Source organism: Kitasatospora sp. SolWspMP-SS2h (assembly GCF_003259315.1).
In the GTDB taxonomy this organism is placed as follows: Bacteria; Actinomycetota; Actinomycetes; order Streptomycetales; family Streptomycetaceae; genus Kitasatospora; species Kitasatospora fiedleri.
In genome coordinates, this window is record NZ_QLLT01000001.1 from 341,149 (window position 1) to 456,491 (window position 115,343).

The 115,343-nt window shown below is 74.7% G+C and carries 97 protein-coding genes and 5 pseudogenes (1 of these 102 running past the window's edge); 53 read left to right on the forward strand and 49 right to left on the reverse strand.

From position 1 onward, the window contains the following. Window positions 1-165 precede the first annotated feature (165 nt). From K353_RS01460 to K353_RS01465, 3 genes and pseudogenes are all read left to right on the forward strand, one after another. Window positions 166-2,553 (forward strand): annotated as a pseudogene (locus tag K353_RS01460) (discoidin domain-containing protein); the annotation flags it as partial. A gap of 126 nt (window positions 2,554-2,679) precedes the next feature. Then, window positions 2,680-3,060: pseudogene (locus tag K353_RS35075) on the forward strand (discoidin domain-containing protein); the annotation flags it as partial. A gap of 354 nt (window positions 3,061-3,414) precedes the next feature. Continuing rightward, on the forward strand, window positions 3,415-4,173 hold the full coding sequence (locus K353_RS01465) for a maleylpyruvate isomerase N-terminal domain-containing protein (protein ID WP_111551682.1): 759 nt from the start codon (window positions 3,415-3,417) through the stop codon (window positions 4,171-4,173). A 45-nt stretch (window positions 4,174-4,218) separates the two neighbouring features. On the opposite strand, the gene K353_RS01470 is transcribed toward K353_RS01465, so the two are convergent. Then, window positions 4,219-4,812, reverse strand: a complete 594-nt coding sequence (locus tag K353_RS01470) for a hypothetical protein (RefSeq protein WP_111551683.1) — start codon at window positions 4,810-4,812, stop codon at window positions 4,219-4,221. Window positions 4,813-4,902: 90 nt separating this feature from the next. Between K353_RS01470 and K353_RS01475 the strand changes: the two genes are divergently transcribed. Then, the gene (locus K353_RS01475; protein WP_111551857.1) at window positions 4,903-5,253 is read left to right on the forward strand and encodes a VOC family protein; all 351 of its coding nucleotides are present in this window, start codon (window positions 4,903-4,905) and stop codon (window positions 5,251-5,253) included. 102 nt (window positions 5,254-5,355) lie between these two features. Here K353_RS01475 and tgmC read toward each other — a convergent pair whose 3' ends face one another. The 9 genes and pseudogenes from tgmC to K353_RS35080 all read right to left on the reverse strand — a co-directional run. After that, window positions 5,356-6,471 carry an ATP-grasp peptide maturase system methyltransferase gene (gene tgmC, locus K353_RS01480; protein ID WP_233533285.1) on the reverse strand — a complete coding sequence of 372 codons (1,116 nt, stop codon included), beginning with the start codon at window positions 6,469-6,471 and terminating at the stop codon, window positions 5,356-5,358. Beyond that, complete coding sequence (locus K353_RS37085) at window positions 6,468-6,902, reverse strand: hypothetical protein (RefSeq protein ID WP_370447538.1); 435 nt, start codon at window positions 6,900-6,902, stop codon at window positions 6,468-6,470. The genes tgmC and K353_RS37085 overlap by 4 nt, the downstream gene beginning before the upstream one ends. A 219-nt stretch (window positions 6,903-7,121) precedes the next feature. Next, window positions 7,122-7,421, reverse strand: coding sequence for an MvdC/MvdD family ATP grasp protein (locus K353_RS37090; RefSeq protein ID WP_370447539.1), 300 nt, complete (start codon window positions 7,419-7,421; stop codon window positions 7,122-7,124). 10 nt (window positions 7,422-7,431) lie between these two features. Then, entirely contained in the window at window positions 7,432-7,695 is a 264-nt protein-coding gene (gene tgmA, locus K353_RS01490) for a putative ATP-grasp-modified RiPP (protein ID WP_233533286.1), read from the reverse strand. Window positions 7,696-8,097: 402 nt separating this feature from the next. Then, window positions 8,098-8,430: a hypothetical protein gene (locus K353_RS34735; RefSeq protein WP_199527946.1), complete on the reverse strand. Its 333-nt coding sequence runs from the start codon at window positions 8,428-8,430 to the stop codon at window positions 8,098-8,100. Continuing rightward, window positions 8,427-8,684, reverse strand: a complete 258-nt coding sequence (locus tag K353_RS01500; RefSeq protein WP_111551685.1) for a hypothetical protein — start codon at window positions 8,682-8,684, stop codon at window positions 8,427-8,429. Before K353_RS01500 ends, K353_RS34735 begins: the two co-directional genes overlap by 4 nt. After that, complete coding sequence (locus K353_RS01505) at window positions 8,681-9,004, reverse strand: hypothetical protein (RefSeq protein WP_111551686.1); 324 nt, start codon at window positions 9,002-9,004, stop codon at window positions 8,681-8,683. Before K353_RS01505 ends, K353_RS01500 begins: the two co-directional genes overlap by 4 nt. Window positions 9,005-9,098: 94 nt before the next feature. Continuing rightward, the gene (locus K353_RS01510; protein ID WP_111551687.1) at window positions 9,099-10,319 is read right to left on the reverse strand and encodes a helix-turn-helix domain-containing protein; all 1,221 of its coding nucleotides are present in this window, start codon (window positions 10,317-10,319) and stop codon (window positions 9,099-9,101) included. A 188-nt stretch (window positions 10,320-10,507) separates the two neighbouring features. Next, window positions 10,508-10,786: pseudogene (locus K353_RS35080) on the reverse strand (recombinase family protein); the annotation flags it as partial. A gap of 360 nt (window positions 10,787-11,146) precedes the next feature. On the opposite strand from K353_RS35080, the gene K353_RS01520 reads away from it, so the two are divergent. The 4 genes from K353_RS01520 to K353_RS01535 all read left to right on the forward strand — a co-directional run bounded on the left by K353_RS01520 (window position 11,147) and on the right by K353_RS01535 (window position 14,150). Beyond that, entirely contained in the window at window positions 11,147-11,575 is a 429-nt protein-coding gene (locus K353_RS01520) for a hypothetical protein (RefSeq protein ID WP_111551688.1), read from the forward strand. Continuing rightward, window positions 11,572-11,988, forward strand: coding sequence for a (2Fe-2S) ferredoxin domain-containing protein (locus K353_RS01525; RefSeq protein ID WP_111551689.1), 417 nt, complete (start codon window positions 11,572-11,574; stop codon window positions 11,986-11,988). The genes K353_RS01520 and K353_RS01525 overlap by 4 nt, the downstream gene beginning before the upstream one ends. 143 nt (window positions 11,989-12,131) lie before the next feature. After that, window positions 12,132-12,632: an Rrf2 family transcriptional regulator gene (locus tag K353_RS01530; RefSeq protein WP_111551690.1), complete on the forward strand. Its 501-nt coding sequence runs from the start codon at window positions 12,132-12,134 to the stop codon at window positions 12,630-12,632. A gap of 123 nt (window positions 12,633-12,755) precedes the next feature. Next, window positions 12,756-14,150, forward strand: a complete 1,395-nt coding sequence (locus tag K353_RS01535; RefSeq protein ID WP_255410654.1) for an MFS transporter — start codon at window positions 12,756-12,758, stop codon at window positions 14,148-14,150. On the opposite strand, the gene K353_RS01540 is transcribed toward K353_RS01535, so the two are convergent. After that, window positions 14,137-14,871, reverse strand: a complete 735-nt coding sequence (locus K353_RS01540; protein ID WP_111551692.1) for a hypothetical protein — start codon at window positions 14,869-14,871, stop codon at window positions 14,137-14,139. The two genes, K353_RS01535 and K353_RS01540, sit on opposite strands and share 14 nt — an antisense overlap. 463 nt (window positions 14,872-15,334) lie before the next feature. Here K353_RS01540 and K353_RS01545 point away from each other — a divergent pair, with 463 nt between their 5' ends. From K353_RS01545 to bioD, 4 genes are all read left to right on the forward strand, one after another. Further along, window positions 15,335-16,318, forward strand: a complete 984-nt coding sequence (locus tag K353_RS01545; RefSeq protein ID WP_111551693.1) for a hypothetical protein — start codon at window positions 15,335-15,337, stop codon at window positions 16,316-16,318. Window positions 16,319-16,572: 254 nt separating this feature from the next. Then, window positions 16,573-17,835: a biotin synthase BioB gene (gene bioB, locus K353_RS01550; protein ID WP_111551694.1), complete on the forward strand. Its 1,263-nt coding sequence runs from the start codon at window positions 16,573-16,575 to the stop codon at window positions 17,833-17,835. After that, window positions 17,835-19,196, forward strand: coding sequence for an adenosylmethionine--8-amino-7-oxononanoate transaminase (locus K353_RS01555; RefSeq protein ID WP_199527947.1), 1,362 nt, complete (start codon window positions 17,835-17,837; stop codon window positions 19,194-19,196). Before bioB ends, K353_RS01555 begins: the two co-directional genes overlap by 1 nt. A 10-nt stretch (window positions 19,197-19,206) precedes the next feature. Continuing rightward, window positions 19,207-19,938, forward strand: a complete 732-nt coding sequence (gene bioD / locus K353_RS01560; RefSeq protein ID WP_111551695.1) for a dethiobiotin synthase — start codon at window positions 19,207-19,209, stop codon at window positions 19,936-19,938. Window positions 19,939-20,025: 87 nt separating this feature from the next. On the opposite strand, the gene K353_RS01565 is transcribed toward bioD, so the two are convergent. After that, window positions 20,026-20,619 (reverse strand): Dps family protein, encoded by a 594-nt coding sequence (locus K353_RS01565; protein ID WP_111551696.1) that lies wholly within the window; start codon window positions 20,617-20,619, stop codon window positions 20,026-20,028. A 248-nt stretch (window positions 20,620-20,867) separates the two neighbouring features. On the opposite strand from K353_RS01565, the gene K353_RS01570 reads away from it, so the two are divergent. Beyond that, the gene (locus tag K353_RS01570) at window positions 20,868-22,247 is read left to right on the forward strand and encodes a mycothione reductase (protein WP_111551697.1); all 1,380 of its coding nucleotides are present in this window, start codon (window positions 20,868-20,870) and stop codon (window positions 22,245-22,247) included. 60 nt (window positions 22,248-22,307) lie between these two features. On the opposite strand, the gene K353_RS01575 is transcribed toward K353_RS01570, so the two are convergent. Further along, complete coding sequence (locus K353_RS01575; RefSeq protein WP_199527948.1) at window positions 22,308-23,798, reverse strand: glucose-6-phosphate dehydrogenase; 1,491 nt, start codon at window positions 23,796-23,798, stop codon at window positions 22,308-22,310. 149 nt (window positions 23,799-23,947) lie between these two features. Here K353_RS01575 and ligA point away from each other — a divergent pair, with 149 nt between their 5' ends. The 12 genes from ligA (at window position 23,948) to K353_RS01635 (ending at window position 39,999) form a co-directional block, all read left to right on the forward strand. Further along, entirely contained in the window at window positions 23,948-26,047 is a 2,100-nt protein-coding gene (ligA, locus tag K353_RS01580; RefSeq protein WP_111551698.1) for an NAD-dependent DNA ligase LigA, read from the forward strand. Window positions 26,048-26,202: 155 nt separating this feature from the next. Beyond that, window positions 26,203-26,967: a dienelactone hydrolase family protein gene (locus K353_RS01585; protein WP_111551699.1), complete on the forward strand. Its 765-nt coding sequence runs from the start codon at window positions 26,203-26,205 to the stop codon at window positions 26,965-26,967. A 156-nt stretch (window positions 26,968-27,123) separates the two neighbouring features. Then, complete coding sequence (locus K353_RS01590) at window positions 27,124-27,324, forward strand: hypothetical protein (protein WP_111551700.1); 201 nt, start codon at window positions 27,124-27,126, stop codon at window positions 27,322-27,324. A 478-nt stretch (window positions 27,325-27,802) separates the two neighbouring features. After that, the gene (locus tag K353_RS01595; protein ID WP_111551701.1) at window positions 27,803-28,747 is read left to right on the forward strand and encodes an aminoglycoside phosphotransferase family protein; all 945 of its coding nucleotides are present in this window, start codon (window positions 27,803-27,805) and stop codon (window positions 28,745-28,747) included. Window positions 28,748-29,356: 609 nt separating this feature from the next. Beyond that, window positions 29,357-30,370, forward strand: a complete 1,014-nt coding sequence (locus K353_RS01600) for a TauD/TfdA family dioxygenase (RefSeq protein ID WP_233533287.1) — start codon at window positions 29,357-29,359, stop codon at window positions 30,368-30,370. Between the two features lie 126 nt (window positions 30,371-30,496). Continuing rightward, window positions 30,497-31,717 (forward strand): ROK family protein, encoded by a 1,221-nt coding sequence (locus K353_RS01605; RefSeq protein WP_233533288.1) that lies wholly within the window; start codon window positions 30,497-30,499, stop codon window positions 31,715-31,717. A 109-nt stretch (window positions 31,718-31,826) separates the two neighbouring features. Further along, window positions 31,827-33,440, forward strand: a complete 1,614-nt coding sequence (locus tag K353_RS01610; RefSeq protein ID WP_111551703.1) for an ABC transporter substrate-binding protein — start codon at window positions 31,827-31,829, stop codon at window positions 33,438-33,440. A 3-nt stretch (window positions 33,441-33,443) separates the two neighbouring features. Further along, on the forward strand, window positions 33,444-34,388 hold the full coding sequence (locus tag K353_RS01615) for an ABC transporter permease (protein WP_111551704.1): 945 nt from the start codon (window positions 33,444-33,446) through the stop codon (window positions 34,386-34,388). 7 nt (window positions 34,389-34,395) lie between these two features. Further along, window positions 34,396-35,241, forward strand: a complete 846-nt coding sequence (locus K353_RS01620; RefSeq protein ID WP_111551705.1) for an ABC transporter permease — start codon at window positions 34,396-34,398, stop codon at window positions 35,239-35,241. Between the two features lie 35 nt (window positions 35,242-35,276). After that, window positions 35,277-36,914, forward strand: coding sequence for an ABC transporter ATP-binding protein (locus K353_RS01625; RefSeq protein ID WP_111551706.1), 1,638 nt, complete (start codon window positions 35,277-35,279; stop codon window positions 36,912-36,914). Further along, window positions 36,911-39,250, forward strand: coding sequence for an arylsulfatase (locus tag K353_RS01630; RefSeq protein ID WP_111551707.1), 2,340 nt, complete (start codon window positions 36,911-36,913; stop codon window positions 39,248-39,250). Before K353_RS01625 ends, K353_RS01630 begins: the two co-directional genes overlap by 4 nt. Window positions 39,251-39,441: 191 nt before the next feature. After that, window positions 39,442-39,999, forward strand: a complete 558-nt coding sequence (locus tag K353_RS01635) for a GNAT family N-acetyltransferase (protein WP_111551708.1) — start codon at window positions 39,442-39,444, stop codon at window positions 39,997-39,999. A gap of 63 nt (window positions 40,000-40,062) precedes the next feature. Here the strand turns inward: K353_RS01635 and K353_RS01640 are convergent, their stop codons facing one another. Both K353_RS01640 and K353_RS01645 read right to left on the reverse strand, forming a co-directional pair. Beyond that, window positions 40,063-40,503 (reverse strand): GNAT family N-acetyltransferase, encoded by a 441-nt coding sequence (locus K353_RS01640; protein WP_111551709.1) that lies wholly within the window; start codon window positions 40,501-40,503, stop codon window positions 40,063-40,065. Between the two features lie 109 nt (window positions 40,504-40,612). Next, window positions 40,613-41,317 carry a methyltransferase gene (locus K353_RS01645; protein WP_233533289.1) on the reverse strand — a complete coding sequence of 235 codons (705 nt, stop codon included), beginning with the start codon at window positions 41,315-41,317 and terminating at the stop codon, window positions 40,613-40,615. 435 nt (window positions 41,318-41,752) lie between these two features. On the opposite strand from K353_RS01645, the gene K353_RS01655 reads away from it, so the two are divergent. After that, a complete protein-coding gene (locus K353_RS01655) occupies window positions 41,753-42,907 on the forward strand; it encodes an ROK family protein (RefSeq protein WP_111551710.1) in 1,155 nt (384 codons plus the stop codon). 53 nt (window positions 42,908-42,960) lie between these two features. On the opposite strand, the gene K353_RS36735 is transcribed toward K353_RS01655, so the two are convergent. Both K353_RS36735 and K353_RS01665 read right to left on the reverse strand, forming a co-directional pair. Then, window positions 42,961-43,623: a hypothetical protein gene (locus K353_RS36735; protein WP_111551711.1), complete on the reverse strand. Its 663-nt coding sequence runs from the start codon at window positions 43,621-43,623 to the stop codon at window positions 42,961-42,963. 120 nt (window positions 43,624-43,743) lie between these two features. Continuing rightward, window positions 43,744-44,514 (reverse strand): GntR family transcriptional regulator, encoded by a 771-nt coding sequence (locus K353_RS01665; protein WP_111551863.1) that lies wholly within the window; start codon window positions 44,512-44,514, stop codon window positions 43,744-43,746. Window positions 44,515-44,755: 241 nt separating this feature from the next. Here K353_RS01665 and K353_RS01670 point away from each other — a divergent pair, with 241 nt between their 5' ends. Then, window positions 44,756-45,562, forward strand: coding sequence for an exodeoxyribonuclease III (locus tag K353_RS01670; RefSeq protein WP_111551712.1), 807 nt, complete (start codon window positions 44,756-44,758; stop codon window positions 45,560-45,562). A 77-nt stretch (window positions 45,563-45,639) separates the two neighbouring features. Here K353_RS01670 and K353_RS01675 read toward each other — a convergent pair whose 3' ends face one another. The 11 genes from K353_RS01675 to K353_RS01725 form a co-directional block, all read right to left on the reverse strand. Next, the gene (locus K353_RS01675; protein WP_111551713.1) at window positions 45,640-46,551 is read right to left on the reverse strand and encodes a geranyl diphosphate 2-C-methyltransferase; all 912 of its coding nucleotides are present in this window, start codon (window positions 46,549-46,551) and stop codon (window positions 45,640-45,642) included. 27 nt (window positions 46,552-46,578) lie between these two features. Beyond that, window positions 46,579-47,883, reverse strand: coding sequence for a family 2 encapsulin nanocompartment cargo protein terpene cyclase (locus tag K353_RS01680; protein WP_111551714.1), 1,305 nt, complete (start codon window positions 47,881-47,883; stop codon window positions 46,579-46,581). Window positions 47,884-48,406: 523 nt separating this feature from the next. Continuing rightward, a complete protein-coding gene (locus K353_RS01685) occupies window positions 48,407-50,905 on the reverse strand; it encodes a glycoside hydrolase family 9 protein (protein ID WP_111551715.1) in 2,499 nt (832 codons plus the stop codon). A gap of 275 nt (window positions 50,906-51,180) precedes the next feature. Then, on the reverse strand, window positions 51,181-52,839 hold the full coding sequence (locus K353_RS01690) for a glycoside hydrolase family 13 protein (RefSeq protein ID WP_111551716.1): 1,659 nt from the start codon (window positions 52,837-52,839) through the stop codon (window positions 51,181-51,183). A 178-nt stretch (window positions 52,840-53,017) separates the two neighbouring features. Further along, a complete protein-coding gene (locus tag K353_RS01695; protein ID WP_111551717.1) occupies window positions 53,018-55,624 on the reverse strand; it encodes a carbohydrate-binding protein in 2,607 nt (868 codons plus the stop codon). Between the two features lie 253 nt (window positions 55,625-55,877). Further along, a complete protein-coding gene (locus K353_RS01700) occupies window positions 55,878-56,768 on the reverse strand; it encodes a carbohydrate ABC transporter permease (RefSeq protein WP_111551718.1) in 891 nt (296 codons plus the stop codon). 12 nt (window positions 56,769-56,780) lie between these two features. Beyond that, window positions 56,781-57,743, reverse strand: a complete 963-nt coding sequence (locus K353_RS01705) for a carbohydrate ABC transporter permease (RefSeq protein ID WP_111551719.1) — start codon at window positions 57,741-57,743, stop codon at window positions 56,781-56,783. A 109-nt stretch (window positions 57,744-57,852) separates the two neighbouring features. Next, window positions 57,853-59,217, reverse strand: coding sequence for an extracellular solute-binding protein (locus K353_RS01710; protein WP_199527949.1), 1,365 nt, complete (start codon window positions 59,215-59,217; stop codon window positions 57,853-57,855). A 197-nt stretch (window positions 59,218-59,414) separates the two neighbouring features. Then, the gene (locus tag K353_RS01715) at window positions 59,415-60,437 is read right to left on the reverse strand and encodes a LacI family DNA-binding transcriptional regulator (RefSeq protein ID WP_111551720.1); all 1,023 of its coding nucleotides are present in this window, start codon (window positions 60,435-60,437) and stop codon (window positions 59,415-59,417) included. Between the two features lie 379 nt (window positions 60,438-60,816). Further along, a complete protein-coding gene (locus K353_RS01720) occupies window positions 60,817-61,914 on the reverse strand; it encodes an LLM class flavin-dependent oxidoreductase (RefSeq protein WP_111551721.1) in 1,098 nt (365 codons plus the stop codon). A gap of 4 nt (window positions 61,915-61,918) precedes the next feature. Next, complete coding sequence (locus tag K353_RS01725; RefSeq protein ID WP_111551722.1) at window positions 61,919-62,704, reverse strand: GNAT family N-acetyltransferase; 786 nt, start codon at window positions 62,702-62,704, stop codon at window positions 61,919-61,921. Window positions 62,705-63,298: 594 nt separating this feature from the next. Here K353_RS01725 and K353_RS01730 point away from each other — a divergent pair. From K353_RS01730 to K353_RS01740, 3 genes are read left to right on the forward strand one after another with little or no spacing between them, the layout of a single operon-like run. Next, window positions 63,299-64,678, forward strand: coding sequence for an LLM class flavin-dependent oxidoreductase (locus K353_RS01730; protein ID WP_111551723.1), 1,380 nt, complete (start codon window positions 63,299-63,301; stop codon window positions 64,676-64,678). A 22-nt stretch (window positions 64,679-64,700) separates the two neighbouring features. Beyond that, window positions 64,701-66,089: an NtaA/DmoA family FMN-dependent monooxygenase gene (locus K353_RS01735; protein WP_111551724.1), complete on the forward strand. Its 1,389-nt coding sequence runs from the start codon at window positions 64,701-64,703 to the stop codon at window positions 66,087-66,089. Next, the gene (locus K353_RS01740) at window positions 66,086-66,934 is read left to right on the forward strand and encodes a DUF1684 domain-containing protein (protein ID WP_111551725.1); all 849 of its coding nucleotides are present in this window, start codon (window positions 66,086-66,088) and stop codon (window positions 66,932-66,934) included. The genes K353_RS01735 and K353_RS01740 overlap by 4 nt, the downstream gene beginning before the upstream one ends. A 155-nt stretch (window positions 66,935-67,089) precedes the next feature. On the opposite strand, the gene K353_RS01745 is transcribed toward K353_RS01740, so the two are convergent. From K353_RS01745 to K353_RS01765, 5 genes are all read right to left on the reverse strand, one after another. Beyond that, a complete protein-coding gene (locus K353_RS01745; RefSeq protein WP_111551726.1) occupies window positions 67,090-67,485 on the reverse strand; it encodes a nuclear transport factor 2 family protein in 396 nt (131 codons plus the stop codon). After that, the gene (locus K353_RS01750) at window positions 67,482-68,942 is read right to left on the reverse strand and encodes an MFS transporter (RefSeq protein ID WP_111551727.1); all 1,461 of its coding nucleotides are present in this window, start codon (window positions 68,940-68,942) and stop codon (window positions 67,482-67,484) included. The genes K353_RS01745 and K353_RS01750 overlap by 4 nt, the downstream gene beginning before the upstream one ends. 183 nt (window positions 68,943-69,125) lie before the next feature. After that, window positions 69,126-69,935: a helix-turn-helix domain-containing protein gene (locus K353_RS01755; RefSeq protein ID WP_111551728.1), complete on the reverse strand. Its 810-nt coding sequence runs from the start codon at window positions 69,933-69,935 to the stop codon at window positions 69,126-69,128. Window positions 69,936-70,126: 191 nt separating this feature from the next. After that, a complete protein-coding gene (locus K353_RS01760; RefSeq protein WP_111551729.1) occupies window positions 70,127-71,656 on the reverse strand; it encodes a UDP-N-acetylglucosamine 1-carboxyvinyltransferase in 1,530 nt (509 codons plus the stop codon). A gap of 268 nt (window positions 71,657-71,924) precedes the next feature. Continuing rightward, window positions 71,925-73,136, reverse strand: coding sequence for an NAD(P)/FAD-dependent oxidoreductase (locus K353_RS01765; protein WP_233533290.1), 1,212 nt, complete (start codon window positions 73,134-73,136; stop codon window positions 71,925-71,927). An 81-nt stretch (window positions 73,137-73,217) separates the two neighbouring features. On the opposite strand from K353_RS01765, the gene K353_RS01770 reads away from it, so the two are divergent. Next, complete coding sequence (locus K353_RS01770; protein WP_111551731.1) at window positions 73,218-73,967, forward strand: TetR/AcrR family transcriptional regulator; 750 nt, start codon at window positions 73,218-73,220, stop codon at window positions 73,965-73,967. A 4-nt stretch (window positions 73,968-73,971) separates the two neighbouring features. Here the strand turns inward: K353_RS01770 and K353_RS01775 are convergent, their stop codons facing one another. Together K353_RS01775 and K353_RS01780 are read right to left on the reverse strand one after the other, a co-directional pair. Next, window positions 73,972-74,898 carry a squalene/phytoene synthase family protein gene (locus K353_RS01775; protein WP_111551732.1) on the reverse strand — a complete coding sequence of 309 codons (927 nt, stop codon included), beginning with the start codon at window positions 74,896-74,898 and terminating at the stop codon, window positions 73,972-73,974. 128 nt (window positions 74,899-75,026) lie between these two features. Further along, window positions 75,027-76,202: a C40 family peptidase gene (locus K353_RS01780; RefSeq protein WP_158585307.1), complete on the reverse strand. Its 1,176-nt coding sequence runs from the start codon at window positions 76,200-76,202 to the stop codon at window positions 75,027-75,029. 238 nt (window positions 76,203-76,440) lie between these two features. On the opposite strand from K353_RS01780, the gene K353_RS01785 reads away from it, so the two are divergent. Then, window positions 76,441-77,616, forward strand: coding sequence for a universal stress protein (locus K353_RS01785; protein WP_158585308.1), 1,176 nt, complete (start codon window positions 76,441-76,443; stop codon window positions 77,614-77,616). A gap of 77 nt (window positions 77,617-77,693) precedes the next feature. On the opposite strand, the gene K353_RS01790 is transcribed toward K353_RS01785, so the two are convergent. The 6 genes from K353_RS01790 to K353_RS01815 form a co-directional block, all read right to left on the reverse strand. Further along, entirely contained in the window at window positions 77,694-79,595 is a 1,902-nt protein-coding gene (locus K353_RS01790) for a coagulation factor 5/8 type domain-containing protein (protein WP_233533308.1), read from the reverse strand. Between the two features lie 98 nt (window positions 79,596-79,693). After that, window positions 79,694-80,362: a hypothetical protein gene (locus K353_RS35090; RefSeq protein ID WP_146616373.1), complete on the reverse strand. Its 669-nt coding sequence runs from the start codon at window positions 80,360-80,362 to the stop codon at window positions 79,694-79,696. A gap of 270 nt (window positions 80,363-80,632) precedes the next feature. Beyond that, window positions 80,633-81,829 (reverse strand): methyltransferase domain-containing protein, encoded by a 1,197-nt coding sequence (locus tag K353_RS01800; RefSeq protein WP_111551736.1) that lies wholly within the window; start codon window positions 81,827-81,829, stop codon window positions 80,633-80,635. A 614-nt stretch (window positions 81,830-82,443) separates the two neighbouring features. Continuing rightward, on the reverse strand, window positions 82,444-82,995 hold the full coding sequence (locus K353_RS01805) for an NUDIX domain-containing protein (RefSeq protein ID WP_111551737.1): 552 nt from the start codon (window positions 82,993-82,995) through the stop codon (window positions 82,444-82,446). 233 nt (window positions 82,996-83,228) lie between these two features. Then, window positions 83,229-83,705: a hypothetical protein gene (locus K353_RS01810; RefSeq protein ID WP_111551738.1), complete on the reverse strand. Its 477-nt coding sequence runs from the start codon at window positions 83,703-83,705 to the stop codon at window positions 83,229-83,231. Then, window positions 83,702-83,887 (reverse strand): hypothetical protein, encoded by a 186-nt coding sequence (locus tag K353_RS01815; RefSeq protein WP_111551739.1) that lies wholly within the window; start codon window positions 83,885-83,887, stop codon window positions 83,702-83,704. The genes K353_RS01810 and K353_RS01815 overlap by 4 nt, the downstream gene beginning before the upstream one ends. A 448-nt stretch (window positions 83,888-84,335) precedes the next feature. On the opposite strand from K353_RS01815, the gene K353_RS01820 reads away from it, so the two are divergent. Further along, complete coding sequence (locus K353_RS01820) at window positions 84,336-85,349, forward strand: transcriptional regulator (RefSeq protein ID WP_111551740.1); 1,014 nt, start codon at window positions 84,336-84,338, stop codon at window positions 85,347-85,349. 222 nt (window positions 85,350-85,571) lie between these two features. Here K353_RS01820 and K353_RS01825 read toward each other — a convergent pair whose 3' ends face one another. Then, the gene (locus K353_RS01825) at window positions 85,572-86,249 is read right to left on the reverse strand and encodes a major capsid protein (protein ID WP_146616362.1); all 678 of its coding nucleotides are present in this window, start codon (window positions 86,247-86,249) and stop codon (window positions 85,572-85,574) included. A gap of 7 nt (window positions 86,250-86,256) precedes the next feature. Next, window positions 86,257-86,571, reverse strand: a complete 315-nt coding sequence (locus K353_RS01830; RefSeq protein ID WP_111551742.1) for a hypothetical protein — start codon at window positions 86,569-86,571, stop codon at window positions 86,257-86,259. 312 nt (window positions 86,572-86,883) lie between these two features. On the opposite strand from K353_RS01830, the pseudogene K353_RS37095 reads away from it, so the two are divergent. From K353_RS37095 to K353_RS01840, 3 genes and pseudogenes are all read left to right on the forward strand, one after another. After that, window positions 86,884-87,339: pseudogene (locus K353_RS37095) on the forward strand (ricin-type beta-trefoil lectin domain protein); the annotation flags it as partial. A 48-nt stretch (window positions 87,340-87,387) separates the two neighbouring features. Beyond that, a pseudogene (locus tag K353_RS37100) lies at window positions 87,388-88,071 on the forward strand (polysaccharide lyase family 7 protein); the annotation flags it as partial. A 412-nt stretch (window positions 88,072-88,483) separates the two neighbouring features. Then, complete coding sequence (locus K353_RS01840; protein ID WP_111551744.1) at window positions 88,484-91,294, forward strand: TIM-barrel domain-containing protein; 2,811 nt, start codon at window positions 88,484-88,486, stop codon at window positions 91,292-91,294. Window positions 91,295-91,418: 124 nt separating this feature from the next. Here K353_RS01840 and K353_RS01845 read toward each other — a convergent pair whose 3' ends face one another. After that, window positions 91,419-92,072 (reverse strand): RICIN domain-containing protein, encoded by a 654-nt coding sequence (locus tag K353_RS01845; RefSeq protein ID WP_111551745.1) that lies wholly within the window; start codon window positions 92,070-92,072, stop codon window positions 91,419-91,421. Window positions 92,073-92,292: 220 nt separating this feature from the next. Here K353_RS01845 and K353_RS01850 point away from each other — a divergent pair, with 220 nt between their 5' ends. After that, window positions 92,293-93,153, forward strand: coding sequence for a BTAD domain-containing putative transcriptional regulator (locus K353_RS01850; RefSeq protein WP_199527950.1), 861 nt, complete (start codon window positions 92,293-92,295; stop codon window positions 93,151-93,153). A gap of 356 nt (window positions 93,154-93,509) precedes the next feature. Next, window positions 93,510-93,842, forward strand: a complete 333-nt coding sequence (locus K353_RS34140) for an STAS domain-containing protein (RefSeq protein ID WP_158585309.1) — start codon at window positions 93,510-93,512, stop codon at window positions 93,840-93,842. A gap of 78 nt (window positions 93,843-93,920) precedes the next feature. Here the strand turns inward: K353_RS34140 and K353_RS01860 are convergent, their stop codons facing one another. Both K353_RS01860 and K353_RS01865 read right to left on the reverse strand, forming a co-directional pair. Next, a complete protein-coding gene (locus tag K353_RS01860) occupies window positions 93,921-94,136 on the reverse strand; it encodes a hypothetical protein (RefSeq protein ID WP_111551747.1) in 216 nt (71 codons plus the stop codon). A 100-nt stretch (window positions 94,137-94,236) separates the two neighbouring features. Next, a complete protein-coding gene (locus K353_RS01865) occupies window positions 94,237-94,914 on the reverse strand; it encodes a hypothetical protein (protein ID WP_111551748.1) in 678 nt (225 codons plus the stop codon). Window positions 94,915-95,315: 401 nt separating this feature from the next. On the opposite strand from K353_RS01865, the gene K353_RS01875 reads away from it, so the two are divergent. From K353_RS01875 to K353_RS01885, 3 genes are all read left to right on the forward strand, one after another. After that, the gene (locus K353_RS01875; protein WP_146616364.1) at window positions 95,316-97,025 is read left to right on the forward strand and encodes an FUSC family protein; all 1,710 of its coding nucleotides are present in this window, start codon (window positions 95,316-95,318) and stop codon (window positions 97,023-97,025) included. A 250-nt stretch (window positions 97,026-97,275) separates the two neighbouring features. Then, the gene (locus K353_RS01880) at window positions 97,276-97,914 is read left to right on the forward strand and encodes a ClpP family protease (protein ID WP_111551751.1); all 639 of its coding nucleotides are present in this window, start codon (window positions 97,276-97,278) and stop codon (window positions 97,912-97,914) included. Window position 97,915: 1 nt separating this feature from the next. Further along, the gene (locus K353_RS01885; protein ID WP_111551752.1) at window positions 97,916-98,518 is read left to right on the forward strand and encodes a ClpP family protease; all 603 of its coding nucleotides are present in this window, start codon (window positions 97,916-97,918) and stop codon (window positions 98,516-98,518) included. A gap of 146 nt (window positions 98,519-98,664) precedes the next feature. On the opposite strand, the gene K353_RS01890 is transcribed toward K353_RS01885, so the two are convergent. Both K353_RS01890 and K353_RS01895 read right to left on the reverse strand, forming a co-directional pair. Beyond that, window positions 98,665-99,048, reverse strand: coding sequence for a helix-turn-helix domain-containing protein (locus K353_RS01890; RefSeq protein ID WP_111551753.1), 384 nt, complete (start codon window positions 99,046-99,048; stop codon window positions 98,665-98,667). 119 nt (window positions 99,049-99,167) lie between these two features. Beyond that, window positions 99,168-100,466: an MFS transporter gene (locus tag K353_RS01895; protein WP_111551754.1), complete on the reverse strand. Its 1,299-nt coding sequence runs from the start codon at window positions 100,464-100,466 to the stop codon at window positions 99,168-99,170. Between the two features lie 99 nt (window positions 100,467-100,565). On the opposite strand from K353_RS01895, the gene K353_RS01900 reads away from it, so the two are divergent. Next, window positions 100,566-101,651, forward strand: coding sequence for a DUF5937 family protein (locus K353_RS01900; protein ID WP_111551755.1), 1,086 nt, complete (start codon window positions 100,566-100,568; stop codon window positions 101,649-101,651). A gap of 70 nt (window positions 101,652-101,721) precedes the next feature. On the opposite strand, the gene K353_RS01905 is transcribed toward K353_RS01900, so the two are convergent. After that, window positions 101,722-102,192, reverse strand: a complete 471-nt coding sequence (locus tag K353_RS01905) for a cupin domain-containing protein (RefSeq protein ID WP_199527958.1) — start codon at window positions 102,190-102,192, stop codon at window positions 101,722-101,724. Window positions 102,193-102,579: 387 nt separating this feature from the next. On the opposite strand from K353_RS01905, the gene K353_RS01910 reads away from it, so the two are divergent. From K353_RS01910 to K353_RS37105, 11 genes are all read left to right on the forward strand, one after another. Beyond that, on the forward strand, window positions 102,580-103,017 hold the full coding sequence (locus K353_RS01910; RefSeq protein WP_100839113.1) for an Rrf2 family transcriptional regulator: 438 nt from the start codon (window positions 102,580-102,582) through the stop codon (window positions 103,015-103,017). A 95-nt stretch (window positions 103,018-103,112) separates the two neighbouring features. Beyond that, on the forward strand, window positions 103,113-103,991 hold the full coding sequence (locus K353_RS01915; RefSeq protein WP_111551757.1) for a DsbA family protein: 879 nt from the start codon (window positions 103,113-103,115) through the stop codon (window positions 103,989-103,991). Window positions 103,992-104,639: 648 nt separating this feature from the next. Next, window positions 104,640-106,190 (forward strand): ABC transporter substrate-binding protein, encoded by a 1,551-nt coding sequence (locus K353_RS01920; RefSeq protein ID WP_111551758.1) that lies wholly within the window; start codon window positions 104,640-104,642, stop codon window positions 106,188-106,190. Next, complete coding sequence (locus tag K353_RS01925; protein ID WP_111551759.1) at window positions 106,187-107,224, forward strand: ABC transporter permease; 1,038 nt, start codon at window positions 106,187-106,189, stop codon at window positions 107,222-107,224. Before K353_RS01920 ends, K353_RS01925 begins: the two co-directional genes overlap by 4 nt. Next, window positions 107,221-108,117, forward strand: coding sequence for an ABC transporter permease (locus K353_RS01930; protein ID WP_111551760.1), 897 nt, complete (start codon window positions 107,221-107,223; stop codon window positions 108,115-108,117). Before K353_RS01925 ends, K353_RS01930 begins: the two co-directional genes overlap by 4 nt. 67 nt (window positions 108,118-108,184) lie before the next feature. Continuing rightward, window positions 108,185-109,132 (forward strand): ABC transporter ATP-binding protein, encoded by a 948-nt coding sequence (locus tag K353_RS01935; protein ID WP_233533291.1) that lies wholly within the window; start codon window positions 108,185-108,187, stop codon window positions 109,130-109,132. Window positions 109,133-109,298: 166 nt separating this feature from the next. Next, window positions 109,299-110,255, forward strand: a complete 957-nt coding sequence (locus K353_RS01940) for an ABC transporter ATP-binding protein (protein ID WP_111551762.1) — start codon at window positions 109,299-109,301, stop codon at window positions 110,253-110,255. 29 nt (window positions 110,256-110,284) lie between these two features. Further along, window positions 110,285-112,669: a molybdopterin-dependent oxidoreductase gene (locus K353_RS01945; RefSeq protein ID WP_233533292.1), complete on the forward strand. Its 2,385-nt coding sequence runs from the start codon at window positions 110,285-110,287 to the stop codon at window positions 112,667-112,669. Then, on the forward strand, window positions 112,666-113,862 hold the full coding sequence (locus K353_RS01950; protein WP_111551763.1) for an acyl-CoA dehydrogenase family protein: 1,197 nt from the start codon (window positions 112,666-112,668) through the stop codon (window positions 113,860-113,862). The genes K353_RS01945 and K353_RS01950 overlap by 4 nt, the downstream gene beginning before the upstream one ends. 209 nt (window positions 113,863-114,071) lie before the next feature. Then, window positions 114,072-115,202 (forward strand): LLM class flavin-dependent oxidoreductase, encoded by a 1,131-nt coding sequence (locus K353_RS01955; protein WP_111551764.1) that lies wholly within the window; start codon window positions 114,072-114,074, stop codon window positions 115,200-115,202. A 134-nt stretch (window positions 115,203-115,336) separates the two neighbouring features. After that, window positions 115,337-115,343: the 5' end (the start) of a hypothetical protein gene (locus K353_RS37105; RefSeq protein WP_146616365.1), read on the forward strand. It continues 1,064 nt past the right edge of the window; the window shows 7 of its 1,071 coding nt (coding positions 1-7); its start codon is at window positions 115,337-115,339; the stop codon falls past the right edge of the window.

The following is a 115,343-nucleotide window of genomic DNA, read 5'->3' on the forward strand; positions in this document are numbered from 1 at the left end:
CCTGACATGGGCCCTACAGTTGGGTTCCACCGTCCCTTCACATCTGATCTTGCGTCAATCTGTATCTTTTTTGCGTTCACCCGTGGACTTCCTGCCGCACAGCGTCCTACGCTCGGCACGCCCGGCCACCACCCGGGCCCTCCCCCGCAGGAAGCACGGTCATCCATGCTGAATCCCCCCACCCGCGCCAGACGGACCGTCGCGTCCCTGGCGACGCTCGCCCTGGGCGCCTCCGGCCTGCTGGCGGCGGCGTTCGTCAACGCCGGTACGGCCCACGCCGCCGCCGTCCCCGCGCTCTCCCCGCTGGCCGTCCCGAACCGCGGCGCGACCGTCCCGTTCATCGAGCAGGAGGCCGAGTACGCGGCCACCAACGGCTCCGTGATCGGTCCGGACCGGCTGTACGGCCACCTGTCCTCGGAAGCCTCCGGCCGCCAGGCCGTGACGCTGAACGCGGTCGGCCAGTACGTCGAGTTCACGCTCACCGCGCCCGCCAACTCGATCGACTTCCGCTACAGCCTGCCGGACTCCTCGGACGGCAAGGGCCGCGACGCCTCGATGGACCTGCTGGTCAACGGGCAGAAGCTGAAGAACGTCGACGTGACCTCCAAGTACAGCTGGTACTACGGCGGTTACCCGTTCAACAACAACCCGGGCGACACCAACCCGCACCACTTCTTCGACGAGACCCGCACCCTGCTCGGCAGCACCTACCCGATCGGGACGAAGATCCGGCTGCAGGTCTCCTCCACGGCCCAGTCGCCGACCTTCACCATCGACCTGGCCGACTTCGAGAACGTCGGCGCGCCGATCGCCAAGCCCGCCAACGCGATCGACGTGGTCGCGGACTTCGGCGCCGACCCCACCGGCGCCACCGACTCCACCGCCAAGTTCCAGGCCGCGGTGAACGCCGGTGCGGCGCAGGGCCGGACGGTCTACATCCCGCAGGGCAACTTCACCCTGTACGACCACGTGATCGTGGACAAGGTGACGCTGGCCGGCGCGGGCCCCTGGTACAGCGTGCTGGGCGGGCGCGACCCGAACAACCGCAGCCACGCGGCCGGCATCTACGGCAAGTACGTCACCTCCGGCGGCCCGAGCCAGAACGTCACGCTCAAGGACTTCGCCATCATCGGCGACATCCGCGAGCGGGTCGACGAGGACCAGGTCAACGGCCTGGGCGGCGCGATGTCCAACTCCACGGTGGACAACCTGTGGATCCAGCACACCAAGGTCGGCGCCTGGATGGACGGTCCGATGGACCGGCTCACCATCAAGAACAGCCGGATCCTCGACCAGACCGCGGACGGCGTCAACTTCCACACCGGCGTGACCAACTCGACGGTCACCAACACCTTCGTGCGCAACACCGGTGACGACGGCCTGGCCTCCTGGCCGGAGCGGGTGGCGAACACCAACGACAGCTTCACCCACAACACGGTGGTGCTGCCGATCCTCGCCAACAACATCGTCACGTACGGCGGCAAGGACTTCACCATCTCGGACAACGTCATGTCCGACACCATCAGCAACGGCGGCGGCCTGCACATCGCCAACCGCTACCCGGGCGTCAACTCCGGCAGCGGCACCGCCGTCGCCGGCACCATCACCGCCGCCCGCAACACCCTGATCCGCACCGGGAACAGCGACTTCAACTGGCAGTTCGGCGTCGGCGCGATCTGGTTCGACGGCCTGAACGAGCCGATCACCGGCGCGACCATCAACATCACCGACACCGACATCCTGGACAGCTCCTACGAGGCGATCCAGACCATCGAGGGCGGTGTCACCGGCGTCAACCTGACCAACGTGAACATCGACGGCGCGGGCACCTACGCCATCCAGGCGCAGGCCAACGCCCAGATGAAGTTCACCAACGTCAAGGCCAAGAACATCGCGCAGTCCGCCACCCCGATCCACAACTGCGTGGGCACCGGCTTCCAGATCACCGACGGCGGCGGCAACTCCGGCATCACCGGCTCGACCTGCACCGGCCAGTGGCCCGCGCCGGTCTGGACGTACAACGGCGTCCCGGTCGGCGGCGGCACCTCCTCGCCGTCCCCGTCCCCGTCCACCTCGAACCCCTCCTCGCCGTCCCCGTCCCCGTCGCCCTCCACCTCCACCCCGCCGACCTGCCCGAGCGGCACCGGCAACCTGGCGCAGGGCCGTCCGGCCACCGCCTCCGGCACCAGCCAGACCTACGGCCCCGGGAACGCGGTCGACGGTGACGCCAACACCTACTGGGAGAGCGCCAACAACGCCTTCCCGCAGTGGATCCAGGTCGACCTGGGCTGCTCGCTGAGCCTGACCAAGGCCGTCCTCAAGCTCCCGCCGGCCAGCGCCTGGGCCTCCCGGACCCAGACCGTCACCGTCCAGGGCTCCACCGACGGCAGCACCTTCAGCACCCTGGTGGGCTCGGCCGGCTACACCTTCGACCCGGCCACCGGCAACACCGTCACCATCAACCTCCCCGCCACGCCGACCCGTTACCTGCGCCTGAACGTCACCGGCAACACCGGCTGGCCCGCCGCGCAGCTCTCCGAGTTCCAGGTGTTCGGCGGCGGCAACGGCAGCTCCTCGCCGTCCTCCTCCCCGTCGTCCTCGCCGTCCTCGTCCCCCTCGGGGCCGACCTGCCCGACCGGCAGCGGCAACCTGGCGCAGGGCCGTCCGGCCACCGCCTCCGGCACCAGCCAGACCTACGGCCCGGGCAACGCGGTCGACGGTGACGCCAACTCGTACTGGGAGAGCGCCAACAACGCCTTCCCGCAGTGGATCCAGGTCGACCTGGGCTGCTCCCGCAGCCTGACCAAGGCCGTCCTGAAGCTGCCCCCGGCGAGCGCCTGGGCCTCCCGGACCCAGACCCTCAGCGTCCAGGGCTCCACCAACGGCACCACCTTCACCACCCTGGTGGGCTCGGCCGGCTACACCTTCGACCCGGCCACCGGCAACACCGTCACCATCAACCTCCCCGCCACCTCGACCCGCTACCTGCGCCTGAACGTCACCGGCAACACCGGCTGGCCCGCCGCGCAGCTCTCCGAGTTCCAGGTGTTCGGGGCCTGATGCCCCGAGGGACGTCCCTCCCCGGATGGACGTCCCTCCCCCGGCGGGCGTCCGGCTTCCCACGGACGCCCGCCGACCGGCCCGCACCCGTCACCCGACGGGCGCCGGCCCCCGAGCCGGTACCGCCCGGGGCTCCGACGGGCGGGGAGCCTCCTCCGACCCCGGGCGGTGCCGCCCCCTCGATCCCGCCCGGCCGACACGACCGGGCGGGATCGAACCACGTCGCGCCACCGCGCAGCGCGCAGCGCGGTGCGCGCAGGCGGTGCCGAGGCCGGCGCGGGCCGACGGCGGGGGGGTCGGCGGGGGGTCGGCGGGCGCGGCCTCGTTGTCACCCGCCCGTGATAGGCAGTCAGGATGACTGTCTCACCCGCCTTCTCGGACCTGCTGGACCTCGTCGACGAACGCTCCGCCGCACTGCGCAAGGCCGTCGCCGAGGCGCCCGACCTGACGGCCCGCGTCCCCAGCTGTCCCGACTGGACGCTGTCGGACCTGCTGGGCCACATCACCGGCGTGCACCTGTTCTGGGCGGCGGCCGTGGCCGCGGGGACCGACTTCACCCCGCAACGCCCCGAGCTGGAGACGGGCCTCCCGGCCGCCCGGGCCCTGGCCGACGCCGAGGCGGCGACCGCCACCCTGCTCGCGGCGCTCCGGGAGGCCGGTCCCGACCGCGCCTGCTGGACGTGGTGGCAGGACAGCGGCATCCCCGGCGACAGCGGGGCGATCGCCCGCCACCAGGTGCAGGAGGCCGCCGTGCACGCCCACGACGCCCAACTCGCCCTCGGCGCGCCCCTCCCGCTGCCGGAGGCCGTCGCCCTGGACGGCCTGGACGAGTTCCGCGACCTGTACTGGGCGATGTCCGCCCCGTGGCCGCACGCCCCCGTCGCCGTCCGGCTGCGCACCGCCGAGGGCCCCGAGCTGGCCCTCGACCTCACCCCGGCGGAGGCCGCCCCCGGGCAGGACCCCGCCGTGCTGGACCCCGCTGTGCTGGAACTCGCCGGCACCGCGAGCGACCTGCTGCTCGCCCTGCACCGCCGCCGCCCGTCCGCCGATCTGCTCGCCACCGGCGACCCCGCCGTCCTGGAGCAGCTACTGGCCTGGCCCCGGCTCGGCTGACCACCGCCGGGGCGCCGGGACACGGGGCGCCGGGACACGGGGAGCTCAGTCCTTCGGTGCGCCGCCCGGACGAGGACGGGACCGGGGACGGGGCTGGAGACGGGGCCGGGGCCGGGCGGCGGCCTCGGCGGCGCCGTACGCCACGTCGGCCGAGATCAGCACCAGGAAGCTGCCGACCACGCACAGCCCGGCCGGGACGCCGGTGGCGATCCGGACGAAGGCACCGCGGACCTCCCGGTACTGCGCGGGGGTGAGGTCGGTGCGGACGTCGTGGCGTTGCACGTAGTAGGAGGAGCCCGCCGCGTCCCGGCGGGCGTCCTGCGCACCGGCGGCGGTGGCCAGGCCGAGACCGACCAGGCAGAGCGCGATCCCGTACCAGGCCTTCGTCCCGCGCGGCAGGTTCCAGACGTACAGCACGGGGTCGAACCAGCCGCCGCGGCGCGGGAACCGCAGGGCGAGGCAGCGGACCACGGCGGCGCCGAACAGCAGCAGCACCAGGCCGGCCAGGCCCGCCCACAGCCACACCGGGGCCAGCAGCCGCAGCGGCGGTGCGGTCGCCGCCAGGCAGAGCAGCTCGGCCGCGAACAGCACCCACAGCGCGACGAAGTGCGCCCGGTGCGTGCCTGTCAGTACTTCCACCCCGCGCCCCCGTACCGATGATCATCCGGAGTCCGGCAGCCTACCGCCGCGCCGCGCCGCACGTCCGGCCGGGTGGCTATGCTGGCCGGCATGGCGTGCCGCATCGGCGAGTTGGCACTGGACTGCGCGGACCCGGAGCGGCTGGCCGCGTTCTGGGGCCCGGTGCTCGGGTACGTCGAACTGGCCCGGGAACCGGACGGCAGCGTCGAACTCGGACCGCCCGCGGACGGCTACGGCGGACCGCTCCCCGCCCTGGTCCTGAGCCCGACCACCGACCCCCGACCGGTCCGCCTCCCCCTGCACCTCGACCTGAGCCCCCTCGGCCCCGACCCGGACGCGGAGCCGGCCCGGCTGCTGGCCTTCGGCGCCCGTCCGCTCGGAACGACGACGGACCGGCTGGTGCTGGCGGACCCCAACACACCTGACTACCAGTTCTGCTGACCTTAGCGTCACGTCAGCGCACGCAAGAGGCCCCGCACGGTCAGAGAGACTGCACGGGGCATCGTTGTGCATGGGCTTACCAGGTGGGGTGAACTACTGGGATCAGTCCCACTCGACCCGTTGATCCTCGGCGCTGACCACCACCCGCAGCCGTTCGCCCACGGGCTCACCCGCGACGCGCCACCGGGTGATCAGTTCGGCCACCGCGTCCCAGAGTCGGACCGGACCGCCCTGGCGGACCAGCCAGCGGCCCCCGTCCTCGAACACCACGGCCCACGACCTGTCGTCCACGTCCACCAACACGTGCTCGGTGCGTCCGTTCCGGGGCATGGCGAAGTACTGCGCCGTGGGCGCCGCGAACTGCGCCACGAACCGGGCCGCCCACTGGTCGAGCACGTCAGCGCCGATCCCTGCCGGACGGGCCTCGCCCCGGTCGAGTGCGGGCAGCATGCCGAGCGACGGGGGCATGTGCGGGCGGGCGAGCATGAACGACACCCCACCGGCGAGCACCGGACCGGTTGCCGTTCCGTCCTCGGCCACCGTGAGCCGCACCAACTCGGAGGCGTTCATCCAGCCGCCCACGGTCACCAGGATTTCGCCGCCCGGACGGGTCTGTGCGATCCATTCGGCCGGAACGGTCCGGACCCCGCACGTGGCGATGATCCGGTCGTACGGCGCCCTCTTGCCGTGGCCTGCGAGCCCGTCACCGGCCACCAGTTCGGGCCAGTAGCCGAGCCCACCGAGTGCCACGGACGCCCGAGCCGACACGTCCGCGTCCACCTCGATCGACGTCACCTGATCGTCGCCAAGTACGTGTGTCAGAAGGGCGGTTGAGTAGCCGGTGCCGGTGCCGACCTCCAGCACGGACATGCCGGGCTGCACCCGCAGGTCTTCGAGCATCCGGGCCACCAGTCCGGGCAGAGTCGAAGACGACGTGGGCACCTGCGCCAAGCGGCCCTCGACCTGTCGGGGCACCACACAGCCGGCGAGTTGCGTCACCAACGTGTCGTCCTCGTACACGCGGCCGATCAACTCGGGCGACTTCTCCAGCGACACGGGCCGATACCACCCCTCGCCGTCGTACTCGAACCAGCCGTCCCGCAGGAACGCCTCACGCGGGACGGCCAGCACCGCCGCTTCCCACTCGGCGCTACGGATCACCCCGGCTTCCTTGAGCTGTGCGGCCAGCACCGCCCGCAGCCCTTCGGACTCGTTCACCCGGTTACTCCGTTCTCCAGAAGGTCCGCGATGGCGGACGTGATCGGCAGACCCGCCGCGTGCTCCAGCCACGCCCACTGACCGTTCGGGTTGCACTCCAGGAACCACCATTCACCCTCGGGGGTCACGGCGAAGTCGAACGCTCCGAAGTGCAAGCCGAACTCACCGAGGAACCGCAGCAGAGCGGCCCGGACCGGCTCCGGGCAGTCCACAGGTTCGTACGTCAGGCTCCGGTACGCGCTGCGCCAGTCGAGCACCCCGGGAGGGGCGGTGATCAGCGCGCAGAACACCTGTTCCCCGACGACCACGGCGCGCACGTCGCCGGACTTCGGCACCTGCGCCTGAAACAGATGAGCGCAGTTGCCCACCGCATCAGTGATCTCCCCCGGCTCGACCGGGGCCGCCCAGATACCGGCGGGCTCACCGTCCACGTGGTAGGCCCCGGCGTGCAAGGGCTTGTAGATCGCGGATTGCGCGGTGGCGAACAGCTTCGCTTCGGCGGGGCTGTTGGTGATCAGCGTTGCCGGAACCGGCAGCCCGAGTCCGGCGGCAACGGCGAGTTGAGCGGGCTTGTACTCGGCACGCGCGATGGCCTGCGGGTGGCTCAGGTAGAGACAGCCCGGGAGCGCGCCGAGTACGCCGTTGAGCCCCTAGCGGTTCTCCTGCGCGGCGAACCGGTCGGCCTGGCCATCGCTCTCCGGCGTGTACGGGCTCGGTCGCCGATGATAGAGGGCGCGAACGCCGGAGAGATCGGCGGTGCGCTTACCCACCGTGAGACTCCCCGACCACCCGTCAGCCGTGAGCGAAGCGGCCAGCGCGGCGCGGGTCGGGAAGTCCCGTCCGGGGTCGAACCGGAGGACGGGCACCCGGCGCCGGTTCAACTCCGCTACGACCAGATCGGCGGTCGGGTCCTCGACTTCGGTCGAGACCAGCACCGGGCGTCCGTCCATGGCGCTACCCCTAGTCCTGCGTCGCGTCCGAGCCGGAGTCACTGTCCATCTTCCCGTCCTTGCCCTGTTGGGTGGTCGGGTAGGTGTTCACGGACGTGCCGTGCTTGCCCAACTCGGCAGGGCCCATGGCGCCGTCCTCGCCGAACCACAGACCGGTCTGCGTCACGGGGTCCAACCCGGCGTACTGCCACTGCGACGGCTCGCCGTTGCCCAACGGCGCCATGCGCCGCATGCCCCACGGGGCGGCGGGAACGAGTTCAGAAACGGTACTCAACTCTTCTCCTACATTTCGGTATTGATCGGAAGTGCGAAGAACCCACCTTGCCCGCTCAAGCCTGTTGCCGGACAGAGACAGGCGAGGTGGTGTTGTGCCCCACTCCGGGCACGGGAGTTGGTCTGCCCTGAGCGAGAGTTGGTGCCCTGTTCCGGCGGGATCGTTGACCCTTCCCACCCGCCGGAACCAGACCGGCCCGCCCGGACCGCTCAACAAGGCGCCCGGTTCCGTGGTCGTCTCGACCTCGTGTCCGGCGCTCTCGGGGCACTCGCGCATCTCCGCTCCATACCGTGATCCGTCTGTGCCCCGCCCCATTCGTCCGTGCCGTCCAAGTCCCTTCACCGGGGCGGGGGTTGTGCAGTCCGGTGCAGCGCAGGCAACGCCGGGAGTCGAGCGGTCGGGTTACTGCCGAACCCTGGTGCCCCATCTCGACCGGGGTCGGGCGTGCCGAGCGCGGTGGGTGCGCTCGGTCGCCGACTTGTCCCGCTTGGCCATGGCGGCAACTGCCCTTCCGTGCAGGGTCGATATGCAGTCGGCGCAGGCGAGCAGCTCGGCCGTGACTCCGCCGGCTGCGGTCACCGGGCCGAGCCAGAGCACGCGGACCGAGGTGCGCCCGCAGTAGAGCCAGCAGTCCCCGACCGTCCACGGGTTCCCGTCGTTCTCCTCGGGCGGTTCCGGCAGGCGTCCCGCGCCGATCTCGGCCAGCGTGGGCGACACCTCGGCAGCGAGGGTCACGGCGGCTGTCCGGGACGGACGTGGCGCACCGTGACCCGCAGCCGGGACCGCCTGGCGGCACGTCTTCGGCGCCACCACGTTTCCCAGTCCCCGCCGTAGACGATGCCGAGCATGGCGACCGCCAGGGCGAAGAACCACCAGACCCACCGACGTGCGGCGTACGGGTCGAGCTTGGCGAGGGCGACCACCAGAACAGCGGGCCCGAGGGCGACCGCCACGGCCAGGACGCAGGCGGCAAGGGTCTTGCGGCTCACGCCGGTTCCTCCTCGGGCACCAGCACCATCGGGACCGAGGCAGCGTCCAGGCTGTACGACCGGTGGTCCTGGTCGAGCCAGGTGTGGGTGCGCGCCCACTCCGCCACGGCCCCCGCGTCGGCACTCGGCCGGGACGTCTCACCGCACACGGTGCCGTCCTCGTCCTCGGACACGCAGGACAGGACGTAGCGCGCCGGAACGGCCCGAGGGTCATCCGGGCGCAACTTCCAGCCCCCGAACCGCGTAACGATCCGGTTCGTCTCCTGGCAGTCCATGTGGGTCAGTACCGACGGGAGTTCCCTGGTCGGCATGCTGCTCATTCGGCCTCCAAAACGCTGAATGCCCGTCACGTCACATGGAAGGTACGGGCACTCAAGGCGGCCGAGAGGCACAGTTTGTGCCCCTGACTATCAGTCAGGCGGCAAGCCCGGTAGCGGTTGCAAGGTCACGGGCGGCGGGTCGAACAGATGGCGGGCCGTCCAGCAGGCCCCGTACCAAGTCATGGGTTTCGTGGTTCCACCGGGCGGTGTCGGGCGCTGCCTCCACTGCGTCGGTGAGCAGCGACGCCACCCAATCCGGTTCGTCCCGCAGGGCGTATGCCCGTGCGACCTCGATCAGGTGCCGTGCCCGCCTCGGCCGTGCAGGAAGTTCTGCCGGTGCCAGCCGGTCAGCCCACCGCAAGGCGGTACCGACCTGTCGCAGCTCGACAGCGACTGTCACAGCGTGCACCGGGACTACCCGTGCAGATGCGGAGGTCGGCGAGTGCCAGAAGTCAGCCGGCAGGGTCCTGGCGACCTCCTCGGCCCGATCGAACCAGCCCCAAGCCTCGCCCGACTCTCCCGCGCGAGCGTGCGTGATGGCCGCGTGGAACGCCATGTCTGCCCATGCCGCAGCGAGCGACGGAGAATCACCCCGGGCCGGTCCCAGTAGCCGCAGAGCCTCCTCCGTGAGCGTCTGGGCGCTGTCCCATTGCCCAGACTTCCGGAACGCCTCCACCAGGAACCAACAAGCCTGCGCAACGGCGACGGCATCACCGGACGCTCGGGCGGTCGCCAAGGAGCGCTCAGCCACGCGCCAGACCAGGTTTCCATCCCCCTGGTAGGCGGCGAACATCTGGACAAGATTCAGAGCCGAGGCATACAGCACCTCAGCGCGCCGACGATCCGGGCAGTCAGGGTGCGATGCGGCGGCCGAGGCAGCAGACACCAGCGCCGGGAGCAGGTCCCCAAGAGCCGTACGGTGGTCGCCCCGGGAGTCCCGAGCTTGCCAAGCCGCAGCCACCTGAGCCGCAACGTGATTGACGCTCGGGACCGGGCCATCCGCCAGGCCCAGCGGCGCCGAGTCAACGGCCCGCCGGACCACCGACAGCGCCGGATGCTCCGCCCCGGAGAACAACGCTCGGGGCATCGACACGTTCCCCGTCAGGGCCGACAGGTCTTCGATGCCCAAGTGTTCTGCGATCTTGACGAGCATGGGCAGCCTCGGCGGCAAGAGGCGGCCGTTCTCAACTGCCTTCAACCATCCCTCTGAGCGGCCTACCAACCCGGCCAGCACGGCACGGGACTTGCCCGCGCGCTCCCTGAAAAGCTTGATGCGCTGACCAACAGACAGCGCCGGATCGACAGCCATAGCCATGGAGTAAGAGTAGGACCAGCGCTGCCAGGCCAACACCGACTCGAACCGAGCACATGGGAAGGGGCGAGTGACGGCAGGGCAGCAAGCGGGAACGCAAGAAGGCCCCGCCCCAACCACCCAATGAGGGAGGAAGGGACGGGAGCTTTCGCGGAAGGCGGGACGATCAGTCCCAGATATCGGAGTCGTCTAAGGGCGTCGAAGCTGTCGGGGTTGGCGAGCCACTTGCCGAGTTCGGGGCGGTCGAACGGGGAAGTCTCGGACGCCGACACGTCCAGGTCGACCGCTTCCCGAAGTGCGTCGCCCTGGCCGAAGTCGATGTGGAGTGCGGCGGCAACCTGGTCGCCCGCGTCGCGCTGCCGTTCGGGGCTGGTGGTCTCATCCGTCACGACGGACAGTCGGATGCACCGGACGCCCCGCAGAGTCTCGGTGAACACGGTTCCGGCAGGGGGGTTAGGTACGTCTCCCATATTCCACGTAGAGGGCGAAGGTCACCCGCCAACCGCCGCGTCCGACTCCCTGACCAGCACCGCCGTACCCGTAGCTCACTCCAGAACATCCAGTTCTGTGTGTGGGCGGACCCGGAGGGCAACGAGTTCTGCCTGCGCCGCCCCCGGACCGCCTCGTCCTGAAGCGGGCGCGGGCTGCCGACCGCGGCCCGCCGCCACCGCCACCGCCACCGCCACCGCACGGACCGAACCCGCGCCGCTCGCCACGGAGTCCGAGGACGCGGGCCGAACGGCCGTGGCCCCGTCGGCCGGGACGGCTCCGCCGCCGGGCGACGGCAACCGTCCACCCGCAGCGCGGCGGCGGAGGCCGGAGGCCCCGGGGTGCGGGTCCCGCTGCTGACGCAGGATAAAGTCGCCGCCGTGCAGGAACGGGAGACCGCCGGGTGGCGGGTGCTGAGGGTGGGCGACGGTGTCGGCGGCGCGTCGGCGGTGCCGGCCGTGCGCGGTGGTGTCGGGAGGGGCCGGGCCGGATCGGGTCCCGTCCTGGAGCGTGCGGGCGCGGTGGTGGCGCGGGACGCGGTGCCGGTCGCCGCGCTGCGGGCCGTGCTCGCGGTCCGGCACCTGGCGGGTGCCCTGTCGCCGTCGCCGTGGCTGTCGTGGGGCGGGCCCGGTCGCGGGGGCGTGGCCGTCCCGGTGGGGCCGGACGGCCGGTGCCTGCCGCGCGTCGCCGCGCGGAACGGGATCGCCGGGCGGCCGGTCGCCCGGCGGGCCGTCACCGGGCGTGCCGCCGCCGCGGGGGTCCTGCGATGAGCCGCCGGGCCCGCGAGAAGGCCGCCGCCGTCGGTGCGCAGGGTGCGCCCGCCCGCTGCACCGTCTCGGTCTGCCGGGGGTGCTGCTGTGGCACCCCGAAGATCCCCGGCCTCGACCACGCCGCCCAACTCGCCGACCTGCGCGGCGCCTTGGCCGAGGTCGCCACCGTCCGCCCGGTGGCCTGCCTGGACTCCTGCGACCACGCCAACGTGGTGGTCGTCCAGCCCTCGGCGGAGGGCCGCCGGGCCGGTGGCCGGCCGGTCTGGCTCGGCCTGGTCAACGACCGCGACGCCGGTGCCGACATCACCGCCTGGATCGAGGCGGGCGGCCCGGGCCTGGCCCCGCTGCCCGCCATCCTCGACCTGTACGTCTTCTCCCCCTCCCGCCGCGTCCGGCAGCACCTCGACGACTGATCCGCGCGCCGCTGCCGCACCGACGGTACGGACGCCCCGAGGGCACGGACGCTCCGAGGACACGGACGCCCCGGGGCACGGACGCCCCGGGGGCACCGGCCCGTGCTGGCGCGGCCGGGTTCCGGATAGCTACCATCCGGAATATGCGGACGAGCGAAGGCGTGGAGTGGGCCCTGCACTGCTGCCTCACCCTGGTCTGGGTGGGCGGGGCGGAGCCGGTGCCCTCGGCGCGGCTGGCGGCGATGTTCGAGTTGTCGCCGACGTACCTGAACAAGGTGCTGCAACGGCTGACCCGGGCCGGGGTGTTGACGTCCGTCTCCGGGCCGCGCGGGGGCGTGCGGCTGGCCCGGGAGCCGGAGCGGATCAGCCTGATGGACGTGGTGGCCGCCGTCGAGGGCCCGGACCCGCTGTTCGCCTGCGCCGAGATCCGGCAGCGGGGCGTCTCCGCGACGGGCGCGTCCGCCCGCGAGTTCGCCCGCCCGTGCGGCGTCTCCACCGCGATGCGGCGCGCCGAACTGGCCTGGCGGCGCGAGCTCTCCGGGCAGAGCGTCGCCGACCTGGCGGCGGCCACCCCGGCCGCCTCGGCGGCCCGGGTCCGCGCCAACTACGCCCGCCTGGCCGGCACCGCCGACGCCACCGGCTGAGCGCCCGTCCCCCGGAACTCCCCTTTCCCGTCCGCTGATTCTGGATACAGTGTGTCCCGAATGATTCAGGACACCGGATGTCCGGAACAGCGGCCCGCGCCTGCCTCCGAGGAGGGCTCCCCCGTGACCGACGCGCCCAAGGCCCCACCACCCACCGCCCCGGCCCCGGCCCCCACCGCTCCGGCCGCCACCGGGGACGGTCTCGGTCCCGCCGCCGTGCTCGCCCTGGGCACCTTCGCGGTCGGCACCGACGCCTTCGTCACCGCCGGGTTCCTGCCCGCGACGGCCTCCGCGCTGCACGTGTCGACCTCGGCCGCCGGGCAGTCGGTGAGCCTGTTCGCCGCCTGCTACGCGCTCGCCTCGCCGCTGCTCGCGGTGGCCACCGCCCGGGCGCCCCGGCGGGCCCTGCTGGTCGGCGCGCTGGTGCTGCTGGCCGCCGCCAACGCGCTCACCGCGCTCGCCCCGACCTACCCGGCGCTGCTGGCGGGGCGGCTGCTCGCGGCGCTCGGCGCGGCGGCGTTCACGCCGACGGCGGGGGCGAGCGCGGCGGCGCTGGTGGGCCCCGAGCGGCGCGGGCGGGCGCTGGCGGTGGTGATCGGCGGGCTGACGGCGGCCACCGCGCTGGGCGTGCCGCTGGGACGGGTGGCCGCCGTCGGGCTGGGCTGGCGGGCCGCGCTGGGGGCGGTCGCGGCGCTGACCGCGCTGTGCGCGCTCGCGGTGCGCCTGGCGCTGCCGCAGCTGCCGCCGCTGCCGGACACCGAAGCCGTCCCGCTGCGCGCCCGGCTGGCGGCGCTGCGCCGCCCGGGGGTGCTCGCGGTGCTGCCGCTGACGGTGCTCGGGATGGCCGCCTGCTACGTCCCGTACGCGTACAGCGTGCCGGTGCTGGCCGCCGTCGGGGTCTCGGGGCGGACGGCGGTGGTGGTGGCGCTGGTGCTGTACGGGGCGGGCGCGGTGGCCGGGAACCTGCTGGCAGGGCGGTTCGCCGACCGGCACGGGCCGGTGCGGGTGCTGACGGTCGGGTACGCGGTGATGGCGGCGGCGTTCGCGGTGCTGGCGGGCCTGGCGGCCGGGCCGGTGCGGGCCGGTGCGGGGGTGGTCGGGGCGCTGGCGTTCCTGTGGGGCGCGGGCAGTTGGTGCCAGACCCCGCCGCAGCAGTTGCGCCTGCTGGCGGCGGCGCCCGGACAGGGGGCGCTGCTGGTGTCGCTGAACGCGTCCGGCATCTACCTGGGCATCGGCGCGGGCAGCGTGCTGGGCGGGGTGGCGCTGCCGTCCGGGGCGGCGGCGGTCTTCGCGCTGGCGGCGGTGCTGGCACTGGTGGCCGGGGCGCTGCTGCGGGCGACGGCCTGCGGGCGGCGCGGACGGGGCGGGCCCGGGCGGGGCGCGTCCGGGCGGGGCGCGTCCGGGCGAGCCGGGTCCGGGCGGGACTTGTCCGGGCGGTGCGCGTCCGGGCGGGGCGCGTCCGGGCGGGGCGCGTCCGGGCGGGGCGCGTCCGGGCGGGGCGGTCCTACATCCACATGAACGGCTGGCCGGCCACGGCGGCGGCGGACCGGCTGCTGGCGGTGAGCAGGTCGTCGGGCTTCTCGCCGGCCCGCTGGTCGAGGTAGCGCGAGACGGTGAGCGTGATGTGGTGGCCGACCAGTTCGACCCGGGTCGCCGACATCGGCCGGACGTTCGCGGCGGGGGCGAACATCCCCTCCGGGTAGGTGAACTCGAAGTCCGCGGCCTTGTCCCGGACGGTCGGCAGGGCCCGCGCCGCCGACCCCTCGTCGAGGAAGCGCAGCACCGTGACGCTGGAGGCCACCGGCTGGTCGTTGCGGGTGAGCGCGACGCCCAGCCAGCCCTGGCAGCCGAGTTCGGCCAGCAGGTCGCGGGCCTTGTCGTTCTGCACGCCCCGGCACTCGGCGCCCTCCCGGGCGGTCGAGCGGCGGGCCCGGTAGTTGTCGTAGTCGTAGCCGCGCTGGGCCGGGAAGTACCGCTCCGCCAGGAAGGACTGAGACTCCGTCAGCGGCTCCACCGGCTGGCCCGCCACGGCCGCCTGGGCCGTGGGCTTGTCGCCGCTGGGCGCCCCGGACGCCGCGCCCCGGTGGTGCGGGGTGGCGACCACCCAGACCCCGCCGGCCGCGAGCACCGCGACGACGCCCCAGAGCACGGCCAGCCGACGCCGTTTGCCGCTCGCCCGGTGCCCGTGCGGCGGCTGCTCGTCGTCCCCGCGCGCGTGCGGGCCCCGCTGGATGGTCATGGCGCAGATTGTAAGCAGTTGATCGGACGATCCTTCCTTCGGGTCGGACGCACGCCCACTTCGGACCGAACCCGTCCGCCGGCCCGACCCGGCCCGCTCCGCCCGGTCGACGTTTCCGCCGCGCCCCGGAGAATCCGTTTCCCGGCCGGGCCGGAAATCCGCGAAAAGGGCTCCCGGCGGGGGTGGGGAAACCCGCAACACACCATTCGAACAAGGCGGCGAGGCGATTCCGGCCAGTGATCGCCGGAATCCCGACAGCCTGCCCCGACCTGCTGACCCGCCCACCACGCTTGGCCCGGACACCACCGGAAACCGCCGACCGCCGCAGGCCGGCCCGCGGCGGCACCCGCCGCCCACGGGAGGGAACATGACGAGAACCGCCGAACAGATCGCACTCCTCCGCACCGAAACCGCCCCCGCACTGATCGAAGAACTGCGGGAAATCCGTTCCGGCCAAACGGAATTGCGCACCGATCTGGCCGCCGCCCTCGGCCAGGGCCTGGACCGGACCCGCACCGAGGTCCTCCGTGCCCTCGACCGCGACCAGCGCGACCTCGCCCTGGCCCACCGGCAGATCGACGGACTCCGCCGCGAACTGGCCGAGGCCCGGGCCGCCTGGGAGAGCGGACTCGCCGAACTGCGGACGGCCCGGACCGCACCGCCCTCCGGCGCGGACGCCGGACCGAGCACCGGGCCGGAGCCCGCGCCGGAGCCCGCCGCAGAGGCCGCGACCGCCGTTGCGTCGGTGCCGGCTGCCGACACCGACGCCCGCACCGAGGCCACCGAATCCGCCGAACCCACCGAGCCCGCCGCCCCGAAGGAGACCGCCTTGTCCGCCCCGTCCGACCCGACCCCCGACCCGCTCCCCGGCCCCGCCTCCACCCCCACCGACAGCACCGACTACACCGACAGCACCGAGCAGCAGGCCGCCGCCGGTCTGCTCTCCGAACTGACCTGCGGGCGGCAGCCCGCGCCGGAGCCCGCCGCCGTCCCCGCTCCCGCCGTCCCCGCGCCCGCCGTGCGACCGGACCGCCTCCGGGACCAGTTGGACGCGGAGCTGTCCACCGTGCTGCGGACCGCCGCCCAGATCGGTACCGCCGAACTGGTCTGCCACCCGCACGCCTGGCAGTTCATCGTCGCGCGGGCCGCCGGCGCCAAGTACTTCCAGCTGCCGCCGGCCGCCACCGACGAGAAGAGCGACATGGTGACCGTCCGGCTGTCCGGCCCCAGCCTGATGTCCGCCGTCCACGCCCTGTACACCACCTACTGGGAGACCGGCACCGGCCCGGCCCGCGACCTCCAGGACAGTGCCATGGCCCTGGCGTACTACGTCGACCTGTCCCACGAGATCCGCCGCACCCTGCCCGCGGACTCCACGGCGGCGGTCGATGAGCGCCCGCCGACCCGGATCGTCATCGACCACCGTCCCTCGGCCCAGCCCGCCTGACCCCGGCCCAGCCCGCCTGACCCCGGCCCCGGCCGCCCCGCCCGCTCCCGGTCCGGCGCGACACGGCCCGACGCGACATGGCCCGGCACGGCCCGACGCAGTCCGACGCAGTCCGACGCAGTCCGACGCGGTCCGCGCCGGTGTCCGGGCGGTCACTGTGAGCCGCGACACTGTGACAACTCGCACAGCCCGCGGGGGATCTTCTGGCGGGTTCCCTCTGGCGGACGCCGGGGCCACCCGGGCAGGATCGGGCCATGGACCTCCTCGACATCCTGACCGACAAGGGCCTTCGCCGGGAACTGCCCACCCGGGAGGAGGCGCTGGCCGTGCTGGCCACCACCGACGACCAGTTGCTGGACGTGGTCGCGGCCGCCGGCCGGGTGCGCCGGCAGTGGTTCGGCCGCCGGGTGAAGCTCAACTACCTGGTGAACCTGAAGAGCGGGCTGTGTCCGGAGGACTGCTCGTACTGTTCGCAGCGCCTCGGTTCGAAGGCGGAGATCCTCAAGTACACCTGGCTCAAGCCGGACCAGGCCGCGCAGGCCGCCGCCGCGGGCGTCGCGGGCGGGGCGAAGCGGGTGTGCCTGGTGGCGAGCGGGCGCGGCCCGACGGACCGGGACATCGACCGGGTCGCGGACACCATCGCGGCGATCAAGGGCGCGGACGAGGGCGTCGAGGTCTGCGCCTGCCTGGGCCTGCTCTCGGACAACCAGGCCGAGCGGTTGAAGGCGGCCGGCGCGGACGCGTACAACCACAACCTGAACACCTCCGAGGCCACCTACGGCGACATCACCACCACCCACACCTACGCGGACCGGGTGGACACCGTGGCCAAGGCGCACGGCGCGGGCCTGTCGGCCTGCTCGGGCCTGATCGCGGGCATGGGCGAGAGCGACGCGGACCTGGTCGACGTGGTGTTCGCGCTGCGCGAGCTGGACCCGGACTCGGTGCCGGTGAACTTCCTGATCCCGTTCGAGGGCACCCCGCTGGCCGAGGAGTGGAACCTCACTCCGCAGCGCTGCCTGCGCATCCTGGCGATGGTCCGGTTCGTCTGCCCGGACATCGAGGTGCGGATCGCCGGCGGGCGCGAGGTGCACCTGCGCTCGATGCAGCCACTGGGCCTGCACATCGCCAACTCGATCTTCCTGGGCGACTACCTGACCAGCGAGGGCCAGGCCGGGCAGGCCGACCTCGACATGATCAAGGACGCGGGCTTCGAGGTGGAGGGCGCCGAGCAGACCACCCTCCCCCGCCACCGCGTCCACGCCGCCGCCACCGGCTGCGGCGGCCACCAGGAGGAGGGCGCCTGCGGGACGGGCGGTGGCTGCGGCCCGTGCGGCGGCCACGGCGAGAGCGCGCCGGCCGTCGAGGCCGCCGGAGCCCGTGGAGCCGCCGGAGCCGTTGGAGCCGCCGAAGCCCCTGGCGCCGTCGCGGCCCCGAGCACGGAGGACGAGGCGCGCACCGACCTGGTCCGGGTGCGCCGTCGCGGCGCGGGCACCGAGCTGGCCCCGAACGCCTGATGGACCGTCAGCACACCCCGGACGCCGCCCGGTTGCTCGAACTGGACCGGGCGCACGTCTGGCACCCGTACGGTCCGATGCCGGGAACGGTGCAGCCCCTCGTGGTGGAGTCGGCCGCGGGAGTGCGCCTGCGGCTGGCCGAACCGGTGGGCGGGCACCGGGAGTTGGTCGACGGCATGTCGTCCTGGTGGGCGGCGATCCACGGCTACCGGCACCCCGAGCTGGACGCGGCGGTGCGCGGGCAGCTCGACGCGATGAGCCACGTGATGTTCGGCGGTCTCACCCACCGTCCGGCCGTCGAACTGGCGGTGAAACTGGTCGAGTTGACGCCGGAGCCGTTGCAGCACGTCTTCCTCGCCGACTCCGGTTCGGTGGCGGTCGAGGTCGCGCTGAAGATGTGCCTGCAGTACTGGCGCTCGCTCGGCCGCCCGGAGAAGCACCGGGTGCTGACCTGGCGCGGCGGCTACCACGGCGACACCTTCCACCCGATGTCGGTGTGCGACCCCGAGGGCGGGATGCACCACCTGTGGGGCGGGGTGCTGCCCCGGCAGCTGTTCGCCGCCGAGCCGCCCGCCGGGTACGACGCCCCGGCCGACCCGGCGTACCTCGCGCACCTGGCCGAGCTGATCGGGCGGCACGCGGGCGAGCTGGCCGCCGTGATCGTCGAGCCGGTGGTCCAGGGCGCGGGCGGGATGCGCTTCCACTCGCCCGCGTACCTGCGCGCGCTGCGGGAGTTGTGCGACGCGCACGACGTGCTGCTGGTCTTCGACGAGATCGCCACCGGCTTCGGCCGCACCGGCGAACTGTTCGCCGCCGACCACGCGGGCGTCTCGCCGGACGTGATGTGCCTGGGCAAGGCGCTGACCGGCGGCTACCTGACGCTGGCCGCGACGCTGTGCACCGGCCGGGTCGCCGAGGGCATCTCGCGCGGCGAGGTCCCGGTGCTGGCGCACGGCCCGACCTTCATGGGCAACCCGCTGGCGGCGGCGGTCGCCAACGCCTCGATCGACCTGCTGCTGCGGCAGGACTGGCGCGGCGAGGTCGGGCGGATCGAGTCCGCGCTGTGCACCGCGCTCGCCCCGTGCGCCGGGCGGCCCGGGGTCGCGGACGTCCGGGTGCTCGGCGCGATCGGCGTGGTGCAGTTGGACGCGCCCGTGGACATGGCCGCGGCGACCGCGGCGGCGGCCGGGCAGGGCGTGTGGCTGCGGCCGTTCCGCGACCTGATCTACACCATGCCGCCGTTCGTCACCCCGGACGAGGACCTGGCCGCGATCGGCCGGGCGATCGCCGCCGCGGCCACCGCCTCCACCCGCGCCCACCGCGCCCACCGCTCCGACAGCTCCGACCGCTCCGACCGCTAGGAACCGCGCCATGTCCACCGTCCTGTTCGTCACCGGCACCGGCACCGAGGTCGGCAAGACCCTGACCACCGCCGCCGTCGCCGCGCTGTGCCCGGAGCCGGTGGCGGTGCTCAAGCCGGGCCAGACCGGCCTCGGGCCCGACGAGCCGGGGGACGTGCACGAGGTCGCCCGGCTGGCCGGGCCGCTGGTGCACGCGGTCGAGCTGGCCCGCTACCCGGAGCCGCTCGCCCCCGAGACGGCGGCCCGCCGGGCCGGACTGCCGCCCCTCGCGCCCGAGGACGTCGCCAAGTCGGTCGCCAAGCTCGCCGCCGGGCACCGCACCGTCCTGGTCGAGGGCGCGGGCGGGCTGCTGGTGCGCTACGACGAGCGGGGCCGCACCCTCGCCGACCACGCACTGGCCTGCCGCGACCTGGGCCTGGACGTCGGGTTCCTGCTGGTCGCGGCGGCCGGCCTGGGCACCCTGAACGCCACCGCACTCACCGCCGAGGCGCTGCGCCACCGCGGCCTCCCGCTGCGCGGCGTCGTCATCGGCTGCTGGCCCGCCGCCCCCGACCTCGCCACCCGCTGCAACCTCGCCGACCTCCCCACCGCCGCCGGCGCGCCCCTCCTCGGCGCCCTCCCCGCGGGCGCCGCCGCCCACACCCCCGTCACCTTCCGCCCATTCGCCGCCGCCGCCCTCGCCCCCGCCCTAGGCGGCACCTGGGACGCGACGGCGTTCGCAGCCGCCCACCGCCCCGCCTGACAGGCGTCCCGCCTGACGGGGCCCGGCACGCCGGAGGCCGCCTCCCGCCGGAGCGGGGGCGGCCTTCGAGCCGGGGGTGCGGCGCGGTCAGCCCGCGGACTTGCCGCTCTTGCGGACGGCCTTCTTCGCGGCCCGCACCTCGGTGGGGGCGTCCGCCGTGGCGAGGGTGCCGCTGGAGCTCTCCAGGTGGGCGCGGACGAACCACTGGTACTGCTCCAGGTCGCGCAGCTGCTCGATGAGCAGGTCCTCGGTGGCGGGGTCGATCTTGCCGGCCTGCTCGATCGCGTTGCGCAGGTCGGTGATGACGCCGGTGTAGACCAGGTCGAGGGCGCCGAGGTGGGCGATGGCGTCGGCCCGGCCGACGCTGTAGTCGTCCCAGCTGCGGTCGGCGACGAGCCGGCCGGGGGTGCCGTGCGCGACGCCGCCCAGGGTGGCGATCCGCTCGGCGACGTCGTCCGCCATCAGGCGCACCCGGTCGACCTGGGGGTCGAGCATCTTGTGGACGGCGATGAAGTGCGGGCCGACCACGTTCCAGTGGATGTGCTTGAGGGTCAGGTGCAGGTCGTTCAGCGCGTTCAGCCGCTCCTGCAGCGTGACGATCAGCTCCGCGCCCTGCTCGGTGGTCAGGCCGGGGACGGTGTAGGCCGGGCGGTTGGCGTCACGGTTGGCGGTGCGGGCCATGGCGGGTTCTCCTCATCGGGGTGTCGTTCTGCACGGTGCTGATTCACGCCTCCCCCATTCCGCGCGACTCATGGGTGCGGATGCGCCGAACGGGTGAACATCTCCTCCGTCCGCTCCTCCCTCCGCTCCTCCCTCCGCCCGCCGGACGGGCCCGCCGACCCGGGGGAAGCCTCCGGGCGGCACCCGTCCGGACCGGCGTCCGGACCGGCGTCCGGAATGGTCCGCCGGGAAACGGTTACGTTCCGAACATGCGCCATCACGATCTCCTGGTCCTCGGGGCCGGCTCGGGCAACCTCCTCCTCGACGACCGCTTCGCCGACCTGGACGTCGCCGTCGTCTCCGCCGGCCCGTTCGGGGGCACCTGCCTCAACGCGGGCTGCATCCCCAGCAAGATGCTCGCCGTCACCGCCGACGTCGCCGACACCGTCCGGGACGCCGGGCGGCACGACGTGGACGCGGAACTGCGGGAGGTGCGCTGGCCCGAGGTCCGGGACCGGGTCTTCGGCCGGCTGGACGCGGCGTCCGCCGAGGGCGAGCGGGGCCGCCGGGACGCGGCGAACACCACCGTCCACCGGGGCCTCGCCCGGTTCACCGGGCCGCGCCGGCTCACCGTGGACACCGCCGACGGCCCGCTGGAGCTGACCGCCGACCGGATCGTCATCGCGGCCGGCGGCCGTCCCGTCGTCCCGCCCGTGGTGGCGTCGTCCGGCCTGCCCTACGAGACCTCCGACACCGTGATGCGTCTGCCCCGGCCGCCCGCCCGGCTGGTGGTGCTCGGCGGCGGCTACATCGCCGCCGAGCTGGCGCACGTCTTCCGCTCCGTGGGCAGCCACGTCACTGTGGTGGAGAAGGAGGACCGGCTGCTCGGCAAGCAGCAGGACGAGGCGGTGTCCGCCGCGTTCACCGAGGCGATGCGCGGCCACTGGGACCTGCGGCTGGGCCGCGAACTGACCGCCGTCACCGGCCGCCCCGGCGACCTGCGGCTGACCCTGGACGACGGTGCCGAACTGCGCGCCGACACCCTGCTGGTGGCCGTCGGGCGCCGCCCCAACAGCGACCTGCTCGACCTCGACCGGGCCGGCGTCGCCACCGGGGAGGACGGCCGGATCACCGTCGACGCCCGGCTGCGCACCACCGCCGACGGGGTGTGGGCGCTCGGCGACATCGCCACGCCCGTCCCGCTCAAGCACGTCGCCAACCGCGAGGCCCGGATCGTCGCGCACAACCTGCTGCACCCGGGCGAGGAGCGGTCCATGGACTACGGGGCGGTGCCCTCCGCCGTCTTCACCAGCCCGCAGATCGCCCAGGTCGGCCTCACCGAGCGGCAGGCCCGCGAGCAGGGGCTCGACCCGGCCGTCGCCGTGCACCGGTACGCCGACGTGGCCTACGGCTGGGCGCTGGAGGACACCGAGGGCTTCTGCAAGGTGCTCGCCGACCGCCGGACCGGGCGGCTGCTCGGCGCGCACATCCTCGGCCCGCAGGCCGCCACCCTGATCCAGCCGCTGGTGGTCGCCCTCACCACCGGCATGACGGCCGGCGAACTCGCCGACGGCCCGCTGTGGATCCACCCGGCGCTGACCGAGGTCGTGGAGAACGCGCTGCGCGACCTGCCCGCGACCGGCCACTGACCGGCCGCGGGCACCGCACGCCCAGCCTTCGCGCTCAACCTCCGCGCTCAGCCCTCGTACTCAGCCCTCGTGGTCAGGCGCCGGGTCCGACGCCCCCGGCACCCCCGGCACCTCCGGTCCGGACGAGCCCCGGGGGTAGCGGACGGCGGGCGGCGGGTCGGCGAGGACCGGTGCGGCGAGCTCCCAGAGCCGTTCGACCTCGGCGGCGGTGGTGAACACCCGGTGGTCGCCGCTCAGCGCGTGGTGGAAGACCTGCGCGTAGGCGCCGAGGGACGCGTCGGCGCCGGGCAGCGGCTCCAGGCCCAGCACCCCGTCCACCAGTCCGGGCCGGGGGCCGGGGCGGCTGAGCCGGACGCCGAACCGGACGTCCGCCGTGGCGCTCAGGCCCACCACCAGCTCGGTGCCGGCTTCGCCCTCGGCCCGGTCCGCGCCCCCGTCCGCCGTCCGGCCCGTCGAGTCCGTCGAGTCCGTCGAGTCCGGCCGGCCGGTCGGGTCCGCCGGGTCCGTCGGGTGGAAGCGGACGGTGAGCCGGTGGTCGGCGGAGTCCAGGGCCTTGCCGGTGCGCAGCAGGAAGGGGACGCCCTGCCAGCGCGGGTTGTCGATCCGGACCTCGACGGCGGCGAAGGTCTCGGTGGTCGAGTCGGCGGCCACCCCGTCCTCCTCCCGGTAGCCCTCGTACTGGCCGAACACCGTCCGGGCCGGGTCGAAGGGCCTGGTCTGCTCGAACAGCCGGAGCCGGGCGGCGCGTTCCGCCTCCGGGTCGTCGGAGGAGGGCGGTTCCATCGCCACGGCGGCCAGTGCCTGGCACAGGTGGGTGGGGATCATGTCGCGGAAGGTGCCGGTGCGTTCCATGAAGGCGGCCCGGCCCTCGATGTCGATCTTCTCCGGGACGTCGATGAGCACCGAGGCGATGTGCCGGGCGTCCCACGACCCGGCGAGCCAGGGGTTGGCGGTGCGCAGGGCCAGCAGGGCGCGCACCGACTCCTTGGCGAGGAAGTGGTCGACCCGCAGGACGCGCTCCTCGGGGGCGAGGTCGGCCAGCAGCGCGTTGAGCGCGCGGGCGGTGTCGACGTCCTCGCCGACGGGCTTCTCCACCATCAGGGTCGCGTCCCGGGCGAGGCCCTCGCGGTCCGTCATCCGCAGCATGGCGTCGGTCTGCCCGGGCGGTACGGAGAGGTAGAGGAAGGTCCGGCAGCCCTCGCCGAGCGCGGCGCGGCGCTGCTCCACCGCTGCCGCCAGCCCGGCGCCGTCCTCGGCGGAGGCGGTGGCGAACCGGACCCGTTCGGCGAAGCGTTCCAGTGCCGCGCGGTCGGCGCCGTCCGCGGAGGCGGCGACCGCCTCCACGACGTCGTGGCGGAAGTCCTGGTCGGTGCCGGGCGAGTGGCGGCCCGAGCCGATCACCTCGAACCGGTCCGGGAGGAGGTCGCGCTCCCACAGTTCGAACAGCGCGGGGAAGAGCATCCGGCGCGCGAGGTCCCCGGTCGCCCCGAACAGGACGAGGAGGACCGGCCGGTCGTCGGCGCGGGCGGCGGTGGTGGGCGGTGCTGTCACGTCAGTGGCTCCTGGGTCTCGCGGAGGTCGCTCGGCGTGCCTTCCCCGCTTCCGCGATCCCACTCTCGCCCGAACGGGTTCCACCCGTCGCTGACGGGGTGTCAGGCGGTTCGGTCGGAGGCGGTCGATTGTCAGTGCGGAACGGAAGGATGACGGTCATGGACAACGCCGCTCCGCTCTCTTCCGGCGACTACGCCGACGCCGTCGCCACCGCCGCGCGGGCCGCCGCCGCCTACTACGGGGACGGGGCGACGCCGCTCGGGGACGACGAGTACGACGCGCTGGTGCGGTCGATCGCGGCCCACGAGCAGGCGCATCCGGACGAGGTGCTGCCGGAGTCGCCGACCGGGAAGGTCGCGGGCGGCGCGGTGGTGGGCGACGTGCCGCACGGCGTGCCGATGCTGTCGCTGGACAACGTGTTCGACGACGCGGGGCTGGCCGACTGGGCCGCGGGCCTGGAGCGGCGGCTGGGCCGGGCGGTGGCCGGGTGGTGCGTGGAGCCGAAGCTGGACGGGCTGGCCGTCGCCGCCCGCTACCGGGGCGGGCGGCTCCAGCAGGTGCTGACCCGGGGCGACGGCCTGGCGGGCGAGGACATCACGCACGCCGCCGACGCCGTCCTGGGCCTGCCCGCCGTGCTCGCGCGCCCGCTGGACGTGGAGCTGCGCGGCGAAGTACTGCTGACGTCGGCCCAGTTCGAGGAGGCCAACCGGCTCCGGCTCGCGCACGGGGCCGCCCCGTTCGCCCATCCGCGCAGCGGCGCGGCCGGGACGCTGCGGGCCAAGGACCGCCCGTACCGGATCGAGCTGACGTTCTTCGCCTACGGCGCGATCGGCCTGGACGAGGAGCTGGGCCACAGCGCCCTGCTGGAGTCCCTGGCCGGGCTGGGCGCGAACACCGCCGCCGGCACGGCCGCCGCCCCGGTGCGCTGCGAGACGATCGGGCAGGTCCGGGAGCGGATCGCCGGGATCACCGCGCTGCGCGGCGCGCTGCCGTTCGGCATCGACGGCGTGGTGGTGAAGGCCGACGCGGCCGCGGACCAGCGGCAGGCCGGCTCCGACTCCCGGGCCCCGCGGTGGGCGGTGGCCCGCAAGCTCGCGGCGGAGCACAAGGTGACCCGGCTGCTGGAGGTGGAGTGGGCGGTGGGCCGCACCGGCGTCATCGCGCCGCGCGCCGTCCTGGAGCCGGTGGTCATCGACGGCGTCACCGTCACCTACGCCACCCTCCACAACCCCGCCGACATCACCCGCCGCGGGCTGATGCTGGGCGACCGGGTCTTCGTCTACCGCGCGGGGGACGTGATCCCCCGGGTGGAGGCCCCGCTGGTGGAGGAGCGCACCGGCGCGGAGCGGCCGATCGTCTTCCCCGCCGCCTGCCCGCGCTGCGGGGAGGGGATCGACACCGGCGAGCAGCGCTGGCGCTGCGTGCGGGGCCGCGACTGCCAGGCGGTGGCGTCGATCATCCACGCGGCGGGCCGCGACCAGCTCGACATCGAGGGCCTGGGCTCGACCCGGGCGGTGCAGCTGGTGGCGGCCGGGCTGGTCACCGACCTCGCCGACCTGTTCACCCTGACCCGCGAGCAGCTCCTCTCCCTGGAGCGGATGGGCACCACGAGCACCGACAACCTGCTCGCCGCGATCGCCACCGCCCGCACCCGTCCGCTGAACCGCGTCCTGTGCGCGCTGGGCGTGCGCGGCACCGGGCGCAGCATGTCGCGGCGGATCGCCGCGCACTTCGGCTCGATGGCGGCCATCCGGTCGGCGGACGCCGAGGCCCTGGCCGCCGTGGAGGGCATCGGCCCGGAGAAGGCCCGCCTGGTGGTCTCCGAACTCGCCGGACTGTCCGCCCTGCTGGACCGCCTGGCCGACCTCGGCGTGGGCACCCGGGTCACCGCCCCGACCGCGCCCGCCGCACCCGTCCCCGTCGAAGGCGCCGCCGCCCCGGCCACCGGCCCGCTGACCGGCGAGGCCGTGGTGGTGACGGGCAGCATGACCGGCCCCCTGGCGGCGCTCTCCCGCAACGAGATGAACGAACTGATCGAACGCGCCGGCGGCAAGGCGTCCTCCTCCGTCTCCAAGCGCACCACCCTCCTGGTCGCGGGCGAGAAGGCCGGCTCCAAGCGCGCCAAGGCCGAAGAGCTCGGCCTCCGCATCCTCGACCCCGAACAGTTCGCCACCCTGCTCGCCGAACACCTGCCCACCGAACACCTGCCCACCGCGCCCGTCACGCCCGTCGCGGCCGTCGCGGCCTGAGTCCCGTTCCTTCCGGTGGCCCGTCAGTCGCTCGGCCTGGTCATCGAGTTGGCGCGGCGGGCCGGGACGGATGGTCTCCGGTCGGGCGGTGGCGGGTAGCGTGGGGCCTGCGGGGCCCGGTCGGGTCACCGGAGGACGACGGGGAGCGACGCGGGATGGACGCGGGAGATGTGACGGGGCGTTGGGTGCGGCCGGACGGGGGTGGGCCGGAGGTGTTCCTGGCCGCGCCCGAGGGGGTGCCGCCGGCGGCCACCGTGGTGGTCGGGCAGGAGCTGTTCGGGGTCACGGCGTGGGTGCGCGAGGTGTGCGAGCGGCTGGCCGCCGCCGGGTACGCCGCCGTCGCGCCGGACTTCTACGGGCGGGCGGCGGAGCGGGCCGAACTGCCGTACGACGACACCGGGCGGGTCACCGGCTTCGAGTTGCTGGGCAAGCTGACGGCCGAGCAGGTGGCCATCGACACGGCGGCGGCGCTGGCCGTCGGCGCGTCCCTCGGCGGGGGCCCGGGCCGGGCGTTCGTCGGCTTCTCGGTCGGCGGCCACCTGGGCCTGCTGGCCGGGACGCGCCTGCCGCTGGACCTGGTCGCCGCCTGCTACCCCGGCTGGACCCTGGAGGGCCCCACCCCGCTCGCCGACGACCACCCCCCGCTCACCGAGCAGGGCGCCGCCGCGCTCGCCGCCCACGGCATCGCGGTGCTCGGCCTGGTCGGCGCGGAGGACCACGTCGTCCCGCCCGAGCAGTGGGCCCGGATCTCCGCCCGCCTGACCACCGCGGGCGTCCGCACCGACCTGGTCTGCTACCCCGGCGTCCCGCACGGCTTCCTGTGCGACCACCGCCCCGCGACGTTCCGGCCCACGGAGAGCGAGGACGCCTTCGCCCGGATCCTCTCGGCGCTCGCGGACCCGGCGGTCCGGCGCCCCTGACGGCGGGACGGGAGGAGGCGGGGGCGGGACGGCGTACCGCTCCCGCCCTGGCTCCGCCCTGCTCCGAACGGGCGGCTCCGCGTCACCGTCCCGGCCGGTCGCGCGTTGAAGGACCGTCAGCCCTTGCCCCGTCACCGCACGCCCGAGGAACGCCGCATGCGCACCGCACTCCCCGCCCTCGCCCTCGCCGCCGCGCTCCTCTCGGCCGCCGCCCCCACCGGCACAGCCGCCGAGGAGGCCGCCGGGCCGGTCCCGAACCAGGGTTACAGCATCCCGGTCGGCGCGATCACCGACCTGGGCGCCCTGCCGATGCTGGGTGGCCTGGGCAACGACTTCGCCCACCTGCTCGGCCAGTAGGGGCGGCCGCCGCCGGATGGATGTCCGCGCTGCCGCCCGGGCCGTACAGCCGGAGTCGGCACGGCCACGTCCGCACCCGACGGGCCTGCGGCTGGGGTCCGACCAGCGCGGCCGCCGAACCCGCCGGCACCTCTCCGGTGGTCGATCACGGGCGGTCCGGCGGGGATGGTCCGGACGGTCGGGGCTGGCCCAAGAGGTGTTGCGAGGCAGCCGGGGTGCAGCACGTGCCGAATGACCCGTCGTTCCCTCCCGCTCGGTGGCGGGCGCCGGGCAGTGGTGTGCGCGGCTCCGAGCGGGAACCGCCTCGCGCGCTTCGCGACGGGTGCCGCAGTGGCCCGCCCGGCCCGTCGCGTGCCCACGGGAACGACTCGGACGCCGAGCGGTCCGGTTCCCAGGGTCCGCCGCCGACGGGCCGGGCGGATCCGCGCCGGGAAATCGGCTTGCGGCCGTTCCGGGACGGGGCGGAGGATCCTCGGTGATGAGCGAGACGAGGAACTCCCCGCCGGACGGCCGGGCCGGGATCGACGCCGGGCTGGTGCGCCGTCTCCTGCGCACCCAGTTCCCGCAGTGGGCGGAACTGCCGGTCGTGCCGGTGGCGGTGGACGGGTGGGACAACCGCACCTACCGGCTCGGCGACCGGATGACGGTGCGGCTGCCCACGCACGCCTCCTACGTCCCGGCGGTGGAGAAGGAGAACACCTGGCTGCCGCGCCTGGCGCCGTCCCTGCCGTTGCCCGTTCCTCAGGTGCTGGGCAGGGGCGAGCCTGGTGAGGGGTATCCGCATCCCTGGTCGGTGCGCGGCTGGATCGACGGGGAGACCGCGGCGGCGGGACACATCGCCGACCTGCCCCGGTTCGCCGAGTCCGTGGCCGGGTTCATCCTCGCCCTGCACCGGTGCGACACCACGGGCGGACCGCTCGCGGGTGCGCACAGCTTCCACCGGGGGGCCTCGCCGTCCCACTACGACGAGGAGACCCGGCGCTGTCTCGCCGCGCTCGGCGGGTACGTGGACACCGCGCACGCCACCGCGATCTGGAACGAGGCACTGGCAGCGGAGTGGACGGGCCCGCCGGTGTGGTTCCACGGCGACCTCGCCGAGGGCAACCTGCTGGTCTCCGGCGGCGAGTTGAGCGCCGTCATCGACTTCGGCACGTGCGGCGTCGGCGACCCGGCCTGCGACCTCGTGATCGCCTGGGGGCTGTTCACCGGCCCGAGCCGGACGGCGTTCCGGCGCGCCGTGGGCCAGGACGAGGGCACCTGGGCGCGGGCCCGCGGCTGGCTGACCTGGAAGGCACTGCTCGTCCTCGCCGAAAGCGTCGAGAGCGCCAGGAAGACGGGCCGCCCGACGGCGGCCGTCTCCGCCCGGGCGGAGACGAGTCTGCGGGTCCTCGCCGAGGTGATGGCCGACCACCGACGCGCCTAGTGCCGCGTCGCGTCGCGTCGGCGTGACGTCGGGACGTCGGGACATCGCGCCGACGGGCCCCGACGGGCCGACGGGCCGGATCGGAGTCGTGACCCGTGGGAGCGGGTTCGGGGCGCGGCCCCGGGTTGTTTCCGCTCGGGAAGTTTTGCTCGGGCGAGGGCGCGGCGACAAGGGCGGACGGGGGTTCGTCGCGGGGCCGTCACCGCGCCGCAACACGTCGAAATACTCCGCAACACCCGCTCCCAACTGGGCGGATGGTGATTGACAGCGGGCGTCGCGGCCCAGCACGATGAGCGCCGAGCCCACTCGCAGCGAGCCGGAAGGAGGGCCGATGCGTACCGCCGTTGTCGTCTGTCGTGCGTCGTGCCCGGTCCCGGTGTCCGTGTGCCGCGGTGGCTGTTGTCCGCGCTGCCGCGCGTAGTCACGACGCCCCTCTCACCGTTCTCCCCCTTCTCTCCGGTACGGCGGCGCGCCCTCGGGCTGCCCGGATGCCGTGCCGTGTCCGCGTCCGCGTCCGGCTGATGCGGCGGGCAGCCGTATCCGCTGCCGCCGTCACCGTCACCGTGCCTCCGTCTCTCCGTCTCGCCGTCCCACCGAAGGAGTTCCGCCATGTCCGTTTCCACGTCCGCCCCCGCTCCCACGTCGGTTCCCGCGTCCACGCCCGCGTCCACCGGGCTGCGGCTGACCCCGGCCGCGGGGCGGATCGGCGCGGTGGTCCACGACGTCAAGCTGGGCGCCGACCTGCCGGCCGCGACGGTGGCGGCGCTGGAGGCCGCGCTGTACGCGCACAAGGTGCTGTTCTTCCGCGGGCAGCAGCACCTGGACGACGCCGAACACGAGGCGTTCGCACGGCTGTTGGGGCAGCCGGTGTTCCATCCGACGGTGCCCAGCGCGGACGGCCGGTACATCTTCGAGCTGGACGCCACCAAGGGCGTGCGGGCGAACAACTGGCACACCGACGTGACCTTCGTGCCCTCGTACCCGAAGGCGTCGATCCTGCGGGCGCTGGAGCTGCCGCCGGCGGGCGGCAGCACGGTGTGGGCGAACACCGCGGCCGCGTACCAGGACCTGCCGGCGCCGCTCAAGGCGCTCGCGGAGAGCCTGCGGGCGGTGCACACCAACGACTACGACTACGCCGCGAACCTGGCGCTGGCACCGGAGTTGGCGGACAACGCCGAGGTGGCGAAGCTGTTCCGGCAGGTGTTCGTGTCCACCGCGTTCAAGACCGAGCACCCGCTGGTGCGGGTGCACCCGGTGACGGGTGAGAAGCACCTGCTGCTGGGGTCGTTCGCGCAGAAGATCGTCGGGGTGTCGGGCAAGGACAGCCGGGCGCTGATCGAGCTGTTCCAGCGGTACGTGGAGCGGCTGGAGAACAGCGTGCGCTGGGACTGGCAGGTCGGCGACGTGGCGATCTGGGACAACCGGGCCACCCAGCACTACGCGGTGAACGACTACGGCGACGAGCCGCGCCTGGTGCGCCGGATCACCCTGGACGGCGACCTGCCGGTGGGCGTGGACGGTCGGCCGAGCCGCCTGCTGGAGCCGGCCGACCCGCCGCGGGTGGCCGGCCTGGTCCCGGCGGTCGAGCTGGAGGCGGAGGCGCTGGCCGGCCCGGTCTCCTGACCGGGCCGTCGACAACGACACCGGCGAGCCGGTCGACCACCACATCGACCACCACATCGGCCACCACATCGACCGTCCATGCCGGGACGCCGACCAACCGCCATGCGCCACACAGGAGTTGAACCCGTGAACGGCACCGTCCGCAGTACCGCCGGGGAGCGTCCGGCCTTCCGGCCCGGGGACGACCGGCGGGAGGCGAACGCCGCCACCGTGCTGCGGGCGGTGCTGGACCACGGGCCGGTGGCGCGCAGCGGGGTGGCCCGGTTGACGGGGCTGAGCCCGGCGGCGGTGTCACGCCAGGTGGTGGACCTGCTGCGGCTGGAACTACTCGCGGAGCGACCGGAGTTGGCGGTCACGGCGCCGGGTTCGCGGGGTCGTCCGCAACTGCCGCTGGAGGTGGACGCGGAGCGGCTGGCGGTGGCCGGGCTGCACATCGGCCTGCCGTACAGCACGTTCGCGCTGCTGGACCTGCGCGGCCGGGTGCTGTTCCGGCAGGAGCTGCCGAACGGCGGGCGGCGCGGGCCGGCGGTGCTGAAGGCGCTGCTGGCCCGGCTGCCGCGGCTGCTGGCGGCGGCCGCGCCGGTGGAGTCCGGCCGCCGGGTGCTGGGGCTGGGCGCGGTGACCGGCGGGGCGGTGGACAGCGAGCGCGGGGTGACGGTCCGGCACGAGCCCCTGGGCTGGCGGGACGTGCCGTTGCGGGCGCTGCTGGAGCGGGCCACCGGGCTGCCGGTGCGGGTGGACAACCACGCCCGGGCGCTGGCGGTGGCGGAGGTGCTGTTCGGCGATCCGGCGGCCCGGCGCTCGATGGTGCAGCTGTTCGTGGGCCACGTGGTGGACGCGTCCATCTCGGTGGCCGGGACGGTGCACCAGGGTCCGCCGTCGGTGACCGGTGACGGCGGGCACCTGCCGGTGCCGGGCAGCACGGCGCGATGTCACTGCGGTCGCCGCGGCTGCCTGTCGGTGGCCGCCTCGGACGACACGCTGTTCGGGGCGGCGGTCGCGCAGGGCGTGATCGCCCGCCCGGACCGGGGGCTGCTGCTGGCGGCGGTCCGGGCCGGTGACGGGCGGGCCGACGCGCTGGTGCGGGAGCGGGCCAGGGTGGTGGGCGGGGCGCTGGCCCTGCTGGCCGACGTGGTCAACCCGGACCTGCTGGTGCTGACCGAGACCTTCGCCCTGGCCGACCCGGTCTACCTGGACGAGGTGCGCGCGGAGTTCGCGCTCCGCTCGCACCTGCACCGGGACGCCGACCTCCTGGTGGCGCAGCGCTTCGGCGCGGACGCGCTGGCGGTGGCGGCCTGCGCGCCGGTGCTGGGCGAGCTGTACGCCCGTCCGCTGCCGGGCCGCTGAGCCGCCGCCCCCGCCCACCCGGCACTCCCCTTTTCCACCCCGTACTCCCTGCTCCCTGCTCCCTGCTCCGTCCCATCCCGAACCCGCTTCTCCCGAAGGACTGTTGACCATGACCGTGTTCTCCGCCGGCTCCGGTGGCCCGCTCCCCCTCTCCGCGGTCTCGCGCCGGGCGCTGCTGCGCGGCGCCCTGGCGGGTACCGGTCTGCTGGCGCTGTCGGCGTGCCGCTCGGCGGCGGACGCCTCGTCCGGGACGGACGCGGCGGCGGCGTCGGACGCGGCCTCGCCGCGCCGGGGCGGGGTGCTGACGGTGGGTGTCGGGGTCGACTTCACGCCGGCGCTGCTGTTCGCGCAGAGCGCCAACTCGCTGTTGCAGCGGCTGGTGTTCAACACGCTCACCCGTTACGACGAACAGCTGCGCCCGCAGCCGGAGTTGGCGAAGAGCTGGGAGGTGGCGGCGGACGGCCTGAGCGTGACGCTGAGACTGCGCGAGGACGTGGCGTTCCACAGCGGGCGCCGGTTCACCGCGGACGACGTGGTGTTCGCGGTCAAGAACCTGCAGAACCCGGTGCGTTCGGCGCAGTTGCGTTCGACGGCGCTGACCGTGGCGGACTTCCGGAAGAACGGGGACTTCGAGCTGACGCTGGTGCTGGCGCACCAGGTGTCAAACCTGTTCGACCTCTTCGAGTTCATGATCATCCCGGATTCGGAGTCCGTCGAGGACGCCGTCGCGGGCACCAGGCTGATCGGCACCGGCCCGTTCACCTTCACCGACCGCAAGCCGGGGTCCTCGCTGAGCTTCGCCCGCAACGAGAAGTACTGGAACCCGGGCCGGCCGTACCTGGACGGGGTGGAGATCAAGGTGATCCCGCAGGCGGAGACGCTGCTGTCCTCGGTGAAGACCGGCCAGACCCACCTGTCGTACGCGGTCCGCGGCAAGGACGTGGCCGCGCTGAAGGACGACAGGCGGTTCCGGATCACCCAGTACGACACCGGGGCGGGCGCGTTCTACATCGGCGCGAACCTGTCCTTCCCGGAGGTGCAGGACCGGCGGGTGCGGCAGGCCATAGCCTGGGCGATCGACCGGGACCGGCTGGTGCAGCAGGCGCTGGGCGGGTACGCGACGGTCTCCTCGGTGCCGTGGCCGAAGTCCTCGCCGGCCTACCGGGAGCAGGACGCGAACCGGTACCACCACGACCCGGAGAAGGCGAAGGCGCTGCTGGCGGAGGCCGGGGTGACCTCGCTGTCGCTGCCGCTGGCGCACCAGTCGGACGCCGGGTCGACGGCGGTGGCGCAGATCCTGCAGTACGACCTCAAGCAGGTCGGCATCGAGGTGCAGTTGCAGCCGGTGGACTCGCCGACCATGCAGAAGCAGCTGATCTCGCAGTCCATGCCGGCGCTGTGGACGCTCAGCCACAGCTTCTCGCAGGCGCACCCGGCGACGCTGGCGGTCAGCGCGTACCCGTTCAACGAGGCGAAGAACACCTCGAAGTTCTCCTCCCCGGCGTACACCGAGGCGGTGCAGCGGGCGTGGAACCGCTCGGACGCGGACGGCCCGGAGGCGAAGGCGCTCTACCAGCAGGTGACGGACATCCTGCTGGAGGAGCAGTTCATCATCGACCTGGCGATCGCCGGGCTGGTGGAGGTCGCGGGCGCGCAGGTGCGCGGGGTGACGCTGAACAAGTACTCGTACCTGAACCTCGACGACGCGTACCTGGCGGGCTGAGCGGTGCGGACCTTCCTGTTCAAACGGCTGCCGAGCGGGGTGGCGGTGCTGGTGGCCGCCTCGTTCACGGTCTTCCTGATGCTGCGGCTGATCCCGGGCGACCCGGCGACCACACTGGCGGGGCCGGACGCCTCGCCGGCCGTGATCGCGGCGATCCGGGAGCGGCTGGGGCTGGACGCGCCACTGCTCTCGCAGTACCTGCACTGGCTGGGGCAGGTGCTGACGGGCGACCTGGGGCCGAGCTACGCGATCGGCGGGCAGGTCTCCGAGCTGATCGGGGACGGCCTGGCCTCGACCGTCCAGCTCACCCTGGCGGCGCTGCTGCTGGTGGTGGTGCTGGCCGTGCCGACGGCGCTGTACGCGGTGTCGGCGCGGCGGCGGGCACTGGCGGGGGCGCTGCGGGCGCTGACCACGGGGGCGCTGGCGGTGCCGCCGTTCGTCACCGGCGTGGTGCTGGTGCTGGTGTTCGCGGTGGGCCTGGGCCTGCTGCCGGCCGGCGGGTACGCCGCGCTGTCCGACGCGCCGGACCTGGCGGTGCAGTACCTGGCGCTGCCGGCGCTGTGCCTGGCGCTGCCGAGCGCGGCGATCCTGGCCCGCTACCTGCAGGACGGACTGGAGCGGGCGCTCGGCGAGGACTACGTGCGCACCGCGACGGCGCTGGGGGTGCCGCGCCGCCGCGTCCTGTGGCGGCACGCGCTGCCGAACGCGCTGCCCGCCGCGGTCACCGTGCTGGGCCTGCAGATCGGCCAGCTGGTCGCGGGCGCGGTGGTGGTGGAGCGGATCTTCGCCTGGCCGGGCCTCGGCCAGCTGATCGAGCAGGGCGTGCAGCGCCGCGACTACCCGGTGGTGCAGGACCTGCTGCTGCTGGTGGTCGCCGGGTACGTGGCCGTGCAACTGCTCACCGACCTGCTGTACTCCTGGCTCGACCCGCGCGTGCGGTGGGAGTGACGACACGATGACCACGATCCCCTTTCCCCCGGTTGCCCGTTCGCGCAACCGCTACGTCGCCGGGCTGCTGACCTGGCGGGGTGTCAGCGGGCTGGTGCTGGTCGGGACGGTGGCGCTGGCCGGGCTGCTGGCGCCGCTGCTGTCCGGCGCCGACCCGGACGCGCAGGGCCCGCAGGCGCTGGCCGGCCCGAGCGGGGCGCACCCGCTGGGCACCGACGACATCGGGCGGGACCTGCTCAGCCGGCTCCTGCACGGCATCCTCACCGACCTGTCGATCATCCTGACGGCCGTTCCGGCGGGCGCGCTGGCCGGTGCGGGGCTGGCCCTGCTGGCGGCCACCTCGCGGACCGCCGACCTGGTGGTGCAGCGGCTGTTCGACCTGGTGCTGTCCTTCCCGGGGCTGATCCTCGGCCTGGCGGTGACGGCGATCCTCGGGCCGGGCCGCTGGCCCGTGGTGATCATCATCGCGCTGGCCGAAGTACCTTACTTCGGAAGGCAGTTGCGGGCGGGCGTGCTGGTGCAGCGGGAGCGCGAGTACGCGCTGGCCGCCCGGGTCGGCGGCGCGGGCCGGGCCAGGGTGCTGCTGCGGCACGTGCTGCCGAACGCGGTCGACCCGCTGATCGTGCAGGGCGCGGTCGCCCTGTCGGTGGGCGTCTTCATCGAGGGCGCGCTCAGCTTCCTCGGTCTGGGCGTCCGCCCGCCGGAGCCCACCCTGGGCAGCCTGATCAGCGGCTCGGTCGCCTACCTGGACACCCACCCGCTGCTGGCCGCCGCCCCGCTGGCCGTCACCACCGCCCTCGTCCTCGGCTTCACCCTGCTGGCCGAGGCCCTGAACCGAGGGGCGCGCACATGAGCACGGGAAGCCGACCCGACCCGGAGGGCCGTACGATGACCGAATTGATCGACCGCCCGCCGCTGGCGGACCGACCCCCTTCCCCCACCGGCGCGTTGCTGCGGGTGCGCGGGCTGCACGTGGCGTTCGGGGGGCGGCCGGCGGTGCGCGGGGTGGACTTCGCGCTGGGGGCCGGGGAGAGCCTGGGGATCGTCGGCGAGTCCGGATCGGGCAAGTCGACGACCGCGCTGGCGCTGCTGCGGATGCTGCCCGCCGGAGGCCTGATCACCGGCGGGGCGGTGGAGCTGGACGGGCAGGACCTGGCCGGGCTGCCGGAGGAGGCGCTGCGGGCGGTGCGCGGCCGGCGGATCGCGATGATCTTCCAGGACCCGATGTCCTCGCTGAACCCGGTGCTCTCGGTGGGCCGCCAGCTGGACGAGGCGCTGCGGGCGCACGGCGGGCGCCGGTCGAAGGTCGAACGGGCCGCGCGGGCGGTGGAGTTGCTGGAGCTGGTGGGGGTGCCGAAGGCGGCGTCCCGGCTGGGCGACTTCCCGCACCGGTTCTCCGGCGGCCAGCGCCAGCGCATCATGATCGCCCTGGCGCTGGCGCACGACGCCCAGGTGCTGGTCGCGGACGAGCCGACCACCGCGCTGGACCCGACCGTGCAGCGGCAGATCCTGCGCCTGCTGACCCGGATCAACCGGGAGCGCGGCACCGCGCTGGTGGTGATCAGCCACGACCTGGGCGTGATCGCCGAGACCTGCTCCCGGCTGCTGGTGATGCGCGACGGCGAGGTGGTCGAACAGGGCCGCACCGAAAGGCTGTTGACCGACCCGCGGCACGCCTACACCAAGTCCCTGCTGGCGGCGGTGCCCCGGCTGGACGCCCCGTCCCGGGCGGCCGCGAACAGCACCCCGGGCGCCGAACCGCTGCTGGTGGTACGGGGGTTGGCCAAGGGCTACGGCCCGCGGCGGCGGCGGACGGCGGCGCTGGAGTCCGTCGACCTGGAGCTGCACCCGGGCGAGACGCTGGGCCTGGTCGGCGAGTCCGGGTCGGGGAAGTCCACGCTGGCCCGGGCCCTGGTGGGCGCGCACGCGCCCGACGCGGGCGGCATCAGCTTCGCCGGGCAGCCGCTGGACGGCCGGCGGGCCCGGCGGGAGGTCCAACTGGTCTTCCAGGACCCGTACGCCTCGCTGAACCCGCGGCTGACGGTGGGCCGGATCATCGCCGAGCCGCTGATCGCGCACCGGATCGGCGACCGGGCGCAGCGGCAGGCCCGGGTGGCCGAACTGCTGGAGCAGGTGGGCCTGGAGGCGTCGGCGGCGGCCCGTTCGCCGCGCGAGTTCTCCGGCGGGCAGCGGCAGCGGATCGGCATCGCGCGGGCGCTGGCCCCGGAGCCGAGCGTCCTGGTGTGCGACGAGCCGGTCTCCGCGCTGGACGTGTCGGTCCAGGCCCAGGTGATCGAGCTGCTGGCGCGCCTGCAACGGGAGTTGGGGCTGGCGGTGCTGTTCATCGCGCACGACCTGGCGGTGGTGCGGCAGGTCAGCCACCGGATCGCGGTACTGCACCGCGGCCGGATCGTGGAGAGCGGCCCGGCCGACCGGGTCGTCACCGCGCCCGAACACCCCTACACGGCCGAACTGCTGGCGGCCGTCCCGTCCCTTCCCCCCACGACGTCCGGGAGCCTGCTGTGAGCGAGAGCGACGAGAGCGGCCGCAGCCGCCGCGACCCCTACGCGGGCTTCCCCGGCCGGGTCGGGCGGACGTTCGGCGAGTCGGTGCCGTCCTGGCCGCGCCGGGTGCGCCCGCGCGAGGGCGCGCCGAACGTGGTGGTGGTGCTGGTCGACGACCTGGGCTACAGCGACATCGGGCCGTTCGGCTCGGAGGTGCCGACGCCGACCCTGGACGGCCTGGCCGCGCGCGGCGTCAAGCTCGCCAACTACCACACCATGCCGCTGTGCTCGCCCGCCCGGGCGGCGCTGCTGACCGGCCTGAACCCGCACCGGGTGGGGTACTCGTTCGTGGCCAACGCCGACCCGGGCTTCCCCGGGTACGGGATGGAGATCGCGGGCGACGTCCCGACCCTGGCGCAGACCCTGCACGACGCCGGGTACGCAACGTACGCGGTCGGCAAGTGGCACCTGACCCGGGACTCCGCCTCCTCGGCGGCCGACGACCGCGCCAACTGGCCGCTGCAGAAGGGCTTCGACCAGTACTACGGGGTGCTGGAGGGCCTGACCAGCCTGTTCCACCCGCACCAGCTGGTGCGGGACAACTCGCCGCTGGACATCGACGAGTTCCCGGACGGCTACTACTACACCGACGACATCACCGACCGGGCGATCGGCATGGTGAAGTCGCTGCGCGCGCACGACGCCGACAAGCCGTTCTTCCTCTACCTGGCGCACAACGCGGTGCACGGCCCGCTCCAGGCCAAGCCGGAGGACCTGGCCCGGCACCGGGGCCGCTACGACGGCGGCTGGGACGAGCTGCGGGAGCGGCGCTTCGCCCGGCAGCTGGCGGCCGGGCACTTCCCGCCCGGCACCGAGCTGCCGGAGCGCAACGGCGAGGCCGGGTACGAGGTCGGGGCCTGGGACGAACTCGACGCGGTGCAGCGGAAGTTGTACGCCCGCTACATGGAGGTCTACGCCGCCATGGTCGACAACGTCGACCAGAACCTGGGCCGGCTGACCGACGTGCTGGCACAGCTCGGCGAACTCGACAACACCATCGTGGTCTTCACCTCCGACAACGGCGGCACCGGCGAGGGCGGCGCGGAGGGCACCCGCAGCTACTTCAGCCGCTTCGTCCACCACCCGAACCTGCCCGCCGACTGGAACCCGGACGTGCAGCGGGAGATCGACCTGATCGGCGGCCCGCAGTCGCTGGTGCACTACCCGCGCGGCTGGGGCATGGCCTCCAACACGCCGTTCCGGCTGTACAAGGGCCAGACCCACGCGGGCGGCGTGCGCGTCCCGTTCGTGCTGTCCTGGCCGGCCGGGCTGCCGCGCGCGGCGGGCGACGACGGGGTGCGCGGCCAGTACCAGTACGTCACCGACCTGCTGCCCACGCTGCTCGAACTCGCGGGCGTAGAGCGGCCGGTGGCGCGCGGCGGGGTGGCGGTGCAGGAGCTGGACGGGGTGTCGTTCGCGTCCGTGCTGCGGGCCGCCGACGCGCCGTCCACCCACCACGAGCAGTACTGCGAGATGACCGGCAACCGCTCGTACTACCGCGACGGCTGGAAGCTGGTGACCCTGCACCGGCCGGGCGCGCCCTACGACGACGGCGAGTGGGCGCTGTACGACCTGCGCACCGACCCGACCGAGATCCACGACCTGTCGGCCGAACGCCCCGAACTAGTCAAGGAGTTGGCGCAGGCATGGGAGGACGCGGCCTGGCGCAACGGGGTCTTCCCGCTGGCCGACGCCTCCGGCGGCTTCGTACTGCGCAACCCGGAGGAGGAGGCGCTGCGCCGCCCGGTGACCCTGCTGGCCGGCACCCCGGAGCTGGAGCGCTACCGCTCCTCCCGGCTGGTGGCGTTCCGCTCCTTCACCGCCGAGGTCGTCCTCGACCGGCACGGCGCGGACGACCAGGGCATGCTGGTCTCGCACGGCGACCAGGGCGGCGGCTACAGCCTGTACGTGGAGGACGGGCGGCTGCGCCTGGCGTACAACCAGTACGGCGAGCTGTTCGAGGCCGACGCGGGCGAACTGCCGCCCGGGGCGCACCTGGTGGCGCTGGAGGCGACGGCGGTGGCCGAGCTGAAGTGGCGCTTCGAGGTGCGGGTGGACGGCGCGGTCACGGGCACGCTCGGCCCGGTGCACCAGCTGATCGGGATGGCCCCGTTCCAGGGCATCAGCGTCGGCGTCGACCGCAAGTCCCCGGTGTCCTGGCCGCTGTGGGAGCGCCACCGCTCCTTCCGCTACACCGGTGGGCTGCGCTCGGTGACCTACCTGCCGGGCCCGGCCGCGCCGTACGACCCGGAGACGGTGGCCCGGGCCCTGCGGGAGGCGGCGGCGGCCTTCGAGTGACGCGGCGGCGCTCGGGCCGGGCCCGGCCGACGGGCGGGCGGGCGACGGGCGGGCGACGGGCCGGGCCGGGGTATCCGGAGTCCGGGCCGGGGTACCCGGAGGCCGCCGTCGCCGTTCGGTGCGGAAGACTCCCGGCCGGGCCCGCACCGACCGCGGGCCCGGTACGCCCCCGCCCGACCGGAGGAGCCCGCGTGGCCGTCGACCTGCGCCGATTCACCGCCCTCGCGCCGGACGTCCGGCGGACGCTGCTGGACGTGTACGCGGATGTCCGGGCCCCGCTGCTGGACCACCCCAACTACCGGGTCCGGGCCTTCGCCGAACGCCTCGACCAGCACGCCGCCACCCCGGGCTTCGCCCTCGTCCTGGCCCTGGCCGCCCCCGATCGGGCCGGGGGCACCGCGATCGGCTACGCCTACGGCACCACCGTCGGGCCCGCCGACGGCTACTGGCAGCGCCTGGCCGAACCGCTGCCCGCGGGCTTCACCGCGACCCCGGTGCTGGCCCTGCGGGAGATCGGCGTCCGGATCCCCTGGCGGGGCACCGGAACGGCCCGCCTGATCCACGACGCCCTGCTCGCCGACCGCCCGGAACAGCGCGTCGCGCTGATGGTCAACCCGCTGGCGGGCGAGGGCAAGGTGCTCCGGCAGTACGAGAGCTGGGGCTACCGGAGGTTCAACTCCCAGCGCTCGACGCCGCTCTCCCCCGAGCTGACGGCGATGATCCGCCCGATCCACCCGCTCCGCCCCTGAAACCCCGGCGGCCCTCCCCGGCACTCCCCCTCCCCGGCACCCGCTCCGGCGGCGTGTCAGGAGTCAGGACGCGGCGGGATCGCCGTCCAGCGGCCTGGTCCAGCGGCGCCACCGGTCCTCGCGCCCGTAGCCGGCGGCCTCCCAGGCGGCGCGGCCCAGCGCGTTGTGCTCCAGCACCATCGCGTCGGCCCGGCGGCCACCGGCCTGCGCGAAGCGGGCGTGCGCGGCGTCGAGCAGGGCGGTGCCGATGCCCCGGCGGCGGGCGGCGGGGTGGACGGCCAGCCGGTAGAGGTGGCAGCGCCAGCCGTCCCACCCGGCGATCACCGTGCCGAGGATCGCGCCCTCGTGCTCGGCCAGGAGCAGGGCCTGCGGGTCGCGTTCCAGCAGCCGGGCGACGCCCGCCCGGTCGTCGCTGATGCTGGTGCCCTCGGCGGACTCGGCCCAGAACGCCAGCACCGCGTCGATGTCCTCGGGGCGGGCCGCCCGCAGCTCGTACTCGCTCATGCCCCCGTTCCTACCAGCCCCGCCCGGCCGCCCGCCAACGGGTTTGCCCGCCCCGCCCCGTCCTCCGTCCCCGCCGCGTTCCCCGTCCCCGGCGCGGCCTGGCGCCGGGTCAGCCGCGCAGCGCCCACACCGTGGTGGACTTCTCGGCCGCGTCCTCCAGGTCGGCGGCGACCGGGACGGTGTACTCGGCGAGCGCGGTGAAGCGCCCGCGCGGCAGGTAGGCCCGCCCCGGGTCGCCGACCACCACGGTCGCGCCCCGGGCGGCGGCCCGCTCCAGGAACGGCAGGAAGCGGGCCGCCATCGTCCGCTCGTAGAACACGTCGCCCGCCAGCACCACCTCGTCCGGCGCGCCGTCACCGTCCAGCACGTCGGCCAGTTCGGCCGTCACCGCGACGCCGTTGAGCTGCGCGTTCACCTCGATCGAGGCCACCGCGTAGGCGTCGATCTCCGCCGCCCGCACCCCGGCCGCGCCGCTCAGCGCCGCCGCGACGCCGACCAGTCCGGAGCCCGCCGCCAGGTCCAGCACCCGCCGCCCGCGCACCAGTTCGGGATGGTCCAGGACGTACCGGGCCACCGCCACCCCGCCCGCCCAGGGGAACGCCCAGAACGGCGGCGGCAGCCCCTCCCGTCCGCGCGCCCGCTCGGTGGTCTCCCACAGCTCGATCGCGTCCCCCGCCATCCGCAGCCGCACCTCGGGCACGAACGGCACCGGCCCGGGACTGGTGTGGGCGCGGACGAACTCGGCGTCCTCCCCGGCGACCGGGCGCACGGGCGGGTGCGCGGTCGGGTGTACTGCGGCGGTGTCGTTCCCCATGGGCGGAAGCTTAGGGCGTCCACGGCGCTCCACCTCCCGCCCGCCACCCGCCCGCCCGCCCGCCATCCCCCCCCCCCCCCCCCCCCCCCCCCCCCCCCCCCCCTCTCCCCGTCTCCCCCTGTCTTCGCCCGCCCCTCCCGTCCCCCACCCGTCTCCCACCGGTCCTCCGCCGCGCCGACGGCGGGTCACCCCGTGATCACGGACGACGTACCGTTTCGATACCGAAGCCGTTATGAGCTGCGGAAACGCTCGCCCCGCGCGGGGCCGCCCGAGTACGATCCGGGCAGACGCCCCGGCCGGTGCACCCCACAAGTGCCAGGCCGCGGGCGGCGGCTCCGCGCGGGCCCGCGACGGCCTCACCACGGCCGGACGGGCGATGCCGCGCTCCACGTCACCGCGCGCCAGGGCAGTCGCGCGAAGCGGAAGGGCAGCGATTTGACGGACCGGCTCACCGGAGGGGACTCCTCACTGCTGCGGCGCATCAACGCCGCGGTCACCCTGCGGTCGTTGCGCGACGGACAGGCCGTCACGCTGACCCAGCTCGTCGGCGACACCGGCCTGTCCAGGCCCACCGTCGAGGGCGTGATCGAGGGGCTGCTGGAGTCCGGGCTGGTCGCCGAGGTCGAGCACGTCCAGGAGTCGGGCCGTCAGCGCGGCCGCCCGGCCCGCTGGTTCCGGTTCCGCGCCGAGGCCGGGCACGTGCTCGGCATCGAGATCGGCGTCCACGACCTGCGGGTCGTCCTCGCCGACCTGGCCGGCGAGGTGCTGACCAGCCACTCCCGGCCGGTGGACGAGTCGGTGGAGGCCGAGGAGCGGCTCGCCCTGGTCCGCACCACCGTCGGCGAGGTGCTGCGCAAGGCCGGGGTCTCCCGCGACAACCTGTGGGAGGTCGCCGTCGGCACCCCCGGCATCGTCGACCGGGACGGCACCATCCGGCTCGGCACCGCGATGCCCGGCTGGACCGGCCTCGACCTCGGGGCCCGGCTGCGCCGCTCCTTCCGCTGCCCCGTGGTGATCGAGAACGACGCCAACCTGGCCGCCATCGCCGAGCACTGGAAGGGCGCGGCGGTCGGCAAGGGCGACGTGGTGTTCGTGATGGCCGGGCTCAGCCCCGGCGCCGGCTCGCTGATCGGCGGGCGGCTGCACCGCGGCCACGGCGGCGCGGCCGGCGAGATCGGCGCGCTCCACCTGCTCGGCCAACAGGCCACCCCCGAACGGCTGTTGTCCACCACCGGCAAGCCGCTCGACCCGCTGGACGAGGCCGCCGTGGCCCGGGTGCTGCGGCTGGCCCGGGAGGGCGACCAGGTCTCGCAGATCGCCATGGACCGCTTCCTGAGCCGCCTGGTGCACGACGTCACCGCGCTGGTCCTCGCCCTCGACCCCGAACTCGTCGTGGTCGGCGGCTGGGCGGCCGGGCTGGACGGGGTGCTGGAGCCGCTGCGCGAGCAGCTCGCCCGCTACACGCTGCGCTCCCCCGAGGTGGCGCTCGCCGCGCTCGGCTCCGAGGTGGTCGCGATGGGCGCGCTGCGGGTCGCCCTCGACCACGTCGAGGAGCAGCTGTTCGCCGTCGACCCGCCCACCGCGCGGTAGCCGCCGCCCGCGTCCCCGCGCCGCCCGCGTTCCCGCGCCGCCCTCGGCCCCCGCTACGCCAGGCAGAGCAGGTCGTACGCACCGCCGAGCCGCGCCCGGGCGTGCGCCAGCATCCGCCGCGCGTACCGGGGGTCGTGCTTGAGCGAGTCGTAGCCGGGGCGGTCGTCGGGCGGCAGCACGCCCGCGGTCTCGGCGAGGTAGACGTCGAAACCCGGGTACATCAGCACCGCGTACGGCAGGTCGTCGACGTCCAGCGCGAACACCGGGTACTCGCCGAGCCCGTCGCGCTCGGCGTGCGGGCCGACGGACAGCACCCGGCGGGAGTCGGAGCCGCCGGGCAGCAGGAAGCACTCGCCGAACCGCTCCGAGAACGGCTCGAAGCAGGAGCCCCACGGCTCGCCGTACTCCTCGACGGCGATCTCGCCCAGGGTGCGCGGCGCGAGGGCGCCGTCCTCGTCGAACCAGTCGTGGCGCGCCAGCATGCCGCTGTCGTACGCCAGCCAGGTGCGCAGACTGGGCGGCAGCGGGTGGCCGCTGGGGAAGGCCGTCAGCTCGGGGCGCGGCCGGAGGGCGCCCTCGACCCACGGGCCGGCGAACCGGTGGTGGTCGAGCACCTGACGGCCCGGGTCCTCCCGCACGGCGGCGACCGCCCGTTCGGTGAGCACCCTGCCGTGGTCCGCCTGCCCGGTCAGGTCCGCCCGGCCCGTCTGATCCATCGTGGCGCCGCTCCCCTGCTTCACCGGTCGTCAGTGAGCAGGAGCGTAACGGCGGCCACCGACAAGGCGTCCTGACGGCCCGTCAGGAGCGGCGGTGGGCGGCGGGTGCCGGGCCCGGCCTCAGGAGACGGCGGCGGCGACCGGGACGGCGGAGGCGACCTGGACGGCCGCGCCGGACTCGCCGAAGGTCAGCTTGCAGGTGTCGGCCCGGTAGGTGGAGACCCCGACCGCGACCAGCCGGCCGGCCGTCGCGTACTGCGTGGTGACCACCAGCACCGGGGTGCCCGGGGGGCGCTCCAGCAGCGCGGCCTCGGCGGCCTCCGCGACACCCAGCTCCACCGAGCGGGACTCGCCCTCGGCGCCGAGCCGCTCCAGCTGGCGCAGCACGCCGCGGGCCCGGTCGCCGCCCTTCACCACCACGGCCAGGTGCGGCAGCGCGGCGGAGGGCACGTGCAGCGACTCGGCGGCGACCGTCACGCCCTGGACGGTCCGCAGCCGGCGCACGGTGTGCACCTGGTCGCCCGCGGCCAGGCCCAGCGTGCGGGCCAGCGCGGCGGCGGCGGGGCCGGTGGTGCAGTCCACCACCGTCCACTCCTGCCCGTCGCGGGCGGCGCCGGGACGGCCGGACTCGCGCCCGCCGACCGGGATGCCCACCCGCGGGGCGGCGATCAGCGTGCCGATGCCGCGGCGGCGGACCAGGCGGCCCTCCAGCTCCAGCTGGTCCAGGGCCTGCCGGAGGGTGGCCCGGGCCACGCCGAAGCGCGCCGAGAGCTCCCGCTCGTTGGGCAGCACCTGGCCGGTGGAGAACTCGGTGTCCATGGTGCGCAGCAGCACCGTGCGCAGGTGCCAGTACTTCGGCTCCGCCACCGCCGCGAGCGTTCCTTGCCCCACCGTGTCCTCCACCCTGAGGGACGACAGGCCCACCGCGGCTCCCCGTTTCGGCAGGTGGGGGAGGCGGGCTTTATCCGTCCTTCTTTATTAAAGGTCTTTGCAGTAAGTGACAGTAGGGGGTGCCCCGGGAGATGGTCAAGACCAATGGGAGGTGTTCCTTGCGGATCGCCCGCCGACCCGGTATGGCCCGCCGGTTCGCCCGGAATGCCGGGCTGTCGGAGCCGACCGGTACCCTCGCTCCGTGCACAGCATCATCACGACAGTCAACGTCAACGGGATCCGGGCGGCCGCCAAGAAGGGCTTCCTGGAGTGGATCGACGGCACCGAGTCCGAGGTGGTCTGCCTCCAGGAGGTGCGCGCCGAGGCCGGGCAGTTCGACGACGTGCTGGCCCGGCTCGACGGGTGGCACGGTGTCTGGGCGCCCGCCGCGGCCAAGGGGCGGGCCGGGGTGGCGGTGCTCTCCCGGCGCGCGCCCGAGGCCACCCGGATCGGCTTCGGGTCCGCCGAGTTCGACTCCTCCGGCCGCTACGCCGAGCTCGACCTGCCCGGCCTGACGGTCGCCTCGCTGTACCTCCCCTCCGGCGAGGTGGGCACCGCGCGGCAGGACGAGAAGGAGCGCTTCATGGCCGAGTTCCTGCTCCACCTCGGCGAGCTGCGGGCCCGCGCGGCGGCGGAGGGCCGCGAGGTGGTGGTCTGCGGCGACTGGAACATCGCCCACCGCGAGGCCGACCTGCGCAACTGGAAGGCCAACCGGAAGAAGGCCGGCTTCCTCCCCGAGGAGCGCGCCTGGTTCTCCCGCGTCCTCGACGACCACGGCTACGTGGACGTCCTGCGCCACCACCACCCCGACCAGGACGGCCCCTACTCCTGGTGGTCCTACCGCGGCCGCGCCTTCGACAACGACGCCGGCTGGCGCATCGACTACCAGCTGGCCACCCCGGGTCTGGCCGCCCGCTGCACCCGCGCCCACGTCGAACGCGCCGCCACCCACGCCGAGCGCTGGTCCGACCACGCCCCGGTCACGGCGGTCTACGGCCACGGCTCCTGATCCCGCCGCCGGCCGGTCCCCGGCGCCTGGGCGGCGGGGACCGGTGGGGGCGGAGGACGGTCAGAGGGGCAGAGGGGTCAGACGCGGTCGGCTGCGATCAGGACGTACTGGAAGGAGCCGTCCTTGTAGGACTCGATGAACGCCTCCTCGATGCCGGTGACCAGCGAGGAGGTGGCGCGCAGTTCCCAGTAGGGGAGGGTGTCGGGGGTCAGGTCGATGACGGCCTGCGGGACGAGGCGGTTGTCGGCCATCGCGCGGAGGTACTCGCGGCGGGAGTGGATGTTGCACTCGAAGTGGGCGTTGATCTGGGAGACCCACTTGGAGGGCTGGCCGTAGCGCGGGTTCCAGCAGCCGGTGACGGTGACGTACCGGCCGCCGACCTTGAGCACCCGGGCGTGCTCGGCGAACAGGTCGTGCAGGTCGACGTACATGCTGGACTCGTTGTTCCAGGAGCCGGACATCAGGCCGCCGGCGAACGGGGTGTCGAGCATGTTGCAGACCCGGGAGCGGACGTGGTCGGCGATGCCGAGCTCCCGGGCGCGGCGGTTGCCGAACTCGGCCTGGGTGGTGGAGAGGGTGACGCCCTCGACCTTGCAGCCGAAGCGCTGGTGGGCCATGACCATGGAGCCGCCGCGACCGCAGCCGGCGTCCATCAGGGTGTCGCCCGGCGCGATCGGGCCGAGGTGGTCGAGCAGGACCTCGGCCTGGGCGGACTCCAGCCGGTGCAGTTCGGCGATCAGCTTCTTCTCGTACGCGCCGTCCTCGGGGGTGCCGAGGGCGGCGTGGTCGACCTCGCCGATGCCGTAGTGGTGGTGGTAGAGGCCGTCGACGTCGCCGAGGCGCAGGTTGACCGGCCGGGCCTCGTTGTTCCAGTAGCGGGCGATGTCGCCCTGGTAGGCGGTCGCCGGAGCCGGAACGAAGGGGGTGGCGGCGTCGGTGCCGGTGGGGGCGGGGCCGGTGGTGGTGGTGTCGAATTCGGTGCTGGTCATGTCCACGTGTCCGTTTCTTGCCGGTTCTTACCAGAAGTTGGGCAGGGTGTAGCGGTAGGTGTTGGTCCGGTGCCAGTAGTGGTTGCCGTCCACCCAGGCGGCCACCCCGCGCAGGAAGCGCAGCAGCGGCGGGGCCGGGCAGGCGGCGGCGAGGGCGGCGGACTCGGCCTCGAAGGCGTGCATCAGCTCGTTGTGGACCTCGACGGCCTTCAGGTAGCCGTCCCGGTCGGAGAGCCCCTCGCGTTCGGCGATCACCACGGGCAGGTTGAGGTGGCGGCCGGGGCTCGCCAGCTCCTTGGTGTACGAGTAGAGGTCGTTGACCAGGGTGGTCGCGTTCCCGGCGAGCGCGATGACCCGCTGGGTCCCGGGCCTCGCGTGCAGGTCGGCCGGCAGTTCGTAGCCGCCGACGGTGTCGGTGATGGTCGGGCAGGGGCGGAAGTTGTTGAACTGGCGCATCGCCAGGTACTCCCACACCTCGGGCACGTGGTCGGTCTCGGCCCAGGCGGCCTCGGCCAGGTAGCCCAGGTGCAGGCGCGCCATGTCGTGCCGGTAGCGGTCGGCCTGGGAGGGGGACGCGGCGTCGGTGAAGTACGCCATGGCGGAGCGGTAGGCGCGGCGCGGGGCGTCCGAGCCGAGCGACTCGGCCCAGCCCGGCGCGTACTCCGCGGTGGTGTGCAGCGGGTCGATGGCGGTGTGCGCGAGCAGCAGCCGGCTGCCGAGGCCGACCGGGGAGCCGCCGTGGTCCTCGCAGTAGCAGTCGTCGACCGCGTTCTCGGCGACCATCAGGCGGGTGGCCAGCATCAGGTGGTCGACGGTGGGGGCGTCCGGGTGGCAGGCCACCATGTAGCGCCCGACCGAGAAGCCGTCGAACTCGCCTTCCCACTCGTCGGGGAAGAGGTCCACCTCGTCCACCGCCCAGTCCTTGATCCGGCGGCTGACCTCGGCCACCCGGACGGGGTCGGGCTCCGGCACCGGGTGGTGGTACAGGCCGGGCACCGGGATGCCCTCCGCCGGGGTGCCCTTCGCCGGGGTGGCGGCGGACGGCTCCGGGACGGCGGCGGGCCGCGGCGGCGCGGCCGGTGCCGGGAGGCGGGGCAGTAGCAGGCCGCCCGTCCCGAGTCCGCTGGGGCCGCGCAGGATGCGCTCCAGCCCGCCGCCGGACGCCCCGGACGCCCCGGGCGCGGCGGGTACGGCGGTGGGCGCGGCGGCGGATGCGGTGCGTGCGTCGAGGACGGCGGCGATGGCGGTGGTGGCGGGCGGGCCGGGCAACGCGGTGAGGGCGGCCGGGGCGGCGGGGGCCGGGGGCGGAGAGGAAGGCCCTGGCTCGGGCATCCTGGACTCCTTACTGGGAGGGGACGGTCTGGTCGGGACGGCCGGCGGAGGCGCGTCCGGGCGTGCGGACGGGGGCGGGCGGCGTGCGGCCGTCCGCCACGAGCGGGGATCTCGTGGTCAGCCTGCTCCGGGAGCGTCCGCGGACGCGTTCGGCGGGTCGACCCGCGTCCGTGCGAGCGTCCGCGTCGGCAGCGGTGCCGACTCCACGACCGGGCCGGCCTCAACGGTCATGGGACGAACACTCCTCGGGGAACGGGTAATTGACGATCCGTCAGCAATCGTGACCGGCTCGGTCGGATCTTGGGGAACGCTAACGCTCCGTAGACGCGCTCCGCCCACGGGGCCGGGGGTATTTACCTCGATACGGTGATCTTGCGAACCCCGAGGTTTACCCGGGCCGTCCTGGCCGCGCGCGAACGCCCCCGCCCCCGCGCGGCGGCGGGGACGGGGGCGTTCGAATTCCGGCGGGTTGGACGGGCGGGACGGGCGGGACGGGCGGGACGGGCCGAACGGACTGGACGGGTCAGGCGGTGGTGCAGGCGGTGCCGTTGAGGGTGAAGGCGGGCAGCGCGGCGGGAGTACCGGTGGCCTGGAAGCCGAAGGAGGCGGTGCCGCCGGGGGCGAGCGTGCCGTTCCAGCCCGCGTCGGTGGCGGTGACGGCCGCGCCGCCCTGGACCACCTGGGCGTTCCAGGCGTTGCTGACCGTCTCGTTGCCCCGGTACGTCCAGGCCAGCTTCCAGCCGGAGACGGTGCCGCTGCCGGTGTTGCGCACCGTCACGTCGGCGGTGAACCCGTTGCCCCAGCTGCTGCCCACGGTGTAGCTGACCGCGCACCCCGTGACCGGCCGGGTCGGACCACCGCTCGCGCTCGGCGAGGAGGAGGGGGACGGGGAGGGGGAGGTCGAGGGAGATGCCGACGGAGAAGGGGACGGGGCCGAGGAGGACGGCGAGGGAGAGGGAGAGGGAGAGGGAACGGGGGACGAGGACGGGCCGGTGCCGCCCGGTTCGGCGCCCCACTGCGGCACTCCCCCGTCCAGCAGCCGGATGTTCGGCGCGTCCACCGGCGTCGAGCCGGGGACCAGCGAAATGCCCTGGTACGACCAGTCGTTGGTGGGGTCCCAGGCGCCCGAGGAGGCGATCCGGAACTGCACCTCCTTGCGGTAGGCGGACTGCCCGGCCGGGGCGATCACGGTGGTGGAGCAGTCGACCGTGACGTAGTAGGTGGAGCCCGCGTAGAACGTCGGGCCGCTGACCGCGCCGCACTGGTTGTAGTTGGTGGTCAGGGTGATCTGGCTCGGGCTCACGCCCGGTTCCAGGGTGAAGTAGTAGCGCAGCGAGGCGTTCTTGAGCGGGCGGGCCGGCCAGGCCGACTTGTTGATCAGGTACGCCTTGATCTCGGTGAAGTTGGGTCCGGCGGCGTTCACCGAGGCCTGGACGGACATCTCCGGGCCGTCCGGGGTCTCCCTCGGCGGGAAGTTCGCGAGCGGGGCGCCGCCGTACTCGCCGTAGAGCCGGGCCAGTGCGCCGGTGAAGGCGGCGTTGTAGTCGGTGGCGACCTCGTTGTTGACGTAGTTGGAGCGGTCGTCGGTGTAGGAGTCGTCAGCCGAGCTCGGGCCGCCGACCAGGGCGCCGATCAGGGTGTGCCGGCTGTTGACGGGGTTGGTGAGCTGGTCGGTCCAGGAACCGTGGGCGGTGCGGTGGTGCGGGTTCTTCGGGGGGTTGGTGCCGTAGCCGATCAGGTAGCTGGACTTGCGGGGGTTGTCGCCGAGCGCGTAGTCGATCTGGCGGAGCGCGAAGTCGTGGTAGCGGGCCTTGCGGACGGGGTCGCCGGTGAGCGTGTCGGAGTAGACCAGGGCGACGAAGGAGGTGTTGGCGGCGTAGCGCAGCGAGCCCCAGGAGTCGAGCACGGCCTCGCCGCCCGGCGAGTACTTGACCTGGCTGCCGTTGACGCCGACGGTCCACCAGTCCAGCCAGCGGTTGGCGTCGTCGACGTACTGCTGTTTGCCGGTGAGTTGGGCCAGCAGCACGTAGGCGCCGTAGGACTTGTCGTCCCAGGCGATCGTCCACTTGTAGGACTTGGTCGTGGTCTGCGGCTCGGTGGAGAGGTTGGCGTAGTAGCTCTCGGCCTTGGCCAGGTAGGCGCTGTCGCCGGTGGCCTTGTAGAGCCAGATCGCGCCCCAGACCAGTTCGTCGTTGTAGCCGCTCCAGGAGTTGTAGTAGCCCTGGGCGTCCTTGATGCAGTCGCTGTACTTGCCGCGGTAGGTGTCGGCGAAGGTGTACAGCTGCTTGGCGTGGGTGAGCAGGGTCGCCGCGTACGCCGGGTCGCTGTCGGCGAAGACGAGGGACGAGGAGGCGAGCGCGGCGGCCGTCTCGCCCGCCAGGTCCGAGCCGGGGCAGGAGGCGTCGATCCTGTACGCGGGCCGGGCCATCGGCAGCACCTCGGCCGGGCCCCACCAGGCGTGGTCGGCCGAGCCGTTGCCGATCTGGCCGTAGAGCACGTTCGGGGCGGGGTGCGCCTTGAGCAGGTAGTCGTCGACGAAGCGCAGGTTGTTCTTGAGGTACGGCAGTTGCCCGGAGGCGGTGTAGCCCTGCTTCTCGGCGATGCCGCCCCAGGCCAGCATGGTGGTCGACGCCGCCATCGGCAGGCCGAACTTGACGTGGTCGCCCGCGTCGTACCAGCCGCCGGTGAGGTCGAGCCCGACGTCCTTGCCGTCGTCGAGCGCGGAGTCGCCGCGCCAGCCGACCCGGTTGGTGGCGGGCAACTTGCCGGACTGCTGGGCCTCGTAGAAGAGCAGCGACTTCTGCAGCGCCTCGCCGTAGTTGAACGCGGACGCGGCGGTGCCGGCGGCAGCGGCGGCGGGCGCGCTGTGCAGCGGCAGCAGCGCCCCGGCGGCCAGGGCCCCGGCCGCGAGCAGTCCGCAGAGGGCGCGCCGGGCGGAGCCGGGGTGCCGGGGGGCGACCGTACGGCGGACGGGTGCGGGCGGGCCGGACGGGCCGGGTGGGGGTGCGGCGGGGTGCGGCATGGTGTCCTTCCGGGGCGGCTGCGGGGTGGGGGCGTGGGGGGAGCCGATCGGACGGCCCGTGACCTGCCCAAACACCGTGGGAGCGCTCCCACACCCCGAGCGGCTCGGGACGGTGTCGACAGGCGGTGGGCGGCGTCCATGGTGGCCACGCCGCCGCACCGGTGTCAATGAACAACTCGTAAGTTACAGAAGGGATTTCACGCCCCGCAGGGACCCGCCTCGCCTGCCTCGCCCGTCGGTTCCCGCCAGTGCCTGCCGGCGCCCGCCGGTGCCCGTCAGTGCCCGGTCGCCGGCAGCGACAGGTCGAGCCAGGCGCAGGCGTCCGGAGCCAGTTGGCCGTCCTGGAGCGGGGCGCTGGTCAGCAGGGGGGTGCTGCCGGGCGGGAGGGGGAGGGGGCGGTCGGTGAAGTTGACCAGGCAGGCGAACGAGCCGTCGCGGGTGAAGGCCAGCACGCCGGGGTCGGCGGGCAGCCAGTCGAGCGTCTCGGGCAGTGTGGCGAGGCGGTCGCGGCGCAGCCGCAGGGCGTCGCGGTAGAGGGCGAGCACCGAGTGCGGGTCGGCGTGCTGGGCGGCGACGCTCTGTTCGGCCCAGGCGGCGGGCTGCGGGAGCCAGGGGTCGGCGGCGCCGTCCGGGGAGAAGCCGAACGGGGCCCGGGTGCCAGACCAGGGCAGCGGGACGCGGCAGCCGTCGCGGCCGCGGTCGGCGCCGCCGGAGCGGACGAAGGTGGGGTCCTGGAGTAGCGCATCGGGGATGGACTCGACCTCGGCGAGCGCGAGTTCGTCGCCCTGGTAGACGTAGACGCCGCCGGGCAGCGCCATGGTGAGCAGGGCTGCGGCGCGGGCCCGGCGCAGGCCGAGGGCGCGGTCGGTGGGGGCGCCGAGCCGCTTGTTGCCCATGTCGAAGGAGGTGTCCTCGCGGCCGTAGCGGGTGGCGTGCCGGATGGTGTCGTGGTTGGAGAGCACCCAGGTGGGCGGGGCGCCGACCCGGGCGTGCGCGGCCAGGGTGCCGTCGACGACGTCCCGGACGGCGTCGTGCTCCCAGGCGCAGCACAGGAACTCGAAGTTGAACGCGGAGTGCAGCTCGTCCGGGCGCAGGTAGCGGGCGAACTGCTCGGGGGTGGGGAGCCAGACCTCGCCGACGAAGACCCGGTCGTCGGGGTAGCTGTCGGTGATCTTGCGCCAGGAGCGGTAGACCTCGTGGACGGCGTCGACGTCCTGGTAGGGCAGGTCGGTGACGTCGGGGTGCGGGCCGACGTCGGGCAGGCCGGGCTTCTTGGCCAGGCCGTGGGCGACGTCGATCCGGAAGCCGTCCACGCCGTGGTCCAGCCAGAACCGCAGGACGGACTCGAACTCGGCGCGGACCTCGGGGTGTTCCCAGTTGAGGTCGGGCTGCTCGGGGGCGAACAGGTGCAGGTACCAGTCGCCGGGGGCGCCGTCGGGGCCGGTGGTGCGGGTCCAGGCGGGGCCGCCGAAGTACGACTGCCAGTCGTTGGGCGGGAGTTCGCCGTCGGCGCCGCGGCCGGGGGTGAACCAGAAGCGCTCCCGGGCGGCGGAGCCGGGGTCGGCGGCGAGCGCCTCCCGGAACCAGCGGTGCTGGTCGGAGCAGTGGTTGGGCACCAGGTCGACGATGACCCGCAGGCCGTGGCCGTGGGCTTCGGCGATCAGTTCCCGGGCCTCGGCGAGGGTGCCGAACAGCGGGTCGATGTCGCGGTAGTCGGCGACGTCGTAGCCGCCGTCGGCCATCGGGGAGCGGTACCAGGGGTTGAACCAGAGGGCGTCCACGCCGAGGTCGCGCAGGTACGGCAGGCGGCTGCGCACGCCCGCGAGGTCGCCGACGCCGTCGCCGTTGCCGTCGGCGAAGCTGCGCACGTAGACCTGGTAGATGGCGGCGGTGCGCCACCAGGGCCGGGTGTGGCGTTCGGTGGACTTGCTCACGGGGGTTCTTCTCCTTGTTCGTGGACGGGCCCGGGGCCCGGGGCCCGCCCGCGGGTGCGGGCGGGCCCGGACGGATGGTCACCGGGGGCCGTGGTGCGGGCGGGCCCGGGCGGGTGGTCCGCCGGGGGCCGTGGTGCGGACGGGCGGGCGGGGCCGCCGGCCGCCGGTGCGGGCGGGGCTACCAGCCGCTGTTGCCGGTGCCGCGCTGGATGGTGAAGCCGCCGGTCACGTTCAGCGGGGCCTCGGCGGTCTGGGAGACCTTGGTGTTGGCGAAGGTGCCCCGGCCGCCGGCGTTGCCCTCGATGCCGTTGGCGCCGGTCCTGGTGATGGTCAGTCCGTCGACGCGCAGGTCGGCGATCTGCTTCTGCCAGGAGAGCAGGAGGCCGCTGTAGGTGGAGTCCTCGACGGTGTTGCCGTTCAGCACGACGGGCTGGGTGAGGTCGCTCTGGTCGGCGTAGATCCAGACCGCGCCGAGCTTGGAGTTCCAGTTGACCTCCATGCTGCCGGTGCGGCGCAGCACGTTGCCGGAGACGGTGGTGGTGCCGGTGAAGGGCTGGCCGAAGCGGGTGGAGACGGTGATGCCGGCGCCGGCGGTGACGGTGTCGGAGATCAGGTTGTCCTGGACGCTGTTGCCGCTGCCGCCGTAGACGGCGGCGCCGTTGGCGAGGGCGGGCAGCTGCACGGTGTTGTGCCGGAAGGCGCTGTCGGTGACGGCCGCGCCGTCGGACCACATGGCCAGCGCGTCGTCGCCGGTGCCGCGGATGCTGCTGTTGGAGACGACGGCGCCGTTCACCGCGCCGTGCAGGTTGACGCCGTCGGCGTAGGTGTCGCGGATCCGCAGGTCGCTCGCCTGGAGGCCCTTGGTGGGCGCGTTGATCCAGAGGCCGACCTTGGTGTGCCGGATCCAGACGTTCCGGATGACGGAGCCGGTGCCGAAGTCGCCTTCGATGCCGGCCTGGCCGCCGGCGTCGTCGCGGACGGTGTTCTGGCCGTCGATGGCCAGGTTCTCGACGGTGCTGGTGCCGCCCTGCCCGTACAGGCCGCCCTTGAGGCCGGTGCCGCGCAGCACGGTGTACCAGACGCCCGCGCCGCGCAGTTTCACGCCGGAGAGGTTGACGTGGTCGGAGACGGTGTAGGTGCCGGCCGGGAGGAACAGGCCCTTGCCCTGGCTCTTGGCCGTGTTCAGGGCGCTGTTGAGGGCGGCGGTGACGTCCGGGCCGCCCGGGGTGACGCCGAGGCTCGCGGCCGACAGGTAGCCGCTGGGCAGGGTCTCGGCGGTGCCGGTCTGTTCGGCCTCGACCAGGTCGAGGGTGTAGGAGGCGGCGGTGTCCCCGGCGTCCTTCTGGAAGCGCAGCACGGTGCCGGCCGGCAGGGTGCGGCCGAGGGTGGCGCGGGTCTCGTCGAAGAAGCGGTGGGCCTGTCCGTCGCCGGGGTTGTTGGTGTAGGGGTAGGCGCCGTAGACCCAGGCGTAGCGGGAGGTGAGCGGCAGGTCGGGCAGGGCCTGGCCGTCCGCGTAGACGCTGAGGGTGGCGTTGAGGCCCTTGCCGTCGGCGCTGTCGGGGAGGGAGTAGCGCAGGTTGACGGCGTTGGCGGGGGCGGTGAGCTTGATCTCGACGTACTGGCCGGTCCGGGTGAGCTTGACGGCGCTGCGGCCGGAGGCTTCGGCGGCGGCGGTGAGGTAGGTGCGGTCGGGGGTGAGGACGGTGCCGTCGGTGGTGCCGGCCTCGGCCTCGTAGCTGGTGAAGGGGAGGGTGGCGCCCGCGCCGGTGGGGGCGGGGGTGCCCGGGTCGGACGGCGAGGGGCTGGGGCCGCCGGTGCCGGTGGGGGTGGTGGGGGTGAGGCTGTCGAGGTTGACGTTGCCGCTGTCGGCGGTGGTGAACTTGAGCGCGACGGTGTTGGTCCCGGCGGCGAAGGTGACGGCCTGCTGGACGGTGGCCCAGCTGTCCCAGTTCGCGGTGGCGGGGAGCGTGACCTGCCCGGCGGAGACGCCGTTGACCAGCAGGGTGAGCGTCTTGGCGGAGCCGGTGCCGTTGGCGTACCGGAGGGTGACGCTGCCGGCGCCGGCCCGGCCGGAGGGGACGGTGAAGGCGGCGGTGGCGTTGCCCTTGTTGCCGTCGGTGAAGCCGCCGACGAAGCCGCTGCCGGTGTAGCCGGAGTGGTCGGTGGCGACCACCGCGCCGCCGGAGAGCGCGGCGGACTCGGCCTCCAGGGTGCCGCCCTGGGGGGCGGTGCCGGTGGTGGCGGTCAGGTTGTCGAGGTTGACGTTGCCGCTGTCGGCGGTGGTGAAGGCGAGGGCGACGGTGTTGGCGCCGGCGTTCAGGGTGACGGTCTGTTCGCTGCCGGCCCAGGTGTCCCAGGTGGCGGTGGCGGGCAGCGTGACCTGCCGGATCCTGGTGCCGTTGACCAGCAGGCTCAGGGTCTGCGCGGAGCCGGTGCCGTTGGCGTAGCGGAGGGTGACGGTGGCGGCGCCCGCGCTCGGGGCCTGCACGGTGAAGGAGGTCTTCGCCGCGCCCTTGTTGCCGTCGGTGAAGCCGCCGACGAAACCGCCGCCGGTGTAGCCGGAGTGGTCGGTGGCGACCACCGCGCCGCCGGAGAGCGCGGCGGACTCGGCCTCCAGGACGACGGAGGCGGCCCGGGCGCCGGTGGTGGACGTGGTCCACAGGGCGAGGCCGGCGACCAGCGTGGCGGCCGCGGCGAGGGCGGTGCCGCGGGTGGCGCGGCTGCGGGCGGTCGCGGTGGCGCGGGCGGTCGCGGTGGCGCGGGACGTGCCGGGTGCAGGGTACACGTGGGCTCCCGAAGCTGACCGGGGCACGGCGGCTCCCGGTGGGTGGGGGTGGGGTGGGGGCGTTGCGGTGGTGCGGCGGTGCGGCGGCACCGGGCGGGTCGGACGACCGACCGCCGCGGCCGGTGCCGGGTCGGTGGGGCGGCCGTCGTCCCCGGGAGGTCGGCACCGGGGACGGCGGCCCGCGCGGAGCGGGAGGGACGGCCGACGCGGCGTCGGCCGACGTGGCGCCGGCCGCTCTCCCGGCGGGCGGGTGTCAGCCCTTGAGGCTGCCCGCGGTCAGGCCCGCCATGATGTGGCGCTGGAACAGCAGGAAGATCACCAGCAGCGGGACGGCGGCCATCGCCATGCCGGCCAGCAGCTGGTTGGCCGGCATGTCGTTGGCGAGCGTGTTGAGGGCGACGGTGATCGGCTGGCCCTTGGGGTCGGGCAGGGTCAGCATCGGCCACAGGAAGTCCTTCCACACCCCGACCACCGCGAAGATGGACACCACGGCGAGCACCGGCCGGGCCAGCGGCAGCACGACGTGCAGCAGGATGCGGACCGGCCCCGCGCCGTCGATCCGGGCGGCGTCGATCAGCTCCTCGGGGATCTGGTCGAAGAACCGCTTCAGCACGAAGATGTTGAAGGCGTTGGCGCAGGCGGGCAGCCAGATCGCGAACGGCGTGTTGATCAGGTTGACGTGGATCAGCGGGATGTCCACCACCGTCAGGTAGGTGGGCACCAGCAGCGCGGACACCGGCAGCATCAGGGTGGCCAGCATCATCGCGAGGACGACGTTGCCCAGCACCGGCCGCAGCTTGGACAGCGCGTACGCCGCGCAGACGTCCACCAGCAGCTGGCACAGCAGCGCCCCGGCGGCCAGCAGCAGGGTGTTGAGGAAGTAGCGGCCCAGTCCGGTGCTGCTCCACGCCTGGGCGTAGCTCTCGGGGTGGAAGCTGTGCGGGATCAGCGTCGGGCTGGGGTCGGCGAGTTCGGCGGAGGACTTCAGCGCGCCGGAGACCATCCAGTACAGCGGGAAGACGAACGCCGCGGTGAAGGTGACCAGGACGGTGCCCAGCACGGCGCGGTAGAGCAGCCGGCCGAGCGGGCGGTCGAGTTCGGCGGGGGCGACCAGGGTGCGGGCGGCGGATTCGGCGGTGGCCATGGCGGGTTCCTCTCAGCCCTTGGAGCGGGTCAGGCGCAGGTAGAGCCCGGCGAAGGCGCCGAGGACGACGAACAGGACCGTGCTCATCGCGCTGGCCAGGCCGAAGTCGTTGTAGACGAAGGCGTAGCGGTACAGCAGCAGCAGGACGGTGACGGTGGCGTCGTTCGGGCCGCCGCCGGTCAGCACGAAGGGTTCGATGAACACCTGCATGGTGCCGATGACCTGGAGCAGCAGGGTGATCAGCAGGATGAAGCGCATCTGCGGGACCGTCACGTGCCACAGCCGCTGCCGGATCGAGGCGCCGTCGAGCTGGGCGGCCTCGTACAGTTCGCCGGGCACGCCCTGGAGGGCGGCGAGGTAGATCAGCGTGGTGGTGCCCATGTTGGCCCAGGTGGAGACCAGGACCAGCGAGAGCATCGACAGGTTCTCCGACTCCAGCCACTGCTGCGGGGGCAGGTGCAGGACCGCCAGCGCGTGGTTGAACAGGCCCGGGCCCGGGTCGTAGAACCAGCGCCACAGCAGCACGGTGACGATCGGCGGGAGCATCACCGGCAGGTAGACGGTCATCCGCAGGTAGGCGCGGCCGTGGCGCAGCTCGTTGAGGACGACGGCGGTGACGAACGGGGCGGCGAAGCCGAACACCAGGGCCAGCGCGGTGAACCAGAGGGTGTTGCGCCAGGCGGTGAGGAACAGCGGGTCGTCGAACAGGCGCTGGAAGTTGTCCAGGCCGACCCAGGTGGCGGGTTCGGTGAAGTTGACCTGCTGGAAGCTCAGCAGGAAGCCGCGGACGATCGGGTACCAGGAGAAGAGCGCGAAGGCGAGGATGCCGGCGGCGAGGAACAGGTACCCGACGAGGTTGTCGGCGAGGCGGCGCCGCAGTCCCGCCCGGCGCGGGGAGGAGGACGGGGGCGGTGCGGGGTCGGTGGCGGGCCGCTGCTCGGTGGGGCGCGGCGCGCCGACGGTGTCGACCTTCATGGGCGGGTGGCTTTCGGCTCGGGCGGGAGCGGGAGGACGGGAGCGGGAGGACGGACGGGGCGCGGCCGGCGGCGGCGGCGGGAGGTGGTCGGCCGGCCGCGCCCCGGGCTCACTGCGCGGTGGCGAGGATGGTGTCGACCTTCTTCTGCGCGTCCTTCAGCAGGCCGTCGAGGTCGGCGTCCTGCTTGGTCAGCACGGCCTGCATCACGCCGTCCAGCACGGTGTAGATCTGCTGCGCGTTCGGCGGTTCGACCTTGACCTTCACCTCGGCGGCGCGGTCGGTGAACGGCTGGTAGTTGCGCTGCGGGACGTTGGCGTACTTGGCGTGCACCGCCCTGGTGGTCTCGCCGCTCTTGCCGTCGAACAGGTCGGGCTGGGGCAGGCCGATCGGGATGTCGGAGCCGGCCGACTTCTTGGTGGTCTCCTCCTCGCGGTCCGGGTTCAGGTACTTCCACTGGACCCAGGCGAGGCCGGCCTTGATCTTGGCCGGGGTGTCCTTGGGGTTGAACATGAAGCCGTCGCCGCCGCCGAGCGTCGCGGTGCCGGGCATCGCGGCCAGGCCGTACTCGTCGTACTTGCGCTCGAACTGCTTGACGATGGTGGGGATGTTGTCGGGGCCGGCGAGGTACATGCCGAGCTTGCCCGCGCCCATCATCTTCTGGACGTCGGGGATCTCCAGCAGCTGGCGGCTGCCCATGGTGTCGTCGGTCCACCGCATGTCGTGCAGGTACTGGAGGGCCTTGCGGGACGCGTCGGAGTCGACCGCGGCCTTCCACTTGCCCGCGTCGTCCTGGGTGGCGACGTCGCCGCCCAGCGAGTAGATCCACGAGGTCAGGTGCCAGCCGCCCTGGTTGTTCTTGGAGAAGTCGGCGTAGCCGGTGACGCCGTCGCCGAGCGCGGTGATCCTCTGCGCGGCGGTGCGGACCTCGTCCCAGGTGGTCGGCGGCCGGTCCGGGTCGAGCCCGGCCCTGGTGAACAGCTCGCGGTTGTAGACCAGGCCCATCGAGTAGTTGCCGGTGGGCAGGCCGTAGACCTTGCCGTCCCGGCCCTTGAAGACGTCCTGCAACGCGGGCTTGACGTCGGCGAGGGCGGGGACGTCCTTCAGGTAGGGGGTGATGTCCGCGGCCTGGTGGCGCTGGATCAGGCCGGCCGGGTCGGTGAAGTAGACGTAGTAGACGTCCTCCAGCTGACCGCCGGCGAGCTTCGCGGCGAAGGTCTTCGGGTCCATCATGCCCTCGTGGGCGTCGATCCTGATGTTCGGGTGGCCGGCCTCGAACGCCTTGACGTCGTCCTCGAAGTTCTTGCGGTCCACGGTCTGGGTGGCCGGGGGGAGGCCGTTGACGGAGATGGTGACCACTCCCCCGGCGTCGCCGCTGCCACTGCCGCTGCCGCCGCTGCCGCACGCGGTGGCGGCGAAGGCGGTGGCCGCGGCCAGTGCCACGGCGGAGACCCGGCGGATTCTGTTGCTGCCCATGCTGATTCGGACCTTCCGTGGATCCTGCAACCGCTTGCGCCGAGCCCGGCTCGCAGCGCAAACGGCGTGAGGGAGGAAGAGGCCCGGATCGGTGGCACCGGGCGCTCGTCGGTGACCCGAACACTGACATTGTGAACGCAAGAAGTCAACGGGATGACGCAACATGCTTGCGTTACGAACCGGTTTCGCGACGCCCGCTAGCCGCGGGCAGCCACGGTGGCAGGGGCCGTGCAGGTCGACCCGCGCACGATCAGCTCGGGCTCGAACAGCACCTCCTCGGCGGGCAGCCGACGGCCCTCGATCTGCTCCACCAGCGCCTTCGCCGCCGCGGCGGCCATCGCGGCGACGGGCTGGCGCACCGTGGTGAGCGGCGGGTCGGTGGCGATCATGTACGGGGAGTCGTCGAAGCCGACCACCGAGACGTCCCGCGGCACGACCAGCCCCTCCCGCCGCAGCCGCCGGATCGCCCCCAGCGCCAGCGCGTCGCTCGCGCACACCACCGCGCTCGCCCCGGCCTCCACCAGCCGGGGCGCGGCGGCGGCCCCGCCGTCCATCGAGAACATCGCGTGGGCCACCAGCCGGCTCAGCTCCCCCTCCCGCCCGCGGCGGCGCAGGTGCCGGGCGAACGCGTCCAGTTTGCGTACGGACGGTACGTGTCCGGCCGGGCCGAGCAGCAGTCCGATCCGCTCGTGCCCGAGCGCCTCCAGGTGCGCCACGGCCTGCTCGACGGCCGCCGCGTCGTCCACCGAGATCAGCGCCGAACCGCGATGCCCGTCCGCCGCGTTGATCAGCACCACCGGTACCTCGCGCTCGCGCAGCGCCCGCCCCTGCTCGGGCCCGGCGTCCGCGTAGCTGGCCCCCACGAAGACGATGCCCGCCACGTTCTGCCGCAGCAGCATCTCGATGTAGTTCGCCTCCGAGACCCCGTCGGCCGTCCGGGTGCACAGCACCGGCATCAGCCCCTGCTTGCTCAACGCCCCCGCCAGCACCTCGCAGAACCCGGGGAACACCGGGTTCTGCAGGTCGGGCACCACCAGCCCGACCAGCGGCGCCCGGTCCGAGCGGAACGCCGAGGGCCGCTCGACCCCCATCACGTCCAGCGCCGTCAGCACCGCCTCCCGGGTCTCCCGCGCCACTCCCGGCCGGTTGCGCAGCACCCGGCTCACCGTCACCGCGCTCACACCGGCGAACCGGGCCACCTCGTCCAGCTTCTTCGTCATGGCCGAAGCGTATCGAGCTTCACGCAAAAAAACGACCGAGCCATGAAAATGAACGAAAGCGGGTGCGCTGCCGCTTGAGTGCGCGCGTCGGACGGCGGGGGCCCGGCAGCAGCGGCCGGGGCGGAGGCCGGGAGTGCGGCGACCGGGGAAGGGAGCGGAACCCGGACCGCGGCCGGGGCGGAGGCCGGGGGTGCCCGCGCTGCGGTCCGCCCGGGGCCGGCGGGGTGTCACGGCCCCGCCGGCCCGGCCAACGGGTGAGGTTCCACGGTAGGGGCGGGGGCGGGAAAGGGGCAGGGGCCGAACGTCCCGGGTCGTGGGAGGTTCGGCCCCTGGGGGCGGGCGGCGGTCCGTCGGGCCCCGTGTCCCGGCGGGCGGGCCGTCAGAGCAGCGGGCGGACGTGCTCGGCGAAGGTGTAGGACTCCTCCAGGTGCGGGTAGCCGGAGAGGACGAACTCGTCGACTCCCGCGTCGCGGTACTCGGCGAGGCGGTCGGCGACCTCGCGGTGGCTGCCGACCAGGGCGGTGCCCGCGCCGCCGCGGACCAGGCCGATGCCGGCCCAGAGGTTGGGGGCGATCCAGAGCCGGTCGCGGCTGCCGCCGTGCAGGTCGAGCATCCGGCGCTGGCCGACCGACTCCAGGGCGCGCAGCCGCTGCTGTCCGGCGGCGATCGCGGCGTCGTCGAGCCCGGCGATCAGGTCGTCCGCGTCCTGCCGGGCGCGGGCGGCGGTGGCCCGGCTCAGCACGTGCACCCGCAGGCCGAAGCGCGGGGAGCGGCCCTGCGCGGCGGCGAGCTCGCGGACCCGGGCGATCTTCTCGGCGACCTGCTCGACGGGTTCGCCCCAGGTCAGGTAGGTGTCGGCGTGCCGGGCGGCGACGTCGAGCGCGGGGTCGGAGGAGCCGCCGAAGTAGACCTCGGGCACCGGCTCGGGGGGCCGGCGCAGGTGCCCGCCCTCGATCCGGTAGTGCGGGCCCGCGTGGTCGTACGGGGTGCCGCGCCAGGCGGCCCGGACCACGTCGAGGAACTCTCCCGCCCGGGCGTAGCGCTCGTCGTGGTCGAGCCGGTCGCCGTAGCCGCGCTGTTCGGCGTCGCTGCCGCCGGCCACCACGTTGAGCAGCAGCCGGCCGCCGGAGAGGCGCTGGAAGGTGGCGGCGGTCTGCGCGGCGAGCGCGGGTTCGATCAGGCCGGGGCGGAAGGCGACCAGGAACTTGAGCCGGCGGGTGGCGGCGATCAGCGCGGCGGTGGTGATCCAGGCGTCCTCGCAGTGCGCGCCGGTCGGGGTGAGGACCGCGTCGTAACCCAACTGGTCGACTGCCTGGGCGAGTTGGGTGAGGTAGCCGAGGGTGGCGGGACGGCCGGCCGGGGCAGCGGCGGCGGACGCGCCGCCGATGCCGGTGCCGTGGGCCGCGCCGCCCAGGTCGCGGGCGTCGCCGCCGGTCGGCAGGAACCAGTGGAAGGCGGTGGTGGGGCGGTCGGCCATGGCGTCAGCTCTCCCGGTTCGAGGTGGTGCCCGCGGGGACGGCCGGGCCGCCCTCCAGGGGGGTGCGGACCCGCAGGAACGCGGTGTGGCGGCGCAGCGTGAAGCCCAGCGACTCGTACAGGGCGATCGCCCGGGTGTTGTCGGCGGCGGCGTGCAGGAACGGGGTGTCGCCGCGCTGCTCGATGCCGTGCGCGACGGCCCGCACCAGGCGGGTGGCGTGGCCGCGGCCGCGGTGGTCGGGGTCGGTGCAGACGGCGCTGATCTCGGTCCAGCCGGGCGGGTGCAGGCGTTCGCCGGCCATCGCGATCAGGCGGCCGTCGCGGCGCAGGCCGAGGTAGCGGCCGAGGGCGATGGTGCGGGGCAGGAACGGGCCGGGGCGGGTGCGGGCGACCAGGTCGAGCATCTCGGGGACGTCGGCCGGGCCCAACTCGACGGCCTCCGGGGCGGGTTCGGTGCGCAGCGCGGTGGCGACCAGCTGGACGCCGTGGCCGGACTCCAGCACCTCCCAGCCCGCGGGCGCGGCGGCGGCGCCGGTGACGGGGGTGGTGCTGCCGGGCGGTCCGGCCAGCGCGGCGAGGTCCTGCCAGGCCAGCGGGTCGGCCGGGTCGGCGAGCGCGGTGAACGGGGAGACGTCCGCGGGGTAGCGGGCGGCCCGGCCGCGGCGCTCGGCGAGGTGGGCGTGCGGCCCGGCGAGGGCGGCCCAGGCGGGGTTGTCGAGGACGTGGGCGGCTGCGCCGGTGTCGGCGGCGGTGCTGGCGGTGGGCGCGGGCAGGGGGGTGCGCGGGCTCATGGCGGGGCGGGCTCCTGGTACGGGTGGACGGGCGGCGCGGTTTCAGCCGGCCGGACAGAGCGCGCTGCTGACGCGCAGCAGGTCGACCGGCCGGTCGAGGTACACCGCGCGCTCCGCTGGCCGCACCACCCCGCACCCCCCGGTCGCCTCGTCGCTCGGCCGTCACTCGTCGCTGGTCGCAGTCGTCCCTCGTCGCTCGTCCCGGTCAAGCTAGGCCGGGCCCGGACGGGATGTCAACGGCCGCCCGGCGGGCCGGAGTCGGCGGTTCGTTACCGCTGTATGAACAGCGTTGTGCCGGGCCCCGGTGCGGGGTTACGGTGCGAGGACGGCGGCACCCGGGCGGTGCCGCGAGACGCGGACGGGGAGGTGACGGCGGTGCGGGCACTGGAGCGCGAGGTGTACCTCGACCGGCCGGTCGACCTGCTGCGGGTGAGCACCGCGCTCTGTCCGGCCGGCCCGGTCGGCTGAGCCCGCACCGCCCCGCGCCCTCCGCCCCTCCCCTCGCTCCACCGCCGCACCGCGCCCCGGCCGCGCCTTCGGTGCCCGCCCCGGCGCGTTCGCCAGCCCCTCCCGTGAACAGGAACCGGTCCCGCCATGCCCGCATCGCCAGCAGCGTCCCCCTCCCCCGAGGCGTCCACCGCCGTTCCCGCCGTTGCCGCCGTCCCCGCCGCGCCCGCCGCGCCCGCCCCGCTGCACCTGGCCGTCGCGCTGGACGGCGCCGGCTGGCACCCGGCCGCGTGGCGGGAGCCGGGCGCCCGGCCGAAGGAGCTGTTCACCGCCCGGTACTGGGCGGACCTGGCGGCGGAGGCGGAGCGCGGCCTGCTCGACCTGCTGACCATCGAGGACGGGCTGAGCCTCCAGTCGGAGCACCCGTTCGAGCCGGACGCCCGCACCGACCGGGTCCGGGGCCGGCTGGACGCGGTGCTGGTGGCGGCCCGGATCGCGCCGCTGACCCGGCACATCGGGCTGGTGCCGACGGCGATCGTGACGCACACCGAGCCGTTCCACCTCTCCAAGGCGGTGGCCACCCTGGACTTCGTGAGCGAGGGCCGGGCCGGGCTGCGGGTGAAGGTCTCGGGGCGGGTCGACGAGGTCGGGCACTTCGGCCGCCGCGAGCCGCGCGAGCTGCGGCCGGACGACCTGGACTCGCCCGCCGCGCTGGCCGTGCTGGCGGAGTCCTTCGGCGAGGCCGAGGACTACGTGGAGGTGCTGCGCCGGCTGTGGGACAGCTGGGAGGACGACGCGGAGATCCGGGACGCGGCGACCGGCCGGTTCATCGACCGGGAGAAGCTGCACTACATCGACTTCGAGGGGCCCCGGTTCTCGGTGCGCGGCCCGTCCATCACGCCCCGCCCGCCGCAGGGCCAGCCGCCGGTGGCGGCCCTGGCCCACCGCGGCGAGCCGTTCCGGCTGGCGGGCCGCTCCACCGACCTGGCGTTCGTGACGCCGCACGACGCGGAGCAGGCCCGGGCGGTCGTGGCCGAGGTGCGGGCCGCCCAGCGGGAGGCCGGGCGGGCCGCGCAGACCGTGCACGTCTTCGCGGACCTGGTGGTGTTCCTGGACGACGAGCCGGGCGCGGCGGCCGAGCGGCTGTCCCGGCTGGACGCGGCGGCGGGCGCCGAGTACACCAGTGACGCCCGGGTCTTCGCCGGGACGCCCGCCGAACTGGCCGACCTGCTGGCGGAGTTGGCGGCGTCCGGGCTGACGGGCTTCCGGCTGCGGCCGGGCGCGCTGCCGTACGACCTGGAGCGGATCACCCGCGGCCTGGTGCCGGAGCTCCAGCGCCGCGGGCTGTTCCGCACCGCCTACGAGGCGTCCACCCTGCGCGGGCTGCTGGGCCTGCCGCGCCCCGCCAACCGCTACGCCGCCGCACCCGCCGCGTCCACCGGGACCGGCCGCACGGCCGACGCCACCGCCGCCACGGCCGACGCCGACGCCGACGCCACGGCCGGCGCCACCGCCGTCAGCGCCTGAACTCCGAAGGAACGCAGCAGACATGAGCAACCAGAGCAGCAGCGGCAAGCCGCTCAAGCGGATCCACCTGGCGGCGCACTTCCCGGGCGTGAACAACACCACGGTGTGGAGCGACCCGGCGGCGGGCAGCCAGATCGCGTTCAGCTCCTTCGCGCACCTGGCGCGGACCGCCGAGCGCGCCAAGTTCGACTTCCTGTTCCTGGCCGAGGGCCTGCGGCTGCGCGAGCAGAACGGGCTGATCTACGACCTGGACGTGGTGGGCCGGCCGGACACCTTCACCGTGCTGGCGGCGCTGGCCGCGGTCACCGACCGGCTCGGCCTGGCCGGGACGATCAACTCGACGTTCAACGAACCGTACGAGGTGGCACGGCAGTTCGCCACCCTGGACCACCTCTCGGCGGGCCGCTCGGCGTGGAACGTGGTGACCTCCTGGGACGCGTTCACCGGCGAGAACTTCCGGCGCGGCGGCTTCCTGCGCGAGGAGGACCGGTACGCCCGGGCCCGGCAGTTCCTGGAGGCGTCCTGGCGGCTGTTCGACTCCTGGCGCGGGGACGAGGTGGTGGCCGATCCGGCGTCCGGGGTGTTCCTGGGCGATCCGGAGGCGGGCCGGTTCGCCCACCGCAGCAGCGAGTTCGACATCGCGGGCCGGTTCGACGTGCCGCGCGCGCCGCAGGGCCGTCCGGTGATCTTCCAGGCCGGCGACTCCGAGCAGGGCCGCGAGTTCGCCGCCGCCTCGGCGGACGCGATCTTCTCCCGGCACGGCACCCTGGAGGCCGGGCAGGCGTTCTACGCGGACGTGAAGGGCCGGCTGGCCCGGCACGGCCGGCCGGCGGACGCGCTGAAGATCCTGCCCGCGGTGACCTTCGTGCTGGGCGCCACCGACGCGGAGGCCCGCGAGAAGGCCGCACTGGTGCGCCGCCAGCAGGTCAGCGGGCAGACCGCGATCCGGCTGCTGGAGCAGGTGTGGAACCGGGACCTGTCGGACCACGACCCGGAGGGGCCGCTGCCGGAGGTCGATCCGCTGGTCGGCGAGCACACGGTGTCCCGGGGCCGGGCCTCGGTCCGGACCGGCCGGGACCCGCTGGCGGTGGCCCGCGAGTGGCGGGAGCTGGCCGCGGCGAAGAAGCTGTCCGTCCGGGACCTGGTGATCGAGGTGTCCGCCCGCCAGTCCTTCGTCGGCACCCCGGCCCGGATCGCCGAGGAGATGAACCGCTTCGTCCAGTCCGACGCCAGCGACGGCTTCATCCTGGCCCCGCACCTGACGCCCGGCGGCCTGGACGAGTTCGCCGACACCGTGGTGCCGCTGCTCCAGGAGCGCGGTGTCTTCCGCACCGAGTACGAGGGCAGCACCCTGCGCGAGCACCTCGACCTTCCGCCCGTCCCCGTCCGCACTGCCGAGGAAGCGATATGACGACCACCCAGGAACCGACCACCGCCCACGACCCCGCCGGCACCGAGGAGTTCACCCGCGAGTGGGAGGAGTGGCACGCCGCCGGCCAGCGCGCCCTCGCCGACCCGCACGGCTTCCTCGCCGTCACCAGCCTGCACTGGCTGGACGCCGAGCCGACCCGCTTCCCGGACGCCCCGGGCGCCTGGTCGACCGGCCCGGACGGGGTGCGGGTCGAGCTGGACGAGGGCGAGGAGCTGCTCCTCGACGGGGAGCCGGTGCGCGGCCGGTACGACTTCGGCGTCCTGCCGGAGCGGGCCAGCCGGTACGCGACGGCGGGCGAGGCGGTGATCGAGGTCGCCAAGCGCGGCGGCCACGACATCGTCCGGCCCCGGCACCCCGACAACCCGCTGCTGCGCGCCTTCACCCGCACCCCGACCTACGCGCCGGACCCGCGCTGGGCGCTGACCGGCCGCTACCTGCCGTTCGAGGAGCCGCGCCCGGTGACGGTCGGCGCGGCCGTGGAGGGCCTGCAGCACGTGTACGACGCGCCGGGCGAGATCGAGTTCACGCTGCCCGACGGCGGTACGCACCGGCTGACCGCGTTCAACGGCTTCCGGCCGGGCACCTTCCACGTGCTGTTCACCGACGCCACCTCGGGCGTCACCACGTACGCCGCCAACCGCTCGCTGAGCATCGACGAGCCGGACGCGCAGGGCCGGGTCACGGTCGACTTCAACCGGGCCACCAACCTGCCGTGCGCCTACACCGACCTGGCCACCTGCCCGCTGCCGCCCGCCGAGAACCGCCTCCCGGCGGCGGTCGAGGCCGGCGAGCGGATCCCGCTGGAGCGCGGCGGGCAGCCGTGACGCGCCACCGGCGCGGGTGACGCGCCGCGGCCGGGCGCGGCGGAAGCGTCCGGCCGCGGCGGACCGCCGGCCCCCGAGGGGACTCCCCTCGGGGGCCGGCGGTCCGTCCGGGCCCGGGCCGCTGCCGGGCCGGGGCCGTCAGGACCGGGCCGGGCTCAGCGGTCGATGAACTGGTGGTCGGTCAGCACCAGCCCGGCCGGGTCGAGTCCGAGGAGGTCGGTGCCCGCCGAGACGCACTCGCCGCTCGCCGCCCGCACCATCTCCCAGCGCAGCCGGACCACCCCGTGGTGCCCGTCCGTGCCGGGCAGCAGGCGGAACGCGTGCCCGGTGTCGCGCACCCACGCCGCGTGGGCCAGGGCGATCCGCTCGGTGAGCGCCGCCCGGCCGTCCACCGCCATCGTCGGGGTGCGGTGCGCGACCCCGGGCGCGAACAGCTCCGCCACGGCGGCGCGGCGCCGGTCCGGGTCGGGCTCGTTCCACAGCCGCACGTAGCGGCGGGCCAGCTCCTCCGGGTCGGGCCCGGCCGCCGCCGCCCCCGCCGGGGCGGTCACCGTCCGGCCGCCTTCCGGCCGGGCAGCGCCTGGACCACCAGGGCGAGCAGCGCGGTGGCGGCCAGCACGTACAGCAGGCAGGCGCGGAACGCGGCGGGGACGGCGTCGGGGCCGGAGGTGTCGGCCAGGACGCGGTAGAAGACCAGGCCGATCAGGGCGACGCCGAGGGCGTTGCCGACCTGGAGTCCGGTGGTCAGCACACCGCCGGCCGAGCCCGCGCTCGCGGCCGGGACGCGGGCCAGCACGGTGGCGGTCAGCGGGGCGAAGGACAGGCCCATGCCGCAGCCGTCCAGCAGCAGGCCGGGCACCAGCCACCACAGGCTGGTCGCGGTGTCGGCGACGGCCCACAGCTCCAGCAGCAGCCCGGCGGCGCGCAGCGCGCAGCCCGCCGTGATGGCGTGCCGGCCGATCCGGGCGGCCAGGTGCCGGGCGGTGGTGGAGGCGGCCACGTAGCCGACGCCGAGCACGCTGAACACCAGGCCGGAGGCGATCGGTGCGAGGTGGCGGCCCTGCTGGAGGTAGAGCGCGAACACCAGGAAGTACGAGGCCATCGACGCCCAGAAGATCAGCTGGGCGGCCAGGCCGGCCGTGAAGGCGCGTTCCCGGAACAGGGAGAGGTCGAGCGACGGCGAGCCGCCGGTCCGGGCCAGTCGGCGCTGCTGGAGGGCGAACGCGGCGAGCAGCGGCGGTCCGGCGGCCAGCAGCAGCCAGGTCCACAGCGGCCAGCCGCGTTCCCGGCCCTCGATCAGCGGCAGGCAGACGGCGGTCAGCGCGGCGGTCACCAGCAGCAGCCCGAGCAGGTCCGGGCGCGACCGGCCGGGGGCCTCGGACTCCGGGAGCAGCCGGGCCGCGGCGACGGCGGCGGCGAGGCCGATCGGCAGGTTGACCAGGAAGCAGGCCCGCCAGCCCAGGCCCAGCACGTCGGTGCGGATCAGCACGCCGCCGATCAGCTGGCCGAACACGGCGGCGATCCCGGCCGCGGCGGCGTACCAGCTCAGTGCCCTGGTGCGGGCCTGGCCCTGGTAGGAGGTGGTGATGATGCCGACCACCTGGGGGGCCATCAGGGCGGCGGCGGCGCCCTGGAGCACCCGTCCGGCGATCAGCAGTTCGGCGGTGGGGGCGGCGCCGGCGGCGGCGGAGGCGGCGGTGAACAGGGTCATGCCCAGCGCGAGGACGCGGCGGCGCCCGTACAGGTCGCCCAGTCGGCCGCCGGTGATCAGGCCGACGCCGTAGGCCAGCGCGTAGGCGGCGACGACGAGTTGGATCTGGGCGTCGGTGGCGTGCAGGTCGAGCCGGATGGCGGGGACGGCGACGTTGACGATGAAGAAGTCGAGCCCGGAGAGGAACACGCCGACCAGGACGATCGGCAGGGTGGCGGGGTGCGGCGCGCCCGGTGGCGCGGCGGCTTGGGCGGGAGCGGGGACGGGGGCGGCGGGCACGGTGGTGCTGTCGGTCATGGGAGGGCAGGCTCCTGCGGCTTGCGGGGAAGTGGGAGGCCCGCGCCGCTCCGCCCCGCCGGGGCGGCGGGTGCGGGGCGCGGTGCGCGATCCACTCTCCCCGGGGCCGCCGGGTGCCTCAACTACCCGCCAGGTAGGTGCCCCCGGGTAGGTGCCCCCGGACGGGTTCCCCCGGACGGGGGTTCAGGAGGAGGGGGGCGGGCCGGTGAGGGCGTTCAGGTGGGCGGCGGTGCGGTCGTCGGCCGGGAAGAAGCTCTCGATGAGCAGTTCGGAGATGGTCACGTCCCGGGCGGTGCCGAAGGTGGCGAGGGTGGCGATGAAGGTCAGCACCTGGTCGCCGCAGCGCAGTTCGAGCGGGACCATGATGTCGTCCGGGCCGGGGACGTCGACCTCGGGCACCGGCTGGTCGCACGGGTAGCCCTGGAGTTCCTCGTACAGCGGGCGGAGCCGTTCGTCGAACGCCGCGCAGCGGGCGAGCCGGGTGAGCAGTTTGCCCCGCCACTGGCCGAGGTTGACCATCCGGGGGGCCATCCCGTCGGGGTGCAGGACCAGCCGCAGGGCGTTCACCGGCGGTTCCAGCAGGTGGGCGGCGACGCCCTCGGTGAACAGGCCGAACGCGGCGTTGGCGGCGACGATGTCCCACCGGCCGTCGACCGCCAGGGCGGGGTAGGGGTGGTGGCCGCTCAGCACCCGCCGCACCGCCTCCAGGACCGGCCGCATCGCCGGGTCGTCGAGCGGCTTCTCCCGGAAGACGGGCGCGTAACCGGCCGCCATCAGCAGGGCGTTGCGCTCCCGCAGCGGCACCTCCAGGTGTTCGGCCAGCCGCAGCACCATCTCGCGGCTGGGCTGCGCGCGCCCGGTCTCCACGAAGCCGACGTGCCGCGCCGAGACGCCCGCCAGGTTGGCCAGCTCCAGCTGGCTGACCCGCCTGCGCCGCCGCCACTGCGCCAACAACGGCCCCACCCGGGCCGGTTCCTCCGTGCGCACCACCATCGGAGCTCCCCCTTCGTCCGCCCCCAATCTACGGCACGGCACCGGCTCCGCTGCGGGGACGCCGGTACCGCACGGGTGCGATGTCCCACCGGACGCCGCGCCCGGTGAATTCCCGGGCGCGGCGTCGGAGGTGATGCCGGAGGTGATGCCGGACCGGCGGCTGCGGGTCGGCCGCAGGGCCGGCCGCGGCGTCAGATGTCGCGGAAGACCTCGATCTGCGCGCCGACCGAGTTGAGGCGGGCGGCCAGGTCCTCGTAGCCGCGGTTGATCACGTAGACGTTGCGCAGGATGGACGTGCCCTCGGCGGCCAGCATGGCGAGCAGCAGGACCATCGCGGGGCGGAGCGCGGGCGGGCACATCATCTCGGCGGCGCGCCAGCGGGTGGGGCCCTCGACCAGGACCCGGTGCGGGTCCATGAGCTGGACGCTGGCGCCGACCCGGCCGAGTTCGGTGAGGTAGACCGAGCGGTTCTCGTACACCCAGTCGTGGACCAGGGTGGAGCCGTTCGCGCAGGCGGCGATCGCGGCGAAGAACGGCAGGTTGTCGATGTTGATGCCGGGGAACGGCATCGGGTGGATCTTGTCGATCGGCGCGACCAGCTTGGAGGGGCGCACGGTCAGGTCGGTGAGCCGGGTGCGGCCGTTGGCGGCCGGGTACTCGGGGCCGCGCTCGCACTCCAGGCCCATCTCGTCGAGGACGGCGAGCTCGATCTCGATGAACTCGATCGGCACCCGGCGGATGGTCAGTTCGGAGTCGGTGACGACGGCGGCGGTGAGCAGGCTCATCGCCTCCACCGGGTCCTCGGAGGGGGCGTAGTCGACGTCGGCGTCGATGACGGCCTTGCCGTGCACGGTGAGCGTGGTGGTGCCGATGCCCTCGACCCGGACGCCGAGCAGTTCCAGGAAGAAGCACAGGTCCTGGACCATGTAGTTGGCGCTGGCGTTGCGGATGACGGTGGTGCCGGGGTGGCGGGCGGCGGCCAGCAGCACGTTCTCGGTGACGGTGTCGCCGCGTTCGGTGAGCACGATGGGGCGCTGCGGGGAGACGCCGCGGTCGACGCTGGCCCGGTAGCTGCCGGTGGTGGCGTTGACGTGCAGTCCGAACTGGCGCAGCGCCGACAGGTGCGGCTGGACGGTGCGGGTGCCGAGGTCGCAGCCGCCCGCGTAGGGGATCTCGAAGCGGTCGGCGCGGTGCAGCAGCGGGCCGAGGAACATCAGGATGCTGCGGGTGCGCCGGGCGGCCTCCTCGTCCATGCCGGAGAGGTCGAGTTCGGCGGGCGGGGTGATCTCCAGGTCGAGGCCGTCGTTGATCCAGCGGTGGCGCACGCCGATGCTGGCGAGGACCTCCAGCAGGCGGTAGACCTCCTCGATCCGGGCGGCGCGGCGCAGGGTGGTGCGGCCGGTGGTCAGCAGGGAGCCGGCGAGCAGGGCGACGCAGGCGTTCTTGCTGGTGCGGACCTCGATGCTGCCGGAGAGGCGGCGTCCGCCGACCACCCGGAGGTTCATCGGGCCGGCCACGCCGAGCGAGACGATCTCGCTGTCGAGCGCCTCGCCGATCCGGGCGACCAGGTCCAGGCCGATGTTCTGGCCGCCCGATTCGATCCGGGCCACCGCGCTCTGGGTGGTGCCGAGGGCCGCGGCCAGTTGGGTCTGCGTCCAGCCCTTGTGGGTGCGGGCGGCGCGGACGAGCTTGCCGATGCGGGAGAGGTAGTCTTCGGTCACTGCGCGAACATATCTCACCTGTGCGATATTGCGCATCTCGACCGCCTGACTCCAGGTCAGCCGCCGACCCGCCCGTCGAACCGCCCGCCGAACCGTCCGGCGAGACCGGACCGACCCGGCGGCACGGCTCGAACTCCCGTGCCGACGGCGGCGGCTGGGACGGCGTGCCGGTCGAGCCGATCCGGCACGCCGATCCGTCCGCCGCCCACCGCCTGCCCGCTTCCCGGGCGGCCATGCCCGAACCGGACCCGAGTCGGACGCCCGCCCCTCAGATGCCCGCCGGCTCCCCCGCGTCCGCGCCCTCGCCCCGGTCCTCACCCGCGCCCTCACCCGCACCTGCGCCCGCGCCCGCGCCCGTGAACATGGCGATCAGGCCGTGCGGGGAGGTCGGACCGAGCATCAGCTCGTGCAGGACGGCGGCGTCGGCGGCCTCGGCGGCGCTGCGGGCGAACATCTCCGCCTCGTGCGCGGCGAGCGCCGTCTCGGGGTCGCCGGGGTGCGCGGCGAGCAGCTGCCCGAGCCGGGCGGCGTCGTACATGGCGAGGTTGGCGCCCTCGCCGGACGGGATCATCAGGTGCGCGGCGTCGCCGATCAGGGTGACGCCGGGAACGCGCTCCCAGCGGTGGTCGGCGGGCAGGGTGTGCAGCGGGCGCAGCACGGGCGGGGTGGCGCCCTCGGTGATCAGGGCGGTGAGTTCCGGCGCCCAGCCGGGGAACTCGGCGGCGATCCGGGCCCCGGCGGCGGCCGGGTCGGTGAAGTCGACGGCGGCGAACCACTCCAGCGGACGGCGCAGCGCCACGTAGGTGTGCAGGACGCCGCCGGCCTCGCGGTGGGCCTGGATGCCCCGGCCGGGGACGAGCGCGAACATCGCGCCGCCGCCGACGGCCCGGGCGGTGGCGGGGTGGGCGGTGTCGGCGTCGTGCAGGTAGGTCTCGACGAAGGACGTCCCGGTGTAGGCGGGCCGGGCGTCGGAGAGCAGCGGGCGGACCTTCGACCAGGCGCCGTCCGCGCCGACCAGCAGGTCGGTGGTGACGGCGCTGCCGTCGGCGAACCCGACCCGGTGGCGGCCGTCGCCGAGCGCCCGGACGTCCACCGCCTTGCGGCCCCAGTGCACGGTGCCGGCGGGCAGCGCGGAGAGCAGCAGGTCGCGCAGGTCGCCGCGCTGGACCTCGGGGCGCCGGCCGGTGCCGTCGTCGGGCTGGTCGAGCAGCACGGCGCCGTCGGGGGTCAGGGCCCGGGCGGCCTCCCGTCCGGGTAGCACGAGGGCGCGGAACTGCTCGGTCAACCCGGCTGCGGCGAGGGCGGGTTGGCCGTTGTCGGGGTGGATGTCGAGCATGCCGCCCTGGGCCCGGGCGGTGGGCGAGGTCTCGGCCTCGTACACCTCGGCGGGGATGCCGTGGACGTGCAGGACGCGGGCCAGCAGCAGGCCGCCGAGGCCGGCTCCGACGATGGTGACGGGGGTGTGGGCGGGGGTGTTCACGGCTGCCTCCCGGCGGGGTCGCATGGACTGGAATGCCATTCCATTGTTGGAACGGCGTTCCAGATATGTCAAACTCGACCCATGACCAGCCCGACCCCGCGCTCCCCCCGCCGTACCGCCCGCCGCAGCGACGCGCTCTCCCGCGAGCGCATCGTGGAGACCGCCGTCGAGGTGCTGGACGCGGCGGGCGAGGGCGGGCTGACCTTCCGCGTGCTCACCGAGCGGCTGGCCACCGGCGCGGGCGCGATCTACTGGCACGTCGCCAACAAGGACGAACTGCTGGCCGCCGCGACGGAGGCGGTGGTGGCCCGCGCCCTCCCGCTCGCCCCGGACGGCCCGCCTGTCCCCGCCGCCCCCGACGCCGACCGGCCGCGGGAGGGCGTCCACGCCGTCGCGCTGCGCCTGTTCGAGGCCGCCGAGGCGCACCCCTGGCTCTCCGCCCAGATCGCCGCCCAGCTGGCCGGGCGGCCCGGCGGCACCGTCGGCCCGCGGATCTTCGAGGCGCTGGGCCGCCACGTCCGGGCGATGGGCGTGCCCGTCGAGGGCTGGTTCACCGCCGCCTCGGCGCTGATGCACTACGTCCTCGGCGCCACCGCGCTGAACGCCGCCAACACCGCCGCCGCCCACGCCCTCGACCCCGGCGTCGACCGCCCCCGGGTGCTCGCCGACGCCGCCGACGCCTGGCAGGGCCTCGACCCCGCCGCCTACTCCTTCACCCGCACCGTCGCCGACCAGCTGCGCGAGCACGACGACCACGAGCAGTTCCGCTCCGGCCTCGACCTGGTCCTGGCCGGCATCGCCGCCGCCCACCCGCCGACGGCCACCGCCTGACCCCTCAACGCCCTCCGCGCACCCGGCGCACCCGGCGGGCCCGCAGGTACTCGCGGGCCAGCAGCCGCAGCAGGGCGGGCTTGGCGGGGCTCGCGGAGCGGCGCAGCAGGGCGTCGAGGTCGGCCCGGGCCGCGGTGGCGGTGAGCTGCTCGACGCCGACGAGGCAGCGGACCATCGGCCGGTGGGCGGGCGGCACCAGGTCGACGACCGCGCCGCTCGCGGCCCGGTCGCGGTCGGCCCGGTCCAGCAGCGCGCCGAGCAGGGCCCGGACCGGCCCGGTCGCCGCGCCGCCCGTCAGGTCGGCGCGGGTGACGCCGTACTCGGCCAGGGTCTGCCGCGGGAGGGTGAGGCGGCCGTCGGCGAGGTCCTCGGCGAGGTCGTTGACGAAGTCGAGCCGCTGGCTGGAGTCGATGAACGTCCGGCAGGCGGCGCGGTAGGCGCTCTGGTCGCCGTCCGGGCCGAGCAGCGCGGCGACGACCATGAAGCCGGGCAGCGAGTACGCGTCCAGGTAGGACTGGTAGTCGGCCTCGGTGGCGAAGCCCGCGAAGTCGAGGTCGGCGTCCGCGGCGGCGAGGAAGTCCCGCACCCGGGCGCGCAGCACGGGCCGGGCCTCGGCGCTGTCGAGCAGCGGCCGCAGCTCCGGCCGGTCGGTGCGGCCGGTGTCGAGCGCCGCGGTGACCTCCTCGCGCCAGCGGGTGGACGCGGCCCGGCGGGTGGCGGGCGGCCCGCTGTCCAGCAGGTCATCGGTGCGGTGCATGAACGCGGTCGCGGCGATCACGTGCGGCAGCGTCCCGGGCGGCAGCAGCAGCCCGGCGGCCAGCGCCACCTCCCGCTTGTACGCCACCACCTGCTCGCGCTCCCGCCCGTACGCCGCCCGCAGCCCGGGCTCCTGCACCCCCGCCGCGTCCAGCGCCCGCTCCCAGCCGCCCACCCGTCCCGCCCTCCACTCGCACGGCCCGTCCCTGACCGGCCATCCTGCCAACCCCGGCCGTCCCGCCGGACGGTGGGGCGGCCTCAGCCGCCGGGGCCGGGCGCCTCGGGGGCCTCGTCGATCGGCCGTCAGGGGTGCGGTACGGCTTCGGCGGGCGCGGGCGTGACGAGCGGGGGTGCGGGCGTGACCAGCGGGGGTGCGGGTTCGGCCGGGGTGTCCGGGTCGGGGCGGACGGCGCCCAGGATGGGGAGCATGGTGACGGGGGCGAGTTTGACCACGGTGCCGGTGTGCGGGGCGTGGACGACGGCGCCGGCGCCCAGGTAGAGCGCGACGTGGCCGGCGTCGCCGTGGTAGATGACCAGGTCGCCGGGGCGCAGGTCGCGCAGGGCGATGTGGCGCAGGGCGGCCCACTGCTGCTGGCTGGTGCGCGGGATCGGGACGCCGGCGGCCTGCCAGGCCTGCGAGGTGAGGCCGGAGCAGTCGAACGCGTCGGGGCCCGCGCCGCCCCACAGGTAGGGCTTGCCGCGCTGGGCGAGGGCGAACTCGACGGCCCGGCGTCCGGCCGCGGACGCCCCGCCGCCGGGGCCCGCGGTGAGGAGTCGGCGGTCCGCGTCGGCGGCGAGGGCGTTCTCGCGCTGTTCCAGCAGGCCGAGTTGCTCGGCGGTGGCGGCGGCCAGCAGCTGTTCGGTGCGGGCGGCGCCCTGCCGGGCCTGGTCCAGGGCCCGTTGGGCCCGGTCGGCGGCGGCGGACGCCGACTGCTCGGCCTGCGCGGCCTCTTCGGAGAGCAGCACCATCCGGTTGCGGGCCTCGCGCAGCTCGCGCAGCACGGCCGCGGCGCTGCGGGTGTCGGACGCGGCGCGCTGCTGCCGGTCGAGGAAGTCCTCGGGCCGGTCGGCGAGGAACAGCCTGGCCAGCGAGCCGAGTCCGCCGCTGCGGTACTGCTCGGCGACCAGCCGGGCGGCCTCCGTCTCGGCCTCGGTGAGCCGTCCGCGCTGCCGGTCGGCCTGCCGGGCGGCGTCCGCCGAGTCCTTCCGGCGCTGCGCCAACTCCCCGGCGGCGGCGGTGTACTGCTGTTCGGCGGCCTCGGCGGCGTGCCGGGCCTCGGCGACGTCCGCCGCCAGCAGGTCGAGCGGCCGGTCCGCCCCGGTGGCCGCCCCGGTGGCCGCTCCGGTGGCCGCTCCGGCCTGGTCGGCGCCGGGCGGTGGGGGTGCGGGGTCGGCGGCTGCCGGGACCGCCGGGACGAAGAGGAGCGCTGCCAGCAGCAGGGCCGCGGCCCGCCAGGATCGGGGTGTGGCACGGGACACCGGTGTCCACCGTCCTCGGTCTGATGATCGGAACCACGGCCACTCTGGCACCCGGCCCCGCCCGCCCCGGGGATCTCGCACCCGGGGCCGGGCACGCTCACCCGCGCGGCCCAGCCCCGCCCGCACCGCCCGCACCGCCCGTCCCCCGCCCGTCCCCCGCATGTCCGCCGCTCAGCGGGGTAGCCGACGACCGCCAAGGACGGCGGTCGGCCGTCCGGCGCGAGAGGGGACGTGGACCATGACGCAGAAGATCCTGAGCGGCTACGACGGCTCCCCGCAGTCCCGGGCCGCGGTGGAGTGGGCGGCGGCGGAGGCCGTGCGGCGCGAGGCGGAACTGACTCTGCTCCGGGTCTGGCACTGGCTCGGCACCGCCGGGCCGGAGGCCCCGGACGCCGCCCCGCTCCAGCAGGCCGAGCACGACGACCTGGAGACCCTGGCGGCGGACCTGCTGGCCGCCCACCCGGAGCTTTCGGTGTGCACCCAGGCCGCCGCCGGCGACCCCACCGACGCGCTGCTCGAACTCGCCGCCGGCTACCACCTGGTGGTGCTCGGCTCGCACGGCCCGGGCGCCCTGGCCGACATGCTGGGCACCTCGGTGGCCCTCTCGGTCGCCGCCCGGGCCGCCTGCCCGGTGGTCCTGGTCCGGGAGCACCCCGCCGAGGAGAACGCCGCGCAGCCGCTCGGGGACCCGCGTGCGGGGGTGGCGGCGCGCACGGACGCGGACCTGCCGGTCGAGCCGGACGCCCGGATGGCGGCCGAAGTGGTGGCGGAGGCCGAGACGCTGACCGCCGCGACCGCACCCGTCCCCGCCCCCGTGCCCGCGACGGCGCCCGTGCCCGTGCCTGCGGGGACGGCCACCGCCACGCTGCCGGCGGCGACGGACACGCTGACGGCCACGGACACCGACACCCTCACGGCGGTGGAGGCGCCCGCGATGCCGGGCTCGGGTGCGGCGGTGGACACTCCCACCAGGCTGGGCGGGGCCACGGCCCGGCCGGAGATCGTGGTGGCCCTGGCGGGTGATTCCTCGCTGCCCGCCGTGGAGTTCGCGCTCGCCGAGGCGGCCCGCTCGGGCGCCGTGGTGCGGGCGGTGCACGGCTGGGAGATGGTCCCGCTCTGGGCGGGGGCACCCGGCTGGCTGCCGCCGGACCCGGACCCGGACCACCGGAGCGCGCAGATCGAGGCCGACCTGACCCGGGCGCTGGCCGGCGTCGCCGCCGCCCACCCGGAGGTCGAACTGCGCGTCGAGGCCCGCCTCGGGGGCGCCGTCGGCGCGGTGGTCGCCGCCGCCGAGCACGCCGACCTGGTGGTGGTCGGCCGCCGCCCGCACCTGCTCGGCAGCGACCTGGGCGCGGTGGCCCACGCCGCCGTCCAGCACAGCAGCGCCCCGGTGGCCCTCGTCCCGCACCCCTGACCGGCCCCGCGCCCGGTGACGGCAGGGGCGGGCGGCGGGCCCTTCGGCCCGCCGCCCGCCCCTGGTTCGACCTGCAGTTACGGGTAGGCGACCACGTTGACCGGGACGGTCCCGTCCGGGGTGACGCCTCCGGTGTCGTTGATGACGTGGGAGATCGTGCCCTGGTACCCGAGGGAGACCGTCAGCACGTCGTGGAACTTCACGCCCGCCGTGTTCGGCACCTCGAACGCGTGGTAGGCGTTCACCGCCGGGTTGACGTTGAAGTAGCAGTAGCTGCCCAGCCCCCAGGCCTCGTGGCTGGTGACGCCGCTGCCGACCTTGTAGGCGGCGTAGCCGTTCAGGCCGGACGGCGACTTCCAGGCCGCCTGGTTGGGCACGTCGTACGGCATCTCGTTCTGGAAGAAGATCGTCTTCCCGTTCTGGCCGTTCCAGGTGACCTCGTACTTCTGGTAGTGCTCGACGAACAGGCCGGTGGCCAGCACGTTGTTGCCGTTGACGATCAGCCCGTTGTCGGCGGTGTTGACGTTCCAGCCGAAGGTGCCGGCCTTGCCGTGGTCGGCCCGCCAGGCCCAGATGTGGTCGATGATCGTGTGGTTGCTGTTGACGATCAGGCTGGTGGTCGCCTTGCCCGCGATCTCGCCGCCGATCCGGAAGAAGACGTCCTGGATGGTGGTCGGGTCGGCGGCGTGGTTGGCCGAGGAGCCGCTCGGGCCGACGGTCAGCAGGGCGGCCGAGTTGGTGGTGCCGGCGTCGAAGAGCAGGCCCTTGAGCCGGACGCCGTCGACGTCGGCGACCTGCATCGCGTTGACACCGTTGTCGGGGACGAAGGTCGGGTAGCCGATGCCGAGGACCACGGTGTCGGCCCTGGTCACGTTCAGGGTCTGGCTGAGGTGGTAGACCCCGGGGGTGACGAACAGGTTGCAGCCCTGGGAGAGCGCGTTGTTGATGGTCGCGGCGGTGTCGCCGGCCTTGACCACGTAGAACCGGCTCATCGGCAGCGAGCTGCCCGGGGTGCTGCCGGACGCCCAGCTCGGGCCGGTGGCGTTGGTGCGCAGGCTGGGCAGGAACACCCGGTACTTGCCGGAGCCGTCGACGTACAGGTAGGGCACGTCACGGGAGACCGGGGTGGTGGCGAGGGTGGTCTCGGGCGGGTTGGGGAAGGTGTTGGCCGGGGCGCCCTGGACGCCGGAGAAGACCATGTTCCACACGCCGCCGTCCCAGCTGCCGAGGCTGCTGTCGCGGGTGTACCACTGTTGCTGCGAGATCGAGGCGGCCTGGCCGCTGACCTTGGTGTCGGCGACGTAGCCGCCGCTCGCCCAGCCGTAGCTGGCCGGGTAGAGCGCCAGGTTGCCGCGCACGTCGATCCGCCGGAACGGGGCGGCCTGGGCGACCGCCCAGCGGTCGGTGCCGCCGCCGGGGTTGATGGCCAGGTTCTCGGCGGAGCGCCAGAAGTTCTGGGTGGCGTTGCCCGCGTCCGAGGCGTTGAAGGCGTCCACGGTGATGTTGCCGTTGATGGTGACGTCACCGGGGTTCTGGCCCAGGCCCGCCACCGAGGTGTAGAAGCCGACGTTGTCGTTGACGTTGTAGGTGCCGGGCTTGAACAGGTCGGCGACCCGGTTCTCGGAGAACTGGGCGCTCTGGGTGTCCTTCATCTGGTTGAAGTGGGCGTCCAGTTGGGCCTGGATGGTGGCGCTGGACATGCTCGGGTCGTAGACGTGCACGTTGGGCCCGAAGTTCGGCGTGTCGGACTGCGCCGGGCAGGTCCCGCCGGTGCCGCCGCTGGGGCTGCTGCTGGGACTGGGACTGGCGCTGGCGGTGGGGCTGGGGCTCGGGCTGCTCGCGCCGCCGCCCACGGTGAAGGTGAAGTGCGGGCTGTCGTACTGCGGGCCGCTCTTCTCGTAGGTGAACCAGTACTCCAGGGCGTTGCCCGTGGTGAGCGAGCCGACGGTCCAGCTCCAGGTGCCCGCGCTGTTGGTCATCCGGACGTTCTGCTGGTTGGCGCCGTTGACCAGGTAGTGGACGTCCACGTAGAGCGCGGGCGTGGTCGGGGTGAAGACGATCTTGACCTGCGAGGCGTTCAGCTGGGTGGCGCTCTGGGTGTAGTCGCCCGCGGCGGAGGCGGGGCCGGCGGTGGCGGCCAGGCCGAACAGGGCCGCGAGGGTGAGCGCCACCGCGGCGAGCAGCGCGAGCACCCGGGGGTGGCCGGGCTGCCGGGGGTGGGGGTGGGAGAGGGCGGTCGTCCTTCGCATGGGGGTCCTCTCGTCCGGCTTCGTGAAGTGAACGCCGGGCCGAAGTGGGAGAAGGGGTGGTTTCGCCTTTCTGCTGAACCCAACTGGTTGAGAGCGCTCTCTGGGTTCGTACGGAAGTGTTGAGGGGGTGGCGACCCACCGTCAAGTGGCGTGCAGGATTCACCTCTTGAACGGACGGGAACGGCTCCCCCGGAGCACCGACGGGCGGGCGACCGGGTGCGGGGCGTCCTCCGGGGGCGGGCTGCTCGGCCGCGGGCAGCAAGGAAGTCGCAGTAGCCGGGGCGGGCGACCGGGGCGGCCCGGAAGTGGAGCGGTTCGCCGTCGGTGTCCAGCAGGACGTCGTGTCCGGCGGTGCGGGTGAGGCCGAGCGGGTCGGTCCGGTACAGCGGGTGGGGGACGTGGCCGTGCGGATCGGGTCCGGCCTCCTGGCCGAGCGGGTCGGTGCTCAGGTAGCGGCCGGTGGCGGGGCCGTAGTAGCGGAAGTAGTGGTGCTCCAGGCCGGATTCGGCGTCGTGGTACTGGCCGGGCCGCCCGAGCGGGCAGTCGGGGCGCCGGAGTGGACCCTACACCCTTGGCACTCGTCTTGTGCACGCCTCTTGAGCAGCAAAAACGCCCCGCACGGCGCTTGGCCGAACGGGGCGTTCCGCTGTCTGCTGCGGTTACTTCGCGGGCGGCACTGCCCAGCGCTCCAGGGCCCGGTACCGCATCCCCGACTTGTCGCACCGGGGAAGCGGGTCGGACCCCCCGCGATATCCGGTAGGTACGGCTTAGCCCCGCTCGCTCCGGACGCGAACGGTGTTCTCCGGGCGGTCGAGCCAGAACCGATGCGTGCCGTCCGGGGTGACGGTCAGCCCGAAGCGCTCCGGCCCCGGTTCCCCTTGGGCCTGCCACCAGGCGTAACCCTCGGCCACCTCGTGCCACAGGCGCCGTTCGCCGTACTGCCACACGGTGAACTCGTCCGACCCCTCACCCGCCCAGTCCACGGCCGCCCACGACGTCGCGTCCGTGGTGGCGAGCCAGAGCCGGCGGGCAACCCCGTCAACGTCCGGGTCGTTGTCCCACGCCTTCCACACGTCGCCGAGCAGCACCCCGAGGGTGAACGCCAACTCCCACCCGTCCGCGGCGATGTCGTGGGCGGGCAGCCGGGTGCGCGACTCCTCGGGCACGTGCTCGTCGCGCACCACGTCCCGGTAGATTCGCAGGTCCGTCCGCTGGTTGCGGGCGAGCATGAACGCGCCGTACGGGCTGAACCGGCCCTCCGCGTTGCCGTCCCCGGTCACGGTCAGCAGCAGCAGGCCCCAGCAGACCCACGGGTTGTCCCAGGGAGTGAGGATCTTCCCTCCGCGCTTGGTCTGTTCGACCAGCACGGCCGGGACGCTCCGCAGGGCGCAGGTGGCCGATACCCGGTCGTACGGGGCCCGCAGCCCCCACCCGCGCGTGCCGTCCCCGCAGACCACTTCCGGGTGCAGTCCCGCCTGCGCCAGGCTGCCGCGGGCAAGCTCGGTGACTTCCGGGTCGACTTCGACGGTTACCACGTTCTCGGAGCCGAGCCGGTGGCTCATGTACGCGGCCGTAAGTCCGGTGCCGGTACCGATCTCCTGCACCGTCATGCCGGGGTGGAGATCGAGCATCTCCAACATGCGGAAGACGATTGCCGGAGCCGACGCCGACGAAGACGGCCACGGGTCGTCGCCGGGATCCTTCCCGTCGTTGACCTGCGTCACGACCGGGGCGTTGGCGTAGGCCGCAGCGGCCCAGCCAGCCGGGTCGGTCCGGCGGTCGCACGGCGTGTAGCTGCCGTGTCCGTCTCCCAGCCAGATTCGATCGGGCAGGAAGAGCGTTCGGGGTGCGGCTTCGGCAGCCGCCGCCCACTCGGGGGCCACGTCGTGGCCGAGATCTTCGCCGACGGCCGAGAGCAGGCCGCGCAGGGCGGCCCGCTCCGACTGGTGCACGTGGTCCGTCAACTACTTACCCTTGCCGTGCTTGTTGCCGTCCTTACCGCTCTGGCTGTCGGGGTTCGGTGCGGAGGTGCCGGGGTCCTTCTTCCCGCTGTGCCTCCCACCTCCGCCGTCGTTGCCTCCCGAGCCGCCGCCGCTGCTTCCGCCCTTGCCGGTTCCCCAACCCATGGGTAACTCTCCTTCTGGTTAACGTGGTGCTGGTTGACGTGGTGCTGGTTACGTCGCCACGGTGGCGCTGCTGCCCGGCGACATGGGGCCGGGGACAGGCGGATGGCTGGGACCGGGCGCAGGCGTGCTCATTCCTGCCCTCCTTGCCTCGATGCGGACCCGGACGCCGATCGACGCCCGGGGCGTGCGGTGGTGCGCCGCTCCAGAAGGGAAGAGCTTCCCCGTCCACCGGAACGGAAGTTTCCAGGTGTTCGGGCGGTATCCGAGTCTGGCGAGGGCGTCCGCATAGAGCGGGTCGGACAGGATGCGCTGCGCGCCCTCCTCGGTCCGCTTCTCGCAGATGCGACGCGGGACCAGAGCCCATTTGAGGCACAGGTACCAGAAGCGCGACGCGAGCCGAGACCGCGCCCGCCGGCAACGGAGCCTGAGCACGCACAGCCCCTTACGGGTCGTCACTTCGTGGCCGCGACGGTGCGCCGTGCGTCGGTGCCGTACGGCTCGCCCTCGGCCAGCAGGAGATACCCCGAACCCTGCTCACGGGCGGTCAGGGCCACTTCGATGCGGCGCGCCTGGTAGGCGGACAGCTCCTTGTAGAGCCGGTCCGGGTGCACCCACGCGAACGCGGTGATCTCGGACCGCACCGGGATGGCCATCGCCATAGCGTCGGCCGTCGAGATCGTGCTGCCGTCGCACACGAAGGTGATGCCCTCCGGGGGACCGGCCGGCTCGCTGGCCAGGCTCTGGTCGACCGCCAGGCCCTGCGTGATCGTCCGGCGGAGTCCGGTCTCCTCCAGCAGCTCCCGCGCGGCGGCGTCCCCGATCCGCTCGCCCTCGCGTACCGCCCCCCCCGGGGGCAGGATCGGGCGCATCGCGTGGGACGGCACTACCAACATCACCGAACCGTGCCGCCGGTCATCCGGGTTGTCCGTCTCCAACGCGACCAGGACCGCGCAGTCAGCCCGCAGATCGGACCGGCCCTTGTTCGCAACGTCGTTGTGGGCCATGCGGGTTACCTCTCGGTGGTCGTGGTCGTGGTCGTGGTCGTGGTGGGGCCCCGCCCTCGGTCGAGTGCTGTCCGCCAGTTGCTCGACCGGGGCGGGGAGCAGGGAGGGGCCGCCCCGATCCGGTACGGGGAGGAACCGGAGCGGCCCGGCGTGCCCCGTCGGGCACCCCCTCCCACCGGGATTGAACCGGCGGGGGCTCCGGAGCGCGGGAAGTCGCTCCGGAAGGTCAGGGGTCAGTCTTCGACCGGTACTACGGCGCCGCGCGTCTCCGACAGCAGCCACGAGTCATCCGAGGACATGACCAGCTTCACCGGTACGTCCGCGGGGATGCCCAGCGACTTGCGCGCGGCGTTCTCTGCGTACTGCCGGTAGTGCTTCACAACGTCGTCTTGATGAATGAAATGGTCGTCCGCCGAGCCGTCGACCTCCACCAGGTAGCCGTCAGCGCGGGTGAGCTCGACCCGAACAACCTGCTCGCCGTCGTGCAGCGCGTGCCGGACCTGCGCCGCTGCGCGTCGTCGGCGCTGCCAGCCCTCAACCCAGTCCGGGCCGAACGACCCGCCGATCATGCCGAGCGCCAGGGCGACGAAGAACGCCACCCACCGAGGCCACTGATCCGGCGCCACCAGGGCGAACCCGAGCACCGCACCCATCGGCACGGCGCACACCCCGAGCACCAGCACGCCCGTTGCCAACATCGCCCGGGTCACGCGGCCGGCTCCGGACGGTGCGGGCACTTCGGCAGGGGGCACCGACACGTGCCCCAGCCGACCGGCCGCCCGGCCCCGACCCGGCGATTGGTCTCCGGGTCGTAGTCGTCCAGCGGGTTGCGGCCAGCGTCCTGCGCGTCGGTTCGCCACTGCTGACGGATCGGATCGCGCGTGGTGTACATGACTGACACCTCCTGACCTGCGGTCAGCTGTAGGGGCTGCTGTCTGCCTCTACGCAACCGCATGACCACGGAGAGCGGTAGTCTCGAATCGCAGCAGGGATATCAATGCAATCAACAGGGGAGGTCAGACGTGGCGGAGAGAGTCCGAAACTCTTCCCTGAAAAGACTATTGACGGAGGCTCAGCTCAAACAGACCGCGTTCGCCCGAGCAGTCAACGAAGTGTCCGCCGAGAGCGGGGCACGCACCTCGTACCGACAACCGGCAGTGTCGTACTGGCTCGCGGGGGCCGTCCCCGAGCCAGCAGTACAGAATGCGATTCGTGAAGTCCTCGCCCGTCGACTCGGGCGCCTCGTTACACACGCGGACGCGGGGTTTCCCGCACCACCACCAGGCACAGCTACCCCAACAGGTACCGTCGACTCCCTGCTAGAGCTAGGGAGCCAGGACATGGACCCAACACGGCGCGGGGTGATCGGCGCGTCCCTCTTCTCGGTTGCGCTGACAATCCCGGGGTGGCAAGACGTGATCGGCCGGGAAGACGCGGTGCGCTCCGGGCGAATGGCTCGCATAGGGATGCCGGAAGTCAACGCCGTCGTTCGGATGACTGACCGGTTGTCGAGCCTGGACGATGAGTTCGGCGGGCGGCACGCTCGTCCGATGGCGGCGGCCTACTTGGTCAACACGGTTGGTCCGTACCTCAGAGCGGATGGGCCCGACGCAGTACGGTCCGCGATGATGTCGGCTGCTTCCGACCTGTGCTACCTCACGGGCTACATGGCAGTAGACGAAGGGCGCCACGGACTTGCACAGCAGTACTACCTCCGGGCGCTCGAACTGGCAGGAATCGCGGGCGACCACCTGACCTACTGCACGACGCTCCGCGGTATGTCCGTCCAAGCCGTAGACCTGGGGCACGGTCGGCGAGCCATGCAACTTGCCGACGCCGCAGCCGCCGCCGCTCCCGTGGCAGGTCCCCGGATGCAAGCCTTTCTTGCGGGTCAACAGGCCCACTCCGCGGCAGCGTTGGGAGACCGTGACTCCGCGCTCCGGTTCATGCGTGATGCAGAGAAAGCCATGGACATAGCCGAGAGCGAGTCCAAGGCATTCGGGTCCTACGATCCGTCCTCGCTTGCCTACCACCTCAGCCAAGTTCGGTACGCACTGCGGGACGTCAAAGGCTCTGTAGCCGCAATGCAGGAGTCCGACCGAACTCGACACGACGTCTACCAGCGCGGACGGGTACGGCATCGCGCCACGCTCGCAGAGCGACAGTTCGAGCTTGGGCATTTGGAAGCGGCGTGCGCCACCTGGCACCAGGCCCTGGACGACTACCCGAACGTACAGTCTGGTCGGGCCGACGAACGTATGCGCACCATGCTGCGGATGATCGCAAGGCACCCGGGCAACCAGCACGTACAAGGGCTGTACGAGCGGGCTCGCATCCTCGTACCCGCGGCCTAGCCGTACTGCCGAGTCCCGTCCCTCGCACACCAGGGGCGGGACTCGGCCACCTACGCAGCCAACCTCAGCAGCTCGACCGCCAGGCGGCATACGGTGGTCAACTCCCGCGCTCCGGCGCACAGTCGGCCAGGGCCGCTCACAGGACCCCAGGAACGACAAAGAGCCCCGCCCCGGCCACCCACCGAGGGAGGACAGAGTGGGGCTTATCAGTGCGTTGCAGGATCAGCCGTTGAGCACGTTCATCAGGCGGGCAGCAGCCCTGCCGCCGAACAGTGCGATGCCGCAGTAGAACTCGGCCCGGGTGCGGTAGACGGGCTTGTCGTGGGCCTCTCCGAGGTCGGTCGCCTGGATGCCGCCGTTGGTCAGGCCGGTCACGCCCGCATCAGCCTCGGAGGAACCGAAGCGGACGGTGTAGATGTCACCGGTCTCCTTGCCCCCGGTACCGGCGGTGAGGGGAAGGACGTCGGTGCCGTCGAGCTTCTGGCCGGGGTCGAGCATGGAGATGCCGTTCCACATGGTGACTTCCTTGCCGTGGATCTCGGCCGTCAGCAGCTCGGAGCCGCCCAGCCCGCGGAACCCGGAACGGATCTTCGCAATGATCGCGGCGTTCATGTACAGCGCGCCGTTGCGACTGGTGATCCCGCGCACCCGGGCGGTCAGCGCGTCCAGGGTATCGAAGAAGTCGTAACCGCCCGCGACCGGCCCGGCCTCCTTCGCGTCGACGACCTGACGCCCGATCAGACGCTTGCGCAGGCCGTCGAACCCGAGCGGGTTCACCATCGTGTCGCCATTGAAGAACTGGTCCGCGAAGGGGACGGACGCGGCCTTGATCTTCAGCGTCTCCTGGATCGCTCGCTGGTCGTTGACATTGCCGCGGGTCTTGACGATGAACTTGTCCACGTCGGAGTCACCGCCGAGGATCACCAGGCTCTCGATGCGCGGACTGCCCGCGCCGCCCGCCGCGGCCCAGCGGTCCGCTCCCCCGGCCGCGCCCGCCGCCCGGGTGCGGGGGCGGGACGCCGTCCCGCGCCTCGCCGCGCATGATCCGCTCCGGGTCCTCGGCGTGTTCGGCCTCGATCTCGCGGGTGTTCCCCGCGACGGTCCTGAGGTTGTCGCCGGCCTTGCGGTGGAAGTCCTTCAGCGCCTGGCCGGCTTCCTCGGCGAGCGTCCGGCCGAGTTTCTGCGCGCCGTGCTCCAGGGCCTCGGCGATCTGGTTGCCCATCCGAAGCTCACCCCGGCCTCCCCGTACGGTGCCCGTACCTCGGCGATCTCACGCGGAACTCCCGCGCCCGGGAGGGGGCTTGGGGCAACCGCGATCCGGCCGGGCAGGGCCGCCCGGCGCACCCGCCGCATCTTGACAGGGTCTTGGCAAGCCAGCAGGATTCCGGCGGATCGTCAGTAAGGTTTGCTGTCCATCGGCTCCCCCGGGTGCGCGGTCCCACCGGACCGGCCCGCCGGACAGCGCCCCGCGCCCCCGTGTCCCCGCATCCGCGCTCGCGATCCGGGCCCCCACCACGAGCGACCAAGGACTCCCATGAAGCGCCGTTCCCCCCTCCTCGCGGCGGCCACCGCCGCCGGTGTCGTCGGCACCCTGGGCCTGTTCGGCCCCGCCGCCTCCGCCGCGACCACCACCGGCCCGATCACCGGCCTCGGCGGCAAGTGCGTCGACGTCGCCGCGGCCGCCACCGCCAACGGCACCGCCGTCCAGCTCTACGACTGCAACGGCACCGCCGCGCAGAGCTGGACGGTGGACACCTCCGACCACACCGTCCGCGCGCTCGGCAAGTGCCTGGACGCCGCCGCGGCCGGCACCGCCAACGGCACCAGGGTGCAGCTGTACGACTGCAACGGCACCGCCGCCCAGCAGTGGACCGCCGACGGCGGCGGGCTGGTCAACACCGGCGCGGGCAAGTGCCTGGACGTCACCGACCGCTCCACCGCCAACGGCACCCCGCTGCAGCTGTGGACCTGCACCGGCGGGACGAACCAGCAGTGGAACCCGCCCACCGGCTCCACCCCGCCCACCGGCGGCCTGAACCCCGCGGTCTCCCCCGGCGGCAACTTCGACCTCTCGCGCTGGCAGCTCCAGGAGCCGGTCGGCTCCCCTGGCTCGCCCACCACCGTCTCCTCCGCCGCGCTCCAGGGCCCGAACGGCTTCCACGACGCGTACTTCTATACCGACGGCGGCGACGGCGCGATGACCTTCTGGGCCCCGGAGAAGGGCGTCACCACGCCCAACTCCAACTACGCCCGCTCCGAGCTGCGCGAGATGAACCCGAACGGCGGCGCGGCCGACTGGGCGCTGGCCGGCAGCCACCGGCTGGCCGCGACCCTGCGGGTGGTCTCGGTGACCTCCAACGTCTGCGTCGGCCAGATCCACCTCGGCTCCGGCGGCTCCTCCACCAAGCCGCTGATCGAGCTCTACTACCGGGCGAGCGGCGACATCGTGGCGGGCGTGGAGAACTCCCCCGACGGCGGGCAGACCACCCACACGGTGGGCCACGTCGCGGTGGGCACCAAGTGGAGCTACACCATCGCCGTCTCCGGCGGCAACACCATCGACCTGACGGTCAACGGCAGCACCACCCACTACCCGATCCCGTCCTCCTTCAACGCCTACCACCAGTACTTCAAGGCCGGCTCCTACAACCAGTCCTCCTCGGACAGCACCACCAAGGGCGCCCGGGTCGCCTTCTACGCCCTCACGGTCAACCACGGCTGACCCGCCCCGCCCTCCGCACGACCGCTCCCCCGCATGACCGTCGCCCCGCCCACCCGGCGGGGCGACGGCGTTCCCGGCGTCACCGGCGCCCTCCCGCTGCCGTTCCGCCGCGCCCTCCTGCGGCCGTTCTGCGCATTCCCGCTGCGCGTTCTGCACGAATATGCTCGAAACTGTGCCCGAACGAGCACTTGACGTCACGTCGGCCTGCTGCTGCGATGTACACCGGTCAAACCCGGCCCACCGGCGAACCGGCGGAACTCCCAACCCCGGTCCGCGCGGCGGGGCCTGACGCCCCGTCCGGTCGACAGCACAGCGCAGCGTCCCGCAGGTCCGCCCGGCAGTCTCGCGCCGGGTCCCGGGCCCCGCGGTCACCCTCCACCGCCCCCGACCACCACCGAGGAGGCATCCACCGATGCGTTCCGTCCCGCGCCCCCCGCTGCCCAGGCCCGGCAGCGGAGGGCGCCGCTCCCTCGTGCTCTCCGTCGTCCTGCTGACCGTCGCGGCCCTGTTCGCGGCCCTCGGCCCCGCCCCGGCCGCCCACGCCGCCACCGCCGGGAACGCCACCGCGGTCACCCGCTCGGGCGCCACCTTCACCGTCACCACCTCCGGCAGCGCGGTGGCCCGGGTCCAGCTGGCCCGCGCCGACATCTTCCGGATCTGGCTCAGCCCGAACGGCGCGTTCACCGACGACCCGGCCGGCACCGACCTGGCCACCACCACCGCCTTCGGCACCGTCACCGCCACCCTCACCGACGCCGGGAGCTACTGGCGGATCGGCACCTCCGCGATCTCGCTGCGGATCACCAAGGCGCCGCTCACCTTCGCGCTCTACCGCGCCGACAACACCACCCTGCTCTGGGCCGAGTCCCAGCCGACCAGTTGGACCACCGGCCGGACCACCCAGTACCTGAGCCGCGGCGCCGACGAGCAGTTCTACGGCACCGGCCTGCACCTGGGCGACTGGGCGCTGCGCGACCGGACCGTCCCGGTCGCCGTGACCAACTCCTGGACCGAGAACAGCAACGCCAGCCCGGCCCCGTTCTACATGTCCACCAACGGCTACGGGGTGATGCGCAACACCTGGGCCCCGGGCAGCTACGACTTCGGCGCGCCGACCCGGCTCACCCACGACGAACAGCGTTTCGACGCCTGGTACTTCGCCGGGAACTCGCTCAAGGACGTCCTGAACGCCTACACCGACGTCACCGGCAAGCCCTTCCTCGCGCCGATCTGGGGCCTCGAACTCGGCAACGCCGACTGCTTCAACGCCTCCAACCCCGCCTACAGCGGCGACCACGACCGGCTGCGCCACCAGACCACCCCCGACGCGGTCGGCTACGCCGCCGACGCCCGCGCCGCCGACATGCCCTCCGGCTGGTTCCTGCCCAACGACGGCTACGGCTGCGGGTACACCGACCTGCCCGGCACCGTCTCCGGCCTGGCCGCCCGGGGCGTCCACACCGGCCTGTGGACCTCCACCGGCCTGAACGACATCGACTGGGAGGTGGGGACGGCCGGTTCGCGCGCCGTCAAGACCGACGTGGCCTGGATCGGCGGCGGCTACAAGAGCGCCTTCACCGGCGTCAACCAGGCCGTCGCGGGCATCGAGGACAACTCCGACGCCCGCCGCTTCGTCTGGACCGTCGACGGCTGGGCCGGCACCCAGCGCAACGCCGTGGTCTGGACCGGCGACACCTCCGGCACCTGGGACGCCATGCGCTGGCACGTCCCGTCCATCGCGGGCGCGGGCCTGTCCGGCCTCAACTACGCCTCCGGGGACGTCGACGGCATCTACGCGGGCAGCCCCGAGACGTACGTCCGCGACCTCCAGTGGAAGGCGTTCACCCCGGCGTTCATGACGATGTCCGGCTGGGGCGCGACCAACCCGTCGGCCGGCTACCACGACAAGCAGCCCTGGCGGTACGCCGACCCGTACCTGTCGATCAACCGCGCGTACCTGCAGCTCAAGATGCGGCTGATGCCGTACCTGTACACCATGAGCCGGGTCGCCACCGACACCGGCGTGCCCTCCACCCGCGCCATGGTGCTGGAGTACCCGAACGACCCGGTGGCGCGCGGCAACCAGACGAGCGGCCAGTTCATGGCCGGCGACTCCTTCCTGGTCGCGCCCGTGGTCAGCGACACCAGCGTCCGCGACGGCATCTACCTGCCGGCCGGCAGCTGGACCGACTACTGGACCGGCAAGGTCTACACCGGCCCCGGCTGGCTGAACGGCTACAGCGCCCCGCTCGACACCCTGCCGCTGTTCGTCAAGTCCGGTGCGGCGGTGCCGATGTGGCCGCAGATGAACTACACCGGCGAGAAGCCCGTCTCCACCCTCACCTACGACGTCTACCCGCGCGGCACCTCCTCCTTCACCCTGTACGAGGACGACGGCACCACCCGCGCCTACCGCAACGGCGCCTCCTCCCGGCAGACCGTCAACGTGACCGCCCCGAACTCCGGTTCGGGCGACGTCACCCTCGCGGTCGGCGCGGCCAACGGCAGCTACACCGGCCAACTGGCATCCCGCGGGTACGAGTTCACCGTGCACGCGGCCGGCGCGCCGAGCGGCGTCACGGTCGGCGGGACGGCGCTGCCGAAGCTGAGCGGCAAGGCCGCCTACCAGTCCGCCGCCACCGGCTGGTACTTCGACCCCGCCGACCGCTCCGGCACCCTGTGGATCAAGGCCGGCGACCACGCCGTCACCGGCGCGTTCACCGTCACCGCCAAGGGCCTGACCCTGCCCACCGGCACCCCGGTCGGCGGCAGCGGCCCGATCCCGCAGACCGGCTGGAAGGTGGTCTCGGCCGACAGCCAGGAGACCGCCAACGAGAACGGCGCCGCCGCCAACGCGATCGACGGCAGCTCCGCCACCCTCTGGCACACCCAGTGGTCCGGCACCCCCGCCCCGCTCCCGCACGAGATCCGGATCGACCTCGGCGCCCGCTACTCCGTCGACGGCCTCGGCTACCTGCCCCGGCAGGACGGCGGCGTCAACGGCCGGATCGGCTCCTACGAGGTCTACGTCTCCGACAGCACCACCTCCTGGGGCACGCCCGTCGCCACCGGGAGCTTCGCCGACACCGCCGCCCTCAAGTCGGTGAAGTTCACCGCGAAGAGCGGCCGCTACCTGCGGCTGCGCGCCCTGACCGAGGCCGGCAGCCGCGGGCCGTGGACCAGCGCCGCGGAGATCACCGCCACCGGCAGCCCGGCCCCGTAGGGCCCGCGCCGCCCCGCCCCGCACAGCCCCGCCCCGCACAGCCCCGCCCCGCACAACCCGCGCCCGCCGGTCCCCCGGCGGGCGCGGGCGCGTGCGGCGGGCTGCCACCGGCTTCGCCGACGGGTCAGTTGACGACGGGGAGGTTGTTGAGCTGGAGGAGGTTCCAGCTCTGGTTACCGGTGTTCCACACGTCGTCGGCGGTGATGCAGTCCCACTGCTGGAGGACGGCCTGCTGGGCGGGCGTACCGGACGGCGCGGCGGCGTCCAGGCACCGGCCGGTGGCCCGGTTCTTCAGGAGCATGGTGGTGGGGAAGCAGGTGCAGGTGTGCCCGACCCAGGCGGTGGTCCACTCGGCCGGGGCGTAGCCCGCGTCGCAGTACGGGTACTGGAGGACGGGGGTGCCGTTCGCGTAGGTCCCCGAGCGCCAGTCGAGCATGAGGCACTGGCCGGAGTGCCGGGCCTTGATCCGGAAGTAGCCGTTCCCGCTGTCGAGCAGCTCGTACTCCTGGGAGGCGCTGGTGTTGTCCGGCCACAGGAAGACGCCGGTGTACGGGGCCGCCGAGGCCCACATGACGTCGGCCCGCAGCCCGGTCCGGGCGTTGACCAGCTCGTAGCGGGTGGGTTCGTCCGCCTGGGCGGGGGTGGGGGCGAGCGCCGCGAAGAGCACGCAGGCGAGGGCCGCCGCCGACGCGGCGGGGGCGAACCGGGAACGACCGCGCCCGGTCCGGCCGCGTGAGCGGCCCGGGCGGTCGGACCGTCGGGGCAGGGGTGTCCGCATGGTGGTCTCCTCCGTGGGGGTGCGGCCGTGGGGGTGCGGCCGTGGGGGTGCGGTCGCGGGTTCGGGTGGTCGGCGGCCGGGGCGTCCCACCCTGGCGCGGCGGCCTGTGCACCGACCTTGCGGCCGCCTTGCGGGGCAGCCAGCATGGGCAGCCGGGCGCTTCGCACGCGCCGACGATCACGCGTTGATCACCTGGGGGGTACATGTGGACTTCCGGCTGTTGGGCGAGGTCGAGGTGCGGTCGGCGGGCGGGCCGCTCGACGTGGGGACGCCGCGGCAGCAGGTGGTCCTGGCGGCGCTGCTGGTCGACGCCCGCCGGCCGATCGCGATCGAGACGCTCGTCGACCGGGTCTGGGGCCACCGTCCGCCCGCCCACCCCCGGCCGGTGCTGTACGCGCACCTGAGCCGGATCCGGGGGCTGCTGCGGCAGACCGCCGTCCCGGGCGGCGGGACGGCGGCCCGGCTGGAGCGCCGGCACGCGGGCTACGTGCTGGACGTCGACCCCGAACGGGTGGACCTGCACCGGTTCCGCCGACTGGTCGAGCAGGGCGCCGACCGGCAGCACGACGACGAGGCGGGGGCCGCGGAGCTCGCCGAGGCCCTGGGCCTGTGGCGGGGGGAGCCGCTGGCCGGTCTCGCGGGCGAGTGGGCCGCGCAGGTCCGGGCGAGCTGGCACCGGCGGCGGCTGGACGCGGCGGTGCGCTGGGCGCGGACGGAGTTCCGGCTCGGCCGCCCCGGCGCGGTGATCTCCGCGGTCCCCGACCTCATCGCCGAGTACCCGCTGGCCGAACCGCTGGAACACGTGCTGATCCAGGCCCTGCACGCGGCCGGACGCAGCGCGGAGGCGCTGGACCGATACGGCACCGTCCGGCGCCGCCTGGCCGAGGAGTTGGGCGCCGCCCCCGGCACGGAGCTTCAGTCGCTCTACCGCGCCGTCCTGACCGGCGACCGCACCCCTCCGACTTCCCGGCCACCGCGCCCGGACGACCCCGGCCGGGGCTCCCCCACCCGCCGGAGCGGCCCGGACCGGCCCGCCGCGGACCGCCCGGACGGCGGGGCCCGCCCGCGGCTCGTCCCGTAGCCGCCGCACCGGCGTGGAGCACCGCGGGGGCCAGGGCGCGCGTGATCGGGCCGGGGGCGGCGGCAGCCCCGCCCGGGCGGCGCGCGGCGGCGCGCGGAGGAACCGGCGGGCGGGTGCGGGCCCGGTCCTTCCGCCGGGTCGCCACCGGACGGCGCCGCCGCGCCACGGACGCCCCGTCGACCGAACGGCGGTACGACACGTCCCCGCCCCCGGCAGCGGACGTGCGGCCGCGCCGCACGTACGGGTGGCGGGGCGTGCGCGCGGCGCGGGGCGGTGTCGCCTGCGCTCTGCCCCGGCGCCTCGTGCGGCCGGTACGCTCACTGGCGCGTCCGCGCTCCGGCCGAGAGGAAAACCCCGTGTCGTTCACCGTCACCCGGCAGAACAGTCCGCTGGGCCCCCAGCTGACCTGCTACGGCGAACTCGACCTGCACACCGCGCCCCGACTGCGGGCCGCCCTCGCCTCCGCCCAGTTCGACGCGCCCGCCCTGGTCACCGTCGACCTCGCCGCGGTCACCTTCATGGACTCCGCGGGCCTGAACCTGCTCTTCGACGCCCGCCGGGCCGCCCGGCACACCGGCGCCGTCCTGCAACTGGCCCGCCCCTCGGCCAACGTGATGCGGCTGCTGGAGGTGGTCGGCGCCGACCGGGTCTTCGACCTCCAGCCGCAGGAGCCGCCCGCCCCCGCCTGAGCGGGCCGGGCCGAGCACGGCCGAGCGCGGCCGAGCCCGACCAGGGCCGCACGGGACTTCAGAGCTTCGACGTGGGCGTCATCGTCCGTCGGCGTCGGCGTCGGTGTCAGGAGCGTCGGCGTCGGTGCGCTCGGCGGCGTCGGCGGTCGCGTCGTAGCCCTCCTGCGGGCCGTGGACGTCCGGGTCGTGCTCCCGGGTGGGCCGGACGTCGGCGGCCCGGTCGCCGTAGCGTCGGTCGCCCTCGGCGTCCGGGCGGCCCCGCCCGTCGGGTGCGGGTTCGCGGTGTGCGGTCATCGGCGTCTCCCCGGGTCGGGTGCTTCGGGTCGGGTGCTCCGCCCTCGCGGCTACCCGGCCGGTCCGCGCGCAATCCGCCCGGGGGCCGCCGGGCGGGTCCTCAGGAACCGGCCGGTGCCGTGGCGGCGCGCCGGACCACCGGGAGGGCCGCCTTCGCGTGGTCGGCCATCCGGTCGAAGATCGCCGTGCGCTGCTGGTCGGTGAACGGGGTGGTGCCGAGGGCGGTCACCTGCACGGTGAGGATCAGGTTGCTCTGCCGCACCACCAGCACGAGGGTGCCGACCGTCCCGGTGGACTCCTTGTTGAGGTAGCGGAACGCCTCGGTCCCCACGCCCGGCACGGGGGTGGTGGCCGCGTCCTTCGCGAGCTGGTCGCGGGCCACGGTCTGCTCGGCCGGGAACTGGGACTTCGCGGTGTCGACGTCGCGCCAGAACGCCAACCGGGTCTCGACCGTGCCCTGGGGCTTCGAGGGGTCGGCCGTGCCGTTCGCCTGGTGGGCGACGTCCTGCCGGCAGTCGACCGTCTTCTCCCGGTCCGTGCCGGAGACCGTGTCGCCGAGGGTGTCCGTGCCGGTCGGCGTTCCCAGGGTGTCGGAGAAGGAGCCGTAGCCGAGGAGGCCGCAGGTGGCGGTGAGCCCCGCGGGGACGGCGAACGCGCCGGGCCCGGCGGAGTCGGCGATGTCGGCCGACTCGGTGTGTTCCGTGCTGCTGCCGCACGCGACGGCGGTGCCCGCGAGGAGCAGGGCCGCTGCCGCCGTGCCGAGGTGACGCTTCGTCATGGCGACAGCGTAACGGCGGGCGCCGACGGCGGCGGGAAGATCCCTGAGACCGCCTCCCGGTCCGGCCGCCACGGGCAGAAACGTCCCGCCGGGACGGCCGCTCCCGCGGTCGGGGCGGGTGGCGGCGCGGCGGAGGTCACGCGCTCCATCCGGGCGACACCGGGAGGTCACGGGTGCTCCCCCGGCCAAGCGAAATCCCGCCTCCAGGCGGCGCAGCACGGCGGTGGCGGCGGGTCGGCGGCGGCGGGGCGTCGCCTTGCATGTGCGGCATGTCAACACTTCGACACGGGCGTCACCGCACGCTCCGGTCCGACTTTCCGCTGCCCCGGGGGCGGCAGGCCAGGCCCCGCCCGGAGCGGGCTCCGTCCCGGGCGCCGGGGGCGGGGCGGCTGCTGCCCTGGGTGCGGCAGACCTGCGCCCCCCGGCGGCGGCCCGCCGTCTCGCCGGCGGCCTGGCGCGCGCTGTCGGCGGTGACCGCCCCGGCCGGGCTGGGCCTGTGGGCCGGGCGGCCCGCCGAGGGGGTGATGGTGGCCATGGGCGCGCTCTCGGCGGTGCTGACCGATGTGGCCGCCGCCTACCGGCACCGGGCGATCACCATGCTGCTGCCCCAACTGCTCGGCGTGGTGGGGGCGTTCGCCGCGCTGACGGCCGCGGGGCGGGCGGGTGAGCCGTACCTGCTGCCCGCGCTGGGGGTGGCGGCGGGGGTGCTCGCCCGGCTGGGCCCGGAGGGTTCGCTCGGCGCGATGGTCCTGCTGATGGACGCCGCGGTGGCCCGGGACCTGCCGCTGCCGGGGCCGCTCTGGCTGCCGCCCGCGCTGATGCTGCTGGGCGGCCTGTCGGTGGTCGCGCTGGCACTGGCCGGGCGCCCGTTCTTCCGGGGCCGGGCCGAACGGGCGCTGCTGGCCCAGTGCCTGGCGGGCTGCGCGGCGGTGCTGGAGCCGGACGCGGCGGGCCCGGCCGGGACGGCGCGGCGGCGCGCGCTGCACGACGCGCTGGAGCAGGCCCGGCACACCGGCGCGGTCGGCGGCGGCGCGCTGCTGGCCCGACACCTGCCGGGTCTGCTGGCCCTCGCCGAGACGGCCTCCTCGGCCGGGGCCCGGGGGCTGGCCGCCGGTCCGGCGCTGCGCGGGCGGCTGCGCGCCGAGGCCGAGCGGGTCGCGGCGGGCCGCCCGGCCTCGGACGGGGCGTGGCCGCCGGCCTGCGGCCCGCTGGAGGCGCGGCTGCTGCGGGCGGCCCGGTCCGCGGTGGCGCCGGGGCCGGGGCCGGTCGGGTCCGCCGGTGGGCGGGACGGCCGGCACCGTCCGGGCCGTCGGCGGGCGGCGGCCCGGGCGGTGCTGGCGGACCCGCAGTCCTGGCTGTGCGGCCTGCGGGTGGGCCTGGCGCTGCTGCTGGCGGGCGCGGCGGCGGCGTACTGGGAACTGCCGCACCCGTACTGGGCGGTGCTGAACGTGGTCTTCGTCTGCCGTCCGGACGTCGGCCCGGTCACCGGGCGGGCGCTGGAACGGTTCTGCGGTACCGCGCTGGGCCTGCTGGGCAGCGGGCTGGTGCTGGCCTGCGCCGGGCCGGACGGGGCGCTGCTGGCGGTGCTGGCGCTGGCGGCGGGCCTGGTCCCGGCGCTGTCCGGCACCGGCTACCTGTACCAGGCGGCGGCGCTGGCCACGGTGGTGCTGATGGTCACCCAGCTCGCGGGCGACCCGGGCCTGCCGCTGCTGCTGCCCAACCTGGCGTGCTGCGCGATCGGCTGCCTGGCCGCGGCGCTCGCCTGCGAGCTGCTCGGCCCGCACCGCCACCGGCAGCTCGCGGTGGCCCGCCGGCTGGCCGACGCCGTCGAGCAGACCGCCCTCGCGCTGGCCCCGCCCCGCCCCCGCGACGGTGGCGCCCCGCACCTGCGACTCGCCTCGGCCCGGGCCGAGTTTGAGCGGGCCCGGCGCGAACCGCCGTGGCGGCAGGGGACGACCGCCCGCTGGGCCGCGCTGATCGACGAGGTGGAGCGGACGGTGGACACCGCGCTGGCCCCCGCCGTCCCCGCCGACCACCACCACTTCGACGCCACCCGCCACCACCTGCACCGCCTGGCCGCCGACCTGCACCGCCTCGCGGCCCGTCCCTGAGCACCGCCGAGCAGCACCGCGCACCGCCGAACACCGCCGACCGGCATCGCGCACCGCCGAGCACGGCCGACCGGCACCGACCGCCCCGGACCGACCGAACCGACCCGGACCGACCGAACCGACCGGCCGGGGCGCCGCTCCCCGCCGCCTCTGCCCGCAGCGAATCTGCGGCGGGCAGAGCGGCGTCCGCCGGGGGCCCGCCGCGGGCAACAGTGGAGTCACCGACCCTCCGTCACCACCGGGAGACCCGATGACTCCACTCCACGCCCTCCGCCCCCGGGCGGAGGAGGGCGACACCCCGCCCAACCCGTTCGACGACCACCTGGCGGCGTTGCTGCTGGCCCGCCGGATCGTCCTGCTCGGCACCCAGGTCGACGACGTGTCGGCGAACCGGGTCTGCGCGCAGCTGCTGCTGCTCTCGGCCGAGGACCCGCGCGCCGACATCAGCCTGTACATCAACAGCCCGGGCGGCTCGGTCACGGCGGGGCTGGCGATCTACGACACCATGCGGCTGATCCCGAACGACGTCTCCACCCTGGCGATGGGGTTCGCCGCCAGCATGGGGCAGTTCCTGCTGACGGTGGGCGCGGCCGGCAAGCGGTTCGCGCTGCCCAACGCGCGGATCATGATGCACCAGCCCTCGGCGGGCATCGGCGGCACCGCGTCCGACATCGCGATCCAGGCGGAGAACCTGGAGTACACCAAGCAGGCCATCGAGCGGATCACCGCCGAGCACACCGGGCAGAGCCCGGAGACCATCGCCCGGGACGGCGACCGGGACCGCTGGTTCACGGCCGAACAGGCCCGCGAGTACGGGATGGTGGACCAGGTGCTGGAGTCGCTCGCCGACATCGGCACGGCCGCGTCCCGCCGACGGGCAGGGCTGTGACATGGCCTCCTACCCGATTCCCTACGTGATCGAGCGGACCGCCCAGGGCGAGCGCTCCTACGACGTGTTCAGCCGGCTGCTCAGCGAGCGGATCGTCTTCCTCGGCACCGAGATCGACGACGGCGTGGCCAACGTGGTGATCGCCCAGCTGCTGCACCTGGAGGCCGCGAGCCCCGAGCAGGAGATCGCCCTCTACCTCAACTCACCCGGCGGGTCGTTCACTTCACTGATGGCGATCTACGACGCGATGACGTTCGTGCAGTGCCCGATCGCCACCTACTGCGTCGGCCAGGCCGCCTCCACCGCGGCCGTGCTGCTGGCCGGCGGCGACCCGGGGCGGCGCTTCGTCCTCCAGCACGCCCGGGTGCTGCTCGGCCAGCCCGCCAGCGGCGGACAGCGGGGCACCGTCTCCGACCTGAGCCTGGCCGCCAAGGAGGTGCTGCGCATCCGTACCCAGGTCGAGGAGGTGCTCTCCCGGCACACCGGCCACCCGGTGGCCGCGCTCCGCGCCGACCTGGACCGCGACAAGGTGTTCAGCGCGCAGGAGGCCGTCGCGTACGGCCTGGCCGACCGGGTGCTGAGCAGCCGCGCCCCCGCCTCCTGAGGCGGCACGCGCCCGTACGTCCGGGCCCGGAAGCGGTCCCCACCGCTTCCGGGCCCGGACGTACGGCGTACGACCCTGCGGTCGCTCGGGCCGCTTCCCGCTGCCCGGGACGCTCAGGCCGCTCTAGGCGTAGCCGCTCTAGCCGCTCAGGCCGCCAGGCAGAGCCCGCCGTAGCGGCCCGCGGTCGCGGTGGCGGTGGCGGTCCGGCCCCGGGCGGCCGTGCCGGGCAGCGCGACCAGGTCCCGCTGGACCAGCGAGAGGACGTCCCCGAGCCCCAGGCCGAGCGCCCGGGCGGCGGCGGCGAGCACCTCGGAGGAGGCTTCCTTCCGGCCGCGTTCCAGCTCCGACAGGTACGGCACCGAGATCCGGGCCGCCTCCGCGACGTCCTTCAACGTCCGCCCCTGGGTGAGCCGTTCACGTCGCAGCACGCCGCCCACCACGTCCCGCAGCAGCGGCTCCCTGCGCTCCGGCGCCTGCGGCGGGCGCAGCGGGACGACGCGGGCCTGGGTGTCCGACGCATGAGTTCTCATCCCCCAAGCCTAGGCACCGCACTCCCCCCGGACGGGCCGTACCGCTCTGCCCTCAGCAGAACCCCCGGGCCCGGACCGCGAACGGCCGGCCGGCCGTGGCGGGGTCCGCCCCGTCCCCGTCAGGGGGTCCCGGGGGTGGTGCGGTGGACGAGGGTGGCGGCGGCGAGGGTGGCGGCGGCGAGGACGGGCCAGAGGACGACGGGGGCGAGGGCGGTGAGGACGGCGGGGGAGACGGCGAGTCCGAAGCCGGTGGAGAGTTGGAGGCGGGCCAGGGCGCGGCCACGGCGGGGGGCCGGGGTGCGGGCGGTGACCAGGGCGGTGGCGCTGCCCGCGTAGAGGATCTCGCCCAGGGTGCAGGGCACCGCGGCCAGGGCGACGGCGAGCGGCCCGAACGGGGTGGCGAGCAGGAACGCCAGGTAGCTCGCGGCGAGCACCACCCCGGCCAGGACCAGGACCCGGGCCCGCGACCAGCGGGCGGCCGCCCACGCGGTGACGGGCACCTGGAGGGTCACCACCAGCACGGTGTTGGCGACGAACACCGCGGCCGGCCAGGCGGGCGAGGCGTGCAGGACGGTCACGAGCACCAGCGGCAGCGCCACTTCGGGCACGTTCAGGCAGAACACGTACACCACGTTGGCCAGCAGGAGCGCCCCGAGCCGCGGTGCCGCCCCGTCCGCCGCGGGGGCGGCCCGCCGCGCCCGCGCCGCCCCGTCGCGGACCCGGACCGAGCGGGCCAGCGCCGCCGCCGCGAGGAAGCCGAGCCCGGAGGCCAGGGCCAGCGCCCGCAGGGCCGTGGGACCGCCGGCCAGGCAGGCGGTGGCGAGCAGCGCGCCGACGCCGAGTCCGGCGTTGCGGGCGGCCCGGGCGGCCGCCAGGACGGTGTCCCGCAGGTGTTCCTCGGCGACCGAGGCGACCAGTGCGGCGTGCGCGGCGGGCCAGGACTGGTTGCCGATGCCGAGGAACAGCGCGGCGGCGGTGAACAGCGCGACGCCGCCGGTGGGCGCCGCCAGCAGCGCGGCCACGCCCAGCACCCGCACCAGCATCGACGCGGCCACCGCCGTGCTGCGCGCGCCCCGGTCGAGCCAGTGCCCGAGCGCCGGCATGCAGGCCAGCCCGGCGACGATGCCGCCGGTCATCGCCAGGCCGGTGGCGGCCGTGCCGAGGTCGAGCACGGTGATCCCGTACAGCAGCAGGAACGGCCGCAGCAGGCCGGTGCCGAGGGCGTCGACGAGCAGCGCGGCGGCGTAGCGCGGCCCGCCGCCGGCCCGGACGAGCTGCCGGACCGTCGGGCGGGTCGACGGCGGGGCCGACGGCGGAGACGACAGCGGGGGCGAGGGGCGGGCCGGTGGCTGGGGCGGCGGTGGCGGGGTCGGCGGTCGGGTCGTGGTGGTGCGGGCGGCAGGGGGGCTGGTGGTCATGGCGCCAAGGTGCGGGCGGGGGCGCGGCGCGGTCACGTCGATTGACGCTTTCCGTCAACCGGTGCCGGTGGCGCGGCCGTGCACGGCGAGAATGCGGGAGTGACCCTGCGCATCGATCTCGCCGGGACGCCGCCGGAGCGCGTCCGGTTCGGTGTCTCGCCGCTCGCCGAACTGACCGCGATGCTGCACGTGCTGGCCTCGCCGGAGCACCACCCGCAGCTGGCCGGGTGGGCGGCCGGGGTGTGGTCGGGCCTGCGCCCCGAGCTGGCCGAGCGGCTGCGGGAGGCCGAGTTCCTGTGGCGGTCCTCGCGGGCCGACTTCCTGGTGCCGGCCCGGCCCCGGGCCACCCTGGCCGCCGAACTGGACCAGGTCGACCTGATCGGGGACGAGCGGTACGCGCACGCCGCGCTGGTCACCACCTGCGGCTCGAACCGGCGCACCTTCGCCGGCCGCTCCCCGCTGCACGACCCGGCCGCCCGCGCCGACGCGCTGGACCGGGCGCAGGCCCGCGGCCCCGTCCAGGAGGCGTTCGCGGAGCGCCTGCTGGCCGATCCGCCGGCCGTCCGCGCCCGGCTGCGGGAGACCCTGGAGCGGTGCGCGGAGGCGTTCTTCGACGCCGAGTGGCCCGCGCTGGCCGCCCGCCTGGGCCGGGACGTCCGGGACAAGACCGAGCTGAGCCGCCGTCAGGGCCTGCCCGCCGCGCTCGCCGAGGTGTCGACGGCGGTCGCGCTCACGCCCGACGGCGGCTCGCTGGTCCTCGACAAGCTCCAGGACTCCGCCGCGCAGGCCGGCCCGGCCGGCGTCACCTTCCTGCCCAGCGTCTTCGGGCATCCGCACCTGGTCGCGGTGTACGCCCCGGGCTGGCAGCCCGTCGTCCAGTACCCGGCCGCGGACGGCGACCGCCCCGCGGCCGTCCCGCTGGAGACCGTCGCCCTGCGCCTGGAGGCGCTGGCCCACCCCGTCCGGCTGCGGCTGGTCCGCACCCTGGCCCGCGGCCCGCACACCACCGGCGAACTCGCCCGCGCCTGGGAGCTCACCCCGCCCGAGGTCTCCCGGCACCTCGCCGTGCTGCGCCGGGCGGGCCTGCTCACCGCCCGCCGCCGCGGCCGCCACGTCCATCACGCGCTCGACCTCGGCGCCACCGCCGGGCTCGGCGCCGACCTGCTCTCCGCCGTCCTGCGCTGAGCACCCGCGCCGACCGGTGCGGCGCGCCGCGCGGTGCGGGTGCCGTCCGGTGCGGTGCGCCGTCCGGTCGTCAGGGCGCGGTCGGCGGTTCGGCGTGCAGGCTCGGCAGGTTGACCACGATCGCCTCCTGGGTGCTGCGGGCGATCACCACCACGGCCTCGTGCGCGGGGTCGGGGTTCTCCTCGCGGTGCGGGACGTACGGCGGCACGAAGATGTAGTCGCCCGGCCCGGTGCGCAGCCTGACCTCGACCGGCTCGCCGGAGGAGTGGTCCAGGAAGACGAACTCCGGGTGGCCGCTGACCACGTGGATCGCGGTCTCCGACTCGCCGTGGTGGTGGTCGGAGGAGGCGGTGGCGGGGGCGACGTGGGTCTGGCCCATCCAGAGCTTCTCCGAGCCGACGGTGCCTCCGCTGATCGCCGCGAACCGCCGCATCCCCCCGGTCTGCGCGGTGTCGCCGTCGAGCGCGTCGGCCCGGATGTGGTGCAGGCGGGCGCGGAGCGGGAGGGCGGCGTCCGGGCCGGTGGCGTCCGGCGCGGGCAGGTGCGGGTGGAAGCCCTCACCGGCACAGGTCCGCGCACCCCCGTCGGTCGCGTCGGTCGCGGCGGTCGCGTCAGACGCGTCGGTCGCGGCGGGCGCCGGAGCGGGACGGTGCGGTTCGGCGGACACGGGCTCTCCCGGAGGTGGACGGCGGTGGTGCGCACGGAGCACCGGCGGACGGCGGCGGGCACGGCGACGGCGGGTGCGTCGGCGGGTGCGACGGCGGAACGCGGTCGCGGCCACGGGGACGCTCGGCGGGGTGCGCGGGACGAGGGGAACGCTAGGCGCGGCCCGAAAAGGATGTCAAGAGGTGTCCTTTCGGCCGGACGCCGGACCGGCGGCCCCCGGACGGGACTTGATGATCGCCCGGCCCGGTGGATACTTCGGGGTATGCATATTTCCGCCAAGGCGGACTACGCCGCCCGCGCACTGGTCGAGCTGGCTTGCGACACGGGGCGTCCGCTCACCTGCGAGGCGATCGCCTCGTCCCAGGAGATCCCGTTCCGGTTCCTGAAGTCCGTCGTCGGCGACCTGCGCCGGGCCGGCCTGGTCCGCAGCCAGCGCGGCTGCGAGGGCGGCTACTGGCTGGGCCGCCCGGCCTCGGACATCACGCTGCTCGACGTGGTGCGCGCCGTGGACGGCGAACTGATCACGCTCCGCGGCGAACCGCTGGCGGGGCTCGCCTACCCGGGCCCGGCGGACGCGCTGCCGGGGATCTGGCGCGAGGTCGAGGAGCGCACCGGGGAGGTGCTGGCGGGCACCACCGTGGCCGCGCTGGTCCGCCGCTCCGGCCGCCCGCTGCCCCGGCCGGTCGCGGAGGCGGTGTGACCGGCCGAGGCAGCGGGCCGGAGGCCGTCCGGGCGGGGAGCGGGCCCGCACCCGAGACCGCACCCGAGACCGCGCTCGAACCCGGACGCGCACCAGTGCCCGGACCCGCCCTCGAAGTCGTCGAGTTCACCGACCCGTTCTGTCCGTGGGCCTGGGGGTCGGAGCCCGTGCTGCGGGCGCTGCGCCGGGTGCTGGCCGGGGCCGCCGCGCACCGGCGGGTGTTCGGCATCCTGTTCGACGACGACGAGGACCCGGCGCCGGACCCGGCCGCGGAGGCCGCCTGGTACGGGGAGTTCGTGGCCCGGGTGTCGGCGCACACGGGCGCGCCGCGACCGGCCCGGCTGCGCTGGGTCGCGGCGAGCAGCTGGCCCGCCTCGCTGGCCGCCGCCGCGGCGGAGCAGCAGGGGCCGCAGGTGGCGGAGCGGGTGCTGCGGCGGCTGCGCGAGTCGGCGTTCGTCCGGGGCGAGCCGGCCGACACCCCGGAGCGGATCGCCGGGGCGCTGCGCGGGGTGCCCGGCCTGGACGCGGCGGCGCTGGCGTCGGCTGCGGCCTCGGTGCCGGTGCGGGAGCGGGTGGCGCGGGACCGGGCCGAGACCAGGGCGCCGCGCCCGGAGGTGGTGGGGCTGCGCGGGTCGGGCCCGCACCCGGGCGGGGCGAAGGAGATCGCGGACGGCCGCCGCTACGCCCTGCCCACGCTGCTGTTCCGCGGCCCGGCGGGGTGCCGGGTGGTCCCGGGCTGGCGTCCGTCGGCGGAGTACCTGGCGGCGGCCCGGGCGGTGTGCCCGGACCTGCCCGCAGGGAGGCCGGAGGAGCGCCCGGACCCGGCCGAACTGCTGCGCCGCTACCGGAGCCTGACCGCGCCGGAGTCGCCGGACGGCCCGCCGGACGGCGCGGTGACGGTCGCCACCGCGGGCGGCCCGCTGTACCTGTCGCCGGAGGAGGCCGCTGTCTGCCCGCTCCTCCCCGCGCCCTGAACCCGGCCCCGCACCCCGGCCCGGAGCCCCGGCCCCGGAGCCCCGACTCCAGAGCCCTCCGCCACCCGGCCCCCGCATCACCGTTTCCCACCCTGCGAGACATACCTTCCCGGATCGCGAGACGTCGGACGCGGGCGCCGATCGGCCCGCAGCTCACCACCCTCGACCCGACGGTCCGTCAGTTTCCTTCCGCTGCGCCGCGATTGGCACCTCACCCCGCATCCGACGGCCGTCCCGGCGGTCCGCCACCCAATGGGACACCTTTTGGTGTCCATTGACACCGGGCCCGCCCGCCCGACAGGATGGCGGCATGCTTTCGACGCACCCCAACGTGGTGTGCCGCTACGTGGACTTCCGGCGCACCAGCAGCGATCTCTGTCTCTGAGTGCCCCCCTCCGCGCCGGCGGCACCGCTCGCCCGCGCTCCCGGAACACGGCCGTCCCGCGCCGTGCGGCAGGCCCCGGCCGCCGTTCCCGGGCCTCCTCCTGCCAGGCTCCGTCCCGCCCGTGACCGGGCGGCGGCGGCTGCCGCCCCCTCCCCCTGTCGGTGCCCTGTCGCGCCGTCGTGCCCGTTCCCCGCCGTCCGCGGTCCCCCGCGTCGACGCCTGCGTCCGGGCACCCGCCGCGCCGTGAAAGGTGACGCACGCCCATGACCAGCTCCGCCCTGCCCTCCTCCCCCCTCGCCAGACGTTCCTTCCTCGGCCTCGGCCTGGGCGCGGGAGCCGCCCTCGCCCTGGCCGCGTGCGGCGGCGCCACGGTCGCGCAGACCGGCGCGTCCGGCAGCTCCGGCACCCTCAAGTGGGGCTGGGCGCTGCCCACTTCGTGGGACCCGGTGTTCTCCTCGGCGGGCTGGGACGTGCACGTGCTCTCCCTGGTGTACGCCGGTCTGACCAAGCTCGACCAGAGCGGGAAGGCCGTCCCCGCGCTGGCCACCGGCTGGAAGTACGACGCCGACGGCACCCGGCTGACCTTCACCCTGCGCCCCGGCCTGGTCTTCGAGGACGGCACGCCGCTGGACGCCACCGCGGTGAAGAAGAGCCTGGACCGCGGCCGCACCGACCCCAAGTCGCTGGTCGCCCCGCAGCTGACCCAGGTCAAGCAGGTACTGGCCCCGGACGCCACCACCGTGGTGATCGAACTCGCCTCGCCCGACTACCAGTTGCCCAACCTGCTGGCCGGCAAGACCGGCCTGGTGGTGAACCCGAAGTCGTTCGAGTCGGACCCCGCGGCGCTGGCCTCCAAGCCGGCCGGCGCGGGCCCGTTCAGCCTGGTCTCCTACGTCCAGAACAGCAAGGCCGTGCTGCGGCGCAACCCGCACTACTGGGACGCCGGGTCGATCGGGCTGGAGAACTTCGAGGTCTACCCGCTGCCGGACGCCGCCACCGTGGTCAGCGGCCTGCAGTCCGGGCAGTTCGACGTCGCGCAGATCCCCGGCAGCCAGGTCGAGGCCGCGAAGGCCGCGGGCCTGGAGGTGCAGGAGATCCCGTCGCTGGTGGTGGCGGTGCTGGACGTCAACACCACCAAGGCGCCGTTCGACAACCCGGACGTGGTGGAGGCGCTGAAGTACGCGATCGACCGCGAAGCCCTGGTGAAGACCCAGCTGTTCGGGCACGGCGAGGTCAACTACCAGCCGTTCCCGAAGGGTTACGTCGGCTACGACGCCGGCTCGGCCGACCTGTTCCGCTACGACCCGGACAAGGCGCGGGCCCTGCTGGCGAAGGCCGGCCACCCGGACGGCGTGGACCTGACGCTGACCACCACCGCCGCGCAGGGCCTGCCCGAGCAGGTGCAGGCGCAGCTGAAGGAGGTCGGCATCCGGGCGCAGATCGAGGTGATCCCGGCGGCGCAGGCCACCCAGATCGTCTACGTGCAGCACTCCAGGGCGCTGTTCACCGACCAGTTCGCGGGCCGCGACTCGGCCGCCCAGGCGTTCCAGGTGCTGTTCGGCGAGCAGGGGCTGATGAACCCGGGCCGCAGCACGCCGCCCGAGCTGCTGGCCGCCGTGCAGCAGGTGTCGCGCACGCCGCTGGACTCGCCGGACTACCCGAAGGCGCTCCAGGCGGCGACCGCGCTGGCGGTGCGGACGATGCCGAACGTGTTCCTGTACAGCGTGCCGCGGCTGCTGGCCCGGCGGAAGTCGGTGTCGCCGATCCCGGCGTTCACCGTGGTGCAGCGCTTCGAGGGGGTGAGCGTCGCGTGAGCGCGGCGCTCCCGGCGGCGGGCCCGCGGTCGCGGGCCGCCGGGTGGGTGGTGCGCCGGACGGCCCGGGCGCCCCGGTCGCTGGGACGGGTGCTGGCGTCCGCCGCCACGGTCTTCCTGCTCTCCTCGCTGCTCACCTTCGCGCTCGGCGCGGTCTCCGACGCCAACCCGGCGGCGGCGGTGCTCGGCGAGACCGCGACGCCCGCCGACATCGCCCGGATGGACCACGAGTTCGGCCTGGACCGGCCGCTGTGGGCGCAGTTCGGCAGCTGGCTGGGGCACGCCGTGCGCGGTGACCTGGGCCGGTCCTGGTTCACCACCCTGCCGGTGGCGGACTCGATCTCGGCCGCCCTGCCGGTGGACCTGTCGATCGCCGGGCTGGCCCTGCTGTTCGCCGTCCTGCTGGGCGCCGCCGCGGGCATCGCGGCGGCCCTGCGCCCGGGCACCCGGCTGGACCGGTCGGTGACCGCGCTGTGCACCCTGCTGGGCACGCTGCCCGCGTTCGTGGTCGCGATCGGCCTGATCACGCTGGTGTCGGTGCAGCTGCGGCTGCTGCCCTCGGGCGGCTACGTGCCGCTGGGCCAGGACCCGGGCCAGTGGCTGCGGTTCGCGCTGCTGCCCGCCCTGGCGCTGAGCCTGGACGCGGCGGCGGGCATCGCCCGGCAGTTGCGCACCTCGCTGGTCGGCGCGCTGCGGGAGAACTGGGCGACCGGCGCGACGATGCGCGGGCTGTCCGGCCGCCGGGTGCTGTTCGGGCACGTGCTGCGCAACGCCGCCGGGCCCGCGGTGACGGTGCTCGGGATGAGCGTGCCGATGCTGATCGGCGGCGCGGTGGTCACCGAGCGGATCTTCAACCTGCCGGGCATCGCCCAGCTCTCGCTCCAGGCCGCCGAGCAGCACGACGTCCCGGTGATCCAGGGCACCCTGCTGGTGACCGTCGTCGTGGTGCTGGTCGCCAACCTGGCGGTGGACGCCGGGCTGCTGGCGCTCAACCCCGCCGCCCGTCGGCGCCCGGCCGGGGCGGGTGCGCGGTGAGCGCGGCGCTGCGCCGCCCGGTGGTGCGGGCCTCGCTGGCGGTGCTGGCGGCGGTCGCGCTGCTGGCCGTGTTCGGCGGCCGGCTGGCCCCGCTCGACCCGCTCGCCCAGGACACCGCGCACCTGCTGCGGGGGCCGGGCGCCGGCCACCTGCTGGGCACCGACTACCTGGGCCGGGACGTGCTCAGCCGGCTGCTCTCCGGCACCGGTCTGTCGGTGGCCGCGGCGGCCGAGGCGGTCGGCACGGCCCTGCTGCTGGGCGTGCTGCCGGGGCTGGCCTCGGTGCGGTTCTCCGCCCCGCTGGCCTGGGTCTCGCTGCGCGCCGTGGACGCCCTGATGACGCTGCCGTTCACGCTGTTCGCGATCGCCGCGGTCGGCGTCCTGGGCAACGGGCTGCACCAGGCGATGCTGGCCCTGGGCGTGCTGCTGGCCCCGCTGTTCTTCCGGGTCACCCGGGCGGCGGCGCTCGGCCTGGACCGGGCCCAGTACGTGGAGGCCGCCGAGCTGATGGGCGCCGGGCGGCTGACCGTGCTGCGCACCCACGTGTGGCGCAAGGTGCTGCCGACGGTCGCGGTGACCACGGCGCACGCGCTGGCCACCGCGCTGCTGACGGTCGCCTCGCTGACCTTCCTCGGCATCGGCGTCCAGCCGCCCGCGCCGACCTGGGGCGGGATGCTCGCCAGCGACCTGGGCTTCCTGGCCCAGCAGCCGTGGGCCCCGGCCGTGCCCACCGCACTGATCATGCTGACCGTCGGGGCGCTGAACCTGCTGGCCGACGCGCTGCGGGACGCCGAGCCGTCCGCGCCCGCGCCCGGGGCCCCGGCGGAGCCGCCCGTCCCGACCCCGCTGCGAGCGCCGGAGGAGGCCCGCGATGAGCACCGCGTCCGTGTCTGAACGCCCTGTGTCCGACTCCCCCGGGTCCGACCGTTCCGGGTCCGACCGCCCGGCGCCGGGGAGCCCGGTGCTGGAGGTCGAGGAGCTGCGGGTGGCCGTCGGCCACGGCGCCGCCGAGGCGGTGCGGGAGGTGTCCTTCACCGTTCTCGCCGGGCAGTCGGTCGGGCTGGTCGGCGAGTCCGGCAGCGGCAAGACGCTGACCTGCCGGGCCGTGCTCGGCCTGTCCGGCCCGGGGGTCGAGGCCGACGCCCGCACCCTCGCCCTGGGCGGCACCGACCTGCTCGGCCTGGACGGGCGCGGCTGGCAGCGGCTGCGCGGCACCCGGCTCGGCGCGGTGTTCCAGGACCCGGGCTCCTTCCTCAACCCGTCGCTCACCGTGGGCCGGCAGCTCGCCGAACCGCTGCGGGTGCACGGCGGCCTGTCCCGGGCGGACGCCCGCCGCCGCGCGGTCGAGCTCTTCGACTCGGTGGGGCTGCGCGACCCGGACGCGGTGTACGACCGCTACCCGCACGAGCTGTCCGGCGGCATGCTGCAACGGGTGCTGATCGCGATCGCGGTCAGCGGCGACCCGGACCTGCTGGTCGCCGACGAGGCCACCACCGCGCTGGACACCGTGGTGCAGGCCGAGGTGCTCGACCTGCTGGCCCGGCTGCGGGAGGAGCGCGGCCTCGGCCTGCTGTTGGTCAGCCACGACCTGGCGGTGGTCGCCGACGCCACCGACCGGCTGCTGGTCCTGTACGCGGGCGAGGTCGTCGAGGACGGCCCGACCGCGAGCGTGGTGGCCGCCCCCGCCCACCCGTACACCGAGGCGCTGCTCACCGTGGCCGGTCTCGGCGCCGGCGAGCGCACCCGCTTCCCCGTCATCCCCGGCCGCCCGCCCGCCCCCGGCACCACCGGCCCCGGCTGCCGCTTCGCCCCGCGCTGCGCGTACGCGGCCCCGGAGTGCTCCCTCGCGCCGGTCCCGCTGACGCCGGGGCCGGACGGCCGCCGGGTGCGCTGCCTCAAGCCCCGCTAGCCGCCCCGAGGCCCACGGGCTGCCCCGAGGCCCACAGGCTGCCTCAGAGCCCGCCGGCCGGCGCACCCCGACGCCGCTCTCCCGACCCGCCCCGACCCTTTCTCTTCCTATCCGGTCCGTTCTGTTCCGTTCTGTTCCGCCCGAGAGTTTCCGGAGGTGCCCAGTCATGACCGCTCTGCTCGAAGTGCGTGCGCTGGAGGTGGAGTTCGACCGCGGCGCACCCGTGCTGGACGGGGTCGACGTGGAGGTGCGGGCCGGGGAGATCCTCGGGGTGATCGGGGAGACCGGCTCCGGGAAGACCACGCTGGCGCGGGCCGTGGTGGGGCTGGCGCCGGTCACCGCCGGGCGGATCTCGCTGGACGGGCGGGACCGGGCCGGGCTGCGCGGGCGGGCGCTGCGGGAGGTGCGGCGGGCCGGGACGGTGCAGTACATGTTCCAGGACCCGCTGCGTTCGCTGGACCCGGACCTGACGGTGCTGCGGCTGGTGGGCCAGCCGCTCGCGGTGGCCGGCGTCCCGGCCGCCGAGCGCCGGCGGCGGGTGCTGGAGGCGCTGGACCTGGTCGGCCTGGACCACGCGCTGGCCCGGCGGCGCCCGGCCCTGCTCTCCGGCGGCCAGCGCCAGCGCGTCGCGCTGGCCCGGGCGATCGTCACCCGCCCGCGCCTGCTGCTCGCCGACGAGCCGGTGTCCGCGCTGGACGCCTCGAACCGCAACCACGTGCTGCGGCTGCTGGACGAGTTGCGCCGCGAACTGGACCTCGCCGTAGTGCTGATCTCGCACGACCTGGAGTCGCTGGCGGGGGTCGCCGACCGGCTGGCCGTGCTGTACCGGGGCCGGATCGTGGAGAGCGGCCCGGCGGCGGACGTCCTGGGCCGCCCGCTGCACCCGTACACGGCCCTGCTGGCGGCGTCCGCGCCGGGCGGCGGGGCGGCCCGACGGGCCGAACTGGCCGCGCTGCGCGCCCCGGCGCCCGACCGGCCGGACGCCTCCGGCTGCGCGTTCGCCCACCGCTGCCCGTTCGCCGACGCCGCCTGCACGCCCCGCCCGGCCGAGACCGCGCCGCTGCCGGGCCGGACGGTGGCCTGCCACCACGCCGACGACCGGCGCACCCGCGCGTCCCGCTGACGTTCCGCCGACTCCTGGAGAAAGCCGCCATGCCCAGCCGTCCCACCACCTCGCACTGGGGTGCCTTCCGGGTCCGTCCGCGCCCCGCCGGCGGGGTCCTGGTCGAGCCGCACCCGGACGATCCGGCGCCCTCGCCGCTGCTGGCGGGCGTCGCCGGGTCGCTGCGCCACCGCACCCGGGTGCGCCGGCCGGCCGTCCGGGAGGGCTGGCTGCGGGACGGGCCGGGGTCGGGCGAGGGGCGCGGGCGGGAGCCGTTCGTGGAGGTGTCCTGGGAGCGGGCGCTCGACCTGGTCGCGGGGGAACTGGCGAGGATGAAAAGGGAGTTCGGGCCGCAGGCGGTGTTCGGCGGCTCGTACGGCTGGGCGTCGGCGGGCCGGTTCCACCACGCGCAGAGCCAACTGCACCGGTTCCTGGCACTGTTCGGCGGCTACACGGCGTCCCGGAACTCGTACAGCCTGGGTACCTCGCTGGTGCTGCTGCCCCGGGTGGTGGGGGACGCGGAGGCGGTGCTGCGGGCCGCGTCCTCGTGGCCGACGATCGTCCGGCACACCCGGCTGATCGTCGCGTTCGGCGGCGTCCCGGCGAAGAACGTGTACGTCACGCCCGGCGGGGTGACCAGGCACTCCACCCCCGGTTTCCTGGCCCGACTGGCCGCCGCCGGAACGGAGGTGGCGCTGGTCTCGCCGCTGCGCGACGACCTGCCGGACGGGCCGGCCACCGACTGGCTGCCGATCGCCCCGGGCACCGACACCGCGCTGCTGCTGGCCCTGACCCACACCCTGGTCGCCGAGGGGCTGCACGACCGGGCCTTCCTGGAGCGCTGCACCAGCGGATGGCCGGTGCTGGAGCGCTACCTGGACGGCCGGGCCGACGGCACGCCCAAGGACGCCGACTGGGCCGCGCCGATCTGCGGCCTGGCCGCCGAGCGGATCCGGGCGCTGGCCCGGAAGATGGCCGCCACCCGCACCCTGGTCACCGTCACCTGGTCGCTACAGCGCGCCCGGTACGGCGAGCAGCCGGTCTGGGCGGCGCTCGCGCTGGCCTGCGCGCTGGGCCAACTCGGCCTGCCCGGCGGCGGGTTCGGCCACGGCTACGGCTCGATGGGCGACGTCGGCGACACCGGCCCGGCGCTGCGGCTGCCGTTCCTGCCCCAACCGGCCAATCCCACCGGCGAGTTCATCCCCTGCGCGCGGATCTCCGACCTGCTGCTGCACCCCGGCGAGGATTACGCGTACGACGGGACGACCCGCCGCTACCCGGACGTCCGGCTGGTGCACTGGGCGGGAGGCAACCCGTTCCACCACCACCAGGACCTGGGGCGGCTGCGCCGCGCCTTCGCCCGCCCGGAGACCGTGGTCGTCCACGAGCCGCACTGGACGGCCACCGCCCGGCACGCCGACATCGTGCTGCCCGCCACCACCCCGCTGGAGCGCGAGGACCTCGGCGGCGGCCGGCGCGACACCCACCTGATCGCCATGCACCGCGCCGTCGACCCGGTCGGCGAGGCCCGCGACGACCACGCGATCCTCGCCGGGCTCGCCGAACGCCTGGGCTTCGCAGCGGAGTTCACCGAGGGCCGGAGCCCGCGCCAGTGGCTGGAGCACCTGTACGGGCAGTGGGCCGAGCGGCTGCGCGCGGACGGCGCGGGCGACCCGCCGCCGTTCGACCGGTTCTGGGCCGACGGCGAGTGGCGGCTGCCCGAACAGGCCGCCGAGCGCACCCTGTTCGCCGAGTTCCGGGCCGATCCCGAGCTGCACCCGCTGGCCACCCCGAGCGGCCGGATCGAACTGCACTCCCCCGCGATCGCCGCGCTCGGCCTGCCCGACTGCCCCGGCCACCCGGCCTGGCTGGACCCGCCCGAACGGCTCGGCACCCCGGCCGCCCGGCGCCACCCGCTGCTGCTGATCGCCAACCAGCCCGCCACCCGGCTGCACAGCCAACTCGACGTCGGGGCGGCCAGCCTGGCCGACAAGGTCGCCGACCGGGAGGCCGTCGAACTCCACCCCGCGGACGCGGCGGAGCGCTCGATCGCCGACGGCGACCTGGTGCGGATCTTCAACGACCGCGGCGCCTGCCTCGCCGGGGCCCGGCTCAGCGACCGGCTGCGGCTCGGCGTGCTCCGGCTGCCGACCGGCGCCTGGTTCGACCCCGTCCCCGGCACCGAGCCCCCGCTGTGCGCGCACGGCAACCCCAACGTACTGACCGCCGACCAGCCCAGCTCCCGGCTCTCCCAGGGCTGCACCGGCCAGCACGCCCTGGTCCAGCTCGAACGCTGGACGGGCGGCGACCCGCCGCCGGTGACCGTCCGCCACCCGCCCGCTCTGCGCGCCGAACTCTCAGACCCCCCGACCACCGCCGTCCCGACCACCGCCGTCCCGACCACCGCCGTCCCGACCCCGGAGGCCCCTCGATGACCACCGCCGCCCCGCCCGCCTCCCCGGCCCCGGCACCGTCCGCCTTCCCGGCCCCGGCGCTGGACGGGCTGCCCGAGGTGACCGCCGCCCTGGCCGCCTGCGCCGCCGCGCACGACCGGGACGCCGAACTCCCCCTCGTCGACTTCGAACTCCTGCACGCGGCGGGCCTGTTGACCGCGACGGTGGCCACCCGGCACGGCGGCCCCGGGGCCGGGCTCGCGGACACCGTGCGCATCCTGCGGGCCCTCGGCGCGGGCGACCCGGCGGTGGCGCTGATCACCGCGATGACGCTGTTCACCCACGCCCTGGAGGCCCGCACCCCGCGCTGGCCGGCCGGGCCGCTGGCCGAGCTGCTCGCCGAGTCCGCCCGCCGCCCCGTCCTGGTGAACTCGCTGCGGGTGGAGCCCGAACTCGGCAGCCCGGTGCGCGGCGGCCTGCCCGCGACCACCGCCCGCCGCCGCGGCGACGGCTGGGAGCTGACCGGCCACAAGATCTACTCGACCGGCGCGTACCTGCTGGACTGGCTGCTGGTCTGGGCCGCGACCGACGAGGAGCAGCCCCGGGTCGGCTCGTTCCTGGTCCGGGCCGGCAGCCCGGGCGTCACCGTCGAACCGGTCTGGGACCACCTGGGCCTGCGCGCCTCGCGCAGCGACGACGTCCGCCTGGCCGCCGTCCCGGTGCCCGGCGACCGGGTCGCCGGACTGGCGCTGCCCGGCGCAGACGGCGGACGCGACCCGGTCGGCGGCGCCTGGAACGGCCTCGGCTTGGCCGCTCTCTACCTGGGCGTCGCGGGCAGCGCCCGGGACTGGCTGCTCGGCTTCCTGCACGAGCGCACCCCGAGCGCGCTCGGCGCGCCACTGGCCTCACTGCCCCGCTTCCAGACCGCCGTCGGCGAGATCGAGGTCGCCCTGACCGGCGCGGACCGGCTGGTCGCCGCCCTCGCCGCAGCCGTCGACGCGGGCGAACCGGGCGCCGCCGAACAGGCCGGCGGCGCGAAGGTGCTCGCCACCCGGGCCGCGATCGACGCCGTCCAGCAGGCGGTGGCCCTGGTCGGCAACCACGGCCTCACCCGCCACCACCCGCTGGAGCGCCACCTGCGCGACGTGCTGTGCGCCCGGGTCCACACCCCGCAGGAGGACTCGGTGCTGCTCGGCGCGGGCCGCACCGCCCTCGGGCGGGTCCGCCCGCTCTGACTGCGTGCCGCTTCCCTCCCCTCCCCCCTTCCCTACAGCCGTTCGCCCCTCCGACTTCCTCTCACCGTCGCCACATTCCTTCACTCAAGCGATGACTACTCACGGCCGTTACAAGGTCTCACCAAGTTGACTTCCTGTCACTCCTGCGCCCCTTCACCGATCCAACCCCTTGTCACTTGCGTTACACCCCTTCACTGAAAGGACCGGCCATGCCCGTCGAGTTCGTCGGCATGATCTCCACCCACGACGTCTCCGAGATCCGCCCGGCCACCGGCCCGGTGGTGGACGTCGACTACACCCGCCGCTTCGCCCAGGCGCACGAGCAGGCCGGCTTCGACCGCATCCTGATCGCCCAGTCCTCGGGCAGCCCCGACCCGAACCAGGTCGCGGCCTTCGCCGCCGCGCACACCGAGCGCCTGGGCCTGCTGGTCGCGCACCGCCCCGGCTTCCTCGCGCCGACCGTCGCGGCCCGCACCTTCGCCACCCTCGACCAGTTCTCCGGCGGCCGGGTCGCGGTGCACATCATCACCGGCGGCCACGACGCCGAGCAGCGCCGCGACGGCGACTACCTGTCCAAGGACGAGCGCTACGCCCGCACCGACGACTACCTGACGGTGGTGAAGAAGGCGTGGACCGAGGAGGCCCCGTTCGACCACGAGGGCCCCTACTACCGCCTGGCCGACTTCCGCTCCGACGTCCGGCCGGTGCAGCAGCCGCGCATCCCGCTGTACTTCGGCGGCTCCTCCGAGGCCGCGTACCGGGTCGGCGGCAAGCACGCCGACACCTTCGCCCTGTGGGGCGAGCCGCTGGCCGAGACCGCCGAGCAGATCGCCCGGGTCCGGGCCGCCGCCGAGGCCGCCGGGCGCACCGACGTGCCGGGCATCAGCGTCTCCTTCCGACCGATCCTGGGCCGCACCGACGAGGAGGCGTGGGAGCGGGCCCGGACCATCCTGGGCACCATCGAGCAGCGCGGCAGCACCCTCGGCTGGCGTCGGGGGACGACGTTGGCGGGCGCCGACGCGGCGCCGCAGAACGTCGGCTCGCAGCGCCTGCTGGCCGCCGCCGCCAAGGGCGACCTGCACGACCGGGCGCTGTGGACCGCCACCGCGAAGGCCACCGGCGCCGGGGGCAACTCCACCGCGCTGGTCGGCTCCCCCGAGACGGTGGCCCAGGCCCTGCTGGACTACGTGGACATCGGCGCGACCACCCTGCTGATCCGCGGCTACGACCCGCTGGACGACGCCCTCGACTACGGACGCGAGCTGCTGCCGCTGGTCCGCCAGGAGGTCGCCCGCCGCGACGCCGCCGCCACCATCCCGGCCACCGCCGGCGCCCGGTGACCGCGCCCGCACTCCCCGCCGCCGGTCCCGCCCCGGCGGCGGGATCGGCCGTGGGACCGGCCGTGGGAGCGGCAACGGGAGCGGCCGTGGGAGCGGCAACGGGACTGGCGGTGGAACCGGCGGCGGGACCGGCCGTGGGAG

Bases quoted from the DNA above. Each gene is read 5' to 3' on its own strand.
- K353_RS01840 (WP_111551744.1), top strand. From the start codon at position 88,484: ATGCGTTCCGTCCCGCGCCCCCCGCTGCCCAGGCCCGGCAGCGGAGGG.
- K353_RS01790 (WP_233533308.1), bottom strand. From the start codon at position 79,595: ATGACCAACAGCGCGGGCACCTGGAGCTGGACCGTCGGCTCGCTCACC.
- K353_RS01645 (WP_233533289.1), bottom strand. From the start codon at position 41,317: ATGGGGAACGACACCGCCGCAGTACACCCGACCGCGCACCCGCCCGTG.
- K353_RS01570 (WP_111551697.1), top strand. From the start codon at position 20,868: ATGCGCCATCACGATCTCCTGGTCCTCGGGGCCGGCTCGGGCAACCTC.
- K353_RS01710 (WP_199527949.1), bottom strand. From the start codon at position 59,217: ATGGGCAGCAACAGAATCCGCCGGGTCTCCGCCGTGGCACTGGCCGCG.
- K353_RS01525 (WP_111551689.1), top strand. From the start codon at position 11,572: ATGAGCCGCCGGGCCCGCGAGAAGGCCGCCGCCGTCGGTGCGCAGGGT.
- K353_RS01475 (WP_111551857.1), top strand. From the start codon at position 4,903: ATGGCGTGCCGCATCGGCGAGTTGGCACTGGACTGCGCGGACCCGGAG.
- K353_RS01610 (WP_111551703.1), top strand. From the start codon at position 31,827: ATGACCGTGTTCTCCGCCGGCTCCGGTGGCCCGCTCCCCCTCTCCGCG.
- K353_RS01595 (WP_111551701.1), top strand. From the start codon at position 27,803: ATGAGCGAGACGAGGAACTCCCCGCCGGACGGCCGGGCCGGGATCGAC.
- bioD (WP_111551695.1), top strand. From the start codon at position 19,207: ATGTCCACCGTCCTGTTCGTCACCGGCACCGGCACCGAGGTCGGCAAG.
- K353_RS01640 (WP_111551709.1), bottom strand. From the start codon at position 40,503: ATGAGCGAGTACGAGCTGCGGGCGGCCCGCCCCGAGGACATCGACGCG.
- K353_RS01785 (WP_158585308.1), top strand. From the start codon at position 76,441: ATGACGCAGAAGATCCTGAGCGGCTACGACGGCTCCCCGCAGTCCCGG.
- K353_RS01755 (WP_111551728.1), bottom strand. From the start codon at position 69,935: ATGGTGGTGCGCACGGAGGAACCGGCCCGGGTGGGGCCGTTGTTGGCG.
- K353_RS01725 (WP_111551722.1), bottom strand. From the start codon at position 62,704: ATGAGCCCGCGCACCCCCCTGCCCGCGCCCACCGCCAGCACCGCCGCC.
- K353_RS01530 (WP_111551690.1), top strand. From the start codon at position 12,132: ATGCGGACGAGCGAAGGCGTGGAGTGGGCCCTGCACTGCTGCCTCACC.
- K353_RS01910 (WP_100839113.1), top strand. From the start codon at position 102,580: ATGCATATTTCCGCCAAGGCGGACTACGCCGCCCGCGCACTGGTCGAG.
- K353_RS01845 (WP_111551745.1), bottom strand. From the start codon at position 92,072: ATGCGGACACCCCTGCCCCGACGGTCCGACCGCCCGGGCCGCTCACGC.
- K353_RS01885 (WP_111551752.1), top strand. From the start codon at position 97,916: ATGGCCTCCTACCCGATTCCCTACGTGATCGAGCGGACCGCCCAGGGC.
- K353_RS01510 (WP_111551687.1), bottom strand. From the start codon at position 10,319: ATGGCTATGGCTGTCGATCCGGCGCTGTCTGTTGGTCAGCGCATCAAG.
- K353_RS01565 (WP_111551696.1), bottom strand. From the start codon at position 20,619: ATGGCCCGCACCGCCAACCGTGACGCCAACCGCCCGGCCTACACCGTC.
- K353_RS01540 (WP_111551692.1), bottom strand. From the start codon at position 14,871: ATGACCATCCAGCGGGGCCCGCACGCGCGCGGGGACGACGAGCAGCCG.
- K353_RS01730 (WP_111551723.1), top strand. From the start codon at position 63,299: ATGCCCGCATCGCCAGCAGCGTCCCCCTCCCCCGAGGCGTCCACCGCC.
- K353_RS01720 (WP_111551721.1), bottom strand. From the start codon at position 61,914: ATGGCCGACCGCCCCACCACCGCCTTCCACTGGTTCCTGCCGACCGGC.
- K353_RS01625 (WP_111551706.1), top strand. From the start codon at position 35,277: ATGACCGAATTGATCGACCGCCCGCCGCTGGCGGACCGACCCCCTTCC.
- ligA (WP_111551698.1), top strand. From the start codon at position 23,948: ATGACGGTCATGGACAACGCCGCTCCGCTCTCTTCCGGCGACTACGCC.
- K353_RS01750 (WP_111551727.1), bottom strand. From the start codon at position 68,942: ATGACCGACAGCACCACCGTGCCCGCCGCCCCCGTCCCCGCTCCCGCC.
- K353_RS01830 (WP_111551742.1), bottom strand. From the start codon at position 86,571: ATGGGCAACCAGATCGCCGAGGCCCTGGAGCACGGCGCGCAGAAACTC.
- K353_RS01895 (WP_111551754.1), bottom strand. From the start codon at position 100,466: ATGACCACCAGCCCCCCTGCCGCCCGCACCACCACGACCCGACCGCCG.
- K353_RS01735 (WP_111551724.1), top strand. From the start codon at position 64,701: ATGAGCAACCAGAGCAGCAGCGGCAAGCCGCTCAAGCGGATCCACCTG.
- K353_RS01945 (WP_233533292.1), top strand. From the start codon at position 110,285: ATGCCCAGCCGTCCCACCACCTCGCACTGGGGTGCCTTCCGGGTCCGT.
- K353_RS01890 (WP_111551753.1), bottom strand. From the start codon at position 99,048: ATGAGAACTCATGCGTCGGACACCCAGGCCCGCGTCGTCCCGCTGCGC.
- K353_RS01505 (WP_111551686.1), bottom strand. From the start codon at position 9,004: ATGAGCAGCATGCCGACCAGGGAACTCCCGTCGGTACTGACCCACATG.
- K353_RS01585 (WP_111551699.1), top strand. From the start codon at position 26,203: ATGGACGCGGGAGATGTGACGGGGCGTTGGGTGCGGCCGGACGGGGGT.
- K353_RS01860 (WP_111551747.1), bottom strand. From the start codon at position 94,136: ATGACCGCACACCGCGAACCCGCACCCGACGGGCGGGGCCGCCCGGAC.
- bioB (WP_111551694.1), top strand. From the start codon at position 16,573: ATGGACCTCCTCGACATCCTGACCGACAAGGGCCTTCGCCGGGAACTG.
- K353_RS01805 (WP_111551737.1), bottom strand. From the start codon at position 82,995: ATGGCCCACAACGACGTTGCGAACAAGGGCCGGTCCGATCTGCGGGCT.
- K353_RS01740 (WP_111551725.1), top strand. From the start codon at position 66,086: ATGACGACCACCCAGGAACCGACCACCGCCCACGACCCCGCCGGCACC.
- K353_RS01865 (WP_111551748.1), bottom strand. From the start codon at position 94,914: ATGACGAAGCGTCACCTCGGCACGGCGGCAGCGGCCCTGCTCCTCGCG.
- K353_RS01680 (WP_111551714.1), bottom strand. From the start codon at position 47,883: ATGCCCGAGCCAGGGCCTTCCTCTCCGCCCCCGGCCCCCGCCGCCCCG.
- K353_RS01675 (WP_111551713.1), bottom strand. From the start codon at position 46,551: ATGACCAGCACCGAATTCGACACCACCACCACCGGCCCCGCCCCCACC.
- K353_RS01705 (WP_111551719.1), bottom strand. From the start codon at position 57,743: ATGAAGGTCGACACCGTCGGCGCGCCGCGCCCCACCGAGCAGCGGCCC.
- K353_RS01685 (WP_111551715.1), bottom strand. From the start codon at position 50,905: ATGCCGCACCCCGCCGCACCCCCACCCGGCCCGTCCGGCCCGCCCGCA.
- K353_RS01600 (WP_233533287.1), top strand. From the start codon at position 29,357: ATGTCCGTTTCCACGTCCGCCCCCGCTCCCACGTCGGTTCCCGCGTCC.
- K353_RS01820 (WP_111551740.1), top strand. From the start codon at position 84,336: ATGGACCCAACACGGCGCGGGGTGATCGGCGCGTCCCTCTTCTCGGTT.
- K353_RS01465 (WP_111551682.1), top strand. From the start codon at position 3,415: ATGACTGTCTCACCCGCCTTCTCGGACCTGCTGGACCTCGTCGACGAA.
- K353_RS01880 (WP_111551751.1), top strand. From the start codon at position 97,276: ATGACTCCACTCCACGCCCTCCGCCCCCGGGCGGAGGAGGGCGACACC.
- K353_RS01815 (WP_111551739.1), bottom strand. From the start codon at position 83,887: ATGTACACCACGCGCGATCCGATCCGTCAGCAGTGGCGAACCGACGCG.
- K353_RS01955 (WP_111551764.1), top strand. From the start codon at position 114,072: ATGCCCGTCGAGTTCGTCGGCATGATCTCCACCCACGACGTCTCCGAG.
- K353_RS01620 (WP_111551705.1), top strand. From the start codon at position 34,396: ATGACCACGATCCCCTTTCCCCCGGTTGCCCGTTCGCGCAACCGCTAC.
- K353_RS01950 (WP_111551763.1), top strand. From the start codon at position 112,666: ATGACCACCGCCGCCCCGCCCGCCTCCCCGGCCCCGGCACCGTCCGCC.
- K353_RS01940 (WP_111551762.1), top strand. From the start codon at position 109,299: ATGACCGCTCTGCTCGAAGTGCGTGCGCTGGAGGTGGAGTTCGACCGC.
- K353_RS36735 (WP_111551711.1), bottom strand. From the start codon at position 43,623: ATGGATCAGACGGGCCGGGCGGACCTGACCGGGCAGGCGGACCACGGC.
- K353_RS01715 (WP_111551720.1), bottom strand. From the start codon at position 60,437: ATGACGAAGAAGCTGGACGAGGTGGCCCGGTTCGCCGGTGTGAGCGCG.
- K353_RS01555 (WP_199527947.1), top strand. From the start codon at position 17,835: ATGGACCGTCAGCACACCCCGGACGCCGCCCGGTTGCTCGAACTGGAC.
- K353_RS01770 (WP_111551731.1), top strand. From the start codon at position 73,218: ATGACCAGCCCGACCCCGCGCTCCCCCCGCCGTACCGCCCGCCGCAGC.
- K353_RS01700 (WP_111551718.1), bottom strand. From the start codon at position 56,768: ATGGCCACCGCCGAATCCGCCGCCCGCACCCTGGTCGCCCCCGCCGAA.
- K353_RS37090 (WP_370447539.1), bottom strand. From the start codon at position 7,421: ATGGACGGACGCCCGGTGCTGGTCTCGACCGAAGTCGAGGACCCGACC.
- K353_RS01920 (WP_111551758.1), top strand. From the start codon at position 104,640: ATGACCAGCTCCGCCCTGCCCTCCTCCCCCCTCGCCAGACGTTCCTTC.
- K353_RS01590 (WP_111551700.1), top strand. From the start codon at position 27,124: ATGCGCACCGCACTCCCCGCCCTCGCCCTCGCCGCCGCGCTCCTCTCG.